Raw genomic sequence first — 114,802 nt, 5'->3', positions numbered from 1 at the left:
CCACCAAGCGGGCCGCTTACTTCTGCAGCGGGTGTCCGCACAACCGGTCGACCGCGGTACCGGAGGGCTCGCTGGCCGGCGGCGGTATCGGCTGCCACACGCTGGTGACGATGTCGGGGCGTGCGGACAGCAAGGTCACCGGCCTCACCCAGATGGGCGGTGAGGGCTCCCAATGGATCGGGCAGGCGCCGTTCACCGACGTACCGCATCTGTTCCAGAACATCGGTGACGGAACATATTTCCACTCCGGCCAGCTCGCGGTGCAGGCGTGCATCGCGGCGGGCGTGAACATCACCTACAAGCTGCTGTACAACGATGTCGTCGCCATGACCGGCGCCCAGGACGCCGAGGGCGCGCTCGCGGTGCCGATGCTCACCCATAAGCTCACCACCGAGGGCGTCCGGCAGATCATCATCTGCGCCGACGAACCCAAGCGCTATCGCAAGCGCGATCTCGCCGCGGGAACCCTGCTGTGGCACCGGGATCGGCTCGATGAGGCACAGCGCACGCTGCGTGAGATCCCCGGCGTGACCGTGCTCATCTACGACCAGCACTGCGCCGCCGACGCGCGCCGTCAGCGCAAGCGCGGCACCCTGCCGACCCGGCGGACCCGAGTCGTCATCAACGAGGCGGTATGTGAGGGCTGCGGTGACTGCGGCGTCAAGAGCAACTGCCTCTCGGTGCAGCCGGTGGACACCGAATTCGGCCGCAAGACCCGCATCGAGCAGACCTCGTGCAACACCGATTACAGCTGCCTGGACGGCGACTGCCCGTCCTTCGTCACCGTACAGTTGCCGGAACCGCGAAAGGCGAACAAGCGCAAGGGTATTCGGCATCCCGAAGCGCCGGTGCTGCCCGAACTCGTCGCCGAGCCGCTCGTCGCGACGCAGAATGTCTTCCTGGCCGGCATCGGCGGAACCGGCATCGTCACCGTGAACCAGGTGCTGGCGACCGCCGCCCTGCGCGCCGGTTACGAGGTGGCGAGCCTGGATCAGATCGGCCTGAGCCAGAAGGCCGGCCCGGTCGTCTCCCATCTGCGGTTCGCGCCCGATGCGCTGGAACCGGCCAATCGGCTGACCCCGGGTTCGGCGGACTGCATCGTCGCCTTCGATCTGCTCGCCGCCACCGATAACAAGAACCTTGCCTACGGCTCGCGGACGGCGACGGTATCGGTCGTCTCGACCAGCAGGACCCCGACCGGTGACATGGTCTACGACAAGTCCGTGTCCTACCCCGAGGAGCAGCTGCTGCTGTCGCGGCTGGCACAGGTGTCGCGCTCGGTGAACTCCTTCGACGCACTTGCCGCCGCCGAGGTGCTGTTCGGCAATACCGCCGCCGCCAACTTCCTGCTGGTCGGAGCGGCCTATCAGCTCGGTGGCCTGCGTCTGCCCGCGGGAGCGATCGAGGAGGCCATCGAGATCAACGGTGTCGCGGTCGCGGTGAATATCGCGGCATTCCGGTGGGGGCGCATCGCGATCGAGCGGCCGGACGAATTCGCCGCGGCAACCACCCGCCCGCGCCGCGAGCGCGCCGAGATCACTGTTCCGGCCGACCTTTTCGACGGTCTCACCGCCACCGGCGAGACCCGGCGGCTGGTCGAACTGCGCGCCGTCGAATTGATCGGCTTCCAGAACGCTCGGATCGCCCGCGACTACGTTCGGACGGTGCAGCACATCTGGTCGGCGCAGCAACGCGTCACCGATCGCACCGAGTTCAGCGAGCAGGTCGCGCGCGGACTGTACAAGTTCACCGCCTACAAGGACGAATACGAGGTCGCGCGTCGGCTCACCGATCCGGCCTTCCTGGACGAGGTTTCGGCACAGCTGCCCGACGGCGCGAACCTCACCTACCGCCTGCACCCGCCGGTGCTGCGTGCGATGGGCCGCAAGAAGAAGATCGGCATGAGCCCGCGCAGCCATGTGGTCCTGCGTGCGCTGGCCAAGGGAAAGCGGCTGCGCGGCACCAAGTTCGATCCGTTCGGCTATGCCCACGTCCGCCGTATCGAGCGGACGCTGCTGACCCACTACACCGATATGGTCACCACGCTGGCCGCCACCCTCGACGACGCGGGTTACGACCGCGCGGTGACCGCGGCCGCGCTCACCGATATGGTGCGCGGCTACGAGGACATCAAGCTCGCCAACGTCGAGCGCTACCGCGACCGACTCCGCGAACTCGGCATCGAACCGCCGCAGCTATAGCGCGTGTCCGAACTCGGTTCAGGAGAATGACATTGCACCGCCTAGGACGTCCGGCGGATTTGCCGCCTGGGTGCCGGGCAAGGATCGCGGCAATTGCACGCCCCAGTCCTTGCGGTTGATCGCGACGCTGCCACTCGCCGCCATGTTCGCATCGGCGCGCAGTGCCGGACCCGACGCCGAGACCTGGACCGGAACATTCCGGGTCTGTGACCGACGCCGGTTCGGGGATTCCGCGGGTGGCCGTGCCCAGCGGAGCGGGCAGCCGCCACGATTCGTTGGCTCGCCGTGCGGCGCATCGCTTGTCGATCGGGCGGCTCAGTACGCGGTGGGCGCTCCCGTAACCCGCCGCTCGCCATTGTTGCGTTCCTGCCAGCGGCGGTAGACCTCGATCGCGTCGTCGCGGCGCTCGTGGCGCAGGGGCAGGCGGCGCTGTTCCCAGGGCTTGCCGAACTCGTCGTAGAAGGTGTTCAGCTCGAAGTACTTTCGGTCGTCGACGTAATGCGGTTGGTAGGCCTCGCGGGTGGTCAGGAAGACCACCTCGTCGGGCGAACAGTAGTAGAGCGCGCCGAGACACATCGGGCATGGCAGGGCCAGGATGTAGATCGTGGTCCCGGTCAGATGTTCGGTGCCCAGTTCGGTGCAGGCCGCGCGGATGGCGAGGATCTCGGCATGCGCCGTCGGGTCGTTCGTCTGCGCGACCAGGTTCGGGCTCGCTGCCAGGATCTCGCCGTCCTTGACGATAACGGTGGCGAAGGGGCGCCCGCCCTCCTCGACATTGCGGCGCGCGAGGTCGATGGTGTGTTGTGCGAAGTCCATATTTGTCCGTATCGGTCGAAGGTCAGAATGGCTTGGTGGGCAGGTACTTGCCGTCCAGCGTGATCACCGCGCGCTCGCCGCCCTCGGGATCGGGAACCTTCCGCACGTCGAGCTTGAAATTGATGGCGCTGATGATGCCGTCGCCGAACTGTTCGTGGATGAGGGCCTTGAGCGTGGTGCCGTACACCTGCAACATCTCGTAGAAGCGATAGATCGTCGGGTCGGTCGGGACCCCGCCGGGGATCGATCCACGGGTGGGGATGGTTTGCAACAGGGTTACCGCGTCGTCGCCGAGACCGAGCAGGTCGGCGACGGCGGTGGCGGCCTGCTTCGGCAGCGGATGCTGACCGAGCACCGCGGCGGTGACGAACGCGGTCGAGTAGTCGGTGGCGTCGGCGATCTGCTGCCAGGTGAGGTCCTTGGCGGTCTTGGCCTCGACGGCGACCGCGGCGAGCGCTTGCCGCGCTGTGGGGTCGAACTGTGCGTGCATGGATCGCTCCCTTCGATGCGTTCCGGCCTCGTGGCCTGACGAATCCAGCGTGCACGTCCTGGGGTTATAGCGTCCAATACTTGTATTCCATCATCACCATTGGTCTCGACAATGGCGGTGCGATCAGTACTCCTGCGCGACTGCGCGGACGACAGCGGCGAAGGCGCGTGCCGCGGCGGAGTGGTACGCGGTGCTACGCCGCAGCAGTTCCACTATTCGAGTGGGCAAGGGCGGGTCCAGTGGCACCGGGTGGAGGTCGGAATGCGCGCGTGTGACCGCGTCGGGTAGGACGGTGGCGAGCGATCCGCTGTGGGCGAACTCGAGCAGCGCGCTGATCGAATTGGCCTCGACCGCGATGTGTGGCTCGATCCCGCTCTCGGTGAAGTAGCGGTCGATGTGCAGCCGCGTCGCGAAGTCTGCGCTGAGCAGTCCCAGCGGTTCCCGCGCGAGCTGCCGGGCCGGCAGCGGGCCCGTCGTCTCGGCCAAGGGGTGTTCTGCGCCGACCACCAGGCTGAGCGTCTCGGTGAACAGCGTGGCGTGGTCGATCCCCGCCGCGTGCGTGCCCGCGAAGGCGATGCCGAGGTCGAGGCGGTCGGCGATCAGGTCCGCCTCGATCCGGTCCTGGGTGGTCTCCTGGATGGCGAGCGTGATGTCCGGGTGCGCGGAACGAAATCGGTGGACGAGCGGCCCGACGAGGTAGGCAGTGAAGGTCGGCGTCATCGCCACCCGAAGATGCCCGCGCGACAGGTCTTGGACGTCGTGTACCGCGCGCTGACCGGCGTCGAGATCGCGCAGCGCGAGCCGCGCGTGGTGCGCGTACGCCTCGCCGGCGTCGGTCAGCCGCACCGTGCGGCCCGACCGGTCGAGCAATACCACCCCCAGCGCCCGTTCGAGCTGCTTGATCTGTTGCGACAACGTCGGCTGTGAGATGTGCAGCGATTCGGCCGCGCGGGTGAAGTTCCCATGAGCCGCGACCGCAAGCAGGTATCGGATGTGACGCAGCTCCATCGACTCACCATAGCCCCCATCAATTGCTGCGATGGAATATATGTCTTGGACACTATCATCGCTGTTCAGCATCGTGGGTTAGACCGCATAGTCAGGAGGGACCCGGCCGATGATGCACACACTCCGCCGCCACTCGGTGTTGACCGCCGCCGCGCTCGCCGCCCTGTCCGTCGGGGTCGCGGCGTGCACGGCGGATCCGCCCCGCACCCGCCAGTCCACCACCGTTGCAACGACCGTCGCTGACGCGCCCGGCTCCGTGCCGACGCCGACGGCCGTCGATCCCGCCATGAACGGGCAGCTGTTGCAGGCGGCGGCGAACGACGACGAGGGGCGAGTGCGCGAGTTGATCGCGAGTGGTGCCGACATCGAGACCCGCGGCGACCGCGGCCGCACGCCGCTGGTCGTGGCCACCAAGAATCGCGCCACCGCCGCGGCGCGGGTCCTGATCGACGCCGGGGCAGACGTCAATGCCAAGGACGACCTCGAGGATTCCGCATACCTGTATGCCGGTGCGGAAGGCCTCGACGACATCCTGGAGATGACGCTGCGACATGGCGCCGACCTGCGCAGCGTCAACCGCTACGGGGGAACGGCGCTGATCCCGGCGAGCGAGCACGGCCACGTCAGCACAGTCCGGCGGCTGATCGAGGCGGGCGTCGACGTCAACCACGTCAACAAGCCGCGGTGGACCGCATTACACGAGGCGATCGTCTACGGTGACGGTTCACCGCGGTACCAACAGACCGTCACCGCCCTGCTCCAGGCGGGCGCGGACCCGTCGATCCGCGACGGGTCCGGTCGCACCGCGCTCGACAACGCCGAGCGGCGCAGTCAATCCGTCATCGCCATGATCCTGCGCGATCACCTGAATCGAGGGACACGATGAACAACAACGAGGAAACTCTGCTCCGGCAGGCGATCTCGCTCGCCGACGAGGCCGCCCGCCGGGGCAACCGCCCGTTCGGCGCCGTGATCGCGACCCCGGACGGGTCGCTGATCGCCGAGGGTCGCAACGAGGTCGCCGAGACCGGGATGGTCACCGATCACGCCGAACTCACGGCCATCGTGGCGGCGACCGCGGCCGGACGCGCCGCCGGCCTGGTCGGCGCCACGATCTACGCGAGCGGCGAGCCGTGCCCCATGTGCAGCGCCGCGATCGTGTGGGCCGGCATCACCCGAGTCGTGTTCGCCGCCGCGGATGCCGACTTCACCACCATCATCGGCGGACACCCACGATTCACACTGCGCTGCGCCGACGTCATCGGCTCCAGCGACGCCGCCGTCACCGTCTCGGGTCCGCATCTGGGTGACGAGGCGCTCGCCCCGTTTCGCCGCTACCGCGCCGGAAGTCCAGAGGTGACAACATGACTCGCGTAAACGGGTCCATTCCCGACCAACTGGTCGACGTGCTGCTGCCCGACGGACGCCGGGCGGACCTGACCCTGCGCGACGGCCGCATCGCCGCGATCGACGACCATCAGCCGGGCGTCGAGTCGATCTCACACGGCGCCAACGTGATCCGATGCAGCGGCGCCCTGGTGCTGCCCGCCCTGGTCGATGGCCACTGTCATCTCGACAAGACCTTCCTCGGCGCGCCATGGCAGCCGCATAGCGTAGCCGGGTCGCTGCGCGAGCGCATCGCCGACGAGAAGGCGTTGCGCACCCGGGTCGGCGTTCCCGTTGCCGAGCGGGCGACCGCACTCGTCAACCGCATGGTTTCCCTCGGAACCGGTCACGCGCGCTCGCACGTCGACATCGACCCCGAGGCGGGGCTCACCGGACTGCACGCGCTGCTCGAAGTCCGTGCGGCCGTGCGCGATCGGATCGACATCCAACTCGTCGCCTTCCCACAGAGCGGTGTCGTCACCGCGCCCGGGGTAGCGGACTTGCTCGACGCCGCCCTCGCCGACGGCGCCGACCTGATCGGCGGGCTCGACCCGGCCGGCTTCGACGGGGACGTCGACGGCCAACTCGACGTCGTATTCGGACTCGCCGACCGGCACGGCGCAGGAATCGACATCCACCTGCACGACGGCGGCACGCTTGGCGCCGGTCAGCTGCGCGCCATCGCCGACCGCACGCGCGCGCTGGGACTGGCCGGCAAGGTCACGGTCAGCCACGCGTACGCGCTCGGCCAGCTCGACGGCGCGGAACTCGACCGGACCGCGACCGCGCTCGCCGCGGCCGGTGTCGCGATCATGACCAACGGACCGGCGGGCACGATGCCCCCGGTGCTGCGGCTGCGCGACCACGGCGTCCGCGTGTTCGCGGGCTCGGACAACATCCGCGATGCCTGGTGGCCGTACGGCACCGCAGACATGCTCGAACGGGCCACCATCATCGGCTTGCAGGGCGGCCTGATGACCGACGACGACCTCGGCTACGCCGCCTCGCTGATCACCGACTCCGCCGCGAGCGTGCTCGGGCTCACCGACTACGGCCTGAGACCGGGCTGCCGAGCCGACCTGGTCCTGGTCGCCGCGAGCGGGATTCCCGAGGCCGTCGCCGCGCATCCGCAACGCCTGTGGGTGCTGCACCGCGGCCGCGTCGTGGCGGCCGGTGCCGCGGCGGACCGGCCACCCGCCTACTGAGCTGATCGCCACCTCGAGAGGACGCCGTTGCGTGTGCCGGGCCTGCCTCGACGACGTCACGCGATGAGCACCGGTAGTCGCCTGCTCCCCCACCGCTCGACCGGTCCGTCGTAGACGCCCGGTATCTGCGTATCGCACTTCGTGCAGCGACCGTCGTCGGTGAGTCCATACCGGCGAATCACGTACCAGTCCCGTACGACAACGGCTGCGCCGCAGGTTGGGCATGACGTGGTACCGCCGTCGGTGTCGTGCACGTTGCCGGTATAAACGAAACGCAGGCCTTCGGAGAGCGCGATGTGGCGCGCTCGGGTGAGCGTCGCGGCTGGCGTCGGCGGGATATCGCGCATCTTGTAGTCCGGGTGGAACGCGGTGAAATGTAACGGCACGTCGTCACCGAGTTCGTCGCGGATCCACCTGCACTCGGCGGCGATCTCGGCGTCGCTGTCGTTGTGCCCGGGGATGAGCAGCGTCGTGATCTCGAACCACACCTCGGTCTCGTGCCGCAGGTACCGCAACGTATTCAACACGTCGTCCAAGTGCCCGACGCATACGCGGCGGTAGAAGTTCTCGGTGAACGCCTTCAGGTCGACGTTGGCGGCGTCGATGTGAGAGTAGAACTCGGCGCGCGGCGCAGGGCAGATATAACCCGCGGTCACCGCGATCGCCTTGATGCCGCGGGCGCGGCATGAGTCGGCGATGTCGGCGGCGTACTCGAAGAAGATGGTCGGATCGTTGTAGGTGAACGCGACACTGCGGCAGCCAAGATTCGCTGCGGCACTTGCTAATTCGTCGGGTTCGGCGCGGCCGGACAGGGTGTCGATCTCGCGCGACTTGGAGATGTCCCAGTTCTGGCAGAACTTGCATGCCAAGTTGCAGCCGGCTGTCCCGAACGACAACACCGCCGAGCCGGGCAGGAAATGATTGAGCGGTTTCTTCTCGACCGGATCGACGCAGAACCCACTGGAGCGGCCGTACGTGGTGAGTACGATCTGTTCGTCCACTCGGGCACGAACGAAGCACAGCCCTCGCTGCCCCTCGCGCAACTTGCAAGCGCGCGGACACACGTCGCACTGCAACCTGCCGTCACCGAGCCGGTGCCAGTGCCTGGTCGGGACAGTGTAGGGGTCGTCGAGCGTGGGTGTCGTCATCGGTCTTCCGACAATCAGCCTACGTCGTCAAAATGCCCGCTGGCCCTGTTTCGACGGGTATTCGCTCGGTGACCAACCGCCTGCTGCGCCCGCCTTGCCTGTCGGACGACTACGGTGGAATATCGGGCGGGCGGCCAGCGAATCGGGTCCATTTTGGCGGGCAAAGGTGGTGATCATCGCCATTCCGTTTCGATTCGGAAGGCTGTGGCGCGCATCATCTGCGCTGGCCGCCGCCGCAGAACTGCCCACGCCGCGCCGAGAGCTATCCGGAGTAATGCGGGCAGCGCAGGGGCGCAAGGGGAGTCGGCGGTTCGTCTGCCGCACCACAACCGGCGATTGTGCTGTGAGCACCGCCCGCGGGCGAATGTTTGGAGCGAGAGCACGGTGACATGGGTGCCCAACACGCCGACGATCGAGTGACGGCAAACACGTTCGAGAGAGGTGCCTCATGAGGCTAGGCTCCACGGCCCCACGACGAGTCGGCATTGTCGGTGCCGGGATGGTCGGACTGTCGACTGCGTGGTTCCTACAGGAGCGCGGAGTCGAGGTCACGGTATTCGACCGGGCGGGGGTCGCTGCCGGTGCGTCGTGGGGGAACGCGGGATGGCTCACGCCTGGCATCAGCACTCCGCTGCCCGAGCCCGCGGTGCTGCGATACGGCATACGCGCCGTGCTCAGTCCGTCCTCGCCTGTCTACGTGCCGCCGACGTTGAACCCCCGACTGATTCGGTTCCTCACGTCGTTCGCTCGGCACAGCACCACAGCCCGGTGGCGGGAGGCGATGTCGGCGCTCGTAGCGATCAACCGGGGTGCGCTCTCCGCGTTCGACGCGCTCGCGGATGGCGGTGTGGCAGAACCGTCGCACGAGGCGAAATCCTTCCTGGCCGCATACCGGACACCGCAGGAACGCACCGTCCTGCTCGAGGAGATCGAGCATATTCGCGCAGCCGGTCAGGAGATCGAGTTCGATGTGCTGTCCGGGGACGACGCTCGCGGCGTCGAGCCGTCGTTGTCCGACGAAATCGGGGCCGCAATCAGGTTGCACGGTCAGCGATTCATCAATCCCGGCGAGTTCGTGGACAGCCTCGCCGAGGCGGTCCGGGCGCGTGGAGGCGCGATCCGTGAGGGGGTCGCGATCAGTGGCGTCTTCGATGATGGTGACGCCGTTCGCATTTCGGGTTCCACCGGTGAGACGGGCCAGTTCGACGCACTGGTGCTCGCGACCGGGACGTGGCTCGGCGACATCGCCCGCGACTTCGGAGTTCGCATACCCGTGCAAGCGGGCCGCGGGTACAGCTTCAGCGTCGCGATCGATCACGTCCCGGCGGGCCCCGTCTACTTTCCGGCACAAAGGGTGGCGTGCACGCCGCTCGGGGACCGCCTGCGCGTCGCCGGGATGATGGAGTTCCGGGCGCCCGATGCTCCGCTGGACCGACGACGGATCGCCGCGATCGTCGAGGCCGCCCGGCCCTTGCTGCGCGGCGCGGATCTCGATACCCGGCGCGACGAATGGGTCGGTTCACGGCCCTGCACCCCGGATGGCCTGCCGGTCATCGGAGCCACTCGGTCCCCTCGCGTGTTCGCTGCGGGCGGTCATGGAATGTGGGGTATCACCCTGGGCCCGGCGACGGGACGCCTGCTCGCCGAGACCATCACTACCGGACGCACGGCAGCCGAACTCGCACCGTTCAACCCACTGCGATAACCCAACCTACGTCGGTGCCACAGGCGCACACTGTGGATGCGATCGCCGCAGGCACCGACGGCCTGGGGCAGTCAGCCGAAGACCGTCGCAGTGTGCGGGCCGGCTGCCGTCGACGGTACTCGGACACTACTGTAGAAGTACGCGCCAGAGCTGGTTGTCCCCTCGCAGGGAACCACTGGCACCGAGCAGGAAGCGACGTGACGGAGAGCCGTCAGCGTCGCCGAGGAGAGCGATGGTCCGCGTCAGCGCCCTGATCGAATCGCTGGGCGGGGCAGTTCTTCGCCCCATCGTGTCGGGCAACCGTGATGTCATCACCGACGTCACCCTGGTCGGCGGCGATGACACGGATCTCGAACAACCCGGAAACCTCGTACTCGGACTCGGAATCCGCACCGCTGCAGCCGCTGTCGAGCTGCTGCGTCGATCCGCCCGCACCGGTGCCAGCGCGGTGGTCCTCGAGTCACCGGTAGTCGATGACCCGAGCGTGGTCGAGGCCGCCACCGAACTGGGGGTCGGACTGATCGAGTTACACGCGCGGGCATCATGGACACACCTGGTGTGGTTGACCCGCAGCATCCTCGATCACTCCACCGCGCTGACCGGATCGAAGGTGCGGCATGAGCAGAGCGACTACAGCGAACTCTTCGCCTTCGCCGATGCCGCCGCCGCCATCGTGTCCGCGCCCGTGACCATCGAAGATGCCCATTCCCGCGTGCTCGCGTACTCCGAGCGTCAGGACACGGCCGACGCCGCCCGGATCTCCACCATTGTCGGACGCCGCGTCCCTGAGGGGATAGTGCGGCACTTTCGGGCCCGCGGGGTCTTCCGACATCTACAGGAGTCGGACGAGCCGATCCGGGTTGCCGCCGGACCGGACGACGTTCTCCCGCGCCTGGTCATACCGATACGAGCGGGCAAGGAACTGCTCGGGTCCATTTGGGCGGTGGATCCCGGCCGCGTTCCCGACGACCAAGTTCGCGAACTGACCCGAACTGCGTCGGTGGTGGCGTTGCACCTGCTTCGTCTGCGTGCCCAGTCCGGTGCGGCTCGGCAGATGGCGGTCGACCGCCTCCGGGCCGCACTGCTCACTCCCGACCAGGCGGCCGATCTGCAATTGCCACCCGGCCCGTGGCGAGTCGTCGCATTGGCCGAAGCCACCGACGCGGGTCGGTCGGACTACTCGATCGAGCTGTGGGCGTCGGTCCTGCGCCGCCATGGGTGGTCTCAGCCCCTGCTTACCTCGATCGACGACATGCCGATGGCAGTGGTGACCGACGATGCGGCGGCAAATACGGTCGGCAGTTGGCTGTGGCTGCAAACCGTGGCCGCCGAGTTGTACGCGGACGACAGGCGGGTGTCAGCCCTCGCGGGCGCACCCGCACAGACCACGAGGCAACTGTCCCGATCACGCTCGGAGGCAACAGAACTCGCCGGCCTGGCGCGGAGCGGACTACTCGACATGCCGTCGACGACCTTCGAGAAAGCCTGGCACGAAGTCGTTCTGGCGCGAGCCGGCTCCGCGATTCTCACCGGAACCCTGTTGGCCGAAGGTCCCGTCCAGGCGTTGATCGAGCACGACCGGGAACGGGGAACCGAATTCGTGACCACCCTCGCCACATTCCTCGTCCATCACGGCGAACCGAAGCGTGCCGCCCAAGGACTCCATGTCCACCCGAACACGTTGCGCTACCGGATGAAGCAGATTACCGACCTCACCGGACTCGACCTGACCGATCCTCGGCGCAGGCTCGCGGTCGGACTTGCCCTCACGGCAGTTTTGGATAAGCAGGACCACTACCTGTCCGCGGCGAACCACGACATTGCGAACGCCTCGAAAGACTCGACAACCGTCGACACATCCGCAGCAGTCGCCGGCAACCTGAAGCCCCTGGAAGGCTGAGGAAAACATCGGTTCCGGAGTTCCCGAAGCCAGATCGGCCGTACTCTCCGAAACCAGCTTTCCCAACGGGCTCAACCGAATTGGATGCCCTGCGCCAGTGGCAGCTGATCGGAGTAGTTGACGGTGTTGGTTGCCCGGCGCATGTATGCCTTCCATGAGTCCGACCCGGATTCCCGGCCGCCACCGGTCTGCTTCTCGCCGCCGAACGCGCCACCGATCTCCGCGCCGGAGGTGCCGATATTGACATTGGCGATTCCGCAGTCGGAGCCGTCGGCGGCGAGGAAGCGTTCGGCCTCGCGCTGGTCGGCGGTGAAGACGGCGGAGGAAAGGCCCTGCGGCACACCGTTGTGCAGCTCGATGGCGTCATCGAAGTCGCGGTAGGTCAGTACATACAGAATCGGTGCGAAGGTTTCCTCGCGGACCACGGCGGTCTGGGCGGGCATGCGCACGATCGCGGGACGCACGTAGTAGGCGTCGTTGCCGAAGCCGTCGACTCGCTCACCGCCGCAGATCAATTCGCCGCCATCGGCGAGCGCCCGATCGATCGCCGCACGCATCCCCTCATAAGTGCGGCCATTGATCAACGGACCGACGAGCACGCCGTCATCGAGCGGACTACCAACGCGCAGTTGTCGATACGCCCCCGCCACGCGATCCAGCAGCGGCGCGACCACATCGGCGTGCACGATAAGCCGACGCAAGGTCGTACAGCGCTGCCCGGCCGTACCCGCCGCCGCGAACACGATGCCGCGCGCGGCCAGCTCCAGATCGGCTGTGGGCGTGACGATCGCGCCGTTATTGCCGCCCAGCTCCAGCAGGCACCGCCCGAACCGAGCGGCCACCCGCGGTGCCACCGTGCGGCCCATCCGCACCGAACCGGTCGCGCTCACCAACGCCACCCGCTCGTCGTCGACCAGCCGGGACCCGATCTCGGCACCACCTTGAATCAATTGGTGCACTTCGGGATCCGCGCCGACATCGGCCGCCGCGCGGCGCAACAGCGTATGGCAGGCCAGCGCGGTCAGCGGTGTCGTCTCCGACGGTTTCCAGACCACCGTGTCACCGCACACCAGCGCGACGGCGGTATTCCAGGCCCACACCGCGACCGGGAAGTTGAATGCCGAGATCACCCCGACCACGCCGAGCGGATGCCAGGTCTCCATCAGCCGATGTCCGGGCCGCTCCGAGGGCATGGTCTTGCCGTAGAGCTGGCGCGACAACCCGATGGCGAACTCGCAGATGTCGATCATCTCCTGCACCTCGCCGACGGCCTCGGCGCCGATCTTCCCGGCCTCCAGGGTGACCAGTTCGCCGAGTTCGGCTTTGTGCGCGGTGAGCAGTTCGGCCAGGCGCCGCACCACCCCGGCCCGCACCGGCGCAGGCACAGTGCGCCACCCGCGGAACGCCGACGCCGCTGCGCCGATCGCCGCATCCACATCGTCGAGGGAATCGGCAGGCAGGGTCATGAGCGTGTCTCCGGTGATCGGCGTCCGGGCGCGCAATTCACCTGGGACCGGTGTCTGTGCGCCGAGGGTGCGCAGCAGTTCGGTCGCGCGGACGGCCAGGTCCTTGGTCCGGTGGTCGGCGAGCGTATCTGTCATCGGTTGCTCCGCTTCAGCTTTGGGTCGGCGAACATATCGGATGGGTACGGTGGGCTGACGGGGAATAGTTTTCGGCACGAGTAGCCGCCGCTGGGCTAGCCTTCGCTGATGGCGGATACACCGGCAAGACCCGTACTCGACGACATCGATCGCCTGCTGATTCGTGAACTGGTGGCCGACGGCCGCGCCACCCTATCGAATCTGGCCGAAAAGGCGAGCTTATCGGTCTCGGCTGTGCAATCGCGGGTCCGCAGACTCGAGGCGCGCGGGGTGATCCGTGGCTACACCGCACATGTCGATCCCGAGGCGCTCGGCCAGCTGTTGTCGGCATTCGTCGCCATCACTCCTCTCGACCCATCGCAACCCGATGACGCGCCTGCCGTGTTGCAACATATCCCGGAAATCGAGGCATGCCACTCGGTGGCCGGTGACGAGAGTTACGTGTTGTTGGTGCGGGTGGCCTCTCCTCGGCACCTCGAGCAGCTGCTCCAGGAGATCAGGGCGACCGCCAACGTGAGAACTCGAAGCACCATCATCTTGCAGACATTCTACGACAGGTAGCCGTCCGGCCGTAATTACTTCGTTATTCCGTAGAATTTTCGTAAAGATTTACGTACCCTACGGGTGTGACCATCGAACTGGAGCGCACCCGCGCGGGGAGTGGCACTGCACCGGTCACCCCCGCCTCCCGGGTACACGAGATCCTGTCGGCGCACATCCTCGCCGACGGATTCGACCTGGTGCTGGATCTATGGAAATCCCGTGGCTGCCGGATCGTCGATGAACGAGACGGCAGCTCCTACCTCGATATGTTCGGCTTCTTCGCCTCGAATGCCCTAGGCATGAACCACCCCGCCCTAGCCGAGGACGAGGAGTTCCGCGCCGAACTGGCCGCGGCGGCAATCAACAAGCCGAGCAACTCCGATATCTACACCGTCGAGATGGCCCGCTTCGTCGATACTTTCGTGCGGGTACTCGGCGATCCCCGACTACCGCATCTGTTCTTCATCGACGGCGGCGCACTCGCGGTGGAGAACGCGCTCAAGGTCGCGTTCGACTGGAAGAGCAGGCATAACGAGTCCCACGGGCGCGCACCGGAACTCGGCACCAGGGTGCTGCACCTGACCGGAGCGTTCCACGGCCGCACCGGCTACACCATGTCGCTGACCAACACCGATCCGGTGAAGACCGTCCGCTTCCCCCAATTCGATTGGCCGCGCATCGATGCGCCGTTCCTGGCCAATGGTGTCGACATCGCCGCTGCCGAAGCGCACGCACTCGACCAAGCGCGCCGCGCCTTCGCTGAAAACCCGCACGACATAGCGTGTTTTATCGCCGAACCGATCCAGGGCGAGGGCGGCGACCGGCATCTGCGTCCGGAATTCCTGCAGGCCGTGCGGCGGCTCTGTCACGAAAACGACGCGCTGTTCATCCTCGACGAGGTGCAGACCGGTGTCGGCATGACCGGAACCACTTGGGCCTACCAGCAACTCGGGCTCGAGCCCGATATTGTCGCGTTCGGCAAGAAGACCCAGGTCTGCGGCATCATGGCGGGCGGGCGCGTGGACGAGGTGCCCGACAATGTCTTCATGGTCAGCTCCCGGCTCAATTCCACCTGGGGTGGCAATCTCACCGATATGGTGCGGACCCGGCGCATCCTCGAGGTGCTCGAGCGCGACGAGTTGATCGAGCGATCCCAGCCGCTCGGCGCGCATCTGCTGCGGCGGCTGGAACAGCTTGCTGTGGACCATCCGCGGGTCACCGAACCGCGCGGACGCGGGTTGATGTGCGCCATCACCTTGGCCTCGGCCGAACTGCGGGACGAAGTGCTGACCGCGCTGCGGGAACGCGAGCACGTGCTGATTCTCGGCACCGGCGAACGCGGCATCCGGTTCCGGCCAGCGCTCACCGTTACCGAGGCGGAGTTGGATGCCGCGGTCGACGCGCTCGATCGGGTACTCGGCGACGTCGACTAGTTATCTGACAGCAACCGAAAGTTCACTGTCCGAAGACGTATTTCCGAATGATTCGGGCAATCCACCGCGCCCTGGCGGGGATTGCCGTGGAATCCGGGTGACACCGCCTAGGCTACGCACCCATGTCATCTCGTCTTCACCTCCTGGCACGGTGCAGCGCGTGAACCGACAGCGCATTCACCGAAGCTGCGCACCGAACGGCGGAACCAGAACCTCCGCCGTCCAACCACTGCTCGCCTCGCTGACCGTCCTGGTGACGGTCGCGGGGTGCGCCTCGAGCGAGGCCGGAACAGTGGGGGTGGTCACCGCGCCGCCCACCACGACCAGCGCGGCGCCGCCGCATCTGGACAATCTGTTACCCGGCATGCCGCCGCCGTTATCACCGACCGACGTCTATGCCGCGAACCGGGAGTTGAGTCCGGCGGTGGCCGATCATCGCCCCCTGGTCTACGTGCCGAACAGCGAATCGCATTCGGTTTCGGTGATCGACCCGGCAACCTTCCAGGTGATCGACAGCTTCCCGGCCGGTGGTCCGGAGCCTCAGCATGTGGTGCCGTCCTATGACATGCAGACGCTGTATGTCACCAATGATCTGCCGATCGGTGGGGGCACCCTGCGGCCGATCGATCCGCGCACCGGCGAACCCGGCGACCCCTTCCCGGTGCGCGACCCCTACAACATGTACTACACGCCGGATGGCCAATACGCGCTGGTCGTCGCGGAGGCTGATAAGTCGCTGGATTTCTACGATCCACACACCTGGCAGAAGGTGTACGCCCTCGCGGTGCCCGACTGCGCGGGCGTGGACCATATGGACTTCACCGCCGACGGTCGATTCGCCCTGGCCAGTTGTGAATTCATCGGCCGCATGCTGGTTTTCGATGTGGCCGAGCGCAAGGTGGTCAAGATGATCGACCTGCCGGGCGGTCGCGACGGCATGCCGCAGGACGTCAAGCTGTCCCCGGACGGGCGTACCTTCTTCATCGCCGATATGGTCGCGAACGGCATCTACACGATCGACGCATCGGCTTGGGAGAACACCGGCTTCGTGCCGACCGGCAAAGGTGCGCACGGCCTGTATGTCACCCGCGACTCCAAGCAGATGCTCATCACCAACCGGCACGAGGGCAGCATCTCCGTCTGGGATTTCGCCGCGAATGCCTTGGTGCGCAAGTGGTTCATCCCGGGCGGCGGCAGCCCGGATATGGGCAACATCTCCGCGGACGGACGCGTTTTCTGGGTCTCCGGTCGATACCACGGCGAGGTATACGCGATTGATATCGAGAACTGGAACCTGTTGGCGCGCATACCTGTTGGGCGTGGGCCGCACGGACTCACCATCTGGCCACAGCCCGGGCGTTACTCCACAGGACACACCGGTGTGATGCGTTGAGTCGGCCGCGGCTCAGGAGAGCCGGCGGCCAAGCCCGCCCGCTACGAAGCGGCGGACCGCGGTGGTGCCGGTTTCGAGGGCGAGTTCGTAACCGGGGCGGGCCCAGCCGGTGAGTTCGGCGGTGTTGTCGGCGCCGGGCGTCACGACGATTTCAGCGACAAGTTCGGCAGTGGTGGGTTCGCAAACGGCCCAGGAGAAGTGGGATTCGTCATCCCACTGCTCGGCGCGCAGGGTGACGTAGTTCGGATCGGTGATGCCGCCGTCGGCGAGGGCGGGGCGGTCATCGATGCGGTCGTCGGCGCGCAGGGCACGCAGGTACCAGGCGCCCGCATTGATTTCGACGGGTTCCATCAGTCCTCCAGTTCCCGGCGGCGGCAACGGTCGCGCGGGCGGCGGCGGCGGTGCTCGCGCTGATTGCCGAACAGCAGGGCACCCGCGAGCGGGATGGCGAGGAACCAGAGCCAGCTACCGGTGACGAAGAAGAGGATGACGGCCAGGATCGGGATCACCGCCATCACCCGATCCGGCCACTCGTCGAGGAAACCGGAGTCGCGTTTGGCGGGTGCCGCGGCGACCGGCGCGGGTTCGGGCAGGTCGACGAAGACTTTTTCCAGGTCGCCGCGGGTCAGTGCGGCTGCGACCACGGCACTGCGGTCGTCGAACTCCGTCACGCTGAGCCGCCCGGCGGCGAAATGATCGGACAGGCGCTGCATCGCTTGCTCACGCTCCGCGGTGCCGATGCGAATCTCGGGCAGGTCACTCATAACAGCAAGGCTAGCCGCTTTCACTGAACGTTCCGGTGCTGTGGCATCGACGCCGGGCTCGCCGGATTTCGCGACGCCGAGTGGCCAGGGTGCGCCATGACCGCCGCCGTCGGATCCGATTCGCGGATTCTGTCATGGCGGTGTGGATTTCGGGTATGCGAAGGGTGTCCATCAGCCCACACCGGGATGGGTGACACGCTGTACGTAGGGGAGTTCACACTGTTCGTCGGTGGGTGGCGGCGTTAGGGTCGGGATAGCTTCGGGCGATGCGGTTTCGATCGAGTTGCCGCCCCACTCCGCAACGGCGCGGCCATGGGCCTCGTCCCAGCGATGGAGGTCAGTGATGGGGGAACAGTTCGGGAAGTACCGGCTCGACCGTTTACTCGGGCGGGGCGGTATGGGGGCGGTATGGCTGGCGCATGACAGCGAAACCGGGCGCACGGTCGCGCTGAAGGTGTTGGCGGAACATGTGGCCGCCGATGCGGACTATCGACAGCGATTCCAGCGGGAGGCCCGGCTCGGGTCGAGTCTGCGACATCCGCATATCGTGCCGATTCACGGGTTCGGGGAACTCGACGGTCGGTTGTACATTGATATGGAGTATGTCGATGGCATCGACCTGGCCGAAATGCTGACCAGGGTAGGCACTTTGACGCCCACCGCGGCCGTCGACTTCGTAACACAGGCGGCCTCGGGTCTGGATGCCGCGCATCGGGCCGGGCTGATCCACCGCGACGTCAAACCGTCGAACATCCTGGTCGGCACCGGTGGGCACGCATATCTCATCGATTTCGGCATCGCGCGGAGCCTGGGCCAGACGGCCGTCACCGCCACCGGCATGGCCATCGGCAGTTGGGCCTATATGGCACCGGAACGTTTCAACGGCACCGTCGACGCCCGGTCCGACGTCTACTCCTTGGCCTGCGTTCTCTATGAATGCCTGACCGGCCGCCGTCCCTACGGCGACACCGACCCGGCCCGCCAGATGCACGGCCACCTGATGACCGACCCCCCACGCGTTTCCACCGTAAACCCTGCGGTCCCACCGGAATTGGACGCGGTAATCGCTCACGGCATGGCCAAGGACCAGACCCGGCGCTATCCCACCGCCCGCGAATTCGCCGCCGCCGCATACGCGGCAGCCGCATTCTCACGTCTCCCACTCGCCGCACCGCAACCAGCGCCGCCCGGCCCGGCCACACCGTCGGCCCAGCATTCGGCAGCTGGTCCGCTGCCTGCGCCGGCCCGGCCTCCGGCTGAGCCGTCCGCGCGGCCTCAGCGCCCGGATGCACCGCAGCCGCATACACCGCGACCACACTCGGCGCGCCCGCACCGGCTGCTAGCGGATGAGCTGCCGATACCGACCCGAGTGGAGACGTACTCGCCGACGCGGGTGGACACGCACCCGCCGATGCATTCGCAGGCACAGGTGCAGACGCATGCTCCGGCAGGGGCTTGGACGCAAGCTCCGACGCGGGTCGAGACCTACGCTCCGACAGCGGTAGCGGCACCCGCGCCGACGCGGGTGGAGATATCCGCATCGACACCATCAGCGGAATCGCCAGCGCCACTGGTCAAGTCGCCGAATCCACTCGATCCGACCAAGATCCTCCCCGAGCCCGGCCCAACGCCGACACTCGTGGCAACCCGACTGGCACCGCCGCCAGCAGCACCTGCCGCACCGCGACCGTATTCACCATGGTCACCGAATCATGTTGCGGTCCAATCGACACCCGTCGTCCGTCCGCTCTCGCCAGCCAAACGAGCTACAGCACAACCGAAGCGGGTGCCATGGCGTGCACCTGTCGCGCCCCGCTGGACAGTCTCGCAGCGTCGCCCATGGATCGCACCACTACGCAAGGTGCGGCGTCGGCGTCGTAAGCCCTTCCTGTCCAGGCTGATCGGCGCACTCGTCGTCATGGTCCTGACGCCGTTCATGCTGGCGGCGGGCTGTGCCGCGCTGATCGCCTTCGGCAATACCGGCAGTGGCGGCGGTTCGCGCACGGCCGATCCGTCGGTCGCGGTGCGCGACGGCGATACCGCGCAATCGGCCGAGCCGCCCGCGCCGGTATCTGCTGGTCTGAACAGTCCGGTGCGCGATGGCAAGTTCGAATTCGTGGTCACTTCGGTGGATTCCGGTGTCCCGCGGATCGGATTGCAGAATGCGAGCGGCTCCTATTCCATCGTCACCGTCGCCGTTCGCAATATCTCCGACGAGCCGAAATGGTTCCTGCCCGTCGGTCAACGTCTGGTGGACACCCAGGGCCGCCAGGTCGAACACCATGCGATCGCGACCATGTGGCAGACCACCCTGCGCCGCTACGGCTACTCGTTCGAACTCCAGGCCGGGCAATCGGCCACCACCCTCCTGGTCTTCGACGTCCCGCAGGACGCCGCACCGAGCCGACTCGAACTACACGACTTCATGCTCTCCAACGGCGCCACCGTCGAGTTGAACTAGTGCGGCCAGGGACGTATGCACGGCCTCCCGCCCGATCGTCAATGCCTCGGCGAGCAACGCGGTGTCGCGCGCGGCGCTGTCCACATCCGGGGAGCCGAGGGGCGGGTGGATCTGCAGCGCCGCATTGCCGAGGCTCGCCAGGAAGCGGTCCTCGACGTCCTGCTGATACGGCCGCTGCAGCCAGGAGCGGTATGCACCTGGTGCCCGGACGCGCAGATAACCACCGCCGATGATCTGGTGTAGTCGCCGCGCGGGCGGGCGTCGTTCATCGGTGCGTCGGGTGCGCAGCACCAAGGTGTGCGTCGCACCGTCACGAACCGCGGTGCGGATCGGCACCGTTTCCGACAGCCCACCGTCGAGGTATTCGGCATCACCCAGCGGCACCGGCGGACCCGCGAGAATCGGCAGTCCCGCCGAAGCCCGCAGTGCGGTCATCAGGGTGGGTTTATCGACGATGTGGCGGCGCAGATCGACGGCGTGCCCGGTGCGGGTATCGGTGCCGATCGGATGAAAGGTGGTGGCATTGGCCAGAATTGCCGGAAAATCCATCGGTTCGATGCCGTCGTAGACCTGGTGCACCAGGTAGTCCAGGTCGAAGGCCGGCCGACCACGCAGCAGCCGGGCCGGATCGACCGCACGTCGCATGATCACCGGATCGGTCCAGGACCGCATGCCCGCCAGCGCCCGCCCACACAGGAACCACGCACCGTTGATCGCACCCGCCGACGTGCCGTACACGGCATCGAAGATCGAGGCGAGCCCGAGTTCCTCCAGCGCCTGCACCATCCCACTGGAGTAGACGCCACGGCTGCCACCACCCTCGATGACCAAGGCGAGGCGATATTCGTCGGCGCGGCTGGCTGATTCACGTCGGCCGCGGATCACTTCCGCGACGGTGGGCACAACGGCAGAGCTGGTCACCGAACCACGGTACGACAGAGCGGGCGCGGACGTCGGTGTCCAGCGCCCGCTCCGAGACGGTCTTCGCCAGCTGTTTACTTACTTGATCTCTGCCAGCACGGTGCCCTGGGTGATGGCCGCGCCTGCCTCCACGGACAGTCCGGTGACCACACCGGCCTTGTGCGCGTTGACCGGGTTCTCCATCTTCATGGCCTCGAGCACCAGAATCAGATCGCCCGCCTCGACCGACTGGCCCTCTTCGACCGCGACCTTCACCACGGTGCCCTGCATCGGCGCGGTGACCGCGTCACCGGAGGCGGCGCCGCCACCGGCGCCGCCACGCTTGCGCGCCTTGGGCTTCTTGCGGATCACCCCGGCGCCATTGCTGCCCGCACCCGCGGCACCGGCGCCGACGGTGAAGTTGCCCGGCAGCGATACCTCGACCCGACGCCCACCGACCTCGACGACGACCTTCTGTCGCGGCAGTTCCGCGTCCTCGTCAGCGGCGGCACCGGCCGGGGTGTAGGGCTCGATGTTATTGGCCCACTCGGTCTCGATCCACTTGGTGTAGACGTCGAACTTCTCGCCGTCACCGATGAATGCCGGATCCTCGACGATCGCGCGGTGGAACGGGATGACCGTCGCCAGCCCCTCGACGTGGAATTCGGCCAGCGCGCGCCGGGCCCGCTGCAGCGCCTGCTCACGGTTCTCGCCGGTGACGATCAGCTTGGCCAGCATCGAGTCGAACTGACCGCCGATCACACTGCCCTGCACCACACCGGAATCGACACGCACACCGGGGCCGCTGGGCTCCTGGTATACCGAAACCGGACCCGGCGCCGGCAGGAAGCCGCGCCCGGCGTCCTCACCGTTGATCCGGAACTCGAATGCGTGCCCGCGCGGCGTCGGATCCTCGGTGATCGCCAGCGCGTGGCCCTCGGCGATGCGGAACTGCTGACGCACCAGGTCGATACCGGCGGTCTCCTCGGTGACCGGGTGCTCGACCTGCAGGCGGGTGTTCACCTCGAGGAACGACACGGTGTCGCCCTGCACCAGGTATTCCACGGTGCCCGCGCCGTAGTAACCGGCTTCCCGGCAGATCGCCTTGGCCGAAGCATGGATTCGCGCGCGCTGATCATCGGTCAGGAACGGCGCGGGCGCCTCCTCGACCAGCTTCTGGAACCGGCGCTGCAGCGAGCAGTCACGGGTACCGGCCACCACCACGTTGCCGTGCTTGTCCGCGATGACCTGCGCCTCGACGTGGCGAGCCTTGTCCAGGTACTGCTCGACGAAGCATTCACCGCGACCGAAGGCCGCGGTGGCCTCGCGAACGGCGGAGTCGAACAGCTCCGGAATCTCCTCGATGGAGTGCGCGACCTTCATGCCGCGACCGCCACCACCGAAGGCGGCCTTGATCGCGACGGGCACGCCGTACTGCTTGGCGAACTCGACCACCTCGGCTGCGTTCTTGACCGGATCCTTGGTGCCCGCCGCCATCGGCGCCTTCGCGCGCTCGGCAATGTGGCGCGCGGTGACCTTGTCACCGAGATCGCGGATCGACTGCGGGGAGGGGCCGATCCAGATCAGCCCGGCGTCGATGACGGCCTGGGCGAAGTCGGCGTTCTCGGAGAGGAATCCGTAGCCTGGATGGATGGCGTCGGCACCGGACTTGGCCGCGGCATCGAGAATCTTGTCGAAGACGAGGTACGACTCGGCCGAGGTCTGCCCGCCAAGGGCGAACGCCTCGTCGGCGAGCTTCACGAAGGGGGCATCCGCATCGGGCTCCGCGTATACCGCGACACTGCCGATACCGGCATCCTTGGCCGCCCGGATCACGCGAACTGCGATCTCGCCTCGGTTAGCTACGAGTACCTTCGATATCCGCGCGCTGGCATGGCTGGGCACTGAGCCTCCTGTTAGCAATCTTCTTGGTCGCCCCGTGGTCGACATACTTCCGTCTCGGGGGAGTGTAGGCAGTCTGTCAACAACCGCCGCACTCGGATAGCCCTACTCCACAGTAGGTCACGGATCACACCCGCAGCGTTACATCGGGCCCGGAGGCGGCAGCCTGCGTGACCATGTCGGGCCAGGAACGCCGCAATTCGGATACCGCGGTCGGCTGTATGTGTCAGATCAGCCTATCGGGCTCGCGCCTTGCGGGTACCGGCCGTCGGTACGTCACCCGGTTCATATCCCTTGGCAATCGGCATGCGAACCGAATTGCCCCATTCGGTCCAGGACCCGTCGTAATTGCGCACGGATTCGAAGCCGAGCAGATAGGTCAGCACGAACCAGGTGTGGCTGGAGCGTTCGCCGACCCGGCTGTAGACGATCAGATCGTCCGCGGCCGCGAGCGCACCATAGATTTCGTCCAATGCGGCGCGGGAACGGAACCTGCCGTCGCTGTGGCAGGCCTCGGTCCACGGAATGTTCACCGCGGTCGGAATATGTCCGCCGCGCAGCGCCGCGTCCTCGGGATTGACCGTCGGTTGGATCAGCTCGCCGGAGTACTCCTCAGGGGAGCGCACGTCGATCAGCGGCCTGCCGAGATGGGCGAGCACATCCTCGCGGAACGCCCGCGCCGAACCGTCGTCGCGTCCGACCGTCGGATACTCGCTGCGCAGCGGGTAGGGGAGGTCGAAGGTGGTATCGCGCACCTCGGAGATCCACGCGTCCCGTCCGCCGTCGAGTAGTCGTACATCCGGATGTCCGAACAGGGTGAAGACCCAGAACGTGTGCGCGGCCTGCGCGTTGCCGCGATCACCGTAGATCACCACGGTATCGTCGCGCTCGATTCCCTTGGCGCGCATCAGCTCGGTGAACCGGGCGCCATCGATATAGTCACGCGTAACCGGATCGTTGAGGTCGCCCCGCCAATCGATCTTGGTGGCGCCGGGAACGTGACCGATGCCATAGAGCAGGATGTCCTCGTTGGACTCGATGATCTTGAGTCCCGGCGTGCCGATGTTTGCCGATAGCCACTCTGTGGTTACTAGTCGGTGAGGATGTGCGTACGCACCGAAAGCAGGATGAGGGTTCCGGGCAACGGGCACGATATGGGTCCTTCACACGAGGTAGACGGGTGGTTATAGCGGTTTGGGTCTCACGCCGATGTTAGGTGTGAGGTGATAGTGAAACTCGTTTCAGATCACAAATCGGCTGAATGGGCGAATAAATCGCACTCTCATCCGATAAAGTCTCCCGGGAGGAGGGGTGAGCTATGTCCGATTCTTGGCCGAGGCGTCGACTGCTCGCGATCCTACGTGGCGCCAGCGAACCTCTCGACGCCCAAGAACTGGCCAGAATCACCGGACAGCACGTCACCACTGTTCGGTTCCATTTGGATGTGCTCACCAGGGAATCGCTGGTGCGGCAGTTCCAACAACCACCGCGCGGCCGTGGGCGCCCGCGCATCGGCTACCGGGCGATTCAGCGATCGATTGGCTATCAGGAACTGGCCGAGGTTCTCGCCGACCAGCTCGGCCCTGATCCGCGGCGTCGCTCCGAGGCGGCCATAGCCGCCGGACGTGCCTGGGGTGCCAAACTCGACGCGGGCGACCATGCGGTCGAGTCATTGGAGGACGCCAAGGACGTCACCATGACGCTGATGTCCGAACTCGGTTTCGCACCCGAGCGCGATGCGGCCGCCGAGACCGATGGGCAGGTCCTGATCCGGCTGACCGCCTGCCCGCTGCGCGAACTCGCACGCACCCATTCCGAGGTCGTGTGCGGCGTGCACCTGGGCCTGATCAAAGAGGTTCTCGATCGCAACGGCGTGCGTGGCGAGGTGAACGTCCGGCTGCAACCTTTCGTCGAGCCGGAGCTCTGCATGATCCGCTTGGAACTCATGGCGCGGCGCGAGCCGGAGCGCAATGCGACACCGCTGCCGATCGGCGCGGAGGCCGGGACGGAGCCGCGGATCGCGCCGCCGTCAGCTGGGCGAGTGCCGCCACAATTGCGCAATGCCGACCCCAATGTCGCCAAGCAGTCGGCGCAGCAGTGGTAGTCCGATCCCGATAACGCTCGACGGATCGCCATCGATGCGATCGACGAACCAACCGCCCATGCCATCGAGGGTGAATGCGCCCGCGACCTGCAAGGGCTCGCCGGTCGCGATATAGGCGTCCAGTTCTTCGGGTTCGGGCTTGGCGAAATGCACGGTAGTGGAACTGCAGTCGACGGATTCGCCGACAATCTCGCCGTCTCGCATGCGCAAGACACAATGGCCGGTAATGAGATCGGCACTGCGCCCAGCCATTTCGGACCAGCGGGCCCGCGCCACCTCGGGCGTATGCGGCTTGCCCTGTAGCTCGCCGTCGACGAGCAGCATCGAATCACAGCCGACCACAACGCAATCCGTCGCGAAATCCGAAATCGTGGCGGCCACCGACCGTGCCTTGGCCCGCGCGAGTTCCACCACGACGACCTCGGGCGCCGTGCCGGGCGGCAGTGCCGCGGCAACGGCGTCCTCGTCGATATCGGAGATCCGGACGACGGGTTCGATGCCCGCCGAGCGCAATACCGCGCGGCGGGCGGGCGACGCGGAGGCGAGAACGAGTCTCGTCATCCGATCAGTCGCGCAGGTGTGACAGTTGCGGGAAAGCGTACGGAGAGCACGGCGAGGTGCCGCGGTGCAGCAGGGTCGGACGACCCCAGGAGTCGGCCGGACCGACCGGTCCGCTACTAACGGCGCTGTTCGCGGCCGCCGACAGTACGCATACCAGCGCCGCGATTTCCTCATCGGACGGCGCACCCTTGATGACTCGGATGAACGGCTGCTCCGCCACCGCGGATGCCGGGACTGCCGCTGGCGCGGCCACCTCGACGGTATCCGCGATCGGGTCGACTGCGAGATCCAGTTCGACGGCGGTCAACACATCATCATCTGCCACGGTCGTCACAGTGCCAGATCCTCTCTCTATTCCGATCGAGCCCATGCCCGACTCGAAGACATATGGATCAAGCGATCATCATCCTCGAATCGACTCATTGCGTCTCTGTAAACCAGTGTGCGCGGCCCATCGAGATTATCGCTTGATCACAACGGAATGTTGCCGTGCTTCTTCGCCGGCAAGGTGACCATCTTGCGCTCGAGCAGACGCAGCGCCGAGACGATCTGGCCGCGGGTATGTGAGGGCGGGATGACCGCGTCGACGTACCCGCGCTCGGCGGCCACGTAGGGGTTCACGAGGGTGTCCTCGTACTCGTTCTGCAGCTCGAGGCGCAGTGCGTCGACATCGTTTCCGCTCTTCGCGGCCTCTTGCAGCTGCTTGCGGTAGACGAAACCGACGGCGCCCGACGCGCCCATCACCGCGATCTGCGCGCTCGGCCAGGCGAGGTTCACATCGGCGCCCATATGCTTGGAACCCATGACGTCGTAGGCGCCGCCGTAGGCCTTGCGAGTGATGATGGTGATTTTGCCCACAGTGGCCTCACCGTAGGCGTAGAGCAGCTTCGCGCCGCGCCGGATGATGCCGTTGTATTCCTGGTCGGTGCCGGGCAGGAAGCCGGGAACGTCGACCAGAGTGATGATCGGGATATTGAAGGCGTCACAGGTGCGCACGAAGCGCGCGGCCTTCTCCGAAGCGTCGATATCGAGGCAGCCCGCGAACTGGGTCGGCTGGTTGGCGACGATGCCGACGCTGCGGCCGTCGATCCGACCGAAGCCGACGATGATGTTCATCGCGCGCTCGGCCTGCACCTCGAGGAATTCGTCGTCGTCGAGCAGGCGACGGATGACCTCGTGCATGTCATAGGGCTGGTTCGGCGAATCCGGGATGATCGTGTCCAGCTCGAGGTCCTCGTCGGTGAGCGAATCCTCGATGGCGCCGGTGATCGGGTCGCTGGCCGGGAAGCGCGGGGCTTCGGCGCGGTTGTTGCTCGGCAGGTAGCTCAGCAGGTCCTTGACGTAGTCCAGCGCATCCTGCTCGCCGGAGGCGACGTAGTGCGCGACACCGGATTTCGTCATGTGGGTGTGCGCGCCGCCGAGGTCCTCCATCGTGACGTCCTCACCGGTGACCGTCTTGATGACATCCGGCCCGGTGACGAACATCTGGCTGGTGCCGTCGACCATGACGACGAAGTCGGTCAGTGCGGGCGAGTAGACATGCCCACCAGCGGCCGGGCCCATGATCAGCGAGATCTGCGGGATCACGCCGGACGCCTGGATATTGCGGTGGAAGATCTCGCCGTAGAGGCCCAGCGAGACGACACCCTCCTGGATGCGTGCGCCCGCGCCCTCGTTGATGCCGACCAGCGGGCGGCCGGTCTTGAGCGCCAGATCCATCACCTTGACGATCTTCTCGCCGTAGACCTCGCCGAGGCTGCCGCCGAAGACGGTGACGTCCTGGCTGAAGATGCAGACGTCGCGACCATCGATGGTGCCGTAGCCGGTCACCACGCCGTCGCCGAGCGGCCGGTTGCTCTCCAGGCCGAAGTTCACGCTGCGGTGGCGGGCCAGTGCGTCCAGCTCCACGAAGGAGCCCTCGTCCAGCAGTGCGAGAATGCGCTCGCGGGCGGTCATCTTGCCCTTGGCGTGCACCTTGTCGACCGCGGCCTCACCCATCGGGTGCTCGGCCTCTTCCAACCGATTCCGCAGATCAGCCAGCTTCCCAGCGGTGGTGTGGATATCGGGGGCGCCCGCCGATTCCGATGCGGGCTGGTGCTGGACACTCGTCATGGCTCCGGAGTGTAACCAGTGCCAGTGCTTCTCGGTAACCGAGTGTCGCTTACCGGTCAGTAAAAAACCGCAGCTAGATCATGTTCCAACCAGCGAATGGCCGCAAACTTCCTGGTCGATTATCGAACCGAATGTGGCACTCGCGGCCGGAAAATCAGTGGAGTGGCGCGGCGGTGCCCGGATAGCCTGAGGACGTACGCATTTCAGCTCGAGATAAGGGGGAAGTGCGGCGCATGGGAGGAAAACGCACACCTAGCTGAGGACTGATCATGTGGGGATGGAGCAGTAGAGTCGCCGAACACGCCGCGGCGACCTCGTGGACCAGTTGGCAGACCAGGGAAACCGAGCCGACCGTGGTGGATCCGCAGGAGCGGGCCGAGGACGAAGCGAAATCCGCGGACGGCATGCTCGTCGCGGTACCGAATCGCGAGTACGACCTCGTCGGATAACCTGCCGGGGTGCACAGGCCACCATTGGATGCAGAGCAGTTGCGGCGCAGTCTCATCGATTCGCCCGAGCTGACGTTCTTCTCTCACATCGATGTGGTGGAGTCGACCGGGTCCACCAATGCGGATCTGATCGCTCGGGCCGGGGCGGCCGATGCTGATCACGCGGTACTGCTCGCCGAAACCCAAGAGCAGGGCCGGGGTCGGCATGCTCGGACCTGGATCAGCCCGCCGCGCGCACAGATAGCGATGTCGCTATTGGTGCGGCTGCGTGGCATCGAGCCGGCCGCGCTCGGCTGGCTGCCGCTGCTCACCGGTGTCGCCGTTGTGGACGCACTGCGCGCGACCGCCGGTGTGGACGCGAATCTGAAGTGGCCCAACGATGTGCTGATCGATGGCCGTAAAGTCGCGGGCATCCTGGCCGAAGTCGCCTCCGGCGGTGGGACACCCGCCGTTGTCGTCGGGGTCGGCCTGAACGTCAGTCTCACCGAGGCGGAACTGCCGGTGCCGCATGCCACTTCGCTCACGCTGGCGGGGGCGAAGGTCACCGACCGCACCGAGCTCGTGCGGTCGCTGCTGGCCGAATTCGCCCGCCGCTTCACCGCGTGGCGTGACGCCGGTTGGGACGCCACCGACCTGATCGGCGTCTACCGCGACCGCTGCGCCACCCTGGGCGCACCCGTGCGCGCCGAACTACCCGGCGGCCAGACCCTCGAGGGCATCGCCGACGATGTCGATACCGCGGGTCGTCTGCGCATCGGCGAACATGTCGTCTCCGCCGCCGACGTAACCCACCTGCGCGCCGGCTACTGACCTCGGCCGAAGTCCGCACCCCTTGCGCGGACCCACGAATCCCGGCAAGGGGTGCTGTTGTGCAACGGCATCGGCGGGATCAGACCGGTTGCACAATGCCGCGCGCCGCCTCGCGGGCGAGCAGGCGATCGCGCTGTTCCTCGAACTTGAGGACGTCTTTTTCCAGCTTCTCCAGGAACTCGCCGAGTTCCTGCCGCGCCCGTTCACCGCGCGGCCCGAAGTCGGTGCGCTCGAAGACATTCCACTTCTTCAGCACCGGCTGCACCACCTCTTCGAGGTGCTGGCGCAGATCGTAGATGCCGTGCTTGGCCATCAGCGCGCCGTTGCGGCGGAAATTGGGCATGCCGAAGCCGGGCATGATGAAGTTGGTGAGGATCTGGGTGATCGCCACCATGGCCTGGTCGGGCACCAGATCCAGGCCCGCGCCGCACATATTGCGGTAGAAGATCATGTGCAGGTTCTCGTCGGTGGCGACGCGCTGCAGCATGCGATCGGCGATGGGGTCCTTGCAGACCTTGCCGGTATTGCGGTGGCTGACCCGGGTGGCGAGTTCCTGGAAAGTCACGTACGCGACATTGACCAGGAATCCGCCCCAGTCCTCGGGCGAGGGCACGCCGCGGGTCATGTGGATCATGCGGGCCTGTTCGAGTGCGACCGGATCGATGCCACGGGTGACCACGAGGTAGTCGCGTATGACGATGCCGTGGCGGTTCTCCTCGGCCGTCCAGCGCCCGACCCAGGTGCCCCACGCGCCGTGCTGGGAGAAATTCTCGGCGATCAGCCGATGGTAAGAGGGCAGATTGTCCTCGGTGAGCAGGTTGGTGATCATGGCGGCCCTGGCGACCTCGTTCAGCTTGGACTGCTCCTGCGCCCAGTCCGTACCGCCCATCGCGGCAAAGTTGCGTCCCTCGTCCCACGGGACGTAGTCGTGCGGGTGCCAGTCCTTGGCCAGCGACAGGTGGCGGTTGAGATTCTCTTCGGCCACCGGTTCGAGTTCGGTCAGGATTTGCAGCTGGGTCAGATCCTTCGTCACATACGCCTCCGCGGTTCGGTTTCGACGTCTTGTCAAGCCGGACTTGTCTTTTCACAGGCAGAGCGTTGAGCAGAACAAAACGAGAGCTAGTCGAACAACAGAGCCGGATCGAGCGGTTGCCGTCGGCCCCGAGGCTATGGAGCGATCTTGTGCGCAATCTCGAGGATACTCGAGAGGTACTCGAGGTGGCGACGGCACAAGGTGACGATTTGTGCAGTACGGCACGCGTCGTTGTCCACGCTAACCGGCATGTTCTCGCGGTAGGGTTTCGACATGGGTTATCCGGAGGAAGTGCTCGCCCCGGACGAGCAGTTGATACTCCATCGTCATCCGCATTGGAAAATGCTGTTCTGGCCGATTGTGACACTCATTGTCGCGACTGCACTGGCCGGATTCGCCGGGGGGTTGATCTGGCGCAGGGCCGAGGGCACGACCCGTTCGGTATTGCTGATCACGGTGCTGGTCGTCTGGCTCTGCGTTATCGGATGGCGTTGTGTCGCAAGGATTATCAGCTGGAAGTCGACGCATTTCATCGTGACCGACCGTCGGGTGCTCATCCGGCAGGGCGTGATCACCCACACCGGCATCGATATCCCGATGAGCCGGATTTCCAGTGTGCAGTTCCGGCACGGGCTGTTCGACCGAATGCTCGGCACCGGCACCCTGATCATCGGCTCGTCCTCGGAGGAACCGCTCGAATACGACGACATCCCGCAGGTGCAGCAGGTGCACGCACTGCTGTACCGCCAAGTGTTCGAGGAGTCGAGGGACGACGATCGGCACCGGGACGACCGCGGCCGCAGCGGCACGCCTGGGGGCGGTTACCGATGATCTGTCGGCGCAGGTCCGTAATCTGAGCATATGACCGCCGTACTGCTGGCCGAGGACGATGAGGCCATCGCCGCACCGCTGTCGCGTGCGCTTGGGCGCGAGGGCTATTCGGTCACCGTGGAACGCTTCGGGCCCGCGGTGCTCGAACGCGCCCTGGAGGGCGATCATGATCTGCTCATTCTCGATCTCGGCCTGCCCGGTATGGACGGGCTCGAGGTGTGCCGCCAGGTGCGCGCCCGCGGTGCCGATCTGGCCGTGCTGATGCTCACCGCGCGCACCGATGAGGTGGACTTCGTGGTCGGCTTGGACGCGGGTGCCGATGACTATGTCGGCAAACCGTTCCGGTTGGCCGAGTTGCTCGCCCGGGTGCGAGCGCTGTTGCGGCGCAGCGGAATCGGTGACGAGGCGGTCGAGGTCGGCGGTATCCGGCTGGAGCCCGCGGCGCGCCGGGTGCTGGTGAACGGCGTCGAAGTCGGTTTGGCCAATAAGGAATACGAGCTGCTCAAGGTTTTGATCGATCGGGCGGGTCAAGTGGTGCCGCGCGAGACGATTCTGCGCGAGGTGTGGGGCGACGCCGAGCTGCGCGGTTCGAAGACCTTGGATATGCACATGTCCTGGCTGCGCCGCAAGATCGGCGACGAGGGCCCGATGGCCGAGCGACGCATCGTCACCGTGCGCGGTGTCGGCTTCCGACTGAATACCGACTGATGGTGCGGCACAACTGATATGAGACGCAGAATTCTGCGATCACTGCTCACCGTGTTGACCATCACCACGGTGGTGCTCGGTGTCCCGCTGATCTACACCGCGTGGCTCTGGGTCGAGGACATCACCCGCAACGATCTGGAGAACCGGCTGGAGCGGATCGCCGCGGAGATCATCGCCCAGGAACACGGCGACGGCATGGTGCTCGGCGAACTCGACACCCGCCTGGTGCGGCCGCTGATCCCTGAGGACGGCAAGCTGACCATCATCTATCCGGCGCCGCAGGACAATGCCTCCCGGCTCGATATCGGCGCGGAGCAGGTCCACGATCCGGTGGTGGAATCGCTGGCGATGGGCACCGAGGGGTCGCTGCGCCTCGAGGTGCCGTCGGGGCCGATGCATGCGCAGCAGATCCAGGCCGTCGCGGTGGTCGCCTTCGCGGTGCTCGCCTCACTGGGCGCGGCGGTGTCGGTGGCGATGATCACCGCGCGCCGGGTCGCCGATCCGCTGCGTGACGTGGCGGCCCGCGCCGCCCGACTGGCCATGGGTGATTTCCGGCCGGATCCGCGGCGGCATGGGATTTCCGAACTGGACCGGGTTTCCGACGTGCTCGATTCGGCGACCGTCGAGATCGCCGGGCGGCTGCAACGCGAGCACGCGCTGGTCGCGGATGTTTCCCATCAGCTGCGCAGCCGCCTGACCGCGGTGCGATTGCGGTTGGACGAGTTGTCCGAGCATGCCGATCCGGCCGTGGTGCACGAGGCCGAGGAGGCGATGGCGCAGGTCGACCGGCTGACCGACGCCATCGACGATCTGGTGCGGGCCTCTCGCGACGAGGATGCCGCCGATCGCGACCCGGTGCCGGTCATGGACGAACTGCGCGGCGTCGTCGAGGAATGGTCGCATCCGTTCACCGAGGCCGGCCGGATCTTGCGGCTGATCGGCGACGAATCGCTGCGCGCGCCGATCACCGGCTCCCGGCTGCGCGAAGCGCTCGCCGTACTGGTCGACAATGCGCTGATGCACGGCGGCGGCACCTGCACGGTTTCGGTGCGCACGGTGCGCACGGTCAGCGATCGGGAGCCCCTGGTGGTGGTCGAGGTCGCCGACGAGGGCGATGGCATCCGTGACGAACTCGCGCCGCACATCTTCGACCGAGGCTTCTCCGCCGGCGGCTCGACCGGTGTCGGACTCGCCCTCGCCAGGGCACTCATCGAGGCCGATGGTGGACGTTTGGAATTGCAGCGCCGCCGCCCCGCGCTGTTCGCGATGTTCCTCGGATCCAGCGCGTCGCAGCGGACGACCAACGGTGCGCAGGTGCCCGAGCCGCGCTGATCAGCCGAGGAGTTCGGTGCGGAGGGCTTCGTCCTTCTCCAAGACCATTGCTTCGAGTCCGACCTGGAACTGTTCCATGCGGGTGCGCAGCGCGGGGTCGTGGGCGGCAAGAATGCGGGCGGCGAGCAGGCCCGCATTGCGGGCGCCGCCGATGGAGACGGTGGCCACCGGGACACCCGCCGGCATCTGGACGATGGACAGCAGCGAGTCCATGCCGTCGAGATATTTGAGCGGGACGGGGACGCCGATGACCGGGAGCGGGGTGGCGGAGGCGACCATGCCGGGCAGGTGGGCGGCGCCGCCCGCGCCCGCGATGATGACCTTCAGACCGCGGCCCGCCGCCTCGCGGGCATAGTCGAGCATGCGCTGCGGCGTGCGGTGGGCCGAGACAACGCCGACCTCGAAGCGAATATCGAACTCCGCCAAGGCGATCGCGGCGGCCTCCATGGTCGGCCAGTCGGAGTCGCTGCCCATGATCAGGCCAACTTGCGCATTACTCACCATGGGGATCCCATCCGTCGGTCCACACCGCGTGCGACATCCAATGCGCCGCGCGCTCGGCCTGCTCGCGCACTACGGCGACATCGTCGCCGAGCACGTTGATATGCCCGATCTTGCGATCTGGGCGTTCGCCCTTGCCATACAGGTGCACCTTGGCCTGCGGCAATCTGGCGAAGAGGTGGTGCAGCCGTTCGTCCATCGACATGGTCGGCGACTCGGCCGCGCCGAGAATATTCGCCATCACCGTGACCGGCGCCAGCGGACTGGTATCGCCGAGCGGATAGTCGAGCACCGCACGCAGATGCTGTTCGAACTGGCCGGTGCACGCGCCGTCCATGCCCCAGTGACCCGAGTTGTGCGGGCGCATCGCCAATTCGTTGATCAGGATGGCGCCGTCATTGGTTTCGAAGAGTTCGACCGCCATCGCACCCACCACACCGAGTTCCCCGGCCAGATTCAGCGCGAGCGTCTCGGCCTGCGCGGCCAATTCGTCGCTCAAGTCCGGCGCGGGCGCGATCACCACGGCGCACTGGCCGTTGCGCTGCACCGTCTCCACCACCGGCCAGGTAGCGGCCTGACCGAACGGTGAACGCGCCACCATCGCCGACAGTTCGCGCTTCAGGTCCACCTTGGCCTCGGCGAGCAACTGCACGCCGTGCGCCAACTGATCGGACACGATCGTCTCGGCTTCGGTCGCCGACTCCGGCATCCAAACTCCGCGCCCGTCGTAACCGCCGCGCACCGCCTTCAGCACAATCCGCCAGTCGTGCTCGTCACCGAATCGCACCGCATCGGCCACCGAGGTCACCGGCACGAAGGTGGGCACCGGCAACCCGAGTTCGGACAACTTGGTCCGCATGGCCAGCTTGTTCTGCGCGAAGACCAGCGCATGCGGCGGCGGCTGCACATTCACGCCCTCGGCGACCAGCACCTCCAGATGTTCGGTCGGCACATGTTCGTGATCGAAGGTGAGCGCGTGCGAGCCGATGGCGGCCTTGCGCAGGGCGGTCAGATCGGTGTGGCTGCCGAGTACGACCTCGGGGCTCACCTGTGCGGCCGGGTCATCCGGATTCTCGGCCAGCACCCGCAGCCGCTGCCCCAGCGCGATGGCGGCCTGGTGTGTCATGCGCGCGAGCTGGCCACCACCGATCATGGTGACGGTGGGCATGGCGGCAGGATCGAAGGAACGGCGGGCGGTCACGCCTGCACCTCGCTGACGCTCGGCTCCGACGTACCGCCCACAGGGGCTGTGTTGATGGTTCGCTCGCTTCGCTCCCTCACGTCGTGCAATCTTGTCATGTCCGAGCGCCGGGATCGCTACCGGTACACTGTGGCCTTGTGTCTTTCGTCGACGATGTGGTCAACGTCCTCCCCAAGCCCCTGCGGGAGATCGCTTATCGCCACCGCGAACTGATCAAATTCGCCATCGTCGGCGCGACCACCTTCATCATCGACTCGGGCATCTTCTACGTGCTCAAGTGGACCGTGTTGGAGACCAAGCCGGTCACCGCGAAGATCATCTCCGGCGTGATCGCGGTCATCTGCTCCTACATCCTCAACCGCGAATGGTCGTTCAAGAACCGCGGCGGTCGCGAGAAGCACCACGAGGCGCTGCTGTTCTTCGTCGTCAGCGGCGTCGGCGTCGTGCTGAGCTTCATCCCGCTGTGGATCTCCAGCTACATCTTCGACCTACGCCAGCCCGATGTGAGCTTCACCGTCGAGAACATCGCGGACTTCGTCAGCGCCTTCATCATCGGCAATCTGCTGCAGATGGCGTTCCGCTTCTGGGCGATGCGCCGCTGGGTGTTCCCGGACGAAATCAGCCAGCTCGTCGAGGAATTCGAGGATCTGCTCGGGGAAGAGCAACTCGGCCGCAGCTGAGTTCTCGGTCCGGAGCGCGGCGACGGAAACCTGTATGCCGGTCTTGATCGCGGCCGCGAGCACATGCTGGTCTCAGCCATGCGGATCCCGCATCGGCGGGGCTCAGTACGGTGATGCGGTGGCGACTGAGGAACTCTTTCGGGGGCGTAGTGGGGATGACGCGACCAGGTTTCGGCTGACCGTCGTGGATCAAGCGCTGCGGTTGTTCGCCGAGCAGGGGTATGAGGCGACGACCGTGGATGAGATCGCGGAGGCGGCGGGGATTTCGCGGCGGACGTTCTTTCGGCAGTTCCGGTCGAAGGAGGATGTGATCTTCGCCGATCACGAGTCGCAGTTGGCGCGGGCCGCGGAGTTCTTGGCGGCGGCGCAGGGGGATCCGTGGGAGGCGGTATGCGCCGCGGCGGTGCAGGTATTCGAGCGGTTCACCCAGTGGCGCGAGATCGCCGAGCGGCGGTATCGGGTGGTACGGAAGGTGCCCGCACTGCGCGAGCGCGAGATCGTGACCGTGTTTCGATACGAGCGGTTGTTCACCGACTATCTGCGCGAGCGACTGCCGGAGGTGCCTGATCTGGCGCGGGTGCAGTTCGCGGCCGCGGTGACGGCCACGCACAATTACCTGCTGCGCCGGATGGTACGCGGCGAATCGGATGCGGGCGCGGCGGATCTGCGCGAGGAGTTGGCGGCGATTCCGCGTGGGCGCGGTTCGGGGGCCGCGGAGCTGGTGGTCGCGGTGTTCCCGAGGGATATGTCGCCGCGGCAAGTCGCCGATCTGGTCGCACGCCAGCTCGATAGTCTGTGACGGGGGTCATAGTATGCAGTATCTGACACTCAGTGCCACCATATAATCGCACTTGACGCGAGTTCTGGGCGTACACTCGATCGGAGTGTGGCACTGAGTGCCGATCGCTGAAATCTGATCGAGCAAAATCACGACCGACAAACCAGGAGTGTGTCCCATGGCGGGAAATCCGCATTTCACTCTCTTCCAGTTGGAGGACTTCCACGACGAACTGCGTGCGGCCATCCGCGGACTGGCGGAGAAGGAGATCGCTCCGTACGCCAAGGACGTCGACGGCGACGCCCGCTTCCCGGAGGAGGCGCTCAAAGCGCTGAACGCCGCCGGCTTCAACGCGGTACACGTGCCCGAGGCCTACGGTGGCCAGGGCGCGGACTCGGTCGCCACCTGCATCGTGATCGAAGAGGTCGCCCGGGTCTGCGGTTCGTCCTCGCTGATTCCGGCGGTCAACAAGCTCGGCACCATGGGCCTGATTCTCAACGGTTCCGAGGAGCTCAAGCAGAAGGTGCTGCCGGATATCGTCAACGGCGAAATGGCGTCCTACGCATTGTCCGAGCGGGAGGCGGGCTCCGATGCCGCCAGCATGCGCACCCGCGCCAAGCAAGACGGCGACGACTGGATCATCAACGGCTCCAAATGCTGGATCACCAACGGCGGCAAGTCTTCCTGGTACACCGTCATGGCGGTGACCGATGCGGAGAAGGGTGCCAATGGCATCTCCGCATTCCTGGTGCACGCCGATGACGAGGGCTTCGTGGTCGGCCCGGTCGAGCACAAGCTCGGCATCAAGGGATCGCCCACCGCCGAACTGTATTTCGAGAACTGCCGGGTGCCGGGTGATCGCATCATCGGTGCGCCGGGCACGGGCTTCAAGACCGCGTTGCAGACCCTCGACCACACCCGCCCGACCATCGGCGCGCAGGCTGTCGGCATCGCGCAGGGTGCGCTGGACGCCGCGATCGCATACACCAAGGACCGCAAGCAGTTCGGCACCGCGATCGCCGACTTCCAGAACACCCAGTTCATGCTGGCCGACATGGCGATGAAGATCGAGGCCGCCCGCCTCATGGTCTACACCTCCGCGGCCCGCGCCGAGCGCGGCGAGAAGAACCTCGGCTTCATCTCCGCCGCCGCCAAGTGTTTCGCCTCCGATGTGGCCATGGAGGTCACCACCAACGCCGTGCAGCTCTTCGGCGGTGCGGGCTACACCACCGACTTCCCGGTGGAGCGAATGATGCGTGACGCCAAGATCACCCAGATCTACGAGGGCACCAACCAGATTCAGCGCGTCGTCATGTCGCGCGCGCTGCTGCGGGGCTGATAACGCAAACCGACCGGGTGTTCACGCCGCTGCGCGAGCGGTGTGAACACCCGGCTGTGTACGCCTGACAGACGTATTACGTATGCCTGTCAGGCGACCAGATCGGCGTATTCGCGGTGCTCGGCGATGTACTTCTCGACGTACCAGCAGGTCGGAATGATCGCGAACCCCGCGGCGCGCGAATCCCGCAGCGCGTATTCGACCACCTGGGCGGCGACACCGCGGCCGCGGAACTCCGGGAAGGTCATGGTGTGGTGGAAGTCCCGGACCCTGGGGGGATGGTTGTCGGCGGAGCCGACGGGGCGGGTGAGATCAGCGTCTTCGCGTTCGGCGTAGTCGGCGTACCCGGCGAGGGTGTCGTCGATATAGATCTCGAATCGGGTATCGGCGACATTGTGCTCGAGCCTGGTCGTCATGTTCGGGTGAACTCCTCAGCGGCCGGGAATGTTCCGTTTACAGAATCGCGCCTGGATTGAGGATGCCATGCGGGTCGAGCGCATCCTTGATCCGGCGGGTAAGTGCCATCACATCGGGACCGAGTTGATCGGGCAGCCACGCCTTCTTCAGCCGGCCCACCCCGTGTTCACCGGTAATGGTGCCGCCGAGTTCGATGGCCAGCGCCATGATCTCGCCGAAGGCGCGGTGTGCGCGTTCGGTCATATCCGCGTCGGCCGGGTCGTGCACGATGAGCGGGTGGGCATTGCCGTCCCCGGCATGTGCGATCACCGCGACCAGCACGTCATTTCGCACCCCGATGGCGGCGATACCGTTGACCAGATCGGCGAGCCGCGGCAGCGGAACACCGACATCCTCGAGCAGTAGCGATCCGATCCGCTCCACCGCGGGAATGGCGAACCGCCGTGCGGCGGTGAAGGCTTCGCCCTCCTCTGGATCCTCGGTGTGGAAAACCTCGGTGGCACCGGCCTTTTCGCAGATGCCGACCATGATTTCGGCTTCGTGCCTGGCGAATTCGCCCGGTGCGTCGGAGCGGGCGACCAGCAGCGCGGCGGCCTCGCGATCCAGCCCCATCCGTAGCTCGTCCTCGACCGCATTGATCGTGACCGCATCCATGAACTCGAGCATGGCGGGCCGCAGGGCGCCGGTGATGCCAAGGATGGCCTCGGTGGCGGCGGTCAGCGTCGCGAAGGTCGCGACCACGGTGGACTGCGGCGGTTGTGCGGGCAGCAGCCGCAGGGTGAGTTCGGTGATGACTCCGAGCGTGCCTTCGCTGCCGACGAACATCTTGGTCAGTGACAGGCCCGCCGAATCCTTCAGCCGCGGCCCGCCGAGTCGCAGCACCGTGCCGTCGGCGAGCACCACCTCCATGCCGAGCACGTAATCGGTGGTTACGCCGTATTTCACACAGCACAGGCCGCCCGCGTTGGTGGCCGCATTGCCGCCGATCGAACAGATTTCGAAGGAGGACGGGTCCGGCGGGTACCACAGGCCGTGCTCGGCGACCGCACGTTTGACCTCGGCATTGAGCAGGCCGGGTTGGACTACCGCGGTGCGGGTGACCGGGTCGACGGTGATCGCGCGCATGCGTTCGGTGCTGAGCACGATGCCGCCGTCGACGGCCGTCGCACCGCCGGACAGTCCGGATCCGGCCCCGCGCGGCACCACCGCGACCTTGTGTTCGTGCGCCCAGCGCAACGTCGCCGCGACATCATCGGTGCCGGTCGCACGCACCACGGCCAGTGGTGTGCCCGCACTTGGATCGCGCGCCCAGTCCTGCCGATAGCCCTCCAGCAGATCGGGATCGGTGCGCACGGCACCCTCGGGCAGACGGGAGATCAGGTCATGCAGGTCCACACAGCTCACGCTATACGGCGAGTGAGTGCCCGACTGTAACAGCCGCGCGTCCGGTTCTCCCTGGAGGTTTGCTACAACGCCGAGGCCGATGCGATGTTGGTCGTTCCAGTGGTGCCAGGTCCGTCCGCCCATAAGAATTCCGGGCAAGGCGCCCGTTTCGGGCGTTGCCCGATTCCGTTAGGTGCGCAGGCGTACCAAGGAGGTCTCATGCAGGTCGAGTCGCCGGATTACCGCGATCTGGTCGCCGCCGTATTCGCTGACGAATTCGTCGACGGGGGCATCGATCCGGAAGCATTGCGCCGTATCCATGCGGGTGATATCACCGAGTGGATCACTGCACTGGATCGCTGCGGCATGTTCGGCAAAACCGCCCTCGCCACCCTGTCCGAACAGTGGCAGCGCGACCCCCGCCTGCTGCTCGACGCTCTCCTCGACGGTGTCGACGACGTTACCGGCCGCCGCTGCCTGCTCGCCTGGTCCGCGCTGGACGACCGTTCACCTCTCACACAGATCGGCTGATCGAGATCGGGTTCCACCTGATCTTGTTTCCTGGACGATCACCTGGTGGACACCTGCCGCTGGCATGCTGGCGGCGTGACGACCACCGAGTCCCTGGTGGCGGGCTTCTCCCGCTGGTGCGAGGCCATCGTCGCGCGGCTGCCCTTGGGGCTGAATCGCCTTGTCGCCCCGACGTTTCTCGGCTTCGCGCTGATCAACAGCTTCACCTTCGGGATCGATCTGGCGCTGCTCACCGTGCTGCACGGCTGGTTGCACCTGCCGGTATGGCTGTCGGTCACCGTGGCCTATATCTGCGCGTTCGGACTCAGCTTCGTGCTCAATCGCACATTCAACTTCCACTCGCATGCACCGGTCGGCAGGCAGGCCGTGGTGTACATGGTGGTCGTCGTGATCAACTACCTCGCCTTCATCCTCGGCGTCGGCAGCGGATTGGCCGCGCTGGGTTTGGAATACCACTTGTCGCGGTTGCTGGCGGGGGCGTGCGAGGCGGTCTACATATACAGCGCGATGCGCTGGGTGGTCTTCCGCGGCCGCGACACCGTCGTCATGTCCCAGTCGGTCTGATCACTCGCAGTTGATCGGCGACTGCCGTCCGCGCGACTGATGTCGGTCGAGGCCGACGATGAGTGGGTCAGCCGCGCGCGGAGGCGAGCAACATCGTCCGCAGCCAGCGTCCTCGATCCGCGCAACCGGCAGAACCCCTACGCACACCGCCTACTTTTCGTTTCGCCTACCGCAGGATCTCGATATCGTCGCCGTCGACCACGACGACATCGTCGTCGGTGAGCGCCCAGTGCGCAATGCCCTCGGCCCGATAGCGGGCGGCGAGTAGCGCGGACGCACCGTCCGGGTCGGTCGCGGAGTCCAGATGCGCCACGATGCGATGGTCGACCAGCCCCAGACCGTCCCACCGCGGTTCGATACCGCACGCCGGTTCGACCTCGGCTGGGTCATCGGTGGATTCCAGACCGCGCAGATCCGGGGTCAGTAGACAGGCGCCCGCACTGTACCCGGCATATACCAGCGCGTCGGCGGCGAGCAGCTTCGGCAGTACGAAATCGGCTCCGCTGCGGGCGAATTGGGCGCGCAAGACGAACGTGTTGCCGCCGCGCACCCACACCAGTGGGTATTCGCTGAGGGTAGCTTCCAGTTCGGTTGCGCGCCCGATGAATTCGCGCAGATCCAATACGTCGGGGGCGTAGCCGAGTTTGCGCAGCGGGGTCACGTCACTGGTGACCGCACCCGCCCAGGCCGCGGGCCAGGCGTCACATGCGTTGGGAATCACCGCGACTCGGCCCGGCTCGCCGACGAGCGCCGCGAGCCGGTCGTAGTGTGCGCCGAATCGGTAGCTGGACAGGAAAAGTCGCACCGCGCGGCTCAGATGGTGAAGGCCAGGTTGCGCACCAGTCGGTTGCCCAGTTCCGCGTCGCCGGAGATGGTGAATTCACCTTGGTGCGCATCGGCCGTGGTCCGTCCACCGCGCAGCCGAGCGAATAGGCCGGAGCCCATCCGAACCACCACGGCGGCGGGCGCGTCCAATTCCTCGACGATATTGGCACGGCCCTGCACCGCGACGTGCAGCGTCTGCGGTAACGGGCCGGTCAGCTCGAATGTAAGGCACGATCCCTCCGGCGCGCGTGCACCCTTCGCCACCGCCCGCCCGATGGTCGCGGTGAGTTCGCCGAAGGCCCGCGCGGCGCGCGGCCCGCCCTCGTCGACGGAAACGCGGAGCCCGTCGGCGATATCCACTTCGTGCATCCAGCAGTCGAACAGTCTTATCCGCATGAACCGGCCATAGCTGACCTTGCCGATCGGGGACACGGTCTCGGCCTGCCATTGCGCATCATCGAAGGATGCGAGCGCCGTGCGCCTGCGCTCGGTGACCTCGCGATACAGCTCGAGCAGTCGTTTACCCGAGAGCGGTCGCAGCCGGTCGACCCAGATCTCGTTGAGTACGCCGGACTCGTTGCGCACATGCGACAGCGTGGTCACGTCGGTTTTGGGCCGGATCGGATCGTGTGCGGGCGGGCGCTCACCGAGCAGCCAGGATTCCGTGCCGACGATGTGTGCGACCACATCGAACAGCGACCAGCCCGGCAGCGGAGACGGTGTGCGCCAACGCTCTTCGTCGAGATCGGCGACCAGGGTCGCGATCGCCTCCCATTGCTCGGACAGCAGGTCGGTCAGCTCGATCCGCTCCTGGGACAGGTCGGTCATCCTTGCGATCCTTCCTCGGCACTGTTCTCGTCTGCGGGTGCCAATGCCGATATTCCGGCGCGGATGGCGGCCGCGGTGGTCTGCGGGTCGTGTGGGCGCCGCAGCAGCAGTCCGGCGGCGAAGCTCAGCTTGTCGCGGTGCCGGCGCGGTATCACGTGCAGATGGACGTGGGGGACCGTCTGAAAGGCGGCGGTGCCGTCATTGAGGACGAGATTCGCGCCATCCGCGGCCAGCTCGCTGCGCCGGATCGCCAGCGCGAGTCGGTGTCCGGCGCGGAAGATGTCCGCACCCAGATCGGCGTCCAGATCCGCCAATTCGGATGCGTGCCGTTTCGGGATGACCAGGGTGTGGCCGCGGGCGATCGGGCGAATGTCCAGGAACGCGCACAGCGTGTCGTCCTCGTAGACCTTGGTCGCCGGGGCCTGTCCCGCCGCGATGCGGCAGAAGACGCAGTCGTTCACACCGCCGACCATACGGCGTACGACCTACGGGCGACAGACTCGGGCATGATGCCGTCACTATGCGCAGGTATTGCGCCGCACCGACCAGGATTCGAACCTCGGAGTTGGTCGCGAATCGGACATATCGGCGGAATCCGGCCGCAACATGTGACCACCATCTCAGCTAGGCTCACGGCGAGCCGGGTACAGTTGCGAGAATTTGGACGAACTTACTCCAAAGTAGCATCGTTCGGCCGTCGACCGGTTGCTTGAAGCTCAGCCAGAGAAGGAAGTCTGACAAGTGGAGACAACGCAGAGCGTAGGCGACGAGTCGCCGCGCGGAGCGCGTGTCGGAGTCGTTCGCGAGTCAAACGCGGGCGAGCGGCGTGTCGCTTTGGTGCCCAAGATCATTCCGAGCTTGCTGAAGCAGGGTGTGGAGGTGGTGGTCGAAGCGGGCGCCGGGCTCGGCGCGCTCATTCCGGACGCAGCCTACGAAGATGCGGGCGCGACCATTGGCGATCCGTGGTCGGCCGATGTGGTCGTGAAGGTCGCTCCGCCCAGTGACGCCGAGGTGGCGAAGCTGAGCAGCGGACAGACCCTGATCGGCTTCCTCGCCCCGCGCAATGCCGAGAACCAGATTCCCGCGCTGCGAACGGAGGGAGTGCAAGCCTTTGCCGTAGAGGCGATTCCGCGTATTTCGCGTGCCCAGGTGATGGACGCGCTGTCCTCGCAGGCCAATGTCGCTGGTTATAAGGCCGTGCTGCTGGCGGCGTCGGAGTCGACGCGTTTCTTCCCGATGTTGACCACCGCGGCGGGCACGGTGAAACCCGCGACCGTGCTGGTGCTCGGCGTGGGTGTCGCGGGTCTGCAGGCATTGGCGACGGCGAAACGTCTCGGTGGCCGGACCACCGGCTACGACGTGCGCCCCGAGGTGGCCGATCAGGTGCGTTCGGTGGGTGCGCAGTGGCTCGATCTCGGTATCGACGCCGCCGGTGAGGGTGGTTATGCCCGCGAGCTGACCGATGACGAGAAGGCCGAGCAGCAGCAGGCATTGGAGGATGCGATCAAGGGTTTCGACGTGGTGATCACCACCGCGTTGGTGCCGGGTCGTCCCGCACCGCGCCTGGTGACCGCCGCGGCGGTGGCGGGGATGAAGCCCGGCAGTGTGATCGTGGACTTGGCCGGTGAGACCGGCGGCAATTGCGAGCTGACCGAACCCGGGCAGACCGTGGTCAAGCATCAGGTGACGATCGCATCGCCGTTGAATCTGCCCGCGACCATGCCCGAGCATGCCTCGCAGTTGTACTCGAAGAATATTGCGGCACTGCTGGAGCTGATGTTGGTCGACGGGAAACTCGCGCCCGACTTCTCCGATCAGGTGCTCGCCGACTCCTGCGTCACTCGTGAGCAAGGCTTGCCGAGCGAACCGACAAGCGAAAGCGTGGATGCCTGATGTACACCGAACTGCTAGCCAATATCGCGATCCTGGTGTTGTCCGGGTTCGTCGGGTTCGCCGTCATCTCCAAGGTCCCCAATACCCTGCACACCCCACTCATGTCGGGTACCAACGCCATTCACGGCATCGTCGTGCTCGGTGCGTTGGTAACCCTCGGCAATGTGCAGGATCCCTCGATCCTGACCCAGATCATTCTGTTCGTCGCGGTCGTGTTCGGAACGCTGAACGTCATCGGCGGTTTCGTGGTGACCGACCGGATGCTGGGAATGTTCAAGGGCAAGAAGGCCGCACCGGTGCAGGCTGCCACAGCGGAGCGGTCGGAGAGGGCAGCGTGATGCATACCTTCGACAATGTGACCTATCTGGTCAACGGGCTCTACATCATCGCGTTCGCGATGTTCATCTACGGTCTGATGGGCTTGACCGGCCCGAAGACCGCGGTGCGCGGCAATCTGATCGCCGCGGTCGGCATGGTGATCGCCGTGGTGGCGACCTTGATTTCGATCCGCCACACCTCGAACTGGATTCTGATCGTCGCCGGGCTCGTGGTCGGTGTGGTGCTGGGTGTGCCGCCCGCGCGCTACACCAAGATGACCGCTATGCCGCAGCTGGTGGCCGCATTCAACGGTGTCGGTGGTGGCACGGTCGCGTTGATCGCGTGGTCGGAATTCATCAACTCCCAGGGTTTTTCGCATTTCGATGAAGAACCCACCGTGCACATCGTGATCGGTTCGCTGTTCGCGGCGATCATCGGGTCGGTGTCGTTCTGGGGTTCGCTGATCGCATTCGGCAAACTGCAGGAGATCCTGCCCGGACGTCCGATCGGGATCGGCAAATTCCAGCAACCCTTGAACCTGCTTTTGCTGGTGGGTGCGATCGCGGCCGCGGTGGTGATCGGTATCGGCGCCACCGGTGATGGTGTGCCCCAGTACTGGATGATCGCGGTACTCGTGCTCGCCGGTGTGCTCGGTTTGATGGTCGTGCTACCCATCGGCGGCGCGGATATGCCGGTGGTCATCTCGCTGCTGAATGCGTTGACCGGTTTGTCCGCCGCCGCCGCGGGTTTGGCGCTGGGCAACACCGCCATGATCGTGGCGGGCATGATCGTCGGCGCGTCCGGCACCATCCTCACCAATTTGATGGCCAAGGCGATGAACCGTTCCATCCCCGCCATCGTCGCGGGTGGCTTCGGTGGCGGTGGTACCGCTCCCAGCGCCGGTGGTGGTGAGCAGAAGCAGGCCAAGGCCACCTCCGCCGCGGATGCCGCGATCCAGATGGCGTATGCCAATCAGGTCATCGTGGTCCCCGGCTACGGCATGGCAGTCGCGCAGGCCCAGCACGCGGTCAAGGAAATGGCCGCGCTGTTGGAAGCCAAAGGTGTGGAGGTCAAATATGCCATCCACCCCGTCGCCGGTCGCATGCCCGGCCACATGAACGTCCTGCTCGCCGAGGCCGAGGTCTCCTACGACGCGCTCAAGGAGATGGACGACATCAACGGCGAATTCGGCCGCACCGATGTGGCTTTGGTGATCGGCGCCAACGACGTCACCAACCCCGCCGCCCGCGAGGACTCCTCCTCCCCGATCTACGGAATGCCCGTCCTCAATGTCGACCAGGCCAAGAGCGTGATCGTGCTCAAGCGTTCCATGAACAGTGGTTTCGCCGGCATCGATAACCCCCTCTTCTACGCCGACCACACCTCCATGCTCTTCGGCGACGCCAAGAAGTCCGTCGGAGCCGTCACCGAAGAACTCAAGGCTCTGTAAGTACCTGCGCGCGAAAGCCCGCTTCCGTTCGTGGAAGCGGGCTTTCGTCATCGCAAGTGTCGTTCGCGCGCTTCGACCGCGTCCTTGGCCTCCCGCAGGCCGCAGCCGGTGAGATCGCGATAGACCTTGATCGCGTGGATCTTTTTGCCCTGCCGAATGAGTTCGTCGATTTCCTCATGGGGTGTCAGGTCTTGGCTCGGGAGACCGAGATGTTTGATGATCAAGTCGAGCTTGCGTTCGAGGCGATCGATCCGTGCCTCGAGTCTGTTGTTGTCGAACATCTCTCGAACTTACCGATACCGATGCTATTCGCGCGGGCTGTCGAGGGCGTCCCTGACGAGGCGGAGTAGACGATCCGGTTGATCCGGATCGGTGCCGTGTCGTGCTGCCAGGGCAATCCCCGCGACCAGTTGGATCACATCGTCGATGGCGACATCCGCGCGGATGCTGCCACTGCGCTGTGCCCTGGTGAGCAGGGCGGCACCGGATCGGTGGATGGCCTGCTGGCAGTCGAAACCCAGGTCGACCGGTCCGGCCAGGACCGCGCCGCCCAGGCCGTGGTCGGTCCGGGCGTGCACGAGTAGGGCGCGCAGCCACGCGGAGAGTGCCGCTGTCGGCTCGTGCGACGCCAGTTCTTCGGCTTGGCCACAGAGCTTTTCGATCCGCTCGGTCAGCACAGCGGCCTGTAGTGCTTGCCGGTTGGGGAAGTGCCGGTAGAGGGTGCCCGGGCCGACACCCGCGCGACGGGCGATGTCATTGAGCGAGGCATCCGGACCTTCTTGCGCGAATGCCGCTGTCGCCGCTTCGAGTACACGTTCGTAGTTCCGCTGAGCATCGACCCGCATGCGCACCCCTTGTTAACCGGAGAAGTTCTCCGCTATCGTACCGACACGAAAGCGGAGAACTTCTCCGGTTTATTGTTGGGAGCGCGATGATGGTGGAACATGAACTCGGCGGCGTCGGCATCTGGACCTTCGCATTCGACGGACAACCGGTGGGGCGGGTGCGCGAGGCCGCCGCCGAGATCGAAGAATTGGGTTACGGCGCACTGTGGTTCGGCGAAGGGTTCGGACGCGATACGGTCGGGCAGGCGTGGCTGTTGCTCGGGGCGACCGAACGGATGGTGGTCGCCGCGGGCATTGCCAATGTGGCACTGCGTGATCCGATGGCCATGGCCACCGCCGAGCGCGCGCTGGGTGAGGCGTTCCCAGGGCGCTATCTGCTCGGACTCGGCGGTCAGCGGGTCGGTGGTCGGTCTACCGAGTTCGGTGGCTACACGATTCCGTCCGGCGGCAAGCCGTTGGCGCTGATGCGTGGCTATCTAGATGCGATGGATGCCGTTCCGCAGCACGGGCTGCCGCCGGACCCGGCGCCACGGCGGGTGCTTGCTGCCCTTGGCCCCAAGATGTTGGCATTGGCCGGCGAGCGGACCTGGGGTGCGCATCCCTATCACGTGCCGGTCGAGTACACCGCCGAGGCGCGGCGGATCATCGGACCGGAGGCATTTCTGGGTGTCGAGCAGGTCGTCGTCCTCGATGCCGATAGATCGCGCGCCCGGGAGGTGGCCAGGGCGCACGTCGGGGGCTATCTCGAATCCGCGCCACATCAGGTGGCCAATGTGCGCCGCCTCGGTTTCGGGGACGAGGACATCACGGGTGGCCCGAGTTCGCGCCTGGTGGATTCGGTTGTGGCGTATGGGGATATCGATGTGATCGGCGAGCGCGTCCGGCAGCATTTGGATGCCGGGGCCGATCATGTTTGTCTGCAGGTGCTGCCCGCGGATCCGGCGGCGCTACCGCTGCCGCAATGGCGCGAGCTCGCCGCGCTTGCCCGGGATTCGTCATTCGCGTGAGTGTCTGATCGCGCTAATGCTGTTGTGGTGCGACCGCACCCGCGTAGCGACAGCAGAGCAGGACGGCGATCAAGGGGACGACCATTGCGGTGGTGAGTGGTACCAGGGCCGTCAGCCAGCCGATGATGGAGGGTCCGGCGAGCAGGCCGAGGTAGCCGAGGCTGAATACCCGCGACATATCGGTAGCCGCCGTGGATGAACCGAGATTGCCCGCGGCGGTGAAGATTTGCGGGATGCCGCCGGAGAGGCCGAGGCCGCATATCGCCCAGCCGAGCAGCGTCAACGGCACCCAATCCGAAGCCATGATCAGGACCAATCCGAATGCGGCGAGCAACGTGCCGTAGCGGACAATGGCGACGCGGCCGAAGGCGCCCGCGACCCGGTCGGCGATGAATCGGCCCGCGGTCATGGTGCAGGAGAATGCGCCGAATGCCAGTGCGGCGGTGGCATCGTCGACATCGAGATGGTCGCGGACCTGGAGGGCGCTCCAGTCGGCGGCGACGCCCTCGGTGAGAAGTAGGGCGAAGGCGATTGCCGCCAGCGCCAGGACTTTTCGAGAGCGGTTCCGTGTGGGCGTCGACCGGGTTGTTCCGGCCTCATCCGATGTCGTTTCGGACTCGCCACCCGGGTTCTGCGCCTGGCTTGTGCCTTCCGGAATATGGGCGTACCGGCCACTTTCCGGTGATACTTCCGAATTCGATTCTCGCGCAGACGATCCGGTATCGGGCAGCAGACGTGGTACGAGTGCGGCCGTAATCGCCAACCCGGCCACCGCCGCGAGCGACAAGCTCAGACGCACATCCCAGCCCGCGCGCTGTGCGGCCGCACCGAGCAGTGAGCCGACGAATCCGCCACCGGAGAACAATGCGTGGAACGCCGACATGATCGGTCGGTCATAAGTCCGCTCGACATGTACCGCTTGGGTATTCATCGAAACGTCGAGTGCACCATTGCCGAAACCGAAGCAGGCGAGTGCGATCGCCAGGCTTACCGGCCCGGTCGCGAGTCCGGGGCCGAGCACGGATATCGAGGTGATCCCCGCGGCGGCCGCGACCACGGTCCGGCTGCCGAATCGGTCGGCGAGCGGGCCCGCGATGCGCATGCCGACAACGCCCGCACCGGCGAGCATGAGAATGAACATGCCGAGGGTGGAATGCGCGATCCCGGTCCGGTCGGTAATGGCCGGGATGTGCACCACCCACATGGCCACCAGGAAGCCGTTCAGTGCGAACACCATGAATACCGCGGCGCGCGCCAACCGGGTCTGCGGATCGATCGTCGTGGTCGCCACTGATTCGACGGTACCGCGTCGCGGCCCATCTCGTGGCCGCACGGGGAGCCGGCTCGGGACGTCATTGTCCGAAAGCCCGGCTCCACGGATCTCGCCATTGAGATCGGCGTCCGCGCGGCGGTCTTATTCCTTACAACCGCCTACTCGCTCGAGATGTTCCACACACCGGCAGCTGCTGTCTCGACGGCGTAATCGCGGAAATCTTTCGGTTCCCGGCCCAGAGCGCGCTGGACGCCGTCCGCGGTCTTGGTGTTTCGGCCGTCCAGTACCGTGCCGAACAGGTAGTCGAGCAGGCTGATGACGTCGGAGGGCACCTGGTACTCGGTCAGTGCCGCAACGAAATCCGTGCGGGAGATCGGGATGAAGGCGATCTCGCGCCCGGTCGCGCTGGCGATCTCGGTGACGGCCTCGGCGAACGTCAACGACCTGGGGCCGGTCAGTTCGTACAGCTCGCCGCTGTGCCCGTCCGCGGTCAACGCGGCGACCGCGACATCGGCGATATCGTCGGCGTGCACGAACGGTTCCGGCACATCGCCATTGGGCAGCGCCACCACACCCGCGAGCACATAGTCCAGGAATGCGCCTTCGCTGAAGTTCTGTGCGAAGAAGCTGCAGCGCACGATGGTCCAGTCGAGACCCGAGCCCTGCACGATCTGCTCACACTCCACCGCCTCCGGTTCGCCGCGTCCGGACAGCAGTACGAGCTTGCGCACACCATTGGCCTTGGCCGCATTGGTGAACGCCTGGATGGTCGCGGGTGCACCCGGCACCGCCAGATCCGGCTGGAAGGCGATGTACACCGCGTCCACTTCGAACAGCGCCGGAGCCCAGGTAGTGCGGTCGGCCCAGTCGAAGGGGATCTCGGCAGTGCGGGAACCGATCCGGACCGGATGACCGGCCTGCCGGAGCCGGGTCGCGACCCGGCTACCGGTCTTGCCGGTACCGCCGGTGACGAGGATGAGGCGTTGGGGGGAGCTGCTGTTTGTCATGTTTCCATTACATCGGCACGGCCCGCGACGAAACATAGCTCAGCGACTCGTGATCATGCGTCAGCGTCTACTGTTTGTCGTGTGGATGCGCTCGCCAGTCTGCTCGAAGGTCCACGCGCCCGAGGTGCGTTCATCATGTGTTCGTTGCTCGATCCGCCGTGGTCGCTGCGCATCCAGGACCGGGCGCCGCTGGCGGTGGTATCGATGATCCGCGGCACGGCCTGGATCATGACCGAGGCGGCGGGCAGTAAGCCGCGGCAGATCAGCGCGGGCGATATCGCGATCTTTCGCGGACCCGATCCCTATACGGTCGCGGACGATCCGGCCACCGCACCGCAGATCTTTATCGATCCAGGCAATATCACCAAGACGAGCGACGGTGAAATCCTTTGCGAGACATTGAGTCTCGGTGTCCGTCAGTGGGGGACCGATACGAACGGCGCCACCCTGATGGTGACCGGCACCTATGAGTCCGCGGGTGCGGCCAGCCAGCGGCTGCTGCGCGCCCTGCCATCCGTGATCATCTTGCAGCGCGGCGATTTCGACACCCGGCTGCTCGACATCCTGGTCGACGAGGCCACCAAGGACGAGCCCGCACAGGGCGTCGTGCTGGACCGGCTGCTCGATATGGTGCTGATCGCGGCCCTGCGCGCCTGGTTCACGCGCAATGACGCGCCCGCCTGGTACCACGCCTACAGTGATCCGCTGGTCGGCAAGGCGCTGCGGCTGCTGCAGCACAATCCGGCGCACGGCTGGACGGTCGCCAGCCTGGCAGAGGCGGTCGGGGTGTCGCGGGCGGCGCTGGCCCGCCGGTTCACCGATCTGGTCGGTGAACCGCCGATGGCGTTCCTCACCGAATGGCGCCTGGCCCTGGCCGCCGATCTGCTACAGGAATCCGATGCCACCATCGAATCCATTGCCCGCCAGGTCGGCTACGGCAGTGCGTTCGCGTTGAGCACGGCATTCAAACGGCATTTCGGCGTGAGTCCGCGCGACCACCGGCAGGGCAGCACCCCGGCTGAGCTATCGTCGGCCGGGTGACGCAGCAGTATCCAGTCCTCTGGCCGATGCCGACCCGCTGGGCCGATAACGACCACTACGGCCACGTGAACAACGTGACGTACTACTCGTACTTCGACACCGCGGTCAATGCTTGGCTCATGCACGCCACCGGCACGGATATCCGCGAGCTGCCCGCCCTCGGCGTGGTCGCCCAGACCTCCTGCCAGTACCACGGCTCCCTGAGCTTTCCGGACCAACTTCAGGTCGGCCTGCGCGTCTCCCGCCTCGGCCGCTCCAGCATCACCTACGACCTGGCCATCTTCCGCGAAGCCGACGACACCCTGGAGCTCGCCGCCACCGGCACCTTCGTCCACGTTTACGTAGACAACGAAACCCGCAAATCAGTAGAAATCCCAGAAATAATCCGCACCGCCGCAACCAGTCTCGTCACCGACTGAACCGTGCTGGACGATGTCGGCGCAGAAGATGTTTCCATGGCTGATCAGCGAGTATTGACGGCTGCGGTGCACCAGGAAGAGGACTGGTATGTCGCGCAGTGCCTCGAGGTCGATGTGGCCAGTCAGGGCCAGACGATCGAGGAGGCGCTGACCAATCTCCGCGAAGCGGTCGCGCTCTGCCTCGCCGAGGCACCCGAGCCCCAGCTCGCCGCCACGCCATTGGTGACTTCATTCCAGATTCCCGGTACAGCGGCGTGAGTCCGGCGCTCTCGGACCTTCCGGTGCGGAAGGTCTTGCGGGTCTTGGGTCAGTCGGCTTCGAACACGTCCGAACGGCAGGCAGTCATGCCGTCTATCGTCGCGAGGACGGCAGGACCGTGGTGGTGCCGCTGCACGCCACGGTCAAGCGCAGCACCCTGGCCTCGATCCTTCGACAGGCCGGAATGACGGCTACCGAATTCCTCAATCTGCTGTAAATCCCTCATGTCCTCGGCGGTGCGGACTCCGATTGCACTCGGTTCGTCGGATCAGGCTCGTAGCGAGCGGTCGGTGGATCCGGCGAGCCGGTCCAGCAGCGGTGCGGTGCGCGGTCCGACGAATTGCTGCATTACCAACGCCATATTGGTGCGTTCCACCCCGGGGATCTTCAATATCTGCCCGGCGATTCGGTACAGGTCGTCCGCATCCTGCGCCACGACTCGTACGGTGAGATCGGTCAGTCCGGTCATGCCGCACACCTCGGTCACCTCCGGCACTCGGGCGAGTTCGCCGACTACCGAATCCAAGCGATGCTGATCGACGACGACGGCGACGAAAGCCGCCAGCGGGTAGCCGAGCGCCTGGGGTTGCACTCGGCGTTCGAAGCTGGCGAGCACACCGCTCGCCTCCCAGCGCGACAGCCGCGCCTGCACGGTATTGCGGGACAACCCGAGCCGGGTGGCCAGCTCGACACCGGTGGCGCGTGGGTTGGCGACCAGCTCGAGCAGCAGCCGCGCGTCGGTGGCGTCCAGGGTGACGTCGGCGGGTTCTCTACTGGTCATAAAACGCAGTATGACATCAGAACGCGAATGGGATTTGGGCATTCTGCTTACTCGCGTATCGATCACTTGCGCACTTCGCCTCCTGGTGGATGCTATGTGATGTGGGGCACATCAGCCCTGCGTTTGCAGTCAGGAGGCGATCCCGAATGACGAACAAAACCGACTATCCGGTTCAGCTGGTTCAACCCGACGGCCGCCGCGTATTCGACCGAGAACACGCCGCCCTGATCGTCGATATCGGGCCCGCACAGCTGCGCGCGATGTACACAGACCTGGTCGTCACCCGCCGGATCGACACCGAGGCAACCGCGCTGCAACGCCAGGGCCAGCTCGGACTGTGGGCGCCGATGCTCGGGCAGGAGGCCGCCCAGGTCGGCTCGGCATACGCTCTGCGCCCCGACGACTATGTCTTCTGCAGCTACCGTGAACACGCGGTCGCCTACTGTCGCGGCGTCCATCCCACCGAACTCACCCGGATGTGGCGCGGGGTCGCGCACTCCTGCTGGGATCCAGACGCGGTCAATATGACCAACCCGAATATCATCGTCGGCTCGCAGGGCCTGCACGCGACCGGTTACGCCTGCGCCGCCCACCTCGACGGCGCGGAGATCGCGACCATCGCCTACTTCGGTGACGGCGCCTCGAGTCAGGGCGATCTCGCCGAGGCATTGGGCTTCGCCGCCAGCTGGGGTGCGCCGGTCGTATTCTTCTGCCAGAACAACCATTGGGCGATCAGTTCTCCGGTCCGGATCCAGAGTGCGACCCCGATCGCGCGGCGCGCCTACGGTTATGGAATTCCCGGCCTCCAGGTCGACGGCAACGATGTGCTCGCCGTTCTCGCGGTCACCAGACAGGCCGCGACTCGCGCCCGCACCGGTGGCGGACCGTCGTTCATCGAGGCGCTGACCTATCGGATGGGTCCGCACACCACCGCCGACGACCCGTCCCGCTACCGCTCCACCGCCGAGACCGAGGAGTGGGCGCGCCGCGATCCGATCGCGCGGCTGCGCAAACTGCTGGAGCGAGAGGAGCTGTGGGACACGGCATTCGAGCGCCACGTCGATGCGAGCGCCGATGAAGTCGCGCACCAGGTGCGCACCGCGACCATCGATATGCCGGATCCGGCACCATCGCAGCTGTTCGATCACGTCTATGCCACCCCGCATCCGCTGATCACCCAGGAGCGGAGCGAGTACGCGGCGTATCTGGCCGGCGATCCCGGTGAGATCACCGCGCGACCGGAAGGAGTCCGCACATGATCGCGACCTTCGCCACGGCGCTCAATGCCGGGCTGCGACGGGCCATGGACGACGATCCGAAAGTCGTATTGATGGGCGAGGATATCGGTCGTCTCGGTGGGGTTTTCCGGGTGACCGATACGCTACAAAAGGATTTCGGGAACAACCGCGTCATCGATACGCCGCTGGCCGAATCCGGCATTGTCGGAACGGCTTTCGGCATGGCACTGCGCGGCTACCGGCCGGTATGCGAGATTCAATTCGACGGCTTCGTCTATCCAGCCTTCGACCAGATAGTTTCGCATGTCGCCAAGATCCACTACCGGACGCAGGGAAAGGTGATCGCGCCCATGACGATTCGCATTCCGTTCGGCGGCGGAATCGGTTCGGTGGAGCATCACTCGGAGTCACCGGAGGCGTATTTCGCCCATACCGCCGGACTGCGCGTCGTGACGCCGAGCAATCCCGCCGACGCGTATTTCATGATCCGCCAGGCGATCGCGCTCGATGATCCGGTGATCTTCTTCGAACCCAAGCGGCGCTACTGGGATAAGGCCGAGGTCGATTTCGATGCCGAGGCCATGCCGCTGGACCGGGCCCGCGTTTGCGTCAGCGGTACCGACGCCACTCTCGTCGCTTACGGCGGCACCGTGGCCTCGGCCATGACCGCCGCGAAAATCGCCGCCGAGGAAGGGCATTCGCTCGAGGTGGTCGATCTGCGCAGTTTATCGCCGATCGATTTCGACACGATCGCGGCTTCGGTGGCCAAAACCGGCAGGTTGATCGTGACGCACGAAGCGCCGGTCTTCGGCGGGCTCGGCGCCGAGATCGCCGCGCGGATCACCGAGCGCTGCTTCTACTACCTGGAGGCGCCGGTACTGCGCGTCGGCGGCTTCGACATCCCCTACCCCCCGGCTAAGCTCGAAAAGCACCACCTGCCGGATCCGGACCGCATCCTCGCCGCGGTCGATCGCTCACTTGCCGCCTGACCATCGCTCACTCCGGAGGTGCCCCAGTGGAAGATCGTGCCCTCGAGGAAGACCAGAGCAATATCCTGGAATTCCGGCTACCCGATCTCGGCGAGGGACTGGCCGATGCGGAGTTGGTGGCGTGGTCGGTGGGTGTCGGTGACACGGTGCAGTTGAATCAGACGATCGCCGACGTGGAGACGGCCAAGGCAGTGGTGTCGCTGCCGTCGCCGTTTTCGGGCACGGTGGTCGAATTGCTCGCTCAGCCCGGCGAGACGGTCGCGGTGGGAGCGCCGCTCATCCGGGTGCGAAATGATCTGGCGGTCGCGTCTGAGCAGGAAGCCGCGAACGGGCGGACCTCGGTACTGGTCGGATACGGGCCCGAAGGCGAGACGGTGTCTCGGCGGCGTCGACCCGCGGGAGAATCGCCTGCGCCGCAGGCGAGTTCGGCTGTCGAGCCGGTCGAGTCGGGAATGGGCCGGGCGGCGGCGACCCCGGGGGCGCGCAAACTCGCCAAGGAACTCGGTATCGACCTCTGGTACGTCGCCGGTTCGGGCCCCGACGGTGCGGTGACGGTCGAGGATGTGCGCGGTGCGGTTCCGGTATCGCAGCCGCGCGCCACCGTGACCGACACCGACGGCCCGGCCACACCACGGACGTCCTCGGTTACCGATCCGAATGCGGGCATCGAGCGCCCCGCATCCCGCGAGGAACGCACCCCGATCAGCGGTATCCGCAAACGCACCGCGGCCGCCATGGTGGCGAGCGCGCGCACCATCCCACAGGCCAGCACCTTCGTCACCATCGACTTCACCGCATCGATGGAACTGCTCGACCACCTGCGTTGCACCAAATCCTTCGAGGGGCTGGCGCTGACGCCGCTGGCCCTGGTCGCCAAATCCGTACTCGCCGCACTCGCGGAATATCCGGGCATCAACGCCTGCTGGGACGAGGCGAATCAGGAGATCGTCACCAAGCACTATGTGAATCTCGGTGTCGCCGTCGCCACCGAACGCGGTCTGCTGGTGCCCAATCTCAAGGAAGCCCAGGCACTGAGCCTGCGCGACCTGTGCCGGGAAATCGGCTGGCTCGCCGAGACAGCGCGGTCGGGCGGCGCCACCCCGACCGACCTGCGCGGCGGCACATTCACCATCACCAATATCGGCGTCTTCGGTGTCGATGCCGGTGTTCCGCTGGTCAATCCGAGTGAGGCCGCGATCCTGTGCCTCGGCTCGATTCGCAAGCGTCCGTGGGTATTCCGTGACGAACTCGCCATTCGGTGGGTCACCACCATCGGTATCAGTTTCGACCATCGGATGATCGATGGTGAACTGGCGTCGCGCTTCCTCGCGACCGCCGCCGGATTGCTCGAGGATCCATTGACTTTGCTGAGCCGTTTGTAGTCGGTGGATACACCGTCGGCTGCGTGTTCATCCGGCGCCATCATCATTATGCGAAGTCGATTTCATGCGTGAGCCGCATCGTGCAGTCGCGGAATATTGCAGCCCACAGACGTCCGAGTGTGTCAGCATGGTGTGTCTCCACTGGCAACGTTTTGGTGCACCTGAAGTTCGGATCGTCGGCGAGTTCTTCAGGAGCGGATCAGCGCACTCTGCATGTCCCTGATGTGTGTCCATCAGACCGGAGGTCACTTGGTGTCGGCTGGCGAGGAGTTCTGGTGATGGATGCCGAGCATGTGCCTGTATTGATCGTCGGCGCCGGGGCGGGCGGACTGGCAACGTCGGCGTTGCTCGCCAAGCACGGGGTTCGGTCGCTGCTGGTCGAAAAGCGACGCGAGATATTCATCTACCCCAAAGCCCGCAATTTGAGCTTCCGGAGCCTGGAGATCCTTCGTGGCCTCGGGCTGGCTGACGAAGTGCACGCCCTCGCTTCAGACGCTTCCAACATGGTCGTCAAGCCGACTCTGAACAGCCCCGAACAAGAACAAGCTTTCGACGTCGACGCCATCTTCTCCCCCTTCGACGAGCTCAGCCCCGAGCCGTCCGCGCAATACTTCCCGCAGAGCAAACTCGAGCCGCTCCTGCTCGCCTACACCCGCGGGCATGGGAGCGAGGTGCGCTACGGGACGGCGCTGTCGTCGTTCGAGCAGGACCCCAGCGGTGTCACAGCGGTACTGCGCGAACTGGATTCAGGCAAGTCGCATACGGTCCGGGCCGACTATCTGGTCGCCGCCGAAGGTGTGCGCAGCCATATTCGCGACACGTTGGGGGTGCCCACCTCCGGGTACGGTCCGATACCGATCTTCGTCGTCTACGTCTACTTCCGCGCGCCTTGGCGGCAATTGCTTCCCGAGTTGGGGGACGGAGACGGCGTTCAGGTCAAGAACGCCGAGGTGGAAGGCATATTCCTGGTGGCACAGGGGGATCTCGGCGTGTTCATCATGACGTACTTCCCCCGCAGGGGAGAGACCGCCGAGCAGTTCACCCCGCAGCGCTGTCACGACATGCTCCTTGCGGCCATCGGTGCGCCGATGGAGGTGCAGATCGTCGATATCGTGCCGTGGCAGCCCTGCGAGCAGGTGGCCGCGCAGTTCCAGCATGGACGGGTCCTTCTGGTCGGCGACACGGCGCACACCATGCCGCCGTTCAAGGCCGGGGGCGCCAACGTTGCCATCCAGAGTGCACACAATCTGGCCTGGAAACTGGCTGCAGTCCTCGACGGTACGGCCGGACCGGGCTTGCTGACCACCTACCACGCCGAGCGGCACCCGGTGGGACGTTTTTGCGCACGCCAGTCGCTGACCGGGCCGGCTCTGGCGTTCCTCCGGTTGGACGATGACAGACCGCAGCTCCCAGCAGGCGAGGAGCGACCGCTGTTCTCCATGCTCGCGGGTTACCGATACTGGTCGGCAGCGGTGGTGACCGGCGAGCCCGCGCCGGACGACCCCGACGCCGTGTCATTGGTCGACGAGTTGCGAGCACAACCCGGCACCCGGGTGCCGCATGTCTGGTTGCGGCGAGACGGGGAGCGCGCCTCGACGCTCGACCTGCTGGGTCCCGGGTTCACCGTGTTCGCCGGGGACGACGGGGCGAGGTGGTCCGTCGCCGCAGCCTCGACGTCATCCGACCTGGGAGTGCCCATCGCTGTGCATTGCATCGGCTCCGCCGGCGATGCCGTCGACACCGCCGGCGCGTGGGCGGCAGCCACCGGGCTGGCCTCGTCCGGGGCCCTGTTGATCCGGCCGGACGATTTCGTCGGTTGGCGAGCAGACGAGATGCCCGCAGACCCCGCCTCCGCCTTGCGGCGTGCACTCTCGGCCATCCTGGACCGAGCTTGACGTTCTAGCCAGATCAGCTGGTCGAAGCCGCACGGCTGTGTCCACCGGCCCACGCTCTCGGGCCGGATGTAGTCACGCCTCCGGGGCGCCGTAGTGTGCGGCGATGTCCTGGGAGCCACTCCATCGGCTGTAGGTGGGCGACTGTGGCCAACCCTGCGGCGAGTCCTGCCATTGCTCCTGCCGCCCGTACGGCAACAAGTCGATCAGCGCGAAGCTGTAACTGAGTTGCTCGGTGCCGCGGCCGTTGGTGTGCCAGGTGCGATAGACCTTGTCGCCGTCGCGCAGGAATACGTTGACCGCGAATCCCCCGCCGGGCGGCGCGCCGACGTCGGTGCCGAATGTACTGTTCGCCGTGGAATACCAGGGCATTGTGTTTCCGACCCGCCGCTGGTATGTGAGTGCCTCGTCGATCGGCCCCTGGGTGACGATGACGAACCGGGCATCGTAGTTGTCCAGGAATCTCAACCGGGTGAACTGTGAGGTGAACGAGGTACAACCACCGCACTGCCACTTCTCGCCCGGGAACCACATGTGGTTGTAGACGATGAGCTGTGACCTACCGTCGAAGATCTCCGCCAGCCGGACCGGTCCGTCCGCGCCCTCGAGGGTGTACTCGGGCATTTCGACCATCGGCAGGCGGCGCCGCTGGGCCGCGATCGCATCGAGTTCTCGAGTCGCTGCCTTTTCCCGGATACGCAGCGCGTCGAGTTGGTGCTGCCAGGTGTCGGCATCGACGATGGGCGGCAGGGTATTCATGGTGTTCCTCCCTGATCATGTTGCGTTTGCAGATATAGACTCCGCCCGGTCGAGGAACTGATCGGTCGCCGAAAAAGTCGCGGAACTCGCCGAGATGGGCTCGTTACTACCCCTTGGCGCCATTTTCGGAACATACTGGTATATCCGCTGGTCATCGCATGAGAACCGTAGTTGGGCGTCAACGGAAAGCGGAGGGCAAAAGCATGACGATTCTGCTCCAGGTACTCGAGCAGAGCTTCACGCCGACCACGCCATGGGAACGGCGCAAATTCACCTTTGTCAATGCCGACAAGGTCGTCGGCATGCGACTGGACGGCCAGTCCGGCGTCTGGCTGGACCTGTCCCGCCCCGGTGAATCACAGCGTCTGGCCCGCACCCTGGACCCACGTGAAGCGGTCACGTTCCTGATCAACACCTTCGCGAAGATCGCCGAGTGCGAGGAGCGCGGTGGTTCGTGGCTGATCGGGCACGATGGCGCGCATCCTGAGTCCATCTCGGCCACCAGATTCCCGCCGCGGACGAGTGAAGTCGCCGATGACGAACTGCTGGCTCGCGCCTGGCTGTGAGTCCGGACCGGCTCCGATTCGCGCCAGCAGGGTCTGATGAATGTCGGTCCATGCGGGTACATCTGGCACCGTGCCTGCCGAGACCCGACGATGGTTGCCTGCCCTGCTCGCGGCGGTAAGTTTCGCGCTGCCCGGATGCACCGAGCCGGGCGGTGAACCGGTCGCACCCGCACCCTCGGGGATGGCAGCTGGCGGGGTGGGTGAACGCGGGGTGGGTGAACTCAGCACGCCCACCCGGGTTCAGCTCGAAAAATTGCTCGCTTCGGTGCGGGTCGTTGCGGTGCGGGCACATCCCGGCGGTTATGAGCGCGGCTGTCGGGAAGGGCAGCGGTGCGTATTCGGACCGTCGTGGACCGATGACTACGACGGTCCGGGCGGACACGATGGTTGCGATACCCGCAACAACGTGCTGAATGCGCAGCTGAGCGGGGTGAGCTTCCGACCCGGTACCCACGAGTGTGTGGTAACCGCGGGCACGCTCGATGATCCGTACACCGGCGAACGGATCACCTTCAGCAAGGCCGATGCGCGCGATATCCAGATCGACCATGTCTATCCACTGGCCGCGGCCTGGGATTTGGGCGCGGTGCACTGGCCGCTCGAGCGGCGGGTGCGTTTCGCCAACGATGTCGATGTGAATCTGCTGGCCACCGCGGCGCATGTCAACCAGGCCAAGGGCGACAGCACAGCGTCCGAATGGCTGCCGCCCGCGCGCACGAACCATTGTTTCTATGCGGGCAAGTACCTGACGGTGGCGGTCCGATACGACCTACCGGTGACCGCCGCCGACAATGCCGTGCTGAGCGACATTGCCCGCTCATGCCCGTAGCGACCTATTCCCCGGTGGCGACCTGACGTTTCGGGTCGTTCGACCATTGCGACCACGAGCCCGGATACAGGGCCGCTTCGATGCCCGCGGCGGCGAGTGCGGCGACCTGATGGGCCGCGGTCACACCGGACCCGCAGTAGACCGCGACCGGCCCGGACCCGAATGCGGCGAAGCGCTCTCGCAAAGCGTCCACGCTGCGGAATCGGCCGTCGGAGTCGAGGTTCTCCGTGGTCGGTGCGCTGATCGCGCCTGGAATGTGGCCGGCTTGCGGATCGACCGGCTCCACCTCGCCGCGGTAGCGCTCGCTCGCGCGCGCGTCGAGCAGGACGCCGGACCATTTGGCGGCCGCATCGGCATCGATGACCGGCAGCTGACCCGGTTTCATCTCGATATCACCGAGTTCGGGATCGGCTTCCGCGCCGGTGGCGATCGCACCGCCCGAACCGGTCCACGCGGGCAGACCGCCGTCGAGAATCCGCACATCCACGATTCCAGCCCAGCGCAGCAGCCACCAGGCTCGCGCCGCCGCCATGCCACCGGTCGCGTCATAGACGACGACCGGATCGCCGGTACGCAGGCCCCAGCTGCGTGCGCATTTTTCGAGCTGCATGGGATCCGGCAGCGGATGCCGCCCACGCGCCGGCGACGGCGGTGCGGCCAATTCGGTCTCCAAATCGACGAAGACCGCGCCCGGAATATGTCCATCCAGATAATGCTGCGGGCCGTCCGGATCGCCGAGCGCCCAACGCACATCGAGTAGCCGAACCCGTTTATCCGCCAATACTTCCCGAAGTTCATCCGCCGAGATCAGTACCGCGCTCAACAAAGCTCCGTTCCGCCTCTCTGTTCCGCCTCTCCGAATATTCAGGCCATACTAGTAAGGACTACCTTGCCCAGGTACAGGTCCTACGTCATGTGCCACATCAGTTTTGGGCGTACCCGACGAGTTACCCATGTACTCGCCAGATCAGGCGGTATGTTCGCGTTCACATTGGATGTGGATCAGGCGATTCACCCTAGCGGGATGCCGCATCACCCTGGCTGCGTGCTGTGGAATTCAGTCCAGTTTCCAGCGACTGGCTGTGACAACTGGACTGATGACCGGGGAGGATTCCAGAAATGTCCAGGCTTTCCCCGGCGCTCGCCGACACTCCTACCCCGGCCCACCGTGACGCGCGGCTCGCGCAGCCGGTCGGGGCCGGTGTGGTCACCGCGCTGGTCGGATTCACCAGCTCGTTCGCGGTGGTACTGAACGGGTTGACGGCGGTCGGGGCCACCTCGGCACAGGCGGCTTCGGGACTGCTCGCGCTCTGCCTCACCCAGGCCATCGGCATGATGCTGCTGAGTTATCGGTATCGATTGCCGATCACACTGGCCTGGTCGACGCCGGGTGCGGCACTGCTCGCCAGCACCGGTGCGGTCACCGGTGGCTGGGCCGCCGCGGTCGGGGCGTTCGCGATTACCGGTGTGCTGATCGTGATCACCGGACTGTGGCAGCGGCTCGGCAATCTGGTGGCCGCGATTCCGGTGGAGATCGCGCAGGCGATGCTCGCCGGTGTGCTGCTGCCGCTGTGTCTCGCACCGGTGAAGGCCGTGCAGGCCAGTCCGGCGGTGGTGGTGCCGGTGATCGTGGTCTGGCTGGTGCTGCAACGGTTCGCCAAGCGCTGGGCGGTGATCGCGGCCTTCACCGCTGCGGCGATCGGGGCGGGCATCAGTATTGCGGTGCAGCACAAGCATCTCGACCTCGCGGCGATGCGGCCGTCGCTCGAATTGACAGTGCCGCAGTGGAGTTGGCAGGCGGCGATCGGTATCGCCATCCCGCTCTACATCGTCACGATGGCCTCCCAGAACATTCCGGGCACCGCCGTGATGAAGTCCTTCGACTACCAAGTCCCTTGGCGCGCTTCGATGTCCGTCACCGGAATCGGCACCGTTCTGGGCGCACCGGCGGGTGGGCACGCCATCAATCTGGCCGCGATCAGTGCCGCACTCTCGGCCGCCCCCGCCGCGCATCCGGATCCGAAGCGCCGCTGGATCGCGGCCTGCACCACCGGTGCCTGCTATGTGATGCTCGCCCTCGGCTCGGCGGCGCTGGTCACCCTGATCGCCACCGCGCCCAGGGGCACGCTGGAAACCGTTGCGGGCCTTGCCCTGCTGGCCACGCTCGCGGCCGCCGTCGCCGGTGCCCTGAAGTCCGAACAGCATCGCGAGGCCGGCGTTGTCACGTTCCTGATCGCGGCGTCCGGTGTCGGGTTCCTCGGCATCGGTGCGGCCTTCTGGGCCCTGGTCGTTGGTCTTGTCGTGCGCAAGGTGCTCACGCACCGTCAGTAGTTGTCGGTACCCATCGTTACGCTGCGCTGCATAAAAGCAATCGGTACGTTCTCTGTCGCCGCCTTCACCCCAACCGATGTCGTGCCGGATCCGGCCATCACCACCGCGGTGCCGGTCGGCGTCGCGCGGATCGAGAAGGAGTTCGCGGGCGAGATCACCGGCCGGTCCGCGACCCTGTTCACCGCCGCGTTCGACCAGGCGACGGGTGCGGGCGCGTATGTCGCGATGGAATCCTTCGAAGGCGCACTGCACGGTCGCATGGGTAGTTTCAACTTCGCGCATTCGGCGACCACCCACGGCACCGACCGCACCGCCGAATTCTTCACCATCGTGCCGGCCAGCGGCACCGGTGAGCTGGTCGGTATCACCGGTACCGGAGGTCTCAGCGTCGACACCGACGGTGCGCACCACATCTGGTTCGAATACGAACTCGACTGAGCGTCCCGGGCCCGACGGGACGGCCGCAGTCATTGTCGGATCCGCCTGATTGGATGGGGTGATGCTGCACGGTCTGTGGTCGCCGGGATCGGGCTTGCTGCTCTGGCAGGAGGCTCCGGTCGTCGCGCTATCCGAACCTCTGGGCGGGGTACTGGCGGCGTCGAAGTTCCGGCATCGGGCACAAGTGCTTGTCAGCGGGTCGCAGGAGGCGACCGAGCAGGTCAGGGCGCATGCGATGGTGCCCGCGACGGCCGCCGTCGCCTTGCGACAGCGGCTGCCGGCCGATGCGGTTTCGGGGGATCTACGGTTTCTCGCGCATGTGGCGCACGGGGTCGAGCGGTGGGTGCGGGCCGGCCGGGTGGCGCCGGAATTACGCCGCGACGATGGGCAGTGGTGGGTGCGCTGGCGGCTGGTCGGTGGCGAGCGCCAGCGTGCCTGGCTCGCGGAATTGGCGGTGGCCATGCCGCCCGCACTGCGCGTCGCGGGGAAGCCGGGCATGTTGCTCGAGGATATGGTGACCGAACTCGCCGATCCGATCGTCCGGGAGCTGCTGGATCCACCACCGTCGGCGCATCCGCTGGTGGCCGCACTCATCGATGACATCGCCCTGGATGGCGGCAGCCATCAGCTGGCCGAGGTGCTGGAGCGCTGGCGGGCGAGTCTGACCGGAGACGAGCCGGAGTTGGTGCTGCGGCTGCTGGAGCCCGAGGGCGATATCGCGCTCGGCGAGGCCGATACCGATGACGTGGTGGCGCTGTGGCGACTGCAGGTTTGTCTGCGCGCCGATGGTGAAGCACCGAATCCGGTTCCGCTACTGGGTGATCCGGTGCTGGTCCGCACCGCGATCGAGAAATTGGGCGAGGCCACGCGGGCCTATCCGCGCCTGCGCGACCTGCCGAACGATCCGCAGTCGATGGACCTGCTGTTACCGACCGAGGTGGTCGCGGATCTGGTCGAACACGGCGCACATGCGCTGCAGGCGGCGGGGGTGCGGCTGCTGCTGCCGCGGGCCTGGAATATCAGCGCCCCGACCATGCGGCTCCGTGTGGAGAGCGCCGTACCCGCCGCCGAGAGCACGGTGGGTATGCGCGGACTCGTCTCTTACCGTTGGGAACTCGCCCTCGGCGATACCGTGCTGACCAAGGCCGAAATGGCACAGCTGATTCGTTCGAAATCGGATCTGGTGCAGCTGCGCGGGGAGTGGGTGCAGGCCGACCACAAGGTGTTGGCCGCCGCCGCCCGCTATGTCGCCGCCCATCTCGACGATACCGAAATCACCTTCGCCGATCTGGTCGGCGAACTTGTCACCGGCCATGTCGAGAAGGTGCCGATCACCGAGGTCAGCGCAACCGGCTGGGCCGCAGACCTGCTGGACCAGACCCGCGAGCCGGTACCGGTGACTCCGCCGGTCGGTTTGAAGGCGCAGTTGCGGCCGTATCAGGAGCGCGGGTTGGCCTGGCTCGCCACTATGAGCCGCTACGGCGTCGGCGGAATCCTGGCCGATGACATGGGACTCGGGAAGACCGTGCAGGTATTGGCCCTGCTCGTGCACGAGCGCGAGGGCGCGGGGACCGACGGCGCTGGACCCACGCTGCTGGTGTCCCCGATGTCGGTCGTCGGCAACTGGCAGCGTGAGGCCGAGCGGTTCGCCCCTGATCTGCGGGTGTTGGTGCATCACGGTGCAGGCCGCAAGTCCGGCACGGAACTGGGCGAGGCCGTCGCGGATGCGGATCTGGTGATCACCACATACTCGCTCCTGGCAAGGGACGCAGCCGAATTGGCGCGGCAGCAGTGGGAACGGGTGGTGCTCGACGAGGCGCAGCACATCAAGAACGCGGGGACCAGGCAGGCCAAGGCGGCGCGGGCACTGCCCGCCCGACATCGGTTGGCGCTCACCGGAACTCCGGTGGAGAACCGTCTCGAAGAGTTGCGCTCGATTCTGGACTTCACAATGCCGAAAGTGCTCGGTAGCGCACAGACCTTCCGTGCCCGATTCGCCGTCCCGATCGAACGCGATCGGGATGAGAACGCCATCAGCCGTTTGCGCACCGTCACGCAGCCGTTCGTACTGCGCCGGGTGAAAACCGATCCCGCCGTCATCAGCGATCTGCCGGAGAAACTGGAGATGACGGTGCGCGCCAACCTGACCGTCGAGCAGGCGGCATTATACCAGGCGGTCGTCGACGACATGCTGGCCAAACTGAAGGATGCGAAGGGTATGGCGCGCAAGGGAGCCGTACTCGGCGCACTGACCCGGCTCAAACAGGTCTGCAACCATCCCGCGCACTTCCTCGGCGACGGCTCCGGCGTGCTGCATCGCGGCAGTCACCGTTCCGGCAAGCTCGCCCTGGTAGAGGACGTACTCGATGCGGTGCTGGCGGACGGTGAGAAGGCATTGCTGTTCACCCAGTTCCGCGAATTCGGTGATCTCATCGCGCCCTATCTGACCGAGCGCTTCGGCACGGCGATCCCGTTCCTGCACGGTGGTGTGCCGAAGAAGCGGCGCGACACCATGGTCGAGCGCTTCCAAGAGCCGGTCGGCCCACCGCTGATGTTGTTGTCGCTCAAGGCCGGTGGTACCGGCTTGAATCTTACAGCGGCCAATCACGTTGTGCACCTGGACCGTTGGTGGAATCCCGCCGTCGAGAACCAGGCCACCGACCGCGCCTTCCGGATCGGTCAGCAGCGCAATGTGCAGGTGCGCAAACTGATCTGCGTCGACACCATCGAGGAGAAGATCGACGAAATGATCAGCGGTAAACGCCAGCTCGCCGATCTGGCCATCGGTGCGGGCGAGAACTGGATCACCGAATTGAGCACGGACGAATTGCACCGGCTCTTTGCCCTCGGCGCGGAGGCGGTCGGCGATTGAGTCCCTTCGACGACTACCGCAAGTACGGCCAGCGTCGCCCGGTGCGTGGCGGGGTCGAAGCACGCAGCCGCCGTGGCGGATTCGGCCGCACCTGGTGGGGTAAGGCCCTGATCGAGGCGGTCGAGCAGATGGCCGAACCCGGTCGACTCGCGCGTGGCCGCACCTATGCCAGGGCCGGACAGGTCGTGAGCTATCGGATCGAACCCGGTGCAGTCACCGCGGAAGTGCAAGGGAGTCAGCCGCGCCCGTTCACCTCGGTATTCGCCATTCGGCCACTGCGCGACGAGGAACTCGAACTGCTCATCGAGACCATCCGTACCACGCCGGGTGTACTGGGCGAAATCGCCTCCGGTGCATTGCCGACGAGCCTCGGCGAGCACCTGCTCCCGACCACGGCCGCGGATCTCGACTTCTCCTGCACCTGCCCGGATTCCGGCTGGCCGTGCAAACATGTGGCCGCGCTCTGCTATCTGCTCGCCGAACGCCTCGACGAGCGCCCTCGCGAAATCCTCACCTTGCGCGGCCTCGACCTGGACACCCTCATTATCGGCATCGAACGTGCAGCGGCCCCAACAGTCTCCGACGACCCCTACGGCGACCGCGCCGCATTGCCCGATCTCCCGAAGGTCGAATTCCGTCCCGCCATCGATGACCTGGACCCGACCCTGTTACGCCGCGCACTGCGCATGACCGCCGAGGACGAACCGATGGCCGCGGCCGGACTGCGCGATCTCCGCGCACTCTACGAAGCCTTGGATCGCTGATGTTGTCCGGTCGGTCCGGCTGCCAACACCGCCGCGAAACACAATGTGGCAAACCCGATCGTCGGGTGCTGTCATGACCGACGATCTGGGGGCGGCCGTGTATCTCGATCGCCCGGTGCGTCGGGTGGTATCGCTGGTGCCGTCACTGACCGAGGCCGTCGCGGTGAGTCGTCCCGAAGTTCTTGTCGCGGCGACGGATTGGTGCACATATCCCGCAGAGCTGGACGTCGAGCGGGTGCGCGGCACCAAGAATCCGAATGTGCGCCGAATCATCGAACTCGCACCGGATCTGGTGCTGTGCAATCAGGAAGAGAATCGCCGCATCGATGTGGAGCGGCTGCGGGATGCGGGAATCCCGGTGTGGGTCACCAGAATCGAAACATTGCACGAAGGCTTCGCTTCGCTGCGTCGACTTTTCACCGAAGCCCTGAACGGTTCGGTGCCGGATTGGCTTGTCGAGGCCGAAATATCCTGGGCCGCACCAACTCCCGAACTGCCGCGCAATACCGTCATCCCTATCTGGCGCAACCCCTGGATGGTGGTCGGCCGCAACACCTTCACCGGCGACCTAGCGGCCCACCTCGGCCTCCGACTCGTGCACGCCGACCGCGCCGAGCGCTATCCGCACGTCTCCGAGAACGAGCTGACTCGCGATGTCGAACTCGTCCTGCTCCCCGACGAACCCTACGTATTCACCAGATCCGATGGCCCCGATGCCTTCCCGGGCCTGCCGGTCGCTTTGATCGAAGGCCGCAGCCTCACCTGGTACGGCCCATCCCTGGCCACCGCCCGCGAAACCCTGACCCGCCAAATCGCCGAAGCCTTCATAGCCTGACCGCTACGGATCGAAATGCCCACCGCGCCGAGTAGCCCGGTGTTATTCGATTCGGTAGGTTCGTTGGGCATTGGTTCGGAAGATCTGCTCCAGCTCCTGGTAGCCGCCGCCGTGCTCGGTAATTGCCGTGGCGACGATCTCGGCGCTGTCGGCGATGGTCGTAATCGGTTTGTCCACTGGAAAATTGGAGCCCCACAGGAGTCGGTCCGCGCCGAAGACATCGAAGGCGTGTTCGATGAGCGGGCGAATTCGATCCAGCAGTATTGGAATCGGTGTCGACGTGCCGCGTGGCGGGACCGGGTGGCCGAGGATCGGCATCATCAAACCACTGACTTTCGCCACCACATTGGGGTTTTCGGCGAGCGCGGTGAGATCGTCGCGCCAGCGGACGAAAAGTTCCCGGCGCAGACCCGGATTCGATCCGGTGCGTTTGCCGACCGGGCCGAAAATCCCCGCGGGTGTGGCGAGATGGTCGAGCACAATCGGGACTTCTGGATAGCGCTCGGCCAGTGCCGTCACATCGGGTAGCGCATGGGAATACGCCCAAGCCTCGAAGGACAGCCCGCGCTCGGCCAATGCCGCGAAGCCATCCAGGAATTCCTTGGTGGTGAGTGCGCTCTCGCGGTCGGTATAGGGCCGGACATCCGGATCCGGATGGTGCGCGACATGCGCGCGAATGCCGCGCAGCAGCTGCGATGCGGCCATATGGGCATCGAGCAGCACCGCGAAATCCGGTGCCGCCGGATCGGCACTCCCGATGATTGCGCCGAGTGCCGGAGGGTCGCCGGTGAATGGCAGCTCGGCCACCCACTTCGTTTCATCGGCCGCGGCCAGCGTCCCCTTTCCGGTCCAGCCGACCTCGATATGAACGATCGACTCGATCGGGACACCATCGGCGTCCGCGCGGTAATTCGCGGGCAGATATGGATTGGCATACGCGGTCGGATCCCCGACGAATTCCCGGTCCCGGCGCGGTGCCACCCGCTTGGCCAGATCTATCGGAATGGGCAGCATCCGGAGCAACTTCGCGGTCTGGCTGAATTCGCGCGGTGTGCGGAACGGATCCCATTGATGAATATGGCTGTCGATAATCCGGATATCCGAGAGATCCATGTCCGCCGTCCCGATCACGCCGAAGGCCCTGACTTCGCGATTGTCACACGCGCGCGGGCGGGTGCGTTCGGAATCAGTGGGAACCGTATGCGGACAGGAACGTCCGCACCGCCGCATCGGCGATATCGCGCTGCTCGGCATCGCTCACCTCGCGGGTACCGAGCCGGGACCGCGCCTCCAGCGGCGCGGTGAGCAGGGCGAGCAGTTGTTCGGCGGCCTGCGCCGGATCATCGGTCTGTAGCCGACCCGAAAGGGCGAGTCGCGCGAGCCGATCGGCCAGCGCCTCGGCTACCCGCCGCGAGGTCCGCTCCAGCACAGTGTCGGCCAGGTCCGGGAACGCTGCGAGCTGCGCGTAGGTCAATGCGCGTAGCGAACGGGCGCGCTCGCCGGAGCATTCCACGAGCAGTGCGCGCGCCATCGTGATGAGGGCGACGGACAGATCGTCGCCGGGCTCGCGGAGGCGATCGACGATCGCGAGGGTTTCGGCGGCCACGGCATCGGCGGCGGCCAAAACGGCGTGCCGGAAGAGGGTCTGCTTGTCATTGAGGTGGTTGTAGACCGTCGGTTTGGCGACGCCCGCCTCGTCCGCGATCTCCTGCACACAGGCCTTGTCGTAGCCGCGTCGCGCGAACACGGTGAATGCGACGTCCAGGATCGCCTGCCGCTTATCGATGCGGCCGCGCGCCGTGGTCGTACTCGTCACCCCTGCATAGTAGCGCCTGAATGAACTGTTGGGTTCACTCTTGTGCATCTACCGGTCAGTTAGCTAGATTGAACTCGCTGGTTCAAAACAGGAAGGTTTCCATGATCGTTCATCTGCTGCGCTTCGGGTTCCGTGAAGAGACGACCGAGGCGCAGAAGGCCGAGGTACTCGCGTTGATGAAGCGCACCGCATCGGTCGAATCGGTGTCCTTCGCGACCGTCGGCCGCAACCTCGGCGACGCGAGTGAAGGGCTGACCCACGCCTATTGCGTCGGCATCGAGGATCTGGCGGCGCTGGAGCGCTATATGCACGATCCGGTCCACCTGGCCGGTGACCCGCAGATCATCCCGCATTTCCAGAAGATCGCCATCGGGCCCGATGTATCGGATGAGCCGGATCCCGAACTGCGCGACAAGATCATGGCGCTGCACGCGGCCAAGCTGACGAAGTACCCGGAGTGGGCACGTCAGCTGGATTCGATTCCGGAGGTGCGAATCTTCTGACGGCCCGACCTATTTCACACGTTGCGGCGGTACTGGCCGCCGACGGTGAAGAAGGTGTCGGTGATCTGTTGCAGCGTGCAGACCCGGGCGGCGTCCATCAACACCTCGAAGATGTTGTCATCGGTGCGGGCCACCGCGTCCAGGCGGGCGAGTGCGGCATGTGCGGAATCGCGATGGTTGTTCTGGAATTGGCGCACGCGCTGCAGCTGTGACTGCTTCTCGGCCTCGGTGCCGCGGGCCAGTTCGATGACCCGATGCGGTTCGCCGTGTGGGTTGCGGAAGGTATTGACGCCGATGATCGGCAGCGAACCATCGTGTTTGCGGTGCTCGTAACGCATGGATTCGTCTTGGATCTTGCCCCGCTGATACCCGGTCTCCATGGCGCCGAGGACCCCGCCGCGCTCACTGATGCGCTCGAATTCGGTGAGCACGGCCTCCTCCACGAGATCGGTGAGCTCATCGATGAGAAAGCTACCCTGGAGCGGATTCTCGTTCATCGCGACGCCCCACTCGCGGTTGATGATGAGCTGAATGGCCAGCGCGCGGCGCACCGATTCCTCGGTGGGGGTGGTCACCGCCTCGTCATAGGCATTGGTGTGCAGGCTGTTGCAGTTGTCGTAGATGGCGGTGAGCGCCTGCAGGGTGGTGCGAATGTCGTTGAAGCTCATCTCCTGTGCGTGCAGTGACCGGCCCGAGGTCTGCACGTGGTACTTCAACTTCTGCGAACGCTCATTGGCGCCGTAGCGATCTCGCATGGCGATGGCCCAGATGCGCCGCGCCACCCGGCCGATCACCGAATATTCCGGGTCCATACCGTTGGAGAAGAAGAACGACAGGTTCGGCGCGAAATCGTCGATCCGCATGCCACGCGCGAGATATGCCTCGACGTAGGTGAATCCGTTGGCGAGGGTGAAGGCCAGCTGGCTGATCGGATTCGCGCCCGCCTCGGCGATGTGATAGCCGGAAATCGAGACCGAGTAGAAGTTGCGAACGTCGTTGCGCACGAACCATTCCTGAATATCGGCCATCATGCGCAGACTGAATTCGGTGGAGAAGATGCAGGTGTTCTGGCCCTGATCCTCCTTGAGGATGTCGGCCTGAACGGTGCCGCGCACGGTCGCCAGGGTGCGCGCCGTGATATCCGAGGCCTCCTCGGCGGTGGGCTCGCGGCCCTCGGCAGCCGAGAAGCGTTCCAGCGCTTGGTCGATGGCGGTATTGAGGAAATAGGCCAGGATGGTGGGGGCCGGGCCGTTGATGGTCATCGATACCGAGGTGGTCGGCGCGGTCAGGTCGAAGCCGTCGTAGAGCGCCTTCATATCGTCGAGTGAGGCGATCGAAACGCCGGAGGTACCGACCTTGCCGTAGATATCCGGGCGTTCGGCGGGATCGTGACCGTAGAGCGTCACCGAATCGAAGGCGGTGGAAAGTCGGGTCGCCTCCGCATGTTCGCTGAGCACCTTGAAGCGCTGGTTGGTTCGGAACGGATCGCCCTCACCGGCGAACATTCGCGCCGGATCCTCGTTATCACGCTTGAACGGAAAGACGCCCGCGGTGAACGGGAACCGTCCGGGCAGATTCTCCGAGCGCAGGAATCGCAGCAGTTCACCGTGATCGGTGCAGCGCGGCAGCGCGACACGCGGAATCGAATTGCCGGACAGCGTCTCCCGGCGCAGTGGGGTATGGATCTCGCGATCACGAACCCGAACCACCTGCTCCTCGCCCCGATAGGATTCGGCCAGTGCGGGCCAACCCGCGAGCAGTTCGGCATTGTCGGCATGCAGTGCGGCGCGGGCTTTTTCGGCGAGATTGGCGATCGCGGTGTCATCGGGCAACTCGGCCGCCACCTGTTCGAGCCGCTGCGAGCGTTGTGCCGCAACGATTTGCGTGGCGGTATCGGCGTGGTAGTCGCGGACCGTTTCGGCGATCTCGGCGAGATAGCGCACCCGGGCAGGCGGGATGATCTGGGCGAACCTGGTGGAGGAGCGGGTGTCCACCTTCGGAAGTACGCCGGGCTCCATGTGCAGACCGTGCTCGGCGAGCAATCCGGTGAGGTGCTGGTAGAGCGCCGTCGCTCCGTCATCGTTGAAAGTGGCCGCGCTGGTGCCGAATACCGGCATTTCCTCGGGCGCCTTGACGAACTCCTCGCGATTGCGAATCAACTGGCGTGCGACATCACGCAGCGCGTCTTCCGCGCCCCGGCGCTCGAACTTATTGATCGCCACCACATCCGCGCAATCCAACATGTCGATCTTTTCCAGCTGGGAGGCGGCACCGAATTCCGGTGTCATCACATACATCGATACGTCCACGTGGTCGGTGACGGCGGCATCGCCCTGGCCGATGCCAGGGGTTTCCAGAATCACCAGGTCGTATCCCGCTGCCTTGCAGGCGGTGACAATGGCGTCGATATTGCGCGGCAGTTCGTGTCCGCCGCGAGTGGCCAGGGAGCGGAAGAAGATGTGCTCGCCGTCGAGGGCGTTCATCCGGATGCGGTCGCCGAGTAGCGCGCCGCCGCCGCGTCGCCGGGTCGGATCGACCGCGAGAATCGCGACGCGCAACTTGTCCTGCTGATCCGAGCGCAGCCGGCGCACCAATTCATCGGTGAGCGAGGACTTTCCGGAACCGCCGGTGCCGGTGATGCCGAGTACCGGCACCATGCGCGCGGCAGCGGCCGATGCCAGGGTCTGCCGATCGGACTCCGACAGCGTGTCCTGCTGCAGACAGGTGATCGCGCGGGCGAGCGCGGCCCGCTCACCGGCGAGTACCGCGCTCAGCACCGGCGGCTCCGCGCCGAGATCGAAATCGCAGGTGCGGATCAGCTGATTGATCATGCCGGGCAGGCCGAGTCGCTGGCCGTCCTCGGGGGAGAAGATGGTCACCCCGGATTCGGCGAGGCGCGCGATTTCCTCGGCGACGATCACCCCACCGCCACCACCGAAGATCCGGACATGGTCGGCACCGGCCTTCTTCAGTGCGTCCGCGAGGTATTCGAAGTACTCGACATGTCCGCCCTGATACGAGCTCACCGCGACGCCCTGGGCATCCTCGGTGAGCACCGCATCCACGACCTCGGTGACCGCGCGATTGTGCCCGAGGTGAATGACCTCGGCGCCCTGCGCCTGCAGGATCCGCCGCATGATGTTGATCGCCGCGTCGTGCCCGTCGAAGAGCGCGGCCGAGGTCACGAATCGGACGGGATGGGTGGGCGTGTAGAGCGCAGTGCTGTCGGCCACGGGGGTCCTCCGGGGGGAGATCCTGTTTGGCGCCCGATACTAGGACGTCAAACTAATCTTACGGTGATGACGGTCACAGCGCCAGATGGATGGGCCCCGCATCGATGGCCGATTGTCCGGGGGGCCACTGACCGTGAGTTTGTTGCATGGCAGGGCCGAATCATCGAGCGGGCCAAGGGATGCGCATCCCGGCGCCGCGGTGGAATCGGTCGTCGATGTCGGCCGGCTGGCCTGTCGATCCGGCCGCCCGATGGGGCGCCGGTGACTTACGGTTCGCTCGGCAGTTGCTGTGGGATAAGTCACACTGCTCTATTTGCTTGGACATCCAACTATAGGATGACCGTAGATCGCGTATTGGCGGTGTCGACTACGAGAACAGGACTGGCATGGTTCGCGAACTCACTCACTACATAGGCGGACAGCACGTCGCCGGGACCTCGGGCAACTTCGGCGATGTCTTCGACCCGAATACCGGCCAGGTGCAGGCGCGGGTGCCGCTGGCGAGTAGGGCCGAGGTCGATGCCGTTATCGCGAATGCGGCCGAGGCGCAGCGGGTGTGGGCCGCATTCAATCCGCAGAAGCGGGCCCGCGTGCTGATGAAGTTCCTGACCCTCGTGCAGGACGAGATGGATTCCCTTGCGGCCCTGCTGTCTGCCGAGCACGGCAAGACCATTGCCGACGCCAAGGGTGATATTCAGCGCGGTATCGAGGTCATCGAATTCGCGGCGGGTATTCCGCATCTGCTCAAGGGGGAGTACACCGAGAGCGCGGGCACCGGCATCGACGTCTACTCCATGCGCCAGCCGCTCGGTGTGGTCGCGGGCATTACCCCGTTCAACTTCCCGGCCATGATCCCGCTGTGGAAGGCCGGTCCGGCATTGGCATGCGGAAATGCCTTTGTGCTCAAGCCATCCGAGCGCGATCCCTCGGTGCCGCTGCGGCTGGCCGAACTGTTCCGCGAGGCAGGTCTACCCGCGGGCGTATTCAACGTGGTCAACGGCGACAAGGAAGCGGTCGACGCGATCCTGCATTCGCCGACCGTCAAGGCCGTCGGCTTCGTCGGTTCCACCCCGATCGCGCAGTACATCTACGAGACCGCGACCGCGAATGGCAAACGTGCGCAATGCTTCGGCGGTGCCAAGAACCATGCGATCGTCATGCCGGACGCCGACCTCGACGATGTCGCCGACCAGCTCATCGGCGCGGGCTATGGCTCGGCGGGTGAGCGCTGTATGGCCATCTCGGTCGCCGTGCCGGTCGGTCAGGACACCGCGGATCGCCTGCGCGAGAAGCTGATCGAGCGGATCGACAAGCTGAATGTCGGACGCTCCGACGATGCCGGTGCCGATTTCGGCCCGCTGGTCACCAAGGACGCGCTCGGCCGAGTCGAGAACTACGTCCAGATCGGCGTCGATGAGGGGGCCGAGCTGGTGATCGACGGCCGTGGCCTCGCGGTCGACGGCGCCGAGGGCGGGTACTTCACCGGCGCAACGCTTTTCGACAGAGTCACCCCGGAGATGCGGATCTACAAAGAGGAGATCTTCGGCCCGGTGCTGTCGATCGTGCGGGCCAAGGATTACGACGAGGCGCTGGCCCTGCCCAACGAGCACGAATACGGCAACGGCGTAGCGATCTTCACCCGCGACGGCGATACCGCACGGGATTTCGCCGCCCGCGTGCAGGTCGGCATGGTCGGGATCAATGTGCCGATTCCGGTGCCGATCGCGTACCACACCTTCGGCGGTTGGAAGCGTTCCGGATTCGGCGATCTGAATCAGCACGGTCCGGATTCGATTCGCTTCTACACCAAGACCAAGACCGTTACCCAGCGCTGGCCATCCGGGCTGAAGGACAGCAACCACTTCGTCATTCCGACGATGGACTGAGAACCCACCGACGGGAGGTCGACGATCGTGTTCGCACTGAATGACGACGAGCGCGCCATTGCCGAAATGGCGCGCGACTTCGCCGACGAATACCTCGCCCCGAACGCCCTGGAATGGGATGAGCAGAAGCACTTTCCAGTGGATGTGCTGCGCAAGGCGGGTTCGCTCGGCATGGGCGGGATCTACGTCGGCGAGGATGTCGGTGGTTCCGGGCTGCGCAGGCTCGATGCCGTGCGCATCTTCGAAGCGCTGGCCACCGGCTGCCCCGCCATCGCGGCGTATATCTCCATCCACAACATGGTTTCGTGGATGATCGATAGCTACGGCAATGCCGAGCAGCGCGACCATTGGCTGCCCCGGCTGGCCTCGATGGAATGGCTCGGCAGCTATGCGCTCACCGAGCCGGGTGTCGGATCGGATGCGGCGGCCTTGAGTACCAAGGCGGTTCGCGACGGTGACGATTACTTGCTCACCGGGGTAAAGCAATTCATCTCCGGTGCGGGTAGCACGGATGTGTACGTCATCATGGCGCGCACCGGCGATGCGGGTGCGCGCGGGATTTCGGCCTTCATCGTTCCAGCCGAAACACCGGGGATTTCCTTCGGTGCCAATGAGAAGAAGATGGGTTGGAATGCCCAGCCCACTCGTCAGGTGATTCTGGACAACGTCAGGGTGCCTGCCGCCAATATGCTCGGCGTCGAGGGCAACGGCTTCCGCATCGCCATGAACGGGCTCAATGGCGGTCGACTCAATATCGCCGCCTGCTCGCTGGGCGGCGGCCAGGCGGCGCTCGAGAAATCCGTGACGTATCTGGCCCAGCGCAAAGCATTCAACGCTCGGCTGCTGGATAACCCGGCATTGCAATTCGAGCTCGCGGATATGCGTACCGCGCTGGAGGCGGCGCGGACCCTGCTGTGGCGGGCCGCGGCCGCACTGGATGCCGATGCCGACGACAAGGTCGAGTTGTGCGCCATGGCAAAGCGCTTCGCGACCGACGCCGGATTCGAGGTCGCGAACAAGGCGCTACAGATGCACGGCGGTTACGGATATCTGGCCGAATACGGCGTGGAGAAGATCGTCCGTGATCTGCGGGTGCACCAGATTCTGGAGGGCACCAACGAAATCATGCGGGTGGTCGTCGCCCGCTCGGTGGTAGGAGCAGCATGACCGAATCCGAAGTTCTCATCGATAAGCGGGACGGACTCGGCCTGATCACGCTGAACCGGCCCAAGGCCATCAATGCGCTGAATCATCCAATGGCCCTTGCCATTTCCGACGCACTGCGCGTGTGGGCCGATGACGACGAGGTGCGCACCGTCGTCGTCACCGGCGCGGGGGAGCGTGGGCTCTGCGCGGGCGGCGATATCGTCGCCATCCACAACGACGCGGTCGCATTGCGCGATCGTTCCGCGGCGGCCGGCGCCGCCAATGCGGATTCGGCCACCGGCGTCTTCTGGCGCGACGAGTACATTCTGAACGCCTTGATCGGCCGCCATCCGAAGCCGTATGTCGTTGTCATGGACGGCATTGTGATGGGCGGCGGAGTCGGTCTTTCCGGCCACGGCAGCCATCGGATCGTCACCGAGCGCTCCAAGATCGGCATGCCGGAGGTCGGCATCGGCTTCATCCCCGATGTCGGTGGCACCTACCTGCTCGCTCGTACGCCGGGCGAAATCGGTACCCACGTCGCACTGACCACCGCGCGAATGCGCGCCGGGGACGCCATTGCCACGGGTTTCGCCGATTACTATGTGGCCTCGGAGCATATTCCGGCGCTGCTGGAAACGCTGCGGACCGAGACCGCCGAGATCGCCATCGCTAAATTCGCCACGGACGCACCGGAATCCGAACTCCTCGCCCAGCGGGACTGGATCGATGCCTGCTACCGCGCCGATACCGTCGAAGAGATCGTCGATCGGCTGCGGACGCACGGTTCGGCGGCGGCCGCCGAGGCCGCGACCGAACTGCTCGCCAAATCGCCGGTGGCACTGAAGGTGACGTTGCGTTCGCTGCGCGCGGCTCGGGCCGCGAAGAGCCTCGAGGCGGTGCTCAACGAAGAGTATCGCGTGTCCATCGCGGCGTTGGCTTCGCACGATCTGGTCGAGGGCATCCGCGCGCAGGTGATCGATAAGGACCGCAACCCGCAGTGGTCGCCCGCGACGCTCGCCGATGTCACCGCGGCGCAGGTCGATGCGTACTTCGCCGAATTGGGCGATAAGGAACTGGGTTTGGAGGCAGGCAAGTGATGAAGAAGATCGGTTTCCTCGGCCTCGGCCATATGGGCGGGCCGATGGCCGCGAACTTGGTCGAGGCAGGCTATGACGTGCTCGCCTTCGATCCGGTTCCCGCCGCACAGGAGCAGGCACGCAAAGACGGTGCCACCGTGGTGGATTCGGCCACCGCGGCCGCCGCGGGCCGCGATGTCGTGATCACCATGCTGCCCAACGGCAAGCTGGTTCTCGACGTCTACGCCGAACTGCTCCCCGCCGCGAATCCGGGCACCCTGTTCATCGACTGCTCCACCATCGATGTCGCCGACGCCAAGGCGGCCGCGGTCCGCGCCATCGATGCGGGCCACCGCGCACTGGACGCCCCGGTCTCCGGTGGTGTCGCGGGCGCTGCCGCGGGCACGCTGACCTTCATGGTCGGCGGCGATGCGGCCGACTTCGCCGATGCGCTCGATGTGCTCCAAGTGATGGGTGGCAAGGTTGTGCACTGCGGTGGCACCGGCGTCGGCCAGGCCGCGAAGATCTGCAACAACATGCTGCTCGGCATCTCGATGATCGGCCTGTCCGAGGCCCTGGTGCTCGGCGAGAAGCTGGGCCTGAGCCACCAGTCGTTCTTCGATGTGGTCTCGACCGCATCCGGCCAGAGCTGGGCGCTGACCAGCTACTGTCCGGTCCCCGGACCGGTGCCGACCAGCCCGGCCAACAACGACTACCAGCCCGGTTTCGCCACCGCGTTGATGACCAAGGACCTGGGCCTGGCCGCGAATGCGCTGCGCGATAACGACGTCGACGGCCAACTCGGCCTGCTCGCCGCCGAGATCTACACCCGGTTCAACCAGTCGCAGGCGGGTAAGGACTTCTCCGCTATCGTCACCGATATCCGTAGCCGATCTGACGTAGAGGGTGCCTGAAAATGGACGCATCGCGAAATGAGTCTGTGCGGGGTAGCGGCCGGGTGACGGGAGGGGCCGACTTCGAGACGATTCTGTTGGAGCGCAAGGGGCGGGTCGGCTGGATCACGCTGAACCGCCCGAAGGCGCTGAATGCGCTGAATGCGCAGGTCCTCGACGATATCATCGCCGCGCTCGACGAACTCGAGCACGATGACGCGATCGGAGCGATCGTCATCACTGGTTCGGAACGGGCCTTCGCGGCCGGTGCCGATATCAAGGAGATGCAGCCCAAGTCGTACATGGACATGTTCATGAACGACTACTTCGCCCGCTGGGATCGCCTAGCGCAGTTCCGCAAGCCGACCATCGCCGCCGTCGCCGGTTATGCCCTCGGCGGTGGCTGCGAGCTGGCCATGATCTGCGACATTCTGCTCGCTGCCGATAACGCGAAATTCGGTCAGCCGGAAATCAAGCTCGGTGTCATTCCGGGCATCGGCGGCTCGCAGCGCCTGACCCGCGCCATCGGCAAGGCCAAGGCCATGGATCTGGTGCTCACCGGCCGCAATATGGATGCCGATGAGGCCGAGCGCGCTGGCCTCGTGTCCCGCGTCGTGCCCGCCGCTGAACTGCTCGACACCGCACTCGAGGTGGCCGAAACGATCGCCTCGATGTCGCTGCCGGTCACCATGATCGCCAAGGAAGCCGTGAACCGGTCCTTCGAAACCACCCTCACCGAGGGCCTGCGCTTCGAACGCCGAGTCTTCCACTCGCTCTTCGCAATCGACGATCAGAAGGAAGGTATGAGTGCCTTCGTCGAGAAGCGTCCGGCGAAGTTCACCAACCACTGACGCGCCCCCAGCGCCGCGGTATTCGAACAAACACGGTGCCCGGCCGAGTGAATCTCGGCCGGGCACCGGTGTATTCGGGTGCCGGTGAATTCGATCAGCGGCGTCGCCGGAACGACTGCGACAGATCCGCCCGCTGTGGCGAACCCGACCGGCGCGGTGCCGTCGACGGTATACCGGTACAGCTCGGTCTGATAGATCCCTACAGCGGCAGACCACATCACCTGGCGGCGAGCATGATTGCGCCCCAGCCGTCCATAGAGATCCATGACTTGCGGCACGGCCAAAACACGTCAATTCGGCAACAGGCTGTGTACGTCATGCGCAGTGCCCACTGGATATGCGTGAGTGTGGCTCCGGCTGGTCGTGAGTGCTGACGATTGGCGGTTCAGTTGAAGGATGTTGCTGGGATGCCTACGACTTCGACGGGAGTGGGAGCGTGCACACCGCCCGGTGATTGGGCGGCGCTGTGGTCCACGGCGAGCAGTCCGGCGATGGTTGCGCCCAAGGCGATCGTCACCGCTACGGCGGCAATGAGTTTGCGGCGGCCGGTGGTGGTCGGCACCACGGAATCGGTCGGTGCTCCGCTGCGTAGGCGTGCCATGCGCACATGGCCGGTGGGGCGTTCCGCGGCGAGCAGAACCGCGCCGCGGGCCGAAACGTATTCGGGCTCCTCGTCGTAGATGACGGGGAGTTCGATCATTTCGGACAGTTCTTCGCGGATATCGGGGTTGCGCGTGCAACCGCCGAGCAAGACCAGTGCTTCCGGTTGGACGCCGGTTTTCTCGATCAGTTGGCGGACGAAAGATGCGGAGTGATGGATGCCCGCGGCGCACAGTTCGGCGAGGTCACTGCGGGTGACCACGGCACGCCCGTCGGAACTGCTGTCCATGGCGGTGATTACCCGTGCGCTGCTGAGTTCTTCGCGGTGCTTGCGGCTGGTCAGATTGTCGGTGAGTACGCCGCCGCGGGCCAATTGCCAACGCAGCAGTGCGTCGTAGCCGTCACCGCCGAGTACGGTGCTGCGTTTACTGGACAGGATGGTGTCGGTGCGGCAGTCGGCGTGGGTGACGGTCAGGCCGGAGCTGCCGAGGTCGTAGAGGATTACCGAGCCGGTGGTGGGCAGGCGGCCGGTGAAGCGCAGGTAGCGCAGCTGGGCCAGCGGTTCGTCGACAATGGTGAGTCGGGTGCGGCCCGCGGTGGTGCGGATGGCGTCGGCGTGCATCGGGCAGCGGCAGGTCACGGCGGTTCCGGTGATCAGCTCGTCGCGCCGGTCGGCAGCCGCGCGCATCTGACGGATCGCTTCGAAGACCGGTTCCTCGACCCCACCACCTGCCCGACGCGGCACCTGGCATCGATCAATCGGCGGGAGATGCGGCTGATCGGAATGCGTCAGCATCGCGCGAGCACCACCCGCGCCCGCCGATACACCCAGGACCAGCACCATGGACTCCATGGTGGACCCTTTCGGGTCCGCTGCCAAGGCGACCGGGCGGGGAATTCGCTAGTTGGATGCCAGACCGTTATCCGGCAGTCGTCCACGTTGGTGTAAAGACCGACCGGTCAGGATGTTTCGCTACTACCATGCGCCGACCATCGGGCCGCTTCATCGCCGGTGTCGAAGTCGCCTGCGGCATGGCGGAATTCCGCGAGCAGCTGCAGCAGGGTATGCAGCCGATCCGGCGGGAGACCGGGAACCGCGAAGACCTTCGCATTCAGTTCCTCGGTCGCCATGGCGACCAATTCCCTTCCAGCGGAGGTGATTTCGATCAGCGTGGCCCGCCGATCGCTGGGGTGCGGCACCCGCTCGACGAGCTTCGCGGCCTCGAGTCGATCGACGGTATTCGTCACGCTGGTCGGGTGCACCTGTAGTCGCGCACTGGCCTTCGCCATCGGGAGTCCGCCCGTCTTGCTGAAAGCAAGCAGCATGAGGAGTTCATATCTAGAGAATGTCAGACCAGTTGGTTTGAGAGCCTCGTCGACCCGGGCCATCACGATTTGCTGGGCCCGCACCAGCGAGGTCACCGCCGCCATGCCGTCGGCGACATCGCCCCAGCCGTGGCCGACCCATTGACGATGGGCCTCCTCGATCGGATCAACCGGAAGTGGACGTGGCCGCGACATGACCTCGATCATTCCATGTTCGGCCGCCGCTGCGGATCTTCTCCCGATCGGTGGGCGCCGCAAAGTCGCATTCTGGAGCGGTGGCCGAGGTTCCGGGGTCATCGGTTCGGATCACAGTGAGTGCAACCATGGGCAATTCGATGCGGCGACGGCAATATTCATCACGAGGCGGGCGTGGCTGAGTGGTTTAGGCAACGGTCTGCAAAGCCGTTTACGCGGGTTCAATTCCCGCCGCTCGCTCCGATGAGGGGGCGCCCCACGGGTGCCCGGCCCCGCGATACGCCACCGCCGGGCCGGGTGTCCGTGGTTCACGCCGCGTCGAAGGCCACAGCGTTACCGAGCACTTCGAGCTGGACGCGATCGCCCGTGGCCGGCGCCGCGACGCTGGCCCGGCGCACTCGCACCGGATCGCCATCGCCGCCCAACGCGATCGTCAGCATCACATCGGCCCCGCGGAACTCCACCTCACGCACGACTCCACTATTCGGTTCGCTATCCGAAACTACCTGCGCCACAAGCTGTTCCGGACGAATCATGATGGTCGACGGTCCGGTCGGCGCGGACTTCTGCACCGGCACCCGGCCGAGCGCGCATTTGGCCACATCGCCCTCGACCACGGCATCGAGCAGCACACAATCACCGAGGAATGTGGCGGTGAACAGATCTGTGGGCGCGGCGTAAACCTCTTCCGGCGTGCCGACCTGAGTGAATACCCCCTCGCGCATGACCGCGACCTGTTCGGCGAAGCCGAGCGCCTCTTCTTGGTCGTGGGTGACCAGGATGCTGGTCATGCCCGCGGCGCGCAGCGTCTCGGCCACGGCCTGCCTGGTCGTGGCCCGCAATCCGGCATCGAGTGCGCTGAACGGCTCGTCCAGCAGCATCAACCGCGGTTTGCGGGCAAGAGCACGTGCGAGTGCGACGCGCTGCTGCTGGCCGCCGGAGAGTTGATGGGGGCGTCGGTCGGCATAGGACGGATCGAGCGAGACCATCTCCAGCAATTCATTTACCCGATTCCGGCCGCGTCGCAGCCCGCCGAATCCGCTGTGCAGGCCGTAGGCGATATTCTGGCCGACGGTCAGATGCGGAAACAGTGCACCGTCTTGCGCGACGTAACCGACATTGCGTCGCTGTGGTGGCACCGAAAACCGATCACGGGTCACGGTTTCCGTGCCGATGGCGACCGAACCCGCGTCAGGAGTCTCGAATCCGGCGATCACCCGCAGCAGCGTGGTCTTACCGCAGCCCGACGAGCCGACCACCGCGGTCGAACTGCCGTTCGGTACTTCGAGACTGATCCCGCCGAGGACTTGGTGCTGGCCGAATGCCTTCGAAACGTCTGCCACGACAAGCCGACTCATAACCCGGCCGCCTTCCTGGATTGGGTGAACAGCAGATACGTCACCGGCACCGCCGCGACGATCATGATGAGCGCGTAAGGTGCGGCCGCGGCGTAGTCCAATTCGCCCGACAGCGACCAGAAGCGCATCGCGAGCGTGCGCGTTCCGCTGGGCGCCAACAGCAATGTTGCGGTCAATTCGGTCGCGACCGCGACGAATACCAGCGCGGCTGCGGAGGCCGCGGCGGGCGCGGTCAAGCGCAGCGTGACGCGCAGGAAGGTGACCGGCCCCGATTGACCGAGCGAGCGCGACACTTCCTCCAGCCCGACCGGCACCTGCGCCAATCCGGCCCGCACGCTGACCAGCGCCCGCGGTAGAAACATCAACACATAGGCCGCCACGACCATGCTCACCGTCTGATAAAGCGGTGGCGCCCACCGAATCGTGACCGTCACCATGGCCAGCGCGATCACGATGCCGGGCAGTGAACTCGTAATGTAGTTGGCGCCCTCCACAATTCGGGCGAAGGCCGAGGTGGAGCGCACCGCGATCCAGGCCACCGGGAATGCGCACAGCGTGGTGAGCAGCGCGGCCATCGCCGCGAGCGCGATGGTCTGCCCGAGCGCCGTGCCGATTTCGGTGAAATCCCAGACCCGCGCACCGCCGATGCGCAGCCAGCGCACGATGGTCCACAGCGGCACGCCGATCGCGCCGACGACCACCGCGGCGAGGGCGAGCAGAACCGGAATCGTGCTGGGCCCCAACGCGACCCGGACGGCCGCCCGCGGCGCACCGCTGCCGATCCTGGCGTAACGCGCCCTACCGCGTGCCCCCGCCTCGGTCGCGAGCAGCACCAGACAGCACAACACCAGCACACCCGCCAACATGCTGCCCGCCGGTCCGGCGAAGCTGGATTGGTACTGCTCGAAGATCGCGGTCGTGAAGGTGTCGAAGCGGATCATCACGAATGCGCCGTATTCGGCGAGCAGATGCAGCGAAATGAGCAGTCCACCGCCGAGAATCGCCAATCGCAACTGCGGCAAGATTATTCGGGTGAAGACCGCGATCGGACCGGAACCCAGCGCACGCGCCGATTCCTCCACCGCCGGGTCGAGACGGCGCAGTGTCGCCGCTGCGGGCAGATACACCAGCGGGAAATACGACATGGTGGAGATCACCACGCCCGCCCACAGCCCGTGCATGGTCGGGAAGACACTGACCCAGCCGTAGCTGTTCACGAACGCGGGCACGGCGAGCGGTGCCGCGAATACCGGCCCCCACCACGCCGCACCCGGCACATTCGTCCGCTCCACCACCCAGGCCAGTCCGACCCCGAGTACCACGCAGATCGGGACGGTGATGACCACCAGCCCGGCCGTATTGCGCAGCAGGTCACCGACTCTCGGGCGGAATACCAGGTCCGCCGCCTCGTCCAGGCCGGTGGAGAAGACGGTGGACACGATGTAGCCGAGTGGCACGAACGTCGCCGCCACCAACAGCAGCGCGACGGTCGTGACGAGTGGTCCGGGTCTTCCGACCCGGGGTGCGGCGACAGCGGTCCGGACGGCCATGACTAGAGCAGACCCGCCTCGGTCATCAGCGCCGTCACCTTCTTGGCATCGAGCTTGCTCGGATCGACGGCCGGCGCCTGCAGCGAGGCCAGCGGCGGCAGGGCCGGGTTGGCCGCGACATCACTGGCGACCGGGTACTCCAGCGAGGTGCCGTCGCGCAGGATCTCCTGTCCGGCCTTCGAGGTGATGAAGGTCAGGAACCGCTGCGCCGACTCCTGCTTCTTGCTCGACTTCAGCACGCCGCCACCGGAAACCGAGACGAAGGCGCCCGGATCCTGGTTCTTGAAGTAGTGCAGCGCGGTGTGGCTGCTGCTCTCCTTGGTATTGGCCTGATCGCGGTACCAGTAGTAGTGGTAGATCACGCCGCCGTCGGGCTGACCGGAGTCGACCGCCTTCATAGTGGCGACATTGTTCGGGAATGCGGTGGCATTGTCCTTCATGCCCTCGAGCCATGCCTTGGTCGCGTCCTCACCTTTGAGCGCGAGCAGGGCCGCCACAATGGCCTGGAAGTCGGCGCCGGAAACACCGGCGCCCCAGCGGCCCTTCCACTGCGGCTGCGCCAGATCGAGCAGCGACGCGGGCAGCTGATCGGCCGCGATCTTGTCTTTGTTGTAGACGAAAACCGTTGAGCGGGCGGCGATTCCGGTCCACTTCCCGGTGGAAGGGCGGAACTGCGCTGGCACCTGGTCCAGCGTCTGCTTATCGACATCGGCGAACAGTCCGGCGTTTTCCACCAGTGCCATGGCGGGGGAGTTCTCGGTGAGGAAGACATCGGCGGGGGAGGCCGCGCCCTCGGCGACCAGCTGGTTGCCCAGTGCGGTGTCACCGCCCTGGCGCAGCGTGACCTTGATGCCGGTCTCCTTGGTGAATGCGTCCGCCCATTCCTTGGTCAGGGATTCGTGCTGGGCGTTGTAGACGGTGATCTCGTTCTTGTCGTCCGAGGAATTCGAACAGGCCGTCACGCCGAGCGCCGCGACAGTGACGGCCAGCGCCGCGGAAATCGCTTTCCATCTGATCGACATGTTCGAGTCCTTCCGACACGTGCAAGGGTTCACTTCATATGATGAGGCTTACCTAAGCAAGATACCGCGTCCGAAGTGCGGCGCTGGTATCGGTCCGGCCGCAGCGCACGTGAGCGTGCTCGCCGGTCAGGACAGGCCCGAGAAGTCCCGCAGCACAACGTGATTGCGGTCGGTGAAGGTACCGAGCGTGTAATCCGGCAGCAGGCCGAAGTATTCACCTCTGGTGGTCGCGCTCCAGCGGCGGGCGGCGGCGGTGCGGGTCTTGTAGAAGTTGATCATGTATCCGCCCTCGTACAGGCGCAGCAGGCTGTAGCCGCCCGGATACTCCTTGACCGCGGCCACCTCCAGGAATTCCACCGCACAGCCGGTATCGGGACGAGTGCGGCGGTTGCGGTGGGTGTGGCCACTGTGCTGCAGGAATACGCCGGGGGCGCGTTCGTAGAGCGTCTGGAGTTCGATGCTGTCACCGCGATCGAGGACGAAACCCGGTCCGGCGGTATTGGTCAGTCCGGATTCGACGGTCACCGGGTGATGTCCGAAGATCAGCGTCGGGCGGTCCGGATCGGCGTGCAGCAGTTCGCTGAGCCGGTCGAATTGCGGGCGTTCGATGCTGCCGCCCGAACCGTCGAGTTGGCTGGTGTCCAGACCGAGCAGCCGCAGGCCGCCCGACTCGTGCTCGATCAGCTGCTGGCGCGGATGGAATTCCTGGGCCCAGCAATCGACATGATCCGCGGGTGCCGGGATGCAGCCCTGATATTCCGAGCCGATGTGCGGGCGGTCGTGATTGCCACGCACGGCGAGGTAGTCGCGGCCCAGTGCGCCCCAGGAGTCCAGGTGCCGACGAACCGAGCGCGATTCCTCCGGCTTCGCCTCGGCGGTGAGATCGCCCGCGATGAGCAGGATATCGGCGGCGCGGTCGGGGCGATGCAGATCATCGAGCAGGGCGGCCAGCATTACCTCCGGATAGGGCGGCAGACCGGGCTCCTGCCGGAAACCCGGCGGCAGATTATCGACGATCAGGCCGCTGACCTGCTCGCCGTAATGCACGTCATTGGCCAGCGCGATAGTGCGTAGTGGGCGGCCCGGCGGCGGCGCCAGGGTGGTGAATTCGCCGGTGGATTCCGGACTTCCGGGAGTGCTGGTGGTCAGTGAGAGGGCGGGCATGGCGCGGACGCCGTTCGACCATGCCTCGAATCGGTAGGGGCGGCCCGGTTCGAGGCCGTCGATCTCCGCATAGTGGAACGGGGTGTGCTCATCATCGGCATAGACGGTGGTCAGCGTGGAATCGGCCGGACCGAGGCGCACTTCGGCGTCCGTGTCGACCGGCAGCAGTCGACCGCTCGGATCCGGGGCCACCGTCGTCCAGGTGAGAATCACCGATCGGTCGGTGACCGTGACGACCTCCAGATCGGTTGCGAAGAGCGGATTCGGTTGGGCCCGAACCGAACTCGGATTCGCGAGGCTCGCCAGCGCGGCCAGCCCGATGGCGCTGAGGAAGGTCCGGCGCGACGGTCCGCAGCAGGTCATCCGACGAGGTTACGTCAGTTCTCACCCGACTCCGCCGAGCAGACCCGCCATTTCCCCTCTTCCTTCCGCAGGTGTTCGGTGGTTCCCGTAGCTGGCGCATGAGCACGTCGGAATCAATGCGGCGACGCAGATGTCCGCAGTCCTCGGGGCAGCCGAGGTTTCGTGGACGCAGTTGTGCGCCAAAGAATCCGGCAGCGCAGGGCGCCTGCACTTCCGCCCGTCGGGAGATGTCGATCAGTTCTGGCGTCGATGTCTACTCGGCGTTGAGGGTTACGACCTGGACGGACGGGTAGCGTGCTGCCAGCTTTCGGTCGAGTGTCGCCAGTGCGGCGTTGCTGGTTTGTGCGAATGCGGCCAGGTAGTCGTCGGTCCACAGTTTGTGGCTGTTGTCGTCCCTGGCGGAGAACGCACGAAACACGGCTTCCAGCTCAGCGGGTTCCTCCGCCCAGAGCACTCGTTCGTCGTTGTTGAGCTGATCGACGATTCGCCACGCCGCGCTCCGCGTCAAGACATCGGTTCCCATGACCGCGGGGTTGGACAGCAGCCGGAGCAGACCTGTTTGGGTAACTCTGCACAGGAGCAGGCTGTCGGTTTGTTCGCCGAACCATGCTGCCGCGATCTTGTGATGTACGTGCCTGCCCCACACCGCCGCAAGCCAGACGCCGACGTCGACCAAGGTCATTGCGCGTACTTCTCGATGTCCTCGGCCTCGAACGCCGCTTCTATGTCGGCGTTGGTGATAGAGGTCTTCGGCTCTGCATCTGGTGCGCTTACCAGCGGGAAGGTGACGCGCCCGTGCTTTCGGCCGGGTGTGCCCGCGCCGATCTCGTGAGTCAGCGCCTTGGTGAAGAGATCCTTCAGGCTCATCCCACGCTCGACGGCAGCGATTTTCGCGGCCTGCATCAACTCTGGTGGCAGATCGATCGTGGTGCGCATAAAAGCATATTAGCACTGCGGTAGAAGTGGTCAGGGCTGAATGAATTGCCTGGGCCCCGACGGCTTTTCGGGCGGCTTGTCAGTGGATCTGCGGAATGCATCAGTGGATGCGGTCCGTCCTCGTCCGCCGCTACCACCACGGTAGGCCGAGCTCCTGCGGCAAACTCGCGACCTGAGTTGCGGCAGCGAGCGCGTCTTTCGCTTGCTCGAGTTCCAGTGACAGCTCAGCAATGATGCGGCGGAGGGTCTTCGTGGTGGCACGTTCGGCTGCGAGTCGCCGTATCTGCTCGGCCGTGGGCAGGGATGCTAGCTGAGACCTAGCGCCTAGGGCTCGAACCTGCGACGCGCGACCTACGGTTTCTCGAGTGCCGCTTCGGCATTCTCGTCTGCTGCCCCGCTTTGACCTGCGCATACGCTTATTCGGAATGGTGCCCTCGGCAGGATTCGAACCTGCGGCCTTCTGCTCCGGAGGCAGACGCTCTATCCCCTGAGCTACGAGGGCGGGATAGTTCTCGAACGGTGCCGGGTAAGGCGGCCGATCGGGCGGGGCCAAGCGTATCGCATTGCGGGGCGTCCGCCAAAAAGTGCGTCGGGCCGGGGAGTTTCGATCCTCCGGCCCGACGCGATGGATCAGTTCAGCGGCAGTGGTGTCGCGTTGCGGGCGGTCAGCATGGTGGTGATGAGTTGGGCTTCGCCCTGCTGGGTGGTCGCCATGGTGGCGGCCAGCGTGCGTACCGCGGTGGTTTCGGCATGCTGGGCGCCGTATTCGATCATCGAGAATCCGCCCTGGTGGTGGCGCAGCATCAGCTGCAGGAACATCGTGTCCAGGGCAGGCCCGGTGGCCTGGCGCAGCGCGGTCAGCTCCGCGGTGGTGGCCATGCCCGGCATGGCAGCCGAAGGGCCGGAGGACATGGTGTGGTCGGCGCCGGAATGTGAATGGCCCGACTGTTCGGTCATCCAGCCCATATAGCCGTCGACATTCTGATTCGGCTTACCCCACATCTGCAGCCAGCCCTGCAACCGGCCGATCTGCCCCTGCTGGGTGGTCAGAATGTCGTAGGCCAGCCTGCGCACCTCGTTGTCGGTGGAACCGATGAGCGCGATACCGGCCATTTCGACGGCCTGCGCATGGTGCGCCGACATGTCCTGGCTGAATCCGATATCGACCGCGCTGGGATCGGGTTCAGCATTGCTGTCCAGCGGCAGCCGGGCCAGCACGCCGACGGCGAAACCGATCAGCAGGATGCCGATCGCGCCGAGCACCAGCAGCGGTGTGCGCTGCCGCCGCACCTGCGCACCCAAACCCGCGGAATCGCCTGCCACGTCCGGCTCGATCTCGATCTCGGTGTCCACGGGCATCTACTGACCTTTCATCGGCTGGGTCGGAATTCCCGTGGGCACACCGGGGATATTCGGCACACCCGGAATGTTCGGCATACCCGGAATATTCGGCATACCGGGCAGACCACCCGCGGCGCCGCCGAGTTCGGTCGTGTCCTGGGTCAAGCCCTTACCGTCCATCGGCACCGCATCCGGTCCGGGCGGCGTCGGGTCGTACGGCGTCGGGTTGTTCGCGTCGAACGCCGGATTCGAGCAGCTCGCGCCCACCTCGGGGTAGGCGTACACGTTCTCGCGCAAGGCGGTGATGAACTGGTTGATCCGCTTGTCGTCGGCGCTGTCCAGCTTCAGCTGATGCCCCCAGGATTGCAGCGTTATCGGCGATGTCAGACCGGGGAACGGCGACATCAACGTGAACGGCTTACCTTCGACCTTCTGCGCGAGTGTGTCGATGCCCGCCGGGTCGACCTTGTCGGGGTTGTAGGCGATCCACACCGCACCGTGCTCGAGTGCATGCACCGCGTTCTCCAGCCGGATCGGTTTGCTGTAGACCACACCCATGCAGTTCGCCCAGACCTGATCGTGCGGCCCACCGAACGGCGGGGTCTGGTCATACGCGACGCGCTGCGTGCCCGAGACATGCAGTCCGGCCGGATAGTCCTTCTTGACCACTCCGGCGATCTGATCCGACGGATCCTTCTGCTGCGCGCTCGGTGTGAATTTCTCGAGTTCGGCTTTGTCTCGATACTTCGGTACCAGGCTGAACGCGAGCGCACCGATCAATGCGATGATCACCACGGCGGCTCCGATGACCAACCAGGGGATCTGGCGCTTCTTCAACGGACCTTTGCCCACTGGGACCTGGCCGCCGCCTTTTTTCCGCGACGGTGCGACCTTGCCCGCGGCCCGGACGGCCTTGGCCGATTTGGCGCTCGTGCTGCTCGGCATAGCTTGCTGTGCTCTTTCCACGTATTGATCCACCGTGCTGGGTGGTTGCGGAGGGCTCCGCCGAGGTGCCCACTCGAGGCGTACACCTGCCCAGACCATAGGATAGAGACTCGTGACTCCAGCTGACCTTGCAGATCTCCTTCGCGCCACCGCGGCGAAGGTGCTTGTCGAACGTGGACTGGACCCGACGGTCCTGCCCGACGAGGTCAATGTGGAGCGCCCTCGTAATCCGGAACATGGCGACTATGCCACGAATCTGGCCATGCAGGTAGGTAAGAAGGCCGGAACGAATCCGCGCGAGTTGGCGACCTGGCTGGCCGCGGCGCTGGCCGACACGGACGGCATCGCCGCCGCGGAGGTCGCCGGTCCCGGCTTCCTCAACATCCGACTCGCCGCCTCCGCGCAGGGCGCGATCCTGCAACAGGTACTGACCGCGGGCGCGGCCTACGGCACCTCGGGCACCCTGCAGGGCACCCGGATCAATCTGGAATTCGTATCGGCCAATCCGACCGGTCCGGTACATCTCGGCGGCACCCGCTGGGCTTCCGTCGGTGATGCGCTCGGCCGCATTCTTGCCGCGCAGGGCGCCGACGTGACCCGCGAGTACTACTTCAACGACCACGGCGCGCAGATCGACCGCTACGCCAAATCCCTGGTCGCCGCCGCCACCGGCGCGCCGACCCCGGAGAACGGCTACGCAGGCGAATATATCGGCGAGATCGCCGCCAAGATCGTGGCCGCGCATCCGGAGGCGCTGACCCGACCGGAGAGCGAGCAGCTCGAACTGTTCCGTGCCGAGGGTGTCGAGTTGATGTTCGCCCGTATCAAGGAATCGCTGCACGAATTCGGCACCGACTTCGATGTGTACTTCAACGAGAGTTCGTTGTTCGAATCCGGTGCGGTCGAAGCGGCTGTCACCAAGCTCAAGGATTCCGGCGACCTCTACGAAAAGGACGGGGCCTGGTGGATCGCCAGTTCCGAATACGGTGACGATCAGGACCGTGTCGTTCTCAAAAGCGATGGCAATGCCGCCTATATTGCCGGTGATATCGCTTATTTCCAGAACAAGCGCTCGCGCGGCTTCGACCTGTGCATCTACATGCTCGGTGCGGACCATCATGGCTATATCGGCCGGTTGAAGGCCGCCGCTGCCGCCTTCGGCGACGATCCGGCCACCGTCGAGGTGCTTATCGGGCAGATGGTGAATCTCGTCAAAGATGGTGTGGCCGTGCGGATGTCCAAGCGTGCGGGCACCGTGGTGACCCTCGACGATCTGGTCGAGGCCATCGGTGTCGATGCCTCCCGATACTCGCTGGTGCGCAGCTCGGTGAATTCGAGTATCGATATCGATTTGAACCTGTGGACCAGTCAGAGCAACGAAAACCCGGTCTACTACGTGCAATACGCGCACGCCAGGACCGCGTCCATCGCCCGCAACGCCGCCGAATTCGAATATGACACGGTGACACCGGATTTCGCTCTGCTCACCGCCGATGAAGAGGGTGAACTCGTCCGCACCATCGGCGAATATCCACGCACCGTGGCCAGTGCCGCGAGCCTGCGCGAACCGCACCGCGTCGCACGGTATCTGGAGGAACTGGCCGGCACCTACCACCGGTTCCAGACCAATAAGAACCTGCGCGTACTGCCTCTCGGCGACGAACCCGTCACGCCGACCAATGCCGCCAGGCTCGCCCTGGCCAATGCCACCCGTCAGGTGCTGAGCAATGGCCTCGGGCTGCTCGGCGTGAGTGCACCGGAGCGTATGTAGAGTGAGTGAGCGCAGCGAACGAACCATCGGCACAGTGCCTCGGGCGGTCACTACGGAGCCGGGTGTCAGCGAGGCGCAGTCGTGAGCGTCCATCCTGCCGGTCCTCGGCACGCCGAAATCCCACACGCACCCAGCCTTGCGGAGCGTCCGAGCGATCCAGAGCAGATGATCGATCTGCCCGCGAATGTCTGGCCGCGCAACGCTTCTCGCGATGCCGATGGGGTCGTGCACCTAGCTGGTGTGCCCGTGCGTGAACTCGCCGAGCAGTTCGGCACCCCGTTGTTCGTGGTCGACGAGGACGACTTCCGTTCCCGCTGCCGCGATATGGTCGCCGCCTTCGGCCCGGACGCCCGAGTTCACTACGCCTCCAAGGCATTCCTGTGCAGTGAGATCGCCCGCTGGATCCGTGACGAGGGCCTTTCCCTCGATGTCTGCTCCGGCGGCGAACTGGCCGTCGCACTGCATGCGGGCTTCCCGGCGAACCGAATCGCTTTGCACGGCAACAACAAATCGACCGCCGAGCTGGCGGCAGCGGTCGAGGCGGGCGTCGGTCATGTAGTGGTCGACTCGCTCATCGAGATCGACCGCTTGGAGGCCATCGCGGGCCGTGCCGGAGTGGTGCAGGATGTGCTCGTCCGCGTCACCGTCGGCGTGGAAGCCCATACCCACGAATATATTTCGACCGCGCACGAGGATCAGAAGTTCGGTTTCTCGATCGCCGGCGGCGATGCCATGGAGGCGCTCGCCCGAGTCTTCGAGGCCGATAATCTCCGACTCGTCGGTCTGCACAGTCATATCGGTTCGCAGATCTTCGAAATCGATGGTTTCGAGATCGCCGCGCGTCGCATGCTCGGCCTGCTCCGCGAGGCCATCGATAGGTTCGGCATCGAGCGCACCGCGCAGATCGCCACGCTGGATCTCGGTGGCGGACTTGGTATTTCGTACCTGCCCCAGGACGATCCGCCGCCGCTCGACGAATTCGCGGCGAGCCTGCGCAAGCTGGTCGCCACCGAGGCGAGCCGCGCCGGACTGCTCGAGCCGAAGATCGCCGTCGAACCCGGCCGCGCGATTGCGGGACCGGGCACCGTCACCCTCTACGAGGTCGGCACCATCAAGGACATTTCGCTCGACGGTGGACTGCGCAGGCGTTACATCAGCGTCGACGGCGGCATGAGCGACAACATCCGCCCCGCGCTGTATCAGGCCGACTACGACTGCCGGTTGGTCTCGCGCTCCTCCGACGCTGAGCCCGTGGTCGCCCGGGTCGTCGGAAAGCATTGCGAAAGTGGGGATATCGTCATCCGCGATACGTGGATGCCGGCCGATGTCGGCCCCGGTGATCTGCTCGCCGTCGCCGCGACCGGCGCGTACTGCTACTCGATGTCCAGCCGGTACAACCAGCTGACTCGTCCGGCGGTCGTCGCGGTGCGGGGCGGCGTGCCGCGACTCATTCTGCGCCGGGAAACGGTGGCGGATCTGCTCAGCCTGGAGGTGCAATGAACTCAATATCGCGTAGCGATTCCATTCCGGGCGGTGCTCGGGCGACGGATGGGCCCGGCGCTGCGAAGTTCGGCGTATGGGGAACCGATCGTCCGATCGGAGTCGCGGTCCTCGGGATGGGCAATGTCGGGACCGAGGTGGTCCGCATTCTGCGCGACCACGCCGATGACCTGCGTGCGCGCGTCGGCGCGCCGGTGGTGCTGCGCGGTGTCGCCGTGCGCAACCTGAACGCCGACCGCGGCATCCCGGCCGAATTGCTGACTACCGATGCCGACGCGCTGGTCGCCCGTGACGATGTCGATCTGGTAGTCGAGGTCATCGGCGGCATCGATCCGGCCCGCCGCCTCATCCTGGCCGCGCTCAACGCGGGCAAATCCGTGGTGACCGCAAATAAGGCCCTGCTGGCCGACTACACCGGTGAACTGGCCGCCGCTGCCGAGCGCAATCGCGCCGACCTGTATTTCGAGGCCGCTGTCGCGGGCGCGATCCCGGTGGTGCGCCCGCTGATCCAGTCGCTGTCCGGTGACCGGGTGAACAAGGTCGTCGGCATCGTCAATGGCACCACCAACTTCATCCTCTCCGCGATGGACGAGACCGGCGCCGACTACCAGGTCACCCTCGACGAGGCCACCCGCCTCGGCTACGCGGAGGCCGATCCGACCGCCGATGTCGAGGGTTACGATGCCGCCGCCAAGGCGGCGATCCTGGCCTCGCTGGCCTTCCATACCCGGGTGACCGCGGCCGATGTGTATCGCGAGGGCATTTCCAAGATCACCGCGGAGGATCTCGAGACGGCCTCCGCACTGGACTGCACGGTCAAATTGCTCGCTATCTGCGAGCGGGTCGCTGCGGGTCCGGGCGAACCGGGTCCGGAAGAGGGCGGCAAGGAGCGCGTCTCGGTGCGCGTCTACCCGGCCCTCATACCGCGCAAGCACCCCTTGGCCGCGGTCACCGGCGCGTTCAACGCGGTGGTCGTCGAGGCGGAGAACGCCGGCCGGCTGATGTTCTACGGCCAGGGCGCTGGCGGTGCCCCGACGGCCTCCGCGGTACTCGGCGATCTGGTGATGGCCGCGCGCAACAAGTTCTTCGGTGGGCGTGCTCCGGGCGAGTCGGTTTATGCTGAGCTACCGATCGCGCCGATCGGCGATACGCCGACGCGTTACCACGTGAACCTGCAGGTCGCGGATCGACCCGGGGTGCTGGCCAAGGTGGCTGGCGAATTCGCCAACCACGAGGTGAGCATCTCCACGGTCCGTCAGGAAGGACATGGCGAGGGCGCGCGCTTGGTCGTGGTCACCCACCACGCATCGGAGTCGGCGCTCGCGGACACCGTCGCCGCCCTGGCGGAAATGGAATCCGTCACATCCGTGACCAGCGTTCTGAGATTGGAAGGCACCAACGAATGAGTACGACTGGCATTGCGCCGCAGGCAGGGGTGCACTCCCAGTGGCCCGGCCTGATCGCCGCATACCGCGATCGGCTGGCCGGCGCAGCCGACTGGGAGCCGGTCACCCTCTACGAGGGCGGCACGCCGCTGGTGCCCGCACCGCATCTGTCCCAGCTGACCGGATGTGATGTCTATCTCAAGGTGGAGGGCCTGAACCCGACCGGATCCTTCAAGGACCGCGGGATGACCATGGCCATCACCGACGCGAAGTACCGCGGTCAGCAGGCGGTGCTGTGCGCGTCCACAGGCAACACCTCGGCGTCGGCAGCGGCCTATGCGACCCGGGCCGGGATGAGCTGTGCGGTGCTGATTCCGCAGGGCAAGATCGCCATGGGCAAGCTGGCCCAGGCCGTCATGCTCGGCGCGAAGATCATCCAGGTCGACGGCAACTTCGACGACTGTCTCGAACTGGCGCGCAAGGTCACCGCGGAATTCCCGACCGTCGGTCTGGTGAATTCGGTGAATCCGGCCCGCATCGAGGGCCAGAAGACGGCCTCGTTCGAGATCTGCGATGTGCTCGGCAAGGCACCCGACGTGCACGCCCTTCCGGTGGGCAATGCGGGCAATATCACCGCCTACTGGCGCGGCTACCGCGAGTACTACGCCGACGGCATCACCAGCGGGCTGCCGCGCATGCTCGGCGTGCAGGCCGCGGGCGCCGCGCCGCTGGTCAACGGTGCCCCGGTCAAGGATCCCGAGACCATCGCGACCGCCATCCGGATCGGTGCGCCCGCGTCCTGGAACGGCGCGGTGGAGGCCAAGGAGCAGTCCGGTGGCGCCTTCCGCGCCGCCACCGACGCGGAGATCCTGGAGGCGTACCGACTGGTCGCCGCGACCGAGGGGGTTTTCGTCGAGCCCGCGTCGGCGGCCAGCATCGCCGGCCTGCTCGCCGCGCGCAAGGAGGGTTGGCTGGATTCCGGTCTGACCGTCGTGTGCACGGTGACCGGTAACGGCCTCAAGGATCCGGATAACGCGCTCGCGGGAATGCCTCAGGTGCAGGCGATTCCGGTCGACCCGATCGCGGTCGCCCACGAACTCGAGCTGGCCTGAGTTGAATTCGCGCGAAAGCCAGCTGATGACAAGGACGTTGCCCGCCGGTCTGTCCGTGACCGCGCGGGTGCCCGCGTCCAGTGCCAACCTCGGCCCCGGATTCGATTCGCTCGGTATGGCTTTGGGCATTTACGACGAGATCGAGGTGCGCACTACCGATTCCGGCCTTACCATCCGAGTCGAGGGGGAGGGCGCTGACGATGTGCCATGGGGCCCTTCGCATCTCGTGGTGCGGGCGATCGAGCGCGGCCTGGAGGCGGCGGGCGTCTGGGCCGATGGCCTCGATGTGGTGTGCCGCAACGTGATTCCGCATTCGCGTGGTCTCGGTTCGTCGGCTTCGGCGGTGGTCGGCGGGCTTGCCGCGGGCTGTGGTCTTGCGACGAAACTGGATCCGGCGTTGGCCACCGGCAGTGACCAATTGGTCCAGCTCGCATCGGAATTCGAGGGTCATCCCGACAATGCGGCGGCCAGCGTGCTCGGTGGAATCGTGGTGTCCTGGACCGAAACCGCTGCGGACGCCGGCAAAGACGGCGCCGCGGCGACCGATCACGGCCGTGTCTACCGCGCCGTGCGCCTGGATCCGCATCCGACCCTGCGTCCGGTGGTGCTGATACCCGAGGAGCGCTCATCGACCGCACATACCCGCGGACTGTTGCCCGAAGTCGTGCCGCACGGTGATGCCGCGTTCAATGTCAGCCGCGCCGCACTCGCGGTCGTCGCTCTGACCCAACGCCCTGACCTGCTGCTGCCCGCAACGGTCGATCGTCTGCATCAGACCCAGCGCGCACCCGCACTCCCACTGACCACATCCTGGATCGCCCGGCTGCGGGCGGCCGGGATCGCGGCCACGGTATCCGGCGCCGGACCGACCGTACTGGCCTTGGGTACCAGCGATTTCCCCGCCGAACTCCGGCAACTTGCGGCCATCGACGGGCTCCGCGTGGTCGAACCGGGACTCGCGGAAGGCGTCCAGGTCCACGGTGTCTGATCGCGGTACTCCCGGTGCCCTGCGTGATTACGCTCGCGCGCTACCGCCTCCGGGCCCGTCGCTCGCACCGCGGCGGCGTGCCTGCCTTGCCGAGGTTCTAGGTTGCCAGCTATCCTGAGCACGTCCGTACATCGTGCGCATCAGACGCCGGTGCTTCATCAGGGCAATCGCTCCAGCAGGCTCCAGGCTCGAGCCTCCAGGCCATGGGGGTGCTGCGTAGCTGCGCAACTGGAATGATCTCTCCCACCTTTCGGGAACTGGTGGCGAAGCCGCCGGTCCGGCGGGGCAGGTGATACGGCAAAAAGCGCCGGTCCGAGCTGTGTGTTCGGCCCTCGCATCCGAGTCCGGCAGAACGCCCGGACTGCGGGACGAAACCCTCGAAACAGCAAATGGCAGTCGAGGGAAGGAAAGGATTTCCGTGACAGATACGGACCTGCTCGCGACACCTGGGGTCGATTCCAACCCGGCAGGGAACCGCGAAAGTGACTCCGGACAGATTTCGAAGATGAGCGAACAAACCGACGTCGCACGATCGGGGCTGACTGGAATGTTGTTGCCGCAGTTGCGCGCGCTCGCGGGGGAGCTCGGTATCCGAGGCACCTCTGGAATGCGCAAGGGCGATTTGATCGCCGCCATCAAGGAAAATCAGGCCGGAAAGTCGGCGAAGGCGGAAAAGCCGGCGCGGGGCGAGGTGAAGTCCGATGCGGGCGCCGCCAAGGCGGCGAAGGCCGAGCAGGGCACCCTCGACGTGACGCCTGCCGCTGCCGCTCCGGCGAAGCAAGCCCAAGTCAAGGACGCTCCGGCGAAACAGGCTGTCGCGCAGGAGGCCGTCGCCGAATCCGCCGCGCCGAAGACCGCCGAGAAGTCGGCCGAGCCGAAGTCCGATCAGGCGCAGGCCGATGCGGCCGCGCCCGCGGAGACTACGGAGGATTCCGGTCGCGACGGCGGTCAGCGCGGTCGCGGCAGGCAGCGTCGTGGTCGTGACCAGGCGCGCACCGCCGGCGATGCGGCCCCGGGCGAGGCCCGCGGTGATGAGCCCAAGCAGGAGCAGGAGCAGGGCGAACGTCGCCGCGAGCGCAACCAGAACGGCAATGCCAACGGCGGCCGCGGTGGCGAGGGCGGCGGCCGCACTGAGGCCGGCCGTGGCGGTGACGAGGACGAGGGCGGTCGTGGCCGGCGGGGACGCCGGTTCCGGGAACGTCGTCGTGGTCGCGACCGCGATGGTGGCGCCGGTGGCGGTGAGGCCCGCGAACTCGAGATCCGCGAGGACGATGTCCTGCAGCCGGTCGCGGGAATTCTTGATGTGCTGGACAACTACGCGTTCGTGCGCACCTCCGGCTACCTGGCCGGTCCGAACGACGTCTACGTCTCGATGAACCTGGTCCGCAAGAACGGCCTGCGCCGCGGTGACGCGATCACCGGTGCGGTGCGCGCCCCGCGCGACGGTGAGCAGAGCAACCAGCGCCAGAAGTTCGATCCGCTGGTGCGCCTGGATACGGTCAACGGCGGTGAGATCGAGGCGGCCAAGCGGCGCCCCGAATTCGCCAAGCTCACCCCGCTGTACCCGAATCAGCGTCTGCGCCTGGAGACCCAGCCGAACAAGCTGACCACACGCGTCATCGACCTGATCATGCCGATCGGTAAGGGCCAGCGCGCCCTGATCGTCTCCCCGCCCAAGGCGGGTAAGACGACGATCATGCAGGACATCGCGAACGCCATCGCCATCAACAACCCGGAGGTCTACCTCATGGTTGTGCTGGTCGACGAGCGTCCGGAAGAGGTCACCGATATGCAGCGTTCGGTGAAGGGCGAGGTCATCGCCTCGACCTTCGATCGTCCGCCGTCGGACCACACCTCGGTCGCCGAACTGGCCATCGAGCGCGCCAAGCGCCTGGTGGAAATGGGCAAAGACGTTGTGGTGCTGCTCGACTCGATCACTCGGTTGGGTCGCGCGTACAACAACTCCTCGCCCGCCTCGGGCCGCATCCTCTCCGGTGGTGTCGACTCGACCGCGCTGTACCCGCCCAAGCGGTTCCTCGGCGCGGCACGCAATATCGAGAACGGCGGCTCGCTCACCATCATCGCGACAGCGATGGTCGAGACCGGTTCCACCGGTGACACGGTGATCTTCGAGGAGTTCAAGGGCACCGGTAACGCCGAACTCAAGCTGGACCGCAAGATCGCGGAACGGCGCGTGTTCCCGGCGGTCGACGTCAACCCGTCCGGCACGCGTAAGGACGAGCTACTGCTCAGCCCCGACGAGGCGGCAGTGCTGCACAAGTTGCGCCGCGTACTGTCCGGCCTGGACTCGCATCAGGCGATCGATCTGCTGATCGACCGCCTGAAGAAGTCCAAGAACAACCTCGAGTTCCTGATGCAGGTCAGCAAGACCGCACCGGGCGCGCTCGACGAATGAGTGAACGGGGACTCCGCACAGGTGGAGTCCCCGTACTCTTTGCGCATACTTCACAACTGATTTCGTGCGCACATGGGTAACTCGTCCGGGACGTCCAGCGCTGAAGTCCGCTGTCGGCCGCGGGGCCGCAACGGTAGTTTCTACACGCACGACGTCCGGCAAAAAGGTGGCGCGGGAGCGTCCTTTCGGCATTGTCGGGCTGAAGAACGCGAGACCGATACCGGCCGCGCCCGCGATCATGAAGGCCAGGATGATCGCCGTCGTGGCGGCCGAGCTATCGTAGTGCGCGGCAGTGGCCGGGTCGAACTGTGCGGAAGTGGGCTTCGCGTACGCGTAGGTGTCCGGGCGATCCGGAACGGTGAACCAGCCGACCCCGACAGTGAGAATCAACGAAACGAAGACCGCCAGTGCAACACGGCTGTTCACGAGGTTCTCCGTTCTGCCTCGGCAGGCTGATGTACTCAGGCCCAAACTCTATGAACAGCGGTGTTCGTATCCACGAGTAGCGCACTACCCGAATTAAGGGTTACGTAAGAACACGATCGACGCGTGCCGGTAGTTCGATTGGCAATGGGGCTCGGGGACTACCTAGGGGGCGGGAACAAACCGGCCACCGGGGGCGTTTTGGGAGCGTAACCGCCGTTCTGGCATACTGAACGGTCGTTGCGTCTGCTCAATTGAGCAGGCCTCCCGCCATCTCTGCGAAGCAGAGCAGACGACCCAGTGGCTCCGGTTCACGTCCTCGCCTCCGCGCGGGCGACCCGGCGGCCGATATCGAGAGGACATCCATGAAGGCAGGAATTCACCCGGCATATGTCGAAACCACGGTCGTCTGTGGTTGCGGCAACACCTTCCAGACTCGCAGCACCAAGGAGTCGGGACACATCACCGTCGAGGTCTGCTCGCAGTGCCACCCGTTCTACACCGGCAAGCAGAAGATTCTCGACACCGGTGGTCGCGTGGCCCGCTTCGAGGCTCGCTACGGCAAGCGTGCCGGCAAGAAGGCCGACGCAAAGTAGCTTCCTCGCCGACGCCCGGTCCTGCGCTGCAGGCCGGGCGTCGGCGCTTTTGTGTGGCCAGTACGGAAAAAGAGAGGAAGCACCATGACGCAACCGTCCGCGATCGATGACATTCTGGCCGAGCACGCGGGCTTGGAGACGCAGCTCGCCGATCCGGCGCTGCACAACGATCCGGGTGCCGCGCGCCGGGTCGGCAAGCGGTTCGCCGAGTTGGCCCCGATCATGGCCACCTACAACAAGCTGAAGTCCACGCGTGAGGATCTCGCCGCCGCACAGGAACTCGCAGCCGACGACGCCTCCTTCGCCGCCGAGGTGCCCGGCCTGGAACAACAGGTCGTCGAGCTGGAGCAGACCATCGCGGATCTGCTCGCCCCGCGTGACCCGCACGACGGCGACGATGTGGTGCTCGAAGTGAAATCCGGTGAGGGCGGCGAGGAATCGGCGCTATTCGCCTCGGATCTGGCCCGCATGTACGTCCGCTACGCCGAGCGGCATGGCTGGAAGGTCGAGATTCTCGATGTGAACATCTCCGACCTGGGCGGCTACAAGGACGCGACCATTTCCATCAAGAGCCGCGACGCCGCGCGCGACGGTGTCTGGTCCCGTTTCAAATTCGAGGGCGGCGTACACCGCGTTCAGCGGGTTCCGGTGACCGAATCGCAGGGCCGCATCCATACCTCGGCGGCCGGTGTGCTGATCTACCCGGAGCCCGACGAGGTCGAAGCGGTGCAGATCGACGAATCGGATCTGCGCATCGACGTCTACCGTTCCTCCGGCAAGGGTGGCCAGGGCGTCAACACCACCGACTCCGCGGTCCGCATCACCCACCTGCCCTCGGGCATCGTGGTGACCTGCCAGAACGAGCGCTCCCAGCTGCAGAACAAGGCCCGCGCCATGCAGGTGCTCGCGGCTCGGCTGCAGGCACTTGCCGAAGAGCAGGCCGATCAGGAAGCCGCCGCGGGCCGGGCCTCCCAGATCCGCACCGTGGACCGCTCCGAGCGCATCCGCACCTACAACTTCCCGGAGAACCGCATTACCGATCACCGCATCGGCTTCAAGGCGCACAACCTCGACGCCGTACTCGACGGTGATATGGACGCACTCCTGGATGCCCTCGGCAAGGCGGATCGCGAAGCCCGAATGGCCGCGGAGTAAAGGCGGACGAGCTGGTGACGCGTGTGGCCTTGCGACCTGCCATCAACCAGGCGGTCGAAACTTTGCGGACGGCAGGCGTGCACAGTCCGCAGGCCGACGCCGAATTGTTGGCGGCCCATCTGCTGGCTGTCGAGCGGACCAGGCTGGCGCTGACCCCGCTGGTCACGCCGGAGCTGCTCGAGGACTATCGCGCACTGGTGGCCCGGCGCGCGCAGCGAATTCCCTTACAGCACCTGACCGGTACCGCGGCGATCGGCGAGATCGAACTCGCGATCGGGCCCGGCGTTTTCGTTCCGCGTCCCGAGACCGAGCTGCTATTCGCTTGGGCCCTGGCGCAATTGGAAGCACTGCGGCACGATCACCCGCCGCTCGTCGTTGATCTGTGCACCGGTTCCGGTGCGCTCGCACTTGCCATTGCTCAGGCCCGTCCGGATGCGGATGTGCACGCGATCGACATCGATCCAGCGGCCCTGCAATGGGCGCGCCGTAATGCCGACCTGCGCATTGCCGAGGGCGACACCCCGATCACCCTGTACGCCGACGATGTCACCGACCCGAATCTGCTCACCGAGCTGAACGGCACAGTCGATCTGGTCGTCGCCAATCCGCCGTATATCCCCGAAGGCGCCGAACTCGATCCCGAGGTCGCCGATCACGATCCGCATCTGGCCCTTTTCGGCGGTCCGGACGGACTGGATGTCATCCGTCGGATGATCCCCACCATCACCCGTCTGCTGCGTCCCGGCGGTTCCTGCGCCATCGAGCACGACGACACCAACGGCTCCGAACTCGCCGCGCTGCTGGCCGAACAGGGTGACTTCACCGATGTCGTCGAGCATCCGGACCTCGCGGGTAAGCCTCGCTTCGTCGCCGCAACCCGCGGTCGATCCGACTCGACTCGGTAGTCACCGGATGGAACCAACCCCCGCCGATGGTGGAATCGCGTGGCACGCGTGACAGGATGGTGGCCGTGAGTACCGTCTACGACTGCGCGGATCCCGACTCGCGCGCTGCCGGACTGACCGCGGCCACCAGTGCCCTGAAATCCGGACGTCTGGTCGTAATGCCGACCGATACCCTGTACGGACTGGCCGCCGACGCGTTCGATGCCACCGCGGTGAGCGATCTACTCGCCGCGAAGCGGCGTGGTCGCGATATGCCGGTACCGGTGCTGGTCGGCTCCTGGCACACCATCGACGGTCTGGTGTTCTCGGTGCGCCCACAGGCCCGCGAGCTGATCCGGGCATTCTGGCCCGGTGGGCTGAGTCTTGTTGTGCAGCAGGCGCCTTCGCTCGCCTGGGACCTCGGCGACACCCGTGGCACGGTCATGCTGCGGATGCCGCTGCACCCGGTCGCGCTGGAAGTGCTACGCGAGGTCGGCCCGCTTGCGGTCTCGAGTGCCAATGTCTCCGGACAGCCCCCCGCCAAAACCGCCGCCGAGGCGCGCGATCAGCTCGGTGATCTAGTCGGCGTCTATCTCGACGGCGGTCCGGCCGAACACGCGGTCGCGTCCACCATCGTCGACCTCACCGCGGATCAGCCGCGGATCCTGCGTGCGGGCGCGGTACCGGTCGGCGATATCGCCGATGTGCTCGGAATGTTCCCGGAGGCGCTGACCGGCGTCGCGACGCGGTGACCTCGGGACGTAGCGATCGTATGGCGGATCAGATAATCGGATGATCGGTTCGGGTGCGGTAGTTCCTTTGCGCGAGCTGCTGCTCGTGCTTCTCATCTCGGGCACGGTGACCTTCCTGGCCACCGGCGGAATTCGGGTGCTCGCTATCGCCTTCGGCGCGGTGGCCGTGCCGCGCGAGCGCGATGTGCACGTCAAGCCGATTCCGCGCATGGGCGGCGTCGGTATGTATATCGGGGTGGTCGCGGCCGTGCTGTTCGCGCACCAATTGCCCGCGTTGCGAAGAGGTTTCGATTACGCGCCGGATATTCCGGCCGTGCTGGTCGCGGCCACGCTCATCGTGCTCGTCGGTATCGTCGACGACCGCTGGGGCCTGGATGCGCTGACCAAATTCGCGGGTCAGGTCACCGCCGCCGGTGTGATGGCGGTCATGGGCCTGAGCTGGTACGTCATCTACAACCCGTTCAACGACACGACTGTGGTGCTGGACGCACTGCAGGGCGGTCTGGTTACGGTTGGCATCACGGTGACCCTCGTCAACGCGATGAATTTCGTCGACGGACTCGACGGTCTCGCGGCCGGGCTGGGCCTGATCTGCGCGGGCGCGGTCTTCGTCTTCACCGTCGGCCTGCTGTACAACCAGGGCGGTTCGGTCGACACCTATCCGCCCGCGTTGCTCGCCGCCGCGCTCGCGGGCGCCTGTATGGGATTTCTGCCACACAACTTTTCACCCGCTCGGATATTCATGGGCGATTCCGGTTCGATGTTGATCGGGCTCATGCTGGCCGCGGTGTCGACGGGTGCTTCGGGCCGAATCAATTTGGCGGGCTACGGACCTCGCGACATCGTCGGTCTGCTTTCGCCGCTGCTGCTGGTCGGTGCGGTGATGTTCATTCCGGTATTGGATCTGCTATTGGCGATCGTGCGCCGGGTTCGGGCCGGTGTGAGTTTCTCGACACCGGACAAAATGCACTTGCACCACCGGCTGTTGCAGATCGGACATTCGCATCGTCGCGTTGTGCTGGTGATCTATTTATGGGTCGGCGTGCTCGCCTTCGGCGCCGTTGGAACTTCGCTGATCCATGATCGTCGGATTGTGGTGTTGATGATGGCGGGCGGGCTGGTTTTCGCACTGGTGGTGACCGCGATACCGGGCCTGCGCCGCAAGGAGCCTGCGGATTCGTAACGCAAGGGCCAGGTAAAGTGCAGGTCGTGAGCGAGCAAAGCGAGCGAACTGTGAACACAGCGTCCAGCGGAACGATGGAGCCGAGCGCCAGCGAGGCGCAGTCGTGAGTCTCATCAATCCCGTCCCCGGTCCCGATGCCCCGCTGAAGGCGGCGCTGCGCTACGGCGTGATCGGTTTGGCCGTGTTGGTGGTGCTTTCGGTGGCCATCGCCTCCGCCATCGCGGGCCTGGCCGGATTCTGGGGGGCACTGCTCGGCGCGGCCATCGGCGGCGGCTTCATTCTCACCACCGCGGCGGTGGTGCTGTTCGGCGCGAAGCTGCCGCCGAGCACCGCGGGCCTGGTCGTGTTGGTGAGTTGGGTGGGCAAGCTGCTGGTCGCGATGATCGTGATCGCGGTGCTGCATCGGTTCGACTTCTACGACCGGATGGCACTGTTCTTGACCGTTGTCGGGTCCTTGCTGATCGTGCTCGGCGCGGAGACGTATGGTGTTCTGCGACAGAAGGTTCCGTACGTAAACGTACCGACCGGTGAGTCCGATTTGCCTTCTGCGGAGCAATAATCGCCCCCAGCTACACGTTGTCGTAGATAACTTGGTAAAGTCTTGGTAAGCAAGCGACCAAGCGAGGGGGGATCACTGAGATCTCGCCAGGTGGCGCTATGCTTACTGCCGTACCGGGCTCCAAGAGGTTCCGGTTCTGCATGTCGACGAATGTCGCCGACACTACGTACAGACGCCCATGCGGGTTGCCGCACAGCTGCTGACGAATTTTCGAGCCGACCTGAGTCGACCCAATTGATCGTCAATGTCCGATCGAACCGCGGGAATGACCGTACCCGCGGCCCGAACACGGGAGAGAACGCTGAGCGTCACCACTTTGGCGGGCGAGTTCCACGCGCCATCGCTGTCCGACTTCTTCCCTCCAGCATTGCTGTTCGAGGGTACGCCGTTCGAACTCGACCGTTTGGTGCTCATCCGGCTGTTGATGACCGCCGTGCTGGTGCTCGTCATGGTGCTGGCATTTCGCAATCCTCGCATCGTACCGCGCGGTCTGCAGAACATTGCCGAAACCGGTTTGGTCTTCGTCAAGGATCAGATCTGTGATGAGGTGCTCGGCAAAGAATCCGGTCGCAAGCACTTCCCGTTGATCGCGACGATCTTCTTCGCGGTTCTCTTTCTCAACTTCTCCGGCATCATTCCGGGGCTGAACATCTCGTCGAACGCCCGAATCGGCATGCCGCTGGTGCTGGCCCTCATCGCGTACCTCGCGTTCAACTTCGTGGGTATCAAGAAGTACGGGTTCGTCACTTACATGCGCAGCAGCATCGTCGTTCCGAATGTTCCGCCCGCACTGCACGTGTTGCTGATCCCGATCGAGTTCATTTCGACGTTCATCCTGCGTCCGTTCACACTGACCGTCCGACTCATGGCGAATATGTTGGCCGGCCACATCCTGCTGGTGCTGTTCTTCAGCGCCACCTGGTTCTTCCTGTTCGACGCCGTGGCCTGGATGAAGGTGTTCTCACCGTTCTCGCTGCTGGCCGGACTCGGGTTCACGCTGTTCGAAATGCTGGTCATCTTCCTGCAGGCCTACGTTTTCGCCCTGCTGACCGCCGTTTACATCGGACTCGCACAACACGCTGACTCGCACTGACCGAACTACTACCGGATACCTGCTACACCGCGCCGACCGGCGGGTGAGCAACAGAAAGGGAATGGAAGACTCATGAGCCTCGCGTACCTGGCCCAGGAAGCCGCGACCACGACGGAGAAGTTCAAGGGCTTCGGCGCCATCGGCTACGGCCTGGCCGCCATCGGCCCGGGCATCGGCGTGGGCATCGTCGTCGGCAAGGCCATCGAGGGTCTTGCCCGTCAGCCCGAGCTGCAGGGCACCATCCGTACCAACATGTTCCTCGGTATCGCGTTCACCGAGGCCCTGGCGATGCTCGGCCTTGTGGCCGGCTTCATTTTCTGAGATTGCCATGAGCACGTTTTCTATGCTCGCCGCGGAGACGGGGGAGGATGTCAATCCTCTCCTCCCCGAGACCTACGACATTGTCTGGTCGGTAGTCTGCATCGCAATTATCGGCGTCATTTTCTACAAGTACGTCATTCCGCGCCTCATCAAGGTGTTGGATGAACGTACGGACAAGATCGAGGGTGGAATCCAGCGGGCCGAGGCCGCGCAGGAAGAAGCCCAGCTGACGCTGCAGCAGTACCAGCAGCAGTTGGCCGACGCCCGGCTGGAGGCCGCGCGCATCCGTGAGGACGCACGCGCCCAGGGCCAGCAGATCCTCGCGCAGATGCGCGTGGAAGCCCAGGCGGAAAGCGACCGTATCGTCGCCGCCGGTCAGAGCCAGCTGGAAGCTCAGCGCCAGCAGATCCTGACCGAGCTGCGCGCCGAAGTCGGCAGAACTGCCGTCGATTTGGCCGAAAAGATTATCGGACAGTCGGTTTCGGACGAAGCTAAGCAAGCGGCATCGATCGACCAGTTCCTGGCCGAACTCGATCAGTCGAATGTCGGCATCGGGGTCGGAAGGTAGCGACGCGAAAGTGAGAAGCATGTACGCAGCGAGCCGCGAGGCAAGCTCCCGGGCACGGGAGGCGCTTCGGGCCGCTCTGACCGGAAGCGACAGTGTTGCGGCCACGACGGGGTCGGAACTGTTCGCCGTTGTCGCCGTGCTGGATGACCAGCGTTCGCTGCGTGTTGCGCTCGCGGACGTGTCGGTGCCCGGCTCGGTGCGCGCCGAACTCAGCGAGCGGGTCTTCAGCGGCAAGGTCAGCCCCGCCACCCTGGCGGTGCTGACCACCGCGGTGGCCCAGAACTGGTCGCGCACCGCCGATTTGGTCGACACCCTGGTGTTGCTCGGCCAGGAGGCGTTGCTGGAGTCCGCCGCAGACAGCGGACGACTCGGGGCGGTCGAGGACGAATTGTTCCGGCTGGGCCGGATCATCGGCGACAATCCCGAACTGGAGCAGGCACTTTCTGATCGTGCGAAGCCCGCGGCGGCCAAGCGCGAACTGATCGACCGGCTGCTCGCGGGCAAGACCGAGACCATCACCCGGACCCTCGCGGACCAGGTGGTCACCCGGTCGAAGAATATCGGCGGCGCGTTCGGCGAGCTGTCCGATCTCGCGGCCGCGCGGCGCGATCAGATTGTCGCGCATGTGCGTGCCGCGGTCGCGCTGACCGACCAGCAGCGTGACCATCTCGGGGCGTCGTTGCAGCGCATCTACGGCAAGCCCGTCACGGTGCACGTGCAGGTCGATCCGAGTCTGCTGACCGGCGTGGTGGTGCGGGTCGGCGACGACCTGATCGACGGTAGCGCCACCGGCCGCTTGGAACGGCTGCGTCGGGCTCTGGCCTGACGACCCACCTCCCCCGACATTCTGACCAGACAGCGAGAGCAGGAAGACTATGGCGGAGCTGACGATCTCCACCGATGAGATCCGTAGCGCGATCGAGAGCTACACCCAGAGCTACACCCCGGAAACCTCCATCGAAGAAGTCGGTGTCGTCACCGACACCAGCGACGGCATCGCGCATGTCAGCGGCCTGCCCTCGGCGATGGCCAATGAATTGCTCGAGTTCCCGGGTGGTGTGCTCGGCGTCGCGCTGAACCTGGAGGACCGCGAGATCGGTGCGGTCATCCTCGGCGAGTTCGCGGAGATCGAAGAGGGCCAGCAGGTTCGCCGCACCGGCGACGTGCTGTCGGTCCCCGTCGGTGACAAGTTCCTCGGCCGCGTGGTCAACCCGCTCGGCCAGCCGATCGACGGCCTCGGCGAGATCGAGGCCGAAGAGCAGCGCGTGCTGGAGCTGCAGGCCGCGACCGTGCTGCAGCGGCAGCCGGTCGAGGAGCCGCTGGCCACCGGCATCACCGCCATCGACGCCCTGACCGCCATCGGTCGTGGTCAGCGTCAGCTGATCATCGGCGACCGCAAGACCGGTAAGACCGCGGTCTGCATCGACGCGATCCTGGCGCAGAAGGCGAACTGGGAGACCGGCGACCCGTCCAAGCAGGTCCGCTGCATCTACGTCGCGATCGGTCAGAAGGGTTCCACCATCGCGGGCGTGAAGACCGCGCTGGAATCGCATGGTGCGATGGAATACACCACCATCGTCGCGGCCCCCGCCTCGGACTCGGCGGGCTTCAAATGGCTTGCGCCCTACACCGGTTCGGCGATCGGCCAGCACTGGATGTACCAGGGCAAGCACGTCCTGATCGTGTTCGACGACCTGACCAAGCAGGCCGAGGCGTACCGCGCCATCTCGCTGCTGCTGCGTCGCCCGCCGGGCCGCGAGGCCTACCCGGGTGACGTCTTCTACCTGCACTCGCGCCTGCTGGAGCGTTGCGCGAAGCTGTCCGATGAGATGGGTGCCGGCTCGATGACGGGTCTGCCGATCATCGAGACCAAGGCCAACGACATCTCGGCGTTCATCCCGACCAACGTCATCTCCATCACCGACGGCCAGGTCTTCCTCGAGTCCGACCTGTTCAACAAGGGTGTCCGTCCGGCGATCAACGTCGGTACCTCGGTCTCCCGTGTCGGTGGCGCCGCCCAGACCAAGGGCATGAAGAAGGTCGCCGGTTCGCTGCGTCTGGAAATGGCGCAGTACCGCGAGCTGGAGGCGTTCTCCGCCTTCGCCTCCGACCTGGACGCCGCCTCCCTCGCCCAGCTGGAGCGCGGTGCCCGCTGGGTCGAGCTGCTCAAGCAGGACCAGTACTCGCCGGTTCCGGTCGAGGACCAGATCGTCTCGATCTTCCTGGTCGACGCCGGCTACTTCGACTCGGTTCCGGTTGCCGACATCCGTCGCTTCAATGCCGAACTGCTCGAGGATCTGCACCGCAGCGCGGCCGACGCCTTCAAGTCGATCGAGGGCGGCAAGGTCCTCGACAGCGAGAACGGCGATGCCATCAAGGCGGCCACCGACAAGTTCAAGCAGGGCTTCCTCGCTTCCGACGGTTCGCGCGTCGTGAACGAGGCCGCCGCCGGTGAGCTCGATCACGAAGAGGTCGAATCGCTGTCGGTGACCCGCAAGCACGTCGAGAAGTAATCGAGCTGGCTGATGCGCTATTGGATCCGCAGCATGAGCGACAGGCACGGAGGACGCAGCTCGCGTAACCACGTCGTGCCCCGCGAATGCTGCACATCAGATGCCGCGAATGAAGGGAGTGTGAACCGCTGATGGCAAGCTTGCGTGAATTGCGCTCCCGCATTCGTGGTGTGAGTTCGATCAAGAAGATCACCAAGGCGCAGGAGCTGATCGCGACCTCGCGAATCTCCAAGGCCCAGGCCAGGGTTGCTGCCGCGAAGCCGTTCGCCGAGGAGATCACCAAGGTCCTCAGCGAGCTGGCGAGTGCGTCGACGAGTCTGTCGCACCCGCTGCTGACCGAGCGTGCCAACCCGCGCCGCGCCGCCGTCCTGGTGATCACCAGTGACAGCGGCATGTGTGGTGGCTACAACTCCAATGTGCTCAAGCGCGCCGAGGAGCTCATGGTCACCCTGCGTGGCGAGGGCAAGGAGCCGGTGCTGTACGTGATGGGCAATAAAGGCCTCACGTACTACACCTTCCGCAGCCGGCCGGTGGTCAGTGCGTGGACCGGGTTTTCCCAGCAGCCGAAGTACAACGATGCCTCGGCCGCCTGCCGCCACCTGGTGGACGCGTTCATGGCGGGCTCCGAGGTCGAGGTTCCGGCCCCGAACGGGGTGGGCAATATCGAGGGCGTTGACGAGTTGCACATCGTGTACACCCGTTTCGTCTCGATGCTGACCCAGACCCCCGAGGTCCGTCGTCTGGCGCCGATCCAGGTCAGCTATGTCGACGAAGACTTCGACATGGGTGCGGACAGCTTCTCCGACTCGCCGACCGCGGAAGTCACCGCGCAGTACGAGTTCGAGCCCGATGCCGACGTGCTCTTGGCGGCGCTGCTGCCCAAGTACATCAATACGCGCATCTACTCATCGTTGCTCGAGGCAGCGGCATCCGAGTCCGCGGCTCGGCGCACCGCAATGAAGGCAGCCACCGACAATGCCAACGAACTGGCCAATGTGCTTACGCGGCAGGCGAATTCGGTGCGGCAGGCCCAGATCACGCAGGAAATCAGCGAAATCGTCGGCGGCGTGAATGCGCTGGCTTCGAGCTCGGACCGCGACTAAAGGCGCAGGAAGAGAATAATGACCGCAGCAGTCACACAAGAGAGCCGGACCGGCGCGAAAACAGGTCGCGTCGTCCGCGTCATCGGCCCCGTCGTGGACGTCGAGTTCCCGCGGGGTTCCATCCCTGAGCTGTTCAACGCTCTGCACGCCGAGATCACCCTGACCTCGGTGGCCAAGACCCTGACCCTCGAGGTCGCCCAGCACCTCGGTGACAACATCGTGCGCACCATCTCGATGCAGCCCACCGATGGTCTGGTCCGTGGCGCCACCGTCACCGACTCCGGCAAGCCGATCTCGGTGCCGGTCGGCGACATCACCAAGGGCCACGTATTCAACGCCCTCGGCGACTGCCTCGACACCCCGGGTCTCGGCCGCGACGGCGAACAGTGGGGCATCCACCGCAAGCCTCCGTCATTCGACCAGCTCGAGGGTAAGACCGAGATCCTGGAGACGGGTATCAAGGTCATCGACCTGCTGACCCCGTACGTGAAGGGCGGCAAGATCGGTCTGTTCGGTGGTGCCGGTGTCGGCAAGACCGTTCTCATCCAGGAGATGATCACCCGTATCGCGCGTGAGTTCTCCGGTACGTCGGTGTTCGCCGGCGTCGGTGAGCGCACCCGTGAGGGCACCGACCTGCACCTGGAAATGGAAGAGATGGGCGTCCTCCAGGACACCGCCCTTGTCTTCGGCCAGATGGACGAGCCGCCGGGCACCCGTATGCGCGTCGCGCTCTCGGCCCTGACCATGGCCGAGTACTTCCGTGATGTGCAGCACCAGGACGTGCTGCTGTTCATCGACAACATCTTCCGGTTCACCCAGGCCGGTTCCGAGGTGTCCACCCTGCTCGGCCGCATGCCTTCGGCCGTCGGTTACCAGCCGACGCTGGCCGATGAGATGGGTGAGCTGCAGGAGCGCATCACCTCGACCCGTGGTCGGTCCATCACCTCGCTGCAGGCCATCTACGTGCCCGCCGACGACTACACCGACCCGGCCCCGGCGACCACCTTCGCCCACCTCGATGCGACGACCGAGCTCTCCCGCCCGATCTCGCAGAAGGGCATCTACCCGGCCGTCGACCCGCTGACCTCGACCTCCCGCATCCTGGAGGCCTCGATCGTCGGTGCGGAGCACTTCCGGGTCGCCAACGAGGTGAAGCGGATCCTGCAGAAGTACAAGGAACTGCAGGACATCATCGCCATCCTCGGCATGGACGAGCTCTCCGAAGAGGACAAGGTCCTCGTCGGCCGGGCCCGTCGTCTGGAGAAGTTCCTCGGCCAGAACTTCATCGTGGCCGAGAAGTTCACCGGCCAGCCGGGTTCCGTGGTGCCGCTGACCGACACCATCGAGGCGTTCGACCGCGTCTGCAAGGGCGAGTTCGACCACTTCCCGGAGCAGGCGTTCAACTCCTGCGGTGGTCTCGACGACGTCGAGGCGGCCGCGAAGAAGATCGCCGGAAAGTAGTCACCCATGGCGGAGATGTCAGTTGACCTGGTCGCCGTCGAACGTTTGCTCTGGTCCGGCCAGGCGACGTTCGTCAGCGCGCAGACCACTGAGGGGCAGATCGGCATCATGGGGGGTCACGAGCCGCTGCTCGGCCAACTGGTCGAGGGCGGGATCGTGAGCATCGTGCCCACCGAGGGGGAGCGGATCACCGCGGCGGTGCACGGTGGGTTCTTCTCGGTGACCGCGACCTCGGTCCGGGTGCTTGCCGAATCCGCGGAGTTCGCCGATGAGATCGACATCGAGGCGGCCCGTCGGGTGCTGGCCGATGCCGATGCCTCCGAGCAAGCCAAGATCGCGGCCCAGGGCCAGGTGCGCGCGGTCGAAGAGGCGAAGGCGTAGTACCGCACCAGGATTCGGTACGACCCGATAAAACGGCGCTGTCGGCGGCGAAAGTATTCGCCGCCGACAGCGCCGTTTCCGGATTCGAATGTTCAAAGACAAGGCCCCGCCATTTGTCATCTCGGGGCCATGGTTGAATGGCCGAACGCGGTGTGAGCATCAGGCCGGGAGGCGCCTACGTAGCCACGGAGGGCCTGGGCACACTGCCATCGAATACCGCGTCGTCGACATGGCGGCGGAACGAAGGGACGTACGGCATTGCAGACCGGGATGGTTCTCCTGATCATTCTGGTGCTCACGCTCGTTCTCTTGGCGTTGGCCTCCACCTATCGACTGATCATGTTGCGCCGCGGCGGCACCGCCGCGATTCTGCGGGTGCTGCCCGCACGTGGCGGCCAGGGGTGGCGGCACGGCCTGATTCGATATGACGAGGATCGCATCGTCTTTTACAAACTCTCCAGTCTGAAACTGGGTCCGGATTCCACGATTCGCCGCCAGGGCATCGAGATCGGGGATCGGCGCAGCCCGCGTGGCGACGAATACGACATCATGACCGACGAGATCGCGGTGACCGCGATCTCCGATAATGACGGCAATTACGAATTGGCGCTGGACCGCGGCTCACTGGCCGCCTTTCTGTCCTGGGTCGAATCCCGACCGTCGGATCGCACCCGTCGGCTCCCTGGACTCTAGGCTCCTCCGCCTCCCCGAACCTCTAGGCGCCAGACTCGGTCACGGCAACTGTGACGTTGGCGTGCGGCAGTAGGGCTGTGGGGCAAGTTAGCCCGTCCCCGATGAGTTACCCATGTACTTACCAAATCCGTTGTGGCGTGGGTAGCGATAGGGTGGGCAGGTGAGTGTGCACCTGACGCGGATTTATACGCGGACCGGCGACGATGGGACGACCGGTCTCAGCGATTTCTCGCGGGTGGCCAAAACTGATCTGCGGCTGGTCGCTTATGCCGACTGTGACGAGACCAATGCCGCCATCGGCGTGGCCGTCGCACTCGGTGACCCCGCTCCGGAGTTGCTGACGGTACTGCGCCAGGTGCAGAACGATCTGTTCGATGCGGGTGCGGATCTTTCGACCCCGGTGGTCGAGGAGCCGAAGTATCCGCCACTGCGTATCACCCAGTCGTATATCGACCGCCTGGAAGCCTGGTGCGATGAGTTCAATGCCGAACTGCCCGCCCTGAATTCGTTCATTCTGCCCGGAGGCGCGCCGCTGGCCGCCCTGCTGCACACCGCGCGTACGGTGGCGCGGCGAGCGGAGCGTTCGGCATGGGCCGCGGTGCAAACGCATCCGGACGATACGAATGCTCTTCCGGCGAAGTACCTGAACCGCCTGTCCGACCTGCTGTTCATCCTCAGCCGTGTCGCCAACCCGGGCGGTGACGTGTTGTGGAAGCCTGGTGGCGAACAAGGTGGTTCGTGAATTGTCCGATCCACACGACTGATCTGGTGTAGGTGGGGTGACTTCCGAGACAGACCCGTCACAGGGCTGCGACCGGCCGCCCGTCGGTAAAAGTAGGCGGCGCGACACACACAAAAGTTGCTGGACACCGCGAAATGTGTCCCAGCTACCTGGATATAACCCCGGCACTGCTACCAGCGGCCCGCAACGCAACTATCCTTTGCACCAACAGTGCGCCGAATACGCGGAGAGGCGGCATGGAACGGTTTTTGGTTACTGGCGGGAATCGACTCGTCGGTGAGGTCGCGGTCGGGGGTGCGAAGAACAGCGTCCTCAAGTTGATGGCGGCCGCATTGCTGGCCGAAGGCACGACCACCATTACGAACTGCCCGGACATTCTCGATGTGCCGTTGATGGGTGATGTGCTGCGCGGCCTCGGCTGCGACGTCGCGATCGATGGGGCGGTCGTCACCATCAACACACCCGCGGAGCCCAAGTATCACGCGGATTTTCCGGCGGTGACGCAGTTCCGCGCTTCGGTCTGTGTGCTCGGTCCGCTGATGGCGCGGTGTAAGCGCGCCGTTGTCGCACTGCCCGGCGGCGATGCGATCGGTTCGCGGCCCTTGGATATGCATCAGGCGGGTCTGCGGCTGCTCGGCGCCACCAGTGAAATCGAGCACGGTTGTGTGGTCGCGCGGGCGGACGAACTGCAGGGTGCACGGATCAGGCTGGACTTTCCTTCGGTGGGCGCGACCGAGAACATCCTCATGGCGGCCGTGCTGGCCGAGGGGGAGACGGTCATCGATAACGCGGCCCGTGAACCCGACATCGTCGATCTGTGCAACATGCTCGTTCGGATGGGTGCGCGGATCAGTGGCGCGGGCACGTCGGTGCTCACGATTCAGGGGGTCGAGCGCCTCTCGCCGACGACGCATCGGGTGATCGGTGACCGGATCGTGGCTGCGACCTGGGGGATCGCCGCAGTGATGACCATGGGCGATATCCGGGTCTCCGGGGTCAACCCCAAGCATCTGTCTCTTGTACTGGACAAGCTGCGCTCGGCCGGTGCGCGTATTTCGTTCGCACCGGATGGTTTCCGGGTGATCCAGGCCGATCGGCCGCGTGCGGTGAATTTCTCGACGTTGCCTTTCCCGGGATTCCCGACCGATCTGCAGCCGATGGCCATCGGTCTCGCCGCGATTGCGGACGGCACATCGATGATCACCGAGAACATCTTCGAGGCGCGCTTCCGTTTCGTGGAGGAGATGATCCGGTTGGGCGCCGACGCGCGGACCGATGGACATCATGCGGTGGTACGCGGAATTCCGCGGCTGTCGAGTGCACCGGTGTGGTCGTCGGATATTCGGGCCGGCGCCGGATTGGTACTTGCCGGTCTGGTTGCCGATGGCACCACCGAGGTGCACGACGTCTTCCATATCGACCGCGGCTACCCGAACTTCGTCGAGCAGCTGCAGGCATTGGGTGGTGAGGTCGAGCGAGTCGGCGCCGCGGATTGATCATGTGAACGGCAGGCGACGATCTCCTCTCGCCGAAAACCGTTCCTGACCAGGCGATTTGACATCGTGCACACCGACACGTAACTTTATTCGAGTCAGAGCGACACGGACACCGACCCGGGGCCGACACGCTGAGCCGAAAGGCTGAGTGAAGGGCCAGGGAAACGAGGTAGGACGTTGAGCGCCTGGCGATCACACTAGCTCGAACGAGACCCCGATTTTGAATCGGGCTCACGGCTGAGCTAAGCTAGATAAGTTGCTTCACCGATCGACCGGGGTCAAGCCCGCGAGATGGTGTGTGCGTGTGTTCTTTGAGAACTCAATAGTGTGTCGATGAATGTCAGTGCCAAATATTTTTGGTTCCGGCCTCTCATACCCCCGTGTGTTGGGGTCGGGCATTTAGTCAGCAATTATTTTTGCTGGCGTTTGATTTGCTGGGTTTTCGGACTCTAGTTACAGATATTTCTGAT

General features: G+C 65.6%; 108 protein-coding genes, 2 tRNA genes and 2 pseudogenes (1 of these 112 cut by a window edge). 70 read left to right on the top strand and 42 right to left on the bottom strand.

Annotation, left to right across the window (positions count from 1 at the left end; genetic code table 11):
* Positions 1–2,201, top strand: the 3' portion of a protein-coding gene (locus tag AB0J29_RS15760) for an indolepyruvate ferredoxin oxidoreductase family protein (RefSeq protein WP_364785534.1). The gene continues 1,273 nt to the left of window position 1, outside the view; 2,201 of the gene's 3,474 nt are visible here — the last part of the coding sequence; the start codon falls outside the window, past its left edge; its stop codon occupies positions 2,199–2,201.
* Between the two features lie 315 nt (positions 2,202–2,516).
* Here AB0J29_RS15760 and AB0J29_RS15755 read toward each other — a convergent pair whose 3' ends face one another.
* The 3 genes from AB0J29_RS15755 to cynR form a co-directional block, all read right to left on the bottom strand.
* Positions 2,517–3,017 carry a nucleoside deaminase gene (locus tag AB0J29_RS15755; protein WP_364785531.1) on the bottom strand — a complete coding sequence of 167 codons (501 nt, stop codon included), beginning with the start codon at positions 3,015–3,017 and terminating at the stop codon, positions 2,517–2,519.
* Positions 3,018–3,039: 22 nt separating this feature from the next.
* Positions 3,040–3,507, bottom strand: a complete 468-nt coding sequence (gene cynS / locus AB0J29_RS15750) for a cyanase (protein ID WP_364785528.1) — start codon at positions 3,505–3,507, stop codon at positions 3,040–3,042.
* Positions 3,508–3,630: 123 nt separating this feature from the next.
* Entirely contained in the window at positions 3,631–4,515 is an 885-nt protein-coding gene (gene cynR, locus AB0J29_RS15745; RefSeq protein ID WP_364785520.1) for a transcriptional regulator CynR, read from the bottom strand.
* Between the two features lie 112 nt (positions 4,516–4,627).
* Between cynR and AB0J29_RS15740 the strand changes: the two genes are divergently transcribed.
* The 3 genes from AB0J29_RS15740 to AB0J29_RS15730 are packed head-to-tail and all read left to right on the top strand — an operon-like array spanning position 4,628 to position 7,106.
* Complete coding sequence (locus AB0J29_RS15740; protein WP_364785624.1) at positions 4,628–5,401, top strand: ankyrin repeat domain-containing protein; 774 nt, start codon at positions 4,628–4,630, stop codon at positions 5,399–5,401.
* Positions 5,398–5,883, top strand: coding sequence for a nucleoside deaminase (locus tag AB0J29_RS15735; protein WP_364785517.1), 486 nt, complete (start codon positions 5,398–5,400; stop codon positions 5,881–5,883). Before AB0J29_RS15740 ends, AB0J29_RS15735 begins: the two co-directional genes overlap by 4 nt.
* Entirely contained in the window at positions 5,880–7,106 is a 1,227-nt protein-coding gene (locus AB0J29_RS15730; protein ID WP_364785514.1) for an amidohydrolase family protein, read from the top strand. The genes AB0J29_RS15735 and AB0J29_RS15730 overlap by 4 nt, the downstream gene beginning before the upstream one ends.
* Before the next feature lie 56 nt (positions 7,107–7,162).
* On the opposite strand, the gene amrS is transcribed toward AB0J29_RS15730, so the two are convergent.
* On the bottom strand, positions 7,163–8,254 hold the full coding sequence (gene amrS, locus AB0J29_RS15725) for an AmmeMemoRadiSam system radical SAM enzyme (RefSeq protein WP_364785511.1): 1,092 nt from the start codon (positions 8,252–8,254) through the stop codon (positions 7,163–7,165).
* Between the two features lie 448 nt (positions 8,255–8,702).
* On the opposite strand from amrS, the gene AB0J29_RS15720 reads away from it, so the two are divergent.
* On the top strand, positions 8,703–9,959 hold the full coding sequence (locus tag AB0J29_RS15720; RefSeq protein WP_364785508.1) for an FAD-dependent oxidoreductase: 1,257 nt from the start codon (positions 8,703–8,705) through the stop codon (positions 9,957–9,959).
* Positions 9,960–10,191: 232 nt separating this feature from the next.
* Positions 10,192–11,859 (top strand): helix-turn-helix domain-containing protein, encoded by a 1,668-nt coding sequence (locus tag AB0J29_RS15715; protein WP_364785505.1) that lies wholly within the window; start codon positions 10,192–10,194, stop codon positions 11,857–11,859.
* A gap of 71 nt (positions 11,860–11,930) precedes the next feature.
* On the opposite strand, the gene AB0J29_RS15710 is transcribed toward AB0J29_RS15715, so the two are convergent.
* Complete coding sequence (locus tag AB0J29_RS15710; protein ID WP_364785502.1) at positions 11,931–13,460, bottom strand: aldehyde dehydrogenase family protein; 1,530 nt, start codon at positions 13,458–13,460, stop codon at positions 11,931–11,933.
* Between the two features lie 108 nt (positions 13,461–13,568).
* On the opposite strand from AB0J29_RS15710, the gene AB0J29_RS15705 reads away from it, so the two are divergent.
* From AB0J29_RS15705 to AB0J29_RS15695, 3 genes are all read left to right on the top strand, one after another.
* Entirely contained in the window at positions 13,569–14,021 is a 453-nt protein-coding gene (locus AB0J29_RS15705; RefSeq protein WP_364785499.1) for an Lrp/AsnC family transcriptional regulator, read from the top strand.
* A gap of 65 nt (positions 14,022–14,086) precedes the next feature.
* Complete coding sequence (lat, locus tag AB0J29_RS15700; protein ID WP_364785496.1) at positions 14,087–15,436, top strand: L-lysine 6-transaminase; 1,350 nt, start codon at positions 14,087–14,089, stop codon at positions 15,434–15,436.
* Between the two features lie 160 nt (positions 15,437–15,596).
* Positions 15,597–16,829, top strand: coding sequence for a hypothetical protein (locus AB0J29_RS15695; protein WP_364785493.1), 1,233 nt, complete (start codon positions 15,597–15,599; stop codon positions 16,827–16,829).
* A gap of 12 nt (positions 16,830–16,841) precedes the next feature.
* Here the strand turns inward: AB0J29_RS15695 and AB0J29_RS15690 are convergent, their stop codons facing one another.
* Positions 16,842–17,180 (bottom strand): hypothetical protein, encoded by a 339-nt coding sequence (locus AB0J29_RS15690; RefSeq protein WP_364785490.1) that lies wholly within the window; start codon positions 17,178–17,180, stop codon positions 16,842–16,844.
* Positions 17,180–17,593 (bottom strand): DUF1707 domain-containing protein, encoded by a 414-nt coding sequence (locus AB0J29_RS15685; protein WP_364785487.1) that lies wholly within the window; start codon positions 17,591–17,593, stop codon positions 17,180–17,182. Before AB0J29_RS15685 ends, AB0J29_RS15690 begins: the two co-directional genes overlap by 1 nt.
* Positions 17,594–17,936: 343 nt before the next feature.
* On the opposite strand from AB0J29_RS15685, the gene AB0J29_RS15680 reads away from it, so the two are divergent.
* Entirely contained in the window at positions 17,937–20,054 is a 2,118-nt protein-coding gene (locus AB0J29_RS15680) for a protein kinase (protein ID WP_364785484.1), read from the top strand.
* Here AB0J29_RS15680 and AB0J29_RS15675 read toward each other — a convergent pair.
* The 3 genes from AB0J29_RS15675 to AB0J29_RS15665 form a co-directional block, all read right to left on the bottom strand.
* Entirely contained in the window at positions 20,007–20,975 is a 969-nt protein-coding gene (locus AB0J29_RS15675; RefSeq protein ID WP_364785481.1) for a patatin family protein, read from the bottom strand. The two genes, AB0J29_RS15680 and AB0J29_RS15675, sit on opposite strands and share 48 nt — an antisense overlap.
* Before the next feature lie 78 nt (positions 20,976–21,053).
* Entirely contained in the window at positions 21,054–22,859 is a 1,806-nt protein-coding gene (locus tag AB0J29_RS15670) for an acetyl/propionyl/methylcrotonyl-CoA carboxylase subunit alpha (RefSeq protein ID WP_364785478.1), read from the bottom strand.
* A 233-nt stretch (positions 22,860–23,092) separates the two neighbouring features.
* Positions 23,093–24,007, bottom strand: a complete 915-nt coding sequence (locus AB0J29_RS15665) for a sulfurtransferase (protein ID WP_364785475.1) — start codon at positions 24,005–24,007, stop codon at positions 23,093–23,095.
* A 167-nt stretch (positions 24,008–24,174) separates the two neighbouring features.
* On the opposite strand from AB0J29_RS15665, the gene AB0J29_RS15660 reads away from it, so the two are divergent.
* Positions 24,175–24,960: a transcriptional regulator gene (locus AB0J29_RS15660; protein ID WP_364785472.1), complete on the top strand. Its 786-nt coding sequence runs from the start codon at positions 24,175–24,177 to the stop codon at positions 24,958–24,960.
* Here AB0J29_RS15660 and AB0J29_RS15655 read toward each other — a convergent pair.
* From AB0J29_RS15655 to AB0J29_RS15645, 3 genes are all read right to left on the bottom strand, one after another.
* The gene (locus tag AB0J29_RS15655; protein ID WP_364785469.1) at positions 24,886–25,521 is read right to left on the bottom strand and encodes a nucleoside triphosphate pyrophosphatase; all 636 of its coding nucleotides are present in this window, start codon (positions 25,519–25,521) and stop codon (positions 24,886–24,888) included. The two genes, AB0J29_RS15660 and AB0J29_RS15655, sit on opposite strands and share 75 nt — an antisense overlap.
* 4 nt (positions 25,522–25,525) lie before the next feature.
* Positions 25,526–25,846, bottom strand: a complete 321-nt coding sequence (locus tag AB0J29_RS15650; RefSeq protein WP_364785466.1) for an acyl-CoA carboxylase subunit epsilon — start codon at positions 25,844–25,846, stop codon at positions 25,526–25,528.
* Positions 25,847–25,992: 146 nt separating this feature from the next.
* On the bottom strand, positions 25,993–27,633 hold the full coding sequence (locus tag AB0J29_RS15645; RefSeq protein ID WP_364785463.1) for an acyl-CoA carboxylase subunit beta: 1,641 nt from the start codon (positions 27,631–27,633) through the stop codon (positions 25,993–25,995).
* Positions 27,634–27,902: 269 nt separating this feature from the next.
* Here AB0J29_RS15645 and AB0J29_RS15640 point away from each other — a divergent pair, with 269 nt between their 5' ends.
* Entirely contained in the window at positions 27,903–28,082 is a 180-nt protein-coding gene (locus AB0J29_RS15640; RefSeq protein WP_364785460.1) for a hypothetical protein, read from the top strand.
* A 9-nt stretch (positions 28,083–28,091) separates the two neighbouring features.
* Positions 28,092–28,892 carry a biotin--[acetyl-CoA-carboxylase] ligase gene (locus AB0J29_RS15635; protein WP_364785458.1) on the top strand — a complete coding sequence of 267 codons (801 nt, stop codon included), beginning with the start codon at positions 28,092–28,094 and terminating at the stop codon, positions 28,890–28,892.
* Between the two features lie 79 nt (positions 28,893–28,971).
* Here AB0J29_RS15635 and AB0J29_RS15630 read toward each other — a convergent pair whose 3' ends face one another.
* A complete protein-coding gene (locus AB0J29_RS15630) occupies positions 28,972–29,925 on the bottom strand; it encodes an acyl-ACP desaturase (RefSeq protein WP_364785455.1) in 954 nt (317 codons plus the stop codon).
* A gap of 273 nt (positions 29,926–30,198) precedes the next feature.
* Between AB0J29_RS15630 and AB0J29_RS15625 the strand changes: the two genes are divergently transcribed.
* From AB0J29_RS15625 to AB0J29_RS15615, 3 genes are read left to right on the top strand one after another with little or no spacing between them, the layout of a single operon-like run.
* Positions 30,199–30,756 (top strand): PH domain-containing protein, encoded by a 558-nt coding sequence (locus tag AB0J29_RS15625; protein ID WP_364785452.1) that lies wholly within the window; start codon positions 30,199–30,201, stop codon positions 30,754–30,756.
* A 30-nt stretch (positions 30,757–30,786) separates the two neighbouring features.
* On the top strand, positions 30,787–31,464 hold the full coding sequence (locus tag AB0J29_RS15620) for a response regulator transcription factor (RefSeq protein ID WP_040686995.1): 678 nt from the start codon (positions 30,787–30,789) through the stop codon (positions 31,462–31,464).
* Positions 31,465–31,482: 18 nt separating this feature from the next.
* Entirely contained in the window at positions 31,483–32,796 is a 1,314-nt protein-coding gene (locus tag AB0J29_RS15615; RefSeq protein WP_364785449.1) for a HAMP domain-containing sensor histidine kinase, read from the top strand.
* On the opposite strand, the gene purE is transcribed toward AB0J29_RS15615, so the two are convergent.
* Together purE and AB0J29_RS15605 are read right to left on the bottom strand one after the other, a co-directional pair.
* Complete coding sequence (gene purE / locus AB0J29_RS15610; protein WP_364785446.1) at positions 32,797–33,300, bottom strand: 5-(carboxyamino)imidazole ribonucleotide mutase; 504 nt, start codon at positions 33,298–33,300, stop codon at positions 32,797–32,799. It lies immediately after the preceding gene.
* Positions 33,290–34,498 (bottom strand): 5-(carboxyamino)imidazole ribonucleotide synthase, encoded by a 1,209-nt coding sequence (locus AB0J29_RS15605; protein ID WP_364785443.1) that lies wholly within the window; start codon positions 34,496–34,498, stop codon positions 33,290–33,292. The genes purE and AB0J29_RS15605 overlap by 11 nt, the downstream gene beginning before the upstream one ends.
* Positions 34,499–34,635: 137 nt before the next feature.
* Here AB0J29_RS15605 and AB0J29_RS15600 point away from each other — a divergent pair.
* The 3 genes and pseudogenes from AB0J29_RS15600 to AB0J29_RS15590 form a co-directional block, all read left to right on the top strand.
* Positions 34,636–35,115, top strand: a pseudogene (locus AB0J29_RS15600) (GtrA family protein); the annotation flags it as partial.
* 181 nt (positions 35,116–35,296) lie between these two features.
* The gene (locus tag AB0J29_RS15595) at positions 35,297–35,977 is read left to right on the top strand and encodes a TetR family transcriptional regulator (protein ID WP_364785440.1); all 681 of its coding nucleotides are present in this window, start codon (positions 35,297–35,299) and stop codon (positions 35,975–35,977) included.
* Positions 35,978–36,134: 157 nt separating this feature from the next.
* Complete coding sequence (locus AB0J29_RS15590; RefSeq protein ID WP_364785437.1) at positions 36,135–37,295, top strand: acyl-CoA dehydrogenase; 1,161 nt, start codon at positions 36,135–36,137, stop codon at positions 37,293–37,295.
* Between the two features lie 89 nt (positions 37,296–37,384).
* Here AB0J29_RS15590 and AB0J29_RS15585 read toward each other — a convergent pair whose 3' ends face one another.
* The gene (locus tag AB0J29_RS15585) at positions 37,385–37,711 is read right to left on the bottom strand and encodes a GNAT family N-acetyltransferase (RefSeq protein ID WP_364785434.1); all 327 of its coding nucleotides are present in this window, start codon (positions 37,709–37,711) and stop codon (positions 37,385–37,387) included.
* A gap of 37 nt (positions 37,712–37,748) precedes the next feature.
* On the bottom strand, positions 37,749–39,107 hold the full coding sequence (locus tag AB0J29_RS15580; protein ID WP_364785431.1) for an FAD-linked oxidase C-terminal domain-containing protein: 1,359 nt from the start codon (positions 39,105–39,107) through the stop codon (positions 37,749–37,751).
* A 207-nt stretch (positions 39,108–39,314) separates the two neighbouring features.
* On the opposite strand from AB0J29_RS15580, the gene AB0J29_RS15575 reads away from it, so the two are divergent.
* Together AB0J29_RS15575 and AB0J29_RS15570 are read left to right on the top strand one after the other, a co-directional pair.
* On the top strand, positions 39,315–39,626 hold the full coding sequence (locus tag AB0J29_RS15575; RefSeq protein WP_364785428.1) for a hypothetical protein: 312 nt from the start codon (positions 39,315–39,317) through the stop codon (positions 39,624–39,626).
* 75 nt (positions 39,627–39,701) lie between these two features.
* The gene (locus tag AB0J29_RS15570) at positions 39,702–40,190 is read left to right on the top strand and encodes a GtrA family protein (protein WP_364785425.1); all 489 of its coding nucleotides are present in this window, start codon (positions 39,702–39,704) and stop codon (positions 40,188–40,190) included.
* Between the two features lie 166 nt (positions 40,191–40,356).
* Here AB0J29_RS15570 and AB0J29_RS15565 read toward each other — a convergent pair whose 3' ends face one another.
* From AB0J29_RS15565 to AB0J29_RS15555, 3 genes are read right to left on the bottom strand one after another with little or no spacing between them, the layout of a single operon-like run.
* The gene (locus AB0J29_RS15565) at positions 40,357–40,995 is read right to left on the bottom strand and encodes a Type 1 glutamine amidotransferase-like domain-containing protein (RefSeq protein WP_364506889.1); all 639 of its coding nucleotides are present in this window, start codon (positions 40,993–40,995) and stop codon (positions 40,357–40,359) included.
* Positions 40,996–41,003: 8 nt separating this feature from the next.
* A complete protein-coding gene (locus tag AB0J29_RS15560) occupies positions 41,004–41,843 on the bottom strand; it encodes a maleylpyruvate isomerase family mycothiol-dependent enzyme (protein ID WP_364785422.1) in 840 nt (279 codons plus the stop codon).
* Positions 41,840–42,304, bottom strand: coding sequence for an HIT family protein (locus AB0J29_RS15555; RefSeq protein ID WP_364785419.1), 465 nt, complete (start codon positions 42,302–42,304; stop codon positions 41,840–41,842). The genes AB0J29_RS15560 and AB0J29_RS15555 overlap by 4 nt, the downstream gene beginning before the upstream one ends.
* Before the next feature lie 280 nt (positions 42,305–42,584).
* Between AB0J29_RS15555 and AB0J29_RS15550 the strand changes: the two genes are divergently transcribed.
* Genes AB0J29_RS15550 through AB0J29_RS15540 form a run of 3 tightly spaced genes read left to right on the top strand, consistent with a single transcriptional unit; the run spans position 42,585 to position 45,504 of the window.
* Positions 42,585–43,736: a Re/Si-specific NAD(P)(+) transhydrogenase subunit alpha gene (locus tag AB0J29_RS15550; protein WP_364785416.1), complete on the top strand. Its 1,152-nt coding sequence runs from the start codon at positions 42,585–42,587 to the stop codon at positions 43,734–43,736.
* Positions 43,736–44,074: an NAD(P) transhydrogenase subunit alpha gene (locus AB0J29_RS15545; protein WP_364785413.1), complete on the top strand. Its 339-nt coding sequence runs from the start codon at positions 43,736–43,738 to the stop codon at positions 44,072–44,074. The genes AB0J29_RS15550 and AB0J29_RS15545 overlap by 1 nt, the downstream gene beginning before the upstream one ends.
* The gene (locus AB0J29_RS15540) at positions 44,074–45,504 is read left to right on the top strand and encodes an NAD(P)(+) transhydrogenase (Re/Si-specific) subunit beta (RefSeq protein WP_364785621.1); all 1,431 of its coding nucleotides are present in this window, start codon (positions 44,074–44,076) and stop codon (positions 45,502–45,504) included. The genes AB0J29_RS15545 and AB0J29_RS15540 overlap by 1 nt, the downstream gene beginning before the upstream one ends.
* Before the next feature lie 47 nt (positions 45,505–45,551).
* Here the strand turns inward: AB0J29_RS15540 and AB0J29_RS15535 are convergent, their stop codons facing one another.
* Complete coding sequence (locus AB0J29_RS15535; protein WP_364785410.1) at positions 45,552–45,785, bottom strand: ribosomal protein L7/L12; 234 nt, start codon at positions 45,783–45,785, stop codon at positions 45,552–45,554.
* A gap of 24 nt (positions 45,786–45,809) precedes the next feature.
* A complete protein-coding gene (locus AB0J29_RS15530) occupies positions 45,810–46,349 on the bottom strand; it encodes a helix-turn-helix domain-containing protein (RefSeq protein WP_364785407.1) in 540 nt (179 codons plus the stop codon).
* 86 nt (positions 46,350–46,435) lie between these two features.
* On the opposite strand from AB0J29_RS15530, the gene AB0J29_RS15525 reads away from it, so the two are divergent.
* Positions 46,436–47,356, top strand: a complete 921-nt coding sequence (locus AB0J29_RS15525; protein ID WP_364785404.1) for a TIGR03620 family F420-dependent LLM class oxidoreductase — start codon at positions 46,436–46,438, stop codon at positions 47,354–47,356.
* 13 nt (positions 47,357–47,369) lie between these two features.
* Here the strand turns inward: AB0J29_RS15525 and AB0J29_RS15520 are convergent, their stop codons facing one another.
* Both AB0J29_RS15520 and AB0J29_RS15515 read right to left on the bottom strand, forming a co-directional pair.
* Positions 47,370–48,689, bottom strand: a complete 1,320-nt coding sequence (locus AB0J29_RS15520; protein WP_364785401.1) for an MFS transporter — start codon at positions 48,687–48,689, stop codon at positions 47,370–47,372.
* A 98-nt stretch (positions 48,690–48,787) separates the two neighbouring features.
* Positions 48,788–49,636 carry an NAD(P)H-binding protein gene (locus AB0J29_RS15515; protein WP_364785398.1) on the bottom strand — a complete coding sequence of 283 codons (849 nt, stop codon included), beginning with the start codon at positions 49,634–49,636 and terminating at the stop codon, positions 48,788–48,790.
* Positions 49,637–49,717: 81 nt separating this feature from the next.
* On the opposite strand from AB0J29_RS15515, the gene AB0J29_RS15510 reads away from it, so the two are divergent.
* The 4 genes and pseudogenes from AB0J29_RS15510 to AB0J29_RS15495 form a co-directional block, all read left to right on the top strand.
* A complete protein-coding gene (locus AB0J29_RS15510; RefSeq protein WP_364785395.1) occupies positions 49,718–50,677 on the top strand; it encodes an AraC family transcriptional regulator in 960 nt (319 codons plus the stop codon).
* Between the two features lie 26 nt (positions 50,678–50,703).
* Positions 50,704–51,096: a thioesterase family protein gene (locus tag AB0J29_RS15505; RefSeq protein WP_364785618.1), complete on the top strand. Its 393-nt coding sequence runs from the start codon at positions 50,704–50,706 to the stop codon at positions 51,094–51,096.
* Positions 51,097–51,132: 36 nt separating this feature from the next.
* Complete coding sequence (locus AB0J29_RS15500) at positions 51,133–51,354, top strand: type II toxin-antitoxin system HicB family antitoxin (RefSeq protein WP_364785392.1); 222 nt, start codon at positions 51,133–51,135, stop codon at positions 51,352–51,354.
* Between the two features lie 55 nt (positions 51,355–51,409).
* Positions 51,410–51,571: pseudogene (locus AB0J29_RS15495) on the top strand (type II toxin-antitoxin system HicA family toxin); the annotation flags it as partial.
* Positions 51,572–51,622: 51 nt separating this feature from the next.
* Here the strand turns inward: AB0J29_RS15495 and AB0J29_RS15490 are convergent.
* The gene (locus tag AB0J29_RS15490; RefSeq protein ID WP_364785389.1) at positions 51,623–52,135 is read right to left on the bottom strand and encodes an Lrp/AsnC family transcriptional regulator; all 513 of its coding nucleotides are present in this window, start codon (positions 52,133–52,135) and stop codon (positions 51,623–51,625) included.
* Positions 52,136–52,281: 146 nt separating this feature from the next.
* Between AB0J29_RS15490 and pdhA the strand changes: the two genes are divergently transcribed.
* The 4 genes from pdhA to AB0J29_RS15470 all read left to right on the top strand — a co-directional run bounded on the left by pdhA (position 52,282) and on the right by AB0J29_RS15470 (position 57,639).
* Positions 52,282–53,394, top strand: coding sequence for a pyruvate dehydrogenase (acetyl-transferring) E1 component subunit alpha (gene pdhA, locus AB0J29_RS15485; RefSeq protein WP_364785386.1), 1,113 nt, complete (start codon positions 52,282–52,284; stop codon positions 53,392–53,394).
* Positions 53,391–54,362: an alpha-ketoacid dehydrogenase subunit beta gene (locus tag AB0J29_RS15480; protein ID WP_364785383.1), complete on the top strand. Its 972-nt coding sequence runs from the start codon at positions 53,391–53,393 to the stop codon at positions 54,360–54,362. Before pdhA ends, AB0J29_RS15480 begins: the two co-directional genes overlap by 4 nt.
* A gap of 26 nt (positions 54,363–54,388) precedes the next feature.
* Positions 54,389–55,744 (top strand): dihydrolipoamide acetyltransferase family protein, encoded by a 1,356-nt coding sequence (locus tag AB0J29_RS15475; RefSeq protein WP_364785380.1) that lies wholly within the window; start codon positions 54,389–54,391, stop codon positions 55,742–55,744.
* 278 nt (positions 55,745–56,022) lie between these two features.
* Positions 56,023–57,639: an FAD-dependent monooxygenase gene (locus tag AB0J29_RS15470; RefSeq protein WP_364785615.1), complete on the top strand. Its 1,617-nt coding sequence runs from the start codon at positions 56,023–56,025 to the stop codon at positions 57,637–57,639.
* Between the two features lie 72 nt (positions 57,640–57,711).
* Here the strand turns inward: AB0J29_RS15470 and AB0J29_RS15465 are convergent, their stop codons facing one another.
* Entirely contained in the window at positions 57,712–58,395 is a 684-nt protein-coding gene (locus tag AB0J29_RS15465) for a DUF899 family protein (RefSeq protein ID WP_364785377.1), read from the bottom strand.
* A gap of 203 nt (positions 58,396–58,598) precedes the next feature.
* On the opposite strand from AB0J29_RS15465, the gene AB0J29_RS15460 reads away from it, so the two are divergent.
* Together AB0J29_RS15460 and AB0J29_RS15455 are read left to right on the top strand one after the other, a co-directional pair.
* Positions 58,599–58,961, top strand: a complete 363-nt coding sequence (locus tag AB0J29_RS15460) for a hypothetical protein (protein ID WP_364506939.1) — start codon at positions 58,599–58,601, stop codon at positions 58,959–58,961.
* A gap of 181 nt (positions 58,962–59,142) precedes the next feature.
* Positions 59,143–59,790: an HNH endonuclease family protein gene (locus AB0J29_RS15455; RefSeq protein WP_364785612.1), complete on the top strand. Its 648-nt coding sequence runs from the start codon at positions 59,143–59,145 to the stop codon at positions 59,788–59,790.
* Positions 59,791–59,794: 4 nt separating this feature from the next.
* Here AB0J29_RS15455 and AB0J29_RS15450 read toward each other — a convergent pair whose 3' ends face one another.
* Entirely contained in the window at positions 59,795–60,601 is an 807-nt protein-coding gene (locus AB0J29_RS15450; RefSeq protein ID WP_364785609.1) for a sulfurtransferase, read from the bottom strand.
* Positions 60,602–60,909: 308 nt separating this feature from the next.
* On the opposite strand from AB0J29_RS15450, the gene AB0J29_RS15445 reads away from it, so the two are divergent.
* The 5 genes from AB0J29_RS15445 to AB0J29_RS15425 all read left to right on the top strand — a co-directional run bounded on the left by AB0J29_RS15445 (position 60,910) and on the right by AB0J29_RS15425 (position 67,030).
* Entirely contained in the window at positions 60,910–62,121 is a 1,212-nt protein-coding gene (locus tag AB0J29_RS15445) for a benzoate/H(+) symporter BenE family transporter (protein WP_364785374.1), read from the top strand.
* Positions 62,122–62,559 (top strand): DUF3224 domain-containing protein, encoded by a 438-nt coding sequence (locus AB0J29_RS15440; RefSeq protein WP_364785371.1) that lies wholly within the window; start codon positions 62,122–62,124, stop codon positions 62,557–62,559. It begins immediately after the preceding gene.
* 61 nt (positions 62,560–62,620) lie between these two features.
* A complete protein-coding gene (locus AB0J29_RS15435) occupies positions 62,621–65,431 on the top strand; it encodes a DEAD/DEAH box helicase (RefSeq protein ID WP_364785368.1) in 2,811 nt (936 codons plus the stop codon).
* Positions 65,428–66,195, top strand: a complete 768-nt coding sequence (locus tag AB0J29_RS15430; protein WP_364785365.1) for an SWIM zinc finger family protein — start codon at positions 65,428–65,430, stop codon at positions 66,193–66,195. The genes AB0J29_RS15435 and AB0J29_RS15430 overlap by 4 nt, the downstream gene beginning before the upstream one ends.
* Positions 66,196–66,268: 73 nt before the next feature.
* Positions 66,269–67,030, top strand: a complete 762-nt coding sequence (locus AB0J29_RS15425) for a helical backbone metal receptor (protein WP_364785362.1) — start codon at positions 66,269–66,271, stop codon at positions 67,028–67,030.
* A 42-nt stretch (positions 67,031–67,072) separates the two neighbouring features.
* Here AB0J29_RS15425 and AB0J29_RS15420 read toward each other — a convergent pair whose 3' ends face one another.
* Positions 67,073–68,143, bottom strand: a complete 1,071-nt coding sequence (locus AB0J29_RS15420; RefSeq protein WP_364785359.1) for an amidohydrolase family protein — start codon at positions 68,141–68,143, stop codon at positions 67,073–67,075.
* A 73-nt stretch (positions 68,144–68,216) separates the two neighbouring features.
* Complete coding sequence (locus AB0J29_RS15415; RefSeq protein WP_364785356.1) at positions 68,217–68,846, bottom strand: TetR/AcrR family transcriptional regulator; 630 nt, start codon at positions 68,844–68,846, stop codon at positions 68,217–68,219.
* Positions 68,847–68,947: 101 nt separating this feature from the next.
* Between AB0J29_RS15415 and AB0J29_RS15410 the strand changes: the two genes are divergently transcribed.
* Entirely contained in the window at positions 68,948–69,349 is a 402-nt protein-coding gene (locus tag AB0J29_RS15410; protein ID WP_364785353.1) for a Dabb family protein, read from the top strand.
* A gap of 14 nt (positions 69,350–69,363) precedes the next feature.
* On the opposite strand, the gene icmF is transcribed toward AB0J29_RS15410, so the two are convergent.
* Positions 69,364–72,582: a fused isobutyryl-CoA mutase/GTPase IcmF gene (icmF, locus tag AB0J29_RS15405; RefSeq protein WP_364785350.1), complete on the bottom strand. Its 3,219-nt coding sequence runs from the start codon at positions 72,580–72,582 to the stop codon at positions 69,364–69,366.
* Between the two features lie 386 nt (positions 72,583–72,968).
* Here icmF and AB0J29_RS15400 point away from each other — a divergent pair, with 386 nt between their 5' ends.
* From AB0J29_RS15400 to AB0J29_RS15380, 5 genes are read left to right on the top strand one after another with little or no spacing between them, the layout of a single operon-like run.
* Entirely contained in the window at positions 72,969–74,468 is a 1,500-nt protein-coding gene (locus AB0J29_RS15400; protein ID WP_364785347.1) for a CoA-acylating methylmalonate-semialdehyde dehydrogenase, read from the top strand.
* A gap of 27 nt (positions 74,469–74,495) precedes the next feature.
* Positions 74,496–75,635 carry an acyl-CoA dehydrogenase family protein gene (locus AB0J29_RS15395; protein ID WP_364785344.1) on the top strand — a complete coding sequence of 380 codons (1,140 nt, stop codon included), beginning with the start codon at positions 74,496–74,498 and terminating at the stop codon, positions 75,633–75,635.
* The gene (locus AB0J29_RS15390; protein ID WP_364785341.1) at positions 75,632–76,714 is read left to right on the top strand and encodes an enoyl-CoA hydratase/isomerase family protein; all 1,083 of its coding nucleotides are present in this window, start codon (positions 75,632–75,634) and stop codon (positions 76,712–76,714) included. Before AB0J29_RS15395 ends, AB0J29_RS15390 begins: the two co-directional genes overlap by 4 nt.
* Positions 76,714–77,607, top strand: a complete 894-nt coding sequence (mmsB, locus tag AB0J29_RS15385; RefSeq protein ID WP_364785338.1) for a 3-hydroxyisobutyrate dehydrogenase — start codon at positions 76,714–76,716, stop codon at positions 77,605–77,607. The genes AB0J29_RS15390 and mmsB overlap by 1 nt, the downstream gene beginning before the upstream one ends.
* Positions 77,608–77,609: 2 nt before the next feature.
* Complete coding sequence (locus tag AB0J29_RS15380; protein ID WP_364785335.1) at positions 77,610–78,437, top strand: enoyl-CoA hydratase; 828 nt, start codon at positions 77,610–77,612, stop codon at positions 78,435–78,437.
* A 385-nt stretch (positions 78,438–78,822) separates the two neighbouring features.
* Here AB0J29_RS15380 and AB0J29_RS15375 read toward each other — a convergent pair whose 3' ends face one another.
* Both AB0J29_RS15375 and AB0J29_RS15370 read right to left on the bottom strand, forming a co-directional pair.
* Positions 78,823–79,881: an Hsp70 family protein gene (locus tag AB0J29_RS15375; protein WP_364785332.1), complete on the bottom strand. Its 1,059-nt coding sequence runs from the start codon at positions 79,879–79,881 to the stop codon at positions 78,823–78,825.
* Positions 79,882–79,997: 116 nt separating this feature from the next.
* Positions 79,998–80,558 carry a MarR family transcriptional regulator gene (locus AB0J29_RS15370; protein WP_364785329.1) on the bottom strand — a complete coding sequence of 187 codons (561 nt, stop codon included), beginning with the start codon at positions 80,556–80,558 and terminating at the stop codon, positions 79,998–80,000.
* 168 nt (positions 80,559–80,726) lie between these two features.
* Here AB0J29_RS15370 and AB0J29_RS15365 point away from each other — a divergent pair.
* Positions 80,727–80,798: transfer RNA gene (locus tag AB0J29_RS15365), tRNA-Cys, on the top strand.
* A 68-nt stretch (positions 80,799–80,866) separates the two neighbouring features.
* On the opposite strand, the gene AB0J29_RS15360 is transcribed toward AB0J29_RS15365, so the two are convergent.
* The 9 genes from AB0J29_RS15360 to AB0J29_RS15320 all read right to left on the bottom strand — a co-directional run bounded on the left by AB0J29_RS15360 (position 80,867) and on the right by AB0J29_RS15320 (position 89,237).
* Positions 80,867–81,916, bottom strand: coding sequence for an ABC transporter ATP-binding protein (locus AB0J29_RS15360; RefSeq protein WP_364785326.1), 1,050 nt, complete (start codon positions 81,914–81,916; stop codon positions 80,867–80,869).
* Entirely contained in the window at positions 81,913–83,466 is a 1,554-nt protein-coding gene (locus AB0J29_RS15355) for an iron ABC transporter permease (protein ID WP_364785323.1), read from the bottom strand. Before AB0J29_RS15355 ends, AB0J29_RS15360 begins: the two co-directional genes overlap by 4 nt.
* A gap of 2 nt (positions 83,467–83,468) precedes the next feature.
* The gene (locus tag AB0J29_RS15350) at positions 83,469–84,488 is read right to left on the bottom strand and encodes an iron ABC transporter substrate-binding protein (protein WP_364785320.1); all 1,020 of its coding nucleotides are present in this window, start codon (positions 84,486–84,488) and stop codon (positions 83,469–83,471) included.
* 126 nt (positions 84,489–84,614) lie between these two features.
* A complete protein-coding gene (locus AB0J29_RS15345) occupies positions 84,615–86,015 on the bottom strand; it encodes a metallophosphoesterase (RefSeq protein ID WP_364785317.1) in 1,401 nt (466 codons plus the stop codon).
* Between the two features lie 253 nt (positions 86,016–86,268).
* Entirely contained in the window at positions 86,269–86,697 is a 429-nt protein-coding gene (locus AB0J29_RS15340) for a TA system VapC family ribonuclease toxin (protein ID WP_364785314.1), read from the bottom strand.
* Entirely contained in the window at positions 86,694–86,951 is a 258-nt protein-coding gene (locus AB0J29_RS15335; RefSeq protein WP_364785311.1) for a hypothetical protein, read from the bottom strand. Before AB0J29_RS15335 ends, AB0J29_RS15340 begins: the two co-directional genes overlap by 4 nt.
* Before the next feature lie 426 nt (positions 86,952–87,377).
* Positions 87,378–87,453: transfer RNA gene (locus tag AB0J29_RS15330), tRNA-Arg, on the bottom strand.
* 128 nt (positions 87,454–87,581) lie between these two features.
* Complete coding sequence (locus AB0J29_RS15325; RefSeq protein WP_364785308.1) at positions 87,582–88,310, bottom strand: DUF305 domain-containing protein; 729 nt, start codon at positions 88,308–88,310, stop codon at positions 87,582–87,584.
* Complete coding sequence (locus tag AB0J29_RS15320) at positions 88,311–89,237, bottom strand: DUF3105 domain-containing protein (protein WP_364785305.1); 927 nt, start codon at positions 89,235–89,237, stop codon at positions 88,311–88,313. It lies immediately after the preceding gene.
* A 112-nt stretch (positions 89,238–89,349) separates the two neighbouring features.
* Between AB0J29_RS15320 and argS the strand changes: the two genes are divergently transcribed.
* The 23 genes from argS (at position 89,350) to murA (ending at position 114,332) form a co-directional block, all read left to right on the top strand.
* Positions 89,350–91,008 (top strand): arginine--tRNA ligase, encoded by a 1,659-nt coding sequence (argS, locus tag AB0J29_RS15315; RefSeq protein ID WP_364785302.1) that lies wholly within the window; start codon positions 89,350–89,352, stop codon positions 91,006–91,008.
* Positions 91,009–91,089: 81 nt separating this feature from the next.
* Complete coding sequence (lysA, locus tag AB0J29_RS15310; RefSeq protein WP_364785299.1) at positions 91,090–92,508, top strand: diaminopimelate decarboxylase; 1,419 nt, start codon at positions 91,090–91,092, stop codon at positions 92,506–92,508.
* Positions 92,505–93,914, top strand: coding sequence for a homoserine dehydrogenase (locus AB0J29_RS15305; protein WP_364785297.1), 1,410 nt, complete (start codon positions 92,505–92,507; stop codon positions 93,912–93,914). Before lysA ends, AB0J29_RS15305 begins: the two co-directional genes overlap by 4 nt.
* On the top strand, positions 93,911–95,005 hold the full coding sequence (thrC, locus tag AB0J29_RS15300; protein ID WP_364785294.1) for a threonine synthase: 1,095 nt from the start codon (positions 93,911–93,913) through the stop codon (positions 95,003–95,005). Before AB0J29_RS15305 ends, thrC begins: the two co-directional genes overlap by 4 nt.
* Before the next feature lie 25 nt (positions 95,006–95,030).
* On the top strand, positions 95,031–95,993 hold the full coding sequence (gene thrB, locus AB0J29_RS15295) for a homoserine kinase (protein WP_364785291.1): 963 nt from the start codon (positions 95,031–95,033) through the stop codon (positions 95,991–95,993).
* 505 nt (positions 95,994–96,498) lie between these two features.
* Positions 96,499–98,409 (top strand): transcription termination factor Rho, encoded by a 1,911-nt coding sequence (rho, locus tag AB0J29_RS15290; protein WP_364785288.1) that lies wholly within the window; start codon positions 96,499–96,501, stop codon positions 98,407–98,409.
* A 788-nt stretch (positions 98,410–99,197) separates the two neighbouring features.
* The gene (rpmE, locus tag AB0J29_RS15285) at positions 99,198–99,428 is read left to right on the top strand and encodes a 50S ribosomal protein L31 (RefSeq protein WP_062982643.1); all 231 of its coding nucleotides are present in this window, start codon (positions 99,198–99,200) and stop codon (positions 99,426–99,428) included.
* An 84-nt stretch (positions 99,429–99,512) separates the two neighbouring features.
* Entirely contained in the window at positions 99,513–100,583 is a 1,071-nt protein-coding gene (prfA, locus tag AB0J29_RS15280; protein WP_364785285.1) for a peptide chain release factor 1, read from the top strand.
* A gap of 14 nt (positions 100,584–100,597) precedes the next feature.
* Positions 100,598–101,488 (top strand): peptide chain release factor N(5)-glutamine methyltransferase, encoded by an 891-nt coding sequence (gene prmC, locus AB0J29_RS15275; RefSeq protein ID WP_364785282.1) that lies wholly within the window; start codon positions 100,598–100,600, stop codon positions 101,486–101,488.
* 65 nt (positions 101,489–101,553) lie between these two features.
* Positions 101,554–102,219 (top strand): L-threonylcarbamoyladenylate synthase, encoded by a 666-nt coding sequence (locus AB0J29_RS15270; protein ID WP_364785279.1) that lies wholly within the window; start codon positions 101,554–101,556, stop codon positions 102,217–102,219.
* A 40-nt stretch (positions 102,220–102,259) separates the two neighbouring features.
* Positions 102,260–103,402 (top strand): MraY family glycosyltransferase, encoded by a 1,143-nt coding sequence (locus AB0J29_RS15265; protein WP_364785276.1) that lies wholly within the window; start codon positions 102,260–102,262, stop codon positions 103,400–103,402.
* A gap of 103 nt (positions 103,403–103,505) precedes the next feature.
* On the top strand, positions 103,506–103,961 hold the full coding sequence (locus AB0J29_RS15260) for a hypothetical protein (protein ID WP_364785273.1): 456 nt from the start codon (positions 103,506–103,508) through the stop codon (positions 103,959–103,961).
* Between the two features lie 244 nt (positions 103,962–104,205).
* Positions 104,206–105,054 (top strand): F0F1 ATP synthase subunit A, encoded by an 849-nt coding sequence (gene atpB / locus AB0J29_RS15255; protein ID WP_364785270.1) that lies wholly within the window; start codon positions 104,206–104,208, stop codon positions 105,052–105,054.
* Between the two features lie 72 nt (positions 105,055–105,126).
* The gene (locus AB0J29_RS15250) at positions 105,127–105,375 is read left to right on the top strand and encodes an ATP synthase F0 subunit C (protein ID WP_364785267.1); all 249 of its coding nucleotides are present in this window, start codon (positions 105,127–105,129) and stop codon (positions 105,373–105,375) included.
* Positions 105,376–105,382: 7 nt separating this feature from the next.
* Complete coding sequence (locus tag AB0J29_RS15245; protein ID WP_364785264.1) at positions 105,383–105,943, top strand: F0F1 ATP synthase subunit B; 561 nt, start codon at positions 105,383–105,385, stop codon at positions 105,941–105,943.
* Positions 105,944–105,962: 19 nt separating this feature from the next.
* A complete protein-coding gene (locus tag AB0J29_RS15240) occupies positions 105,963–106,769 on the top strand; it encodes a F0F1 ATP synthase subunit delta (protein WP_364785261.1) in 807 nt (268 codons plus the stop codon).
* Positions 106,770–106,818: 49 nt separating this feature from the next.
* The gene (gene atpA / locus AB0J29_RS15235) at positions 106,819–108,456 is read left to right on the top strand and encodes a F0F1 ATP synthase subunit alpha (RefSeq protein ID WP_364785258.1); all 1,638 of its coding nucleotides are present in this window, start codon (positions 106,819–106,821) and stop codon (positions 108,454–108,456) included.
* Positions 108,457–108,587: 131 nt separating this feature from the next.
* A complete protein-coding gene (locus AB0J29_RS15230; RefSeq protein WP_364785255.1) occupies positions 108,588–109,559 on the top strand; it encodes a F0F1 ATP synthase subunit gamma in 972 nt (323 codons plus the stop codon).
* 18 nt (positions 109,560–109,577) lie between these two features.
* Positions 109,578–111,020 (top strand): F0F1 ATP synthase subunit beta, encoded by a 1,443-nt coding sequence (atpD, locus tag AB0J29_RS15225; protein ID WP_364785252.1) that lies wholly within the window; start codon positions 109,578–109,580, stop codon positions 111,018–111,020.
* A 6-nt stretch (positions 111,021–111,026) separates the two neighbouring features.
* Positions 111,027–111,401: a F0F1 ATP synthase subunit epsilon gene (locus AB0J29_RS15220; protein ID WP_364785249.1), complete on the top strand. Its 375-nt coding sequence runs from the start codon at positions 111,027–111,029 to the stop codon at positions 111,399–111,401.
* Positions 111,402–111,671: 270 nt separating this feature from the next.
* Positions 111,672–112,094: a DUF2550 domain-containing protein gene (locus tag AB0J29_RS15215; protein WP_364785246.1), complete on the top strand. Its 423-nt coding sequence runs from the start codon at positions 111,672–111,674 to the stop codon at positions 112,092–112,094.
* A gap of 160 nt (positions 112,095–112,254) precedes the next feature.
* On the top strand, positions 112,255–112,836 hold the full coding sequence (locus AB0J29_RS15210; RefSeq protein ID WP_364785243.1) for a cob(I)yrinic acid a,c-diamide adenosyltransferase: 582 nt from the start codon (positions 112,255–112,257) through the stop codon (positions 112,834–112,836).
* A gap of 236 nt (positions 112,837–113,072) precedes the next feature.
* Positions 113,073–114,332 carry a UDP-N-acetylglucosamine 1-carboxyvinyltransferase gene (gene murA, locus AB0J29_RS15205; RefSeq protein WP_364785240.1) on the top strand — a complete coding sequence of 420 codons (1,260 nt, stop codon included), beginning with the start codon at positions 113,073–113,075 and terminating at the stop codon, positions 114,330–114,332.
* Positions 114,333–114,802 lie beyond the last annotated feature (470 nt).

Origin of the sequence: Nocardia sp. NPDC049707 (assembly GCF_040674855.1) — a bacterium.
GTDB lineage: Bacteria > Actinomycetota > Actinomycetes > Mycobacteriales > Mycobacteriaceae > Nocardia.
This window is presented reverse-complemented; position numbering and strand designations above follow the sequence as displayed.

Excerpts from the sequence above, each read along its gene's own strand:
- AB0J29_RS15755 (WP_364785531.1), bottom strand. The coding sequence starts at position 3,017 with ATGGACTTCGCACAACACACCATCGACCTCGCGCGCCGCAATGTCGAG.
- cynS (WP_364785528.1), bottom strand. The coding sequence starts at position 3,507 with ATGCACGCACAGTTCGACCCCACAGCGCGGCAAGCGCTCGCCGCGGTC.
- cynR (WP_364785520.1), bottom strand. The coding sequence starts at position 4,515 with ATGGAGCTGCGTCACATCCGATACCTGCTTGCGGTCGCGGCTCATGGG.
- AB0J29_RS15740 (WP_364785624.1), top strand. The coding sequence starts at position 4,628 with ATGCACACACTCCGCCGCCACTCGGTGTTGACCGCCGCCGCGCTCGCC.
- AB0J29_RS15735 (WP_364785517.1), top strand. The coding sequence starts at position 5,398 with ATGAACAACAACGAGGAAACTCTGCTCCGGCAGGCGATCTCGCTCGCC.
- AB0J29_RS15730 (WP_364785514.1), top strand. The coding sequence starts at position 5,880 with ATGACTCGCGTAAACGGGTCCATTCCCGACCAACTGGTCGACGTGCTG.
- amrS (WP_364785511.1), bottom strand. The coding sequence starts at position 8,254 with ATGACGACACCCACGCTCGACGACCCCTACACTGTCCCGACCAGGCAC.
- AB0J29_RS15720 (WP_364785508.1), top strand. The coding sequence starts at position 8,703 with ATGAGGCTAGGCTCCACGGCCCCACGACGAGTCGGCATTGTCGGTGCC.
- AB0J29_RS15715 (WP_364785505.1), top strand. The coding sequence starts at position 10,192 with ATGGTCCGCGTCAGCGCCCTGATCGAATCGCTGGGCGGGGCAGTTCTT.
- AB0J29_RS15710 (WP_364785502.1), bottom strand. The coding sequence starts at position 13,460 with ATGACAGATACGCTCGCCGACCACCGGACCAAGGACCTGGCCGTCCGC.
- AB0J29_RS15705 (WP_364785499.1), top strand. The coding sequence starts at position 13,569 with ATGGCGGATACACCGGCAAGACCCGTACTCGACGACATCGATCGCCTG.
- AB0J29_RS15690 (WP_364785490.1), bottom strand. The coding sequence starts at position 17,180 with ATGGAACCCGTCGAAATCAATGCGGGCGCCTGGTACCTGCGTGCCCTG.
- AB0J29_RS15685 (WP_364785487.1), bottom strand. The coding sequence starts at position 17,593 with ATGAGTGACCTGCCCGAGATTCGCATCGGCACCGCGGAGCGTGAGCAA.
- AB0J29_RS15680 (WP_364785484.1), top strand. The coding sequence starts at position 17,937 with ATGGGGGAACAGTTCGGGAAGTACCGGCTCGACCGTTTACTCGGGCGG.
- AB0J29_RS15660 (WP_364785472.1), top strand. The coding sequence starts at position 24,175 with ATGTCCGATTCTTGGCCGAGGCGTCGACTGCTCGCGATCCTACGTGGC.
- AB0J29_RS15655 (WP_364785469.1), bottom strand. The coding sequence starts at position 25,521 with ATGACGAGACTCGTTCTCGCCTCCGCGTCGCCCGCCCGCCGCGCGGTA.
- AB0J29_RS15645 (WP_364785463.1), bottom strand. The coding sequence starts at position 27,633 with ATGACGAGTGTCCAGCACCAGCCCGCATCGGAATCGGCGGGCGCCCCC.
- AB0J29_RS15640 (WP_364785460.1), top strand. The coding sequence starts at position 27,903 with ATGTGGGGATGGAGCAGTAGAGTCGCCGAACACGCCGCGGCGACCTCG.
- AB0J29_RS15625 (WP_364785452.1), top strand. The coding sequence starts at position 30,199 with ATGGGTTATCCGGAGGAAGTGCTCGCCCCGGACGAGCAGTTGATACTC.
- AB0J29_RS15620 (WP_040686995.1), top strand. The coding sequence starts at position 30,787 with ATGACCGCCGTACTGCTGGCCGAGGACGATGAGGCCATCGCCGCACCG.
- AB0J29_RS15615 (WP_364785449.1), top strand. The coding sequence starts at position 31,483 with ATGAGACGCAGAATTCTGCGATCACTGCTCACCGTGTTGACCATCACC.
- purE (WP_364785446.1), bottom strand. The coding sequence starts at position 33,300 with ATGGTGAGTAATGCGCAAGTTGGCCTGATCATGGGCAGCGACTCCGAC.
- AB0J29_RS15590 (WP_364785437.1), top strand. The coding sequence starts at position 36,135 with ATGGCGGGAAATCCGCATTTCACTCTCTTCCAGTTGGAGGACTTCCAC.
- AB0J29_RS15585 (WP_364785434.1), bottom strand. The coding sequence starts at position 37,711 with ATGACGACCAGGCTCGAGCACAATGTCGCCGATACCCGATTCGAGATC.
- AB0J29_RS15575 (WP_364785428.1), top strand. The coding sequence starts at position 39,315 with ATGCAGGTCGAGTCGCCGGATTACCGCGATCTGGTCGCCGCCGTATTC.
- AB0J29_RS15560 (WP_364785422.1), bottom strand. The coding sequence starts at position 41,843 with ATGACCGACCTGTCCCAGGAGCGGATCGAGCTGACCGACCTGCTGTCC.
- AB0J29_RS15545 (WP_364785413.1), top strand. The coding sequence starts at position 43,736 with ATGTACACCGAACTGCTAGCCAATATCGCGATCCTGGTGTTGTCCGGG.
- AB0J29_RS15540 (WP_364785621.1), top strand. The coding sequence starts at position 44,074 with ATGCATACCTTCGACAATGTGACCTATCTGGTCAACGGGCTCTACATC.
- AB0J29_RS15535 (WP_364785410.1), bottom strand. The coding sequence starts at position 45,785 with ATGTTCGACAACAACAGACTCGAGGCACGGATCGATCGCCTCGAACGC.
- AB0J29_RS15530 (WP_364785407.1), bottom strand. The coding sequence starts at position 46,349 with ATGCGGGTCGATGCTCAGCGGAACTACGAACGTGTACTCGAAGCGGCG.
- AB0J29_RS15525 (WP_364785404.1), top strand. The coding sequence starts at position 46,436 with ATGATGGTGGAACATGAACTCGGCGGCGTCGGCATCTGGACCTTCGCA.
- AB0J29_RS15515 (WP_364785398.1), bottom strand. The coding sequence starts at position 49,636 with ATGACAAACAGCAGCTCCCCCCAACGCCTCATCCTCGTCACCGGCGGT.
- AB0J29_RS15505 (WP_364785618.1), top strand. The coding sequence starts at position 50,704 with ATGCCGACCCGCTGGGCCGATAACGACCACTACGGCCACGTGAACAAC.
- AB0J29_RS15500 (WP_364785392.1), top strand. The coding sequence starts at position 51,133 with ATGGCTGATCAGCGAGTATTGACGGCTGCGGTGCACCAGGAAGAGGAC.
- AB0J29_RS15490 (WP_364785389.1), bottom strand. The coding sequence starts at position 52,135 with ATGACCAGTAGAGAACCCGCCGACGTCACCCTGGACGCCACCGACGCG.
- pdhA (WP_364785386.1), top strand. The coding sequence starts at position 52,282 with ATGACGAACAAAACCGACTATCCGGTTCAGCTGGTTCAACCCGACGGC.
- AB0J29_RS15480 (WP_364785383.1), top strand. The coding sequence starts at position 53,391 with ATGATCGCGACCTTCGCCACGGCGCTCAATGCCGGGCTGCGACGGGCC.
- AB0J29_RS15470 (WP_364785615.1), top strand. The coding sequence starts at position 56,023 with ATGGATGCCGAGCATGTGCCTGTATTGATCGTCGGCGCCGGGGCGGGC.
- AB0J29_RS15465 (WP_364785377.1), bottom strand. The coding sequence starts at position 58,395 with ATGAATACCCTGCCGCCCATCGTCGATGCCGACACCTGGCAGCACCAA.
- AB0J29_RS15460 (WP_364506939.1), top strand. The coding sequence starts at position 58,599 with ATGACGATTCTGCTCCAGGTACTCGAGCAGAGCTTCACGCCGACCACG.
- AB0J29_RS15455 (WP_364785612.1), top strand. The coding sequence starts at position 59,143 with ATGGCAGCTGGCGGGGTGGGTGAACGCGGGGTGGGTGAACTCAGCACG.
- AB0J29_RS15445 (WP_364785374.1), top strand. The coding sequence starts at position 60,910 with ATGTCCAGGCTTTCCCCGGCGCTCGCCGACACTCCTACCCCGGCCCAC.
- AB0J29_RS15435 (WP_364785368.1), top strand. The coding sequence starts at position 62,621 with ATGCTGCACGGTCTGTGGTCGCCGGGATCGGGCTTGCTGCTCTGGCAG.
- AB0J29_RS15425 (WP_364785362.1), top strand. The coding sequence starts at position 66,269 with ATGACCGACGATCTGGGGGCGGCCGTGTATCTCGATCGCCCGGTGCGT.
- AB0J29_RS15420 (WP_364785359.1), bottom strand. The coding sequence starts at position 68,143 with ATGGATCTCTCGGATATCCGGATTATCGACAGCCATATTCATCAATGG.
- AB0J29_RS15410 (WP_364785353.1), top strand. The coding sequence starts at position 68,948 with ATGATCGTTCATCTGCTGCGCTTCGGGTTCCGTGAAGAGACGACCGAG.
- AB0J29_RS15400 (WP_364785347.1), top strand. The coding sequence starts at position 72,969 with ATGGTTCGCGAACTCACTCACTACATAGGCGGACAGCACGTCGCCGGG.
- AB0J29_RS15390 (WP_364785341.1), top strand. The coding sequence starts at position 75,632 with ATGACCGAATCCGAAGTTCTCATCGATAAGCGGGACGGACTCGGCCTG.
- mmsB (WP_364785338.1), top strand. The coding sequence starts at position 76,714 with ATGAAGAAGATCGGTTTCCTCGGCCTCGGCCATATGGGCGGGCCGATG.
- AB0J29_RS15380 (WP_364785335.1), top strand. The coding sequence starts at position 77,610 with ATGGACGCATCGCGAAATGAGTCTGTGCGGGGTAGCGGCCGGGTGACG.
- AB0J29_RS15375 (WP_364785332.1), bottom strand. The coding sequence starts at position 79,881 with ATGGTGCTGGTCCTGGGTGTATCGGCGGGCGCGGGTGGTGCTCGCGCG.
- AB0J29_RS15370 (WP_364785329.1), bottom strand. The coding sequence starts at position 80,558 with ATGTCGCGGCCACGTCCACTTCCGGTTGATCCGATCGAGGAGGCCCAT.
- AB0J29_RS15360 (WP_364785326.1), bottom strand. The coding sequence starts at position 81,916 with ATGAGTCGGCTTGTCGTGGCAGACGTTTCGAAGGCATTCGGCCAGCAC.
- AB0J29_RS15355 (WP_364785323.1), bottom strand. The coding sequence starts at position 83,466 with ATGGCCGTCCGGACCGCTGTCGCCGCACCCCGGGTCGGAAGACCCGGA.
- AB0J29_RS15350 (WP_364785320.1), bottom strand. The coding sequence starts at position 84,488 with ATGTCGATCAGATGGAAAGCGATTTCCGCGGCGCTGGCCGTCACTGTC.
- AB0J29_RS15345 (WP_364785317.1), bottom strand. The coding sequence starts at position 86,015 with ATGACCTGCTGCGGACCGTCGCGCCGGACCTTCCTCAGCGCCATCGGG.
- AB0J29_RS15340 (WP_364785314.1), bottom strand. The coding sequence starts at position 86,697 with ATGACCTTGGTCGACGTCGGCGTCTGGCTTGCGGCGGTGTGGGGCAGG.
- AB0J29_RS15335 (WP_364785311.1), bottom strand. The coding sequence starts at position 86,951 with ATGCGCACCACGATCGATCTGCCACCAGAGTTGATGCAGGCCGCGAAA.
- AB0J29_RS15325 (WP_364785308.1), bottom strand. The coding sequence starts at position 88,310 with ATGCCCGTGGACACCGAGATCGAGATCGAGCCGGACGTGGCAGGCGAT.
- AB0J29_RS15320 (WP_364785305.1), bottom strand. The coding sequence starts at position 89,237 with ATGCCGAGCAGCACGAGCGCCAAATCGGCCAAGGCCGTCCGGGCCGCG.
- AB0J29_RS15305 (WP_364785297.1), top strand. The coding sequence starts at position 92,505 with ATGAACTCAATATCGCGTAGCGATTCCATTCCGGGCGGTGCTCGGGCG.
- thrC (WP_364785294.1), top strand. The coding sequence starts at position 93,911 with ATGAGTACGACTGGCATTGCGCCGCAGGCAGGGGTGCACTCCCAGTGG.
- thrB (WP_364785291.1), top strand. The coding sequence starts at position 95,031 with ATGACAAGGACGTTGCCCGCCGGTCTGTCCGTGACCGCGCGGGTGCCC.
- rho (WP_364785288.1), top strand. The coding sequence starts at position 96,499 with ATGAGCGAACAAACCGACGTCGCACGATCGGGGCTGACTGGAATGTTG.
- rpmE (WP_062982643.1), top strand. The coding sequence starts at position 99,198 with ATGAAGGCAGGAATTCACCCGGCATATGTCGAAACCACGGTCGTCTGT.
- prfA (WP_364785285.1), top strand. The coding sequence starts at position 99,513 with ATGACGCAACCGTCCGCGATCGATGACATTCTGGCCGAGCACGCGGGC.
- AB0J29_RS15265 (WP_364785276.1), top strand. The coding sequence starts at position 102,260 with ATGATCGGTTCGGGTGCGGTAGTTCCTTTGCGCGAGCTGCTGCTCGTG.
- atpB (WP_364785270.1), top strand. The coding sequence starts at position 104,206 with ATGTCCGATCGAACCGCGGGAATGACCGTACCCGCGGCCCGAACACGG.
- AB0J29_RS15250 (WP_364785267.1), top strand. The coding sequence starts at position 105,127 with ATGAGCCTCGCGTACCTGGCCCAGGAAGCCGCGACCACGACGGAGAAG.
- AB0J29_RS15245 (WP_364785264.1), top strand. The coding sequence starts at position 105,383 with ATGAGCACGTTTTCTATGCTCGCCGCGGAGACGGGGGAGGATGTCAAT.
- AB0J29_RS15240 (WP_364785261.1), top strand. The coding sequence starts at position 105,963 with ATGTACGCAGCGAGCCGCGAGGCAAGCTCCCGGGCACGGGAGGCGCTT.
- atpA (WP_364785258.1), top strand. The coding sequence starts at position 106,819 with ATGGCGGAGCTGACGATCTCCACCGATGAGATCCGTAGCGCGATCGAG.
- AB0J29_RS15230 (WP_364785255.1), top strand. The coding sequence starts at position 108,588 with ATGGCAAGCTTGCGTGAATTGCGCTCCCGCATTCGTGGTGTGAGTTCG.
- atpD (WP_364785252.1), top strand. The coding sequence starts at position 109,578 with ATGACCGCAGCAGTCACACAAGAGAGCCGGACCGGCGCGAAAACAGGT.
- AB0J29_RS15220 (WP_364785249.1), top strand. The coding sequence starts at position 111,027 with ATGGCGGAGATGTCAGTTGACCTGGTCGCCGTCGAACGTTTGCTCTGG.
- AB0J29_RS15215 (WP_364785246.1), top strand. The coding sequence starts at position 111,672 with ATGGTTCTCCTGATCATTCTGGTGCTCACGCTCGTTCTCTTGGCGTTG.
- murA (WP_364785240.1), top strand. The coding sequence starts at position 113,073 with ATGGAACGGTTTTTGGTTACTGGCGGGAATCGACTCGTCGGTGAGGTC.